Origin of the sequence: Nocardioides sp. P86, from assembly GCF_023712465.1 — a bacterium.
Lineage (GTDB): Bacteria > Actinomycetota > Actinomycetes > Propionibacteriales > Nocardioidaceae > Nocardioides > Nocardioides kribbensis.
Genome location: NZ_JAMAYE010000001.1, coordinates 171,836 through 286,119 on the forward strand (window position 1 = coordinate 171,836; position 114,284 = coordinate 286,119).

102 protein-coding genes and 2 pseudogenes (2 of these 104 running past the window's edge) are annotated in these 114,284 nt (G+C 71.5%); 54 read left to right on the forward strand and 50 right to left on the reverse strand.

The annotated features are described in order from the left end of the window. From rimO to M3673_RS00850, 5 genes are all read right to left on the reverse strand, one after another. A protein-coding gene (gene rimO / locus M3673_RS00830) for a 30S ribosomal protein S12 methylthiotransferase RimO (protein WP_374108170.1) crosses the window boundary here: on the reverse strand, positions 1-235 show its beginning. It extends 1,325 nt beyond the left edge of the window; 235 of the gene's 1,560 nt are visible here — the first part of the coding sequence; it begins with the start codon at positions 233-235; its stop codon lies beyond the left edge, outside the window. Between the two features lie 130 nt (positions 236-365). Next, a complete protein-coding gene (locus M3673_RS00835) occupies positions 366-842 on the reverse strand; it encodes a universal stress protein (protein WP_251530853.1) in 477 nt (158 codons plus the stop codon). Then, the gene (locus M3673_RS00840) at positions 839-2,401 is read right to left on the reverse strand and encodes a tripartite tricarboxylate transporter permease (RefSeq protein WP_193664313.1); all 1,563 of its coding nucleotides are present in this window, start codon (positions 2,399-2,401) and stop codon (positions 839-841) included. Before M3673_RS00840 ends, M3673_RS00835 begins: the two co-directional genes overlap by 4 nt. Continuing rightward, positions 2,401-2,961: a tripartite tricarboxylate transporter TctB family protein gene (locus tag M3673_RS00845; RefSeq protein WP_082499968.1), complete on the reverse strand. Its 561-nt coding sequence runs from the start codon at positions 2,959-2,961 to the stop codon at positions 2,401-2,403. Before M3673_RS00845 ends, M3673_RS00840 begins: the two co-directional genes overlap by 1 nt. Continuing rightward, entirely contained in the window at positions 2,958-3,923 is a 966-nt protein-coding gene (locus M3673_RS00850; protein ID WP_056862704.1) for a tripartite tricarboxylate transporter substrate binding protein, read from the reverse strand. The genes M3673_RS00845 and M3673_RS00850 overlap by 4 nt, the downstream gene beginning before the upstream one ends. A 181-nt stretch (positions 3,924-4,104) precedes the next feature. Between M3673_RS00850 and M3673_RS00855 the strand changes: the two genes are divergently transcribed. Then, on the forward strand, positions 4,105-5,844 hold the full coding sequence (locus tag M3673_RS00855) for an ATP-binding protein (RefSeq protein ID WP_227489136.1): 1,740 nt from the start codon (positions 4,105-4,107) through the stop codon (positions 5,842-5,844). Between the two features lie 10 nt (positions 5,845-5,854). Beyond that, entirely contained in the window at positions 5,855-6,532 is a 678-nt protein-coding gene (locus M3673_RS00860; protein ID WP_251530855.1) for a response regulator, read from the forward strand. Between the two features lie 177 nt (positions 6,533-6,709). Here M3673_RS00860 and M3673_RS19475 read toward each other — a convergent pair whose 3' ends face one another. From M3673_RS19475 to M3673_RS00880, 4 genes are all read right to left on the reverse strand, one after another. Beyond that, on the reverse strand, positions 6,710-8,746 hold the full coding sequence (locus tag M3673_RS19475; protein ID WP_251530857.1) for a helix-turn-helix domain-containing protein: 2,037 nt from the start codon (positions 8,744-8,746) through the stop codon (positions 6,710-6,712). Next, positions 8,743-11,487, reverse strand: a complete 2,745-nt coding sequence (locus tag M3673_RS00870; protein ID WP_251530859.1) for a DNA translocase FtsK — start codon at positions 11,485-11,487, stop codon at positions 8,743-8,745. Before M3673_RS00870 ends, M3673_RS19475 begins: the two co-directional genes overlap by 4 nt. Positions 11,488-11,634: 147 nt before the next feature. Next, complete coding sequence (dapA, locus tag M3673_RS00875) at positions 11,635-12,552, reverse strand: 4-hydroxy-tetrahydrodipicolinate synthase (RefSeq protein ID WP_251530861.1); 918 nt, start codon at positions 12,550-12,552, stop codon at positions 11,635-11,637. Between the two features lie 42 nt (positions 12,553-12,594). After that, positions 12,595-13,530, reverse strand: a complete 936-nt coding sequence (locus M3673_RS00880) for an LLM class F420-dependent oxidoreductase (protein WP_251530863.1) — start codon at positions 13,528-13,530, stop codon at positions 12,595-12,597. 93 nt (positions 13,531-13,623) lie between these two features. Here M3673_RS00880 and M3673_RS19480 point away from each other — a divergent pair, with 93 nt between their 5' ends. Further along, positions 13,624-15,669 (forward strand): ATP-binding protein, encoded by a 2,046-nt coding sequence (locus tag M3673_RS19480; RefSeq protein ID WP_251530865.1) that lies wholly within the window; start codon positions 13,624-13,626, stop codon positions 15,667-15,669. A 126-nt stretch (positions 15,670-15,795) separates the two neighbouring features. Here M3673_RS19480 and M3673_RS00890 read toward each other — a convergent pair whose 3' ends face one another. From M3673_RS00890 to gcvT, 5 genes are read right to left on the reverse strand one after another with little or no spacing between them, the layout of a single operon-like run. Next, on the reverse strand, positions 15,796-16,308 hold the full coding sequence (locus tag M3673_RS00890) for a dihydrofolate reductase (RefSeq protein ID WP_251530867.1): 513 nt from the start codon (positions 16,306-16,308) through the stop codon (positions 15,796-15,798). Next, the gene (locus M3673_RS00895; RefSeq protein WP_251530869.1) at positions 16,305-17,117 is read right to left on the reverse strand and encodes a thymidylate synthase; all 813 of its coding nucleotides are present in this window, start codon (positions 17,115-17,117) and stop codon (positions 16,305-16,307) included. The genes M3673_RS00890 and M3673_RS00895 overlap by 4 nt, the downstream gene beginning before the upstream one ends. Before the next feature lie 10 nt (positions 17,118-17,127). Further along, positions 17,128-18,045, reverse strand: a complete 918-nt coding sequence (locus M3673_RS00900) for a PhzF family phenazine biosynthesis protein (RefSeq protein ID WP_251530871.1) — start codon at positions 18,043-18,045, stop codon at positions 17,128-17,130. Beyond that, a complete protein-coding gene (locus tag M3673_RS00905) occupies positions 18,042-18,299 on the reverse strand; it encodes a hypothetical protein (RefSeq protein WP_193664712.1) in 258 nt (85 codons plus the stop codon). The genes M3673_RS00900 and M3673_RS00905 overlap by 4 nt, the downstream gene beginning before the upstream one ends. Before the next feature lie 5 nt (positions 18,300-18,304). Continuing rightward, a complete protein-coding gene (gene gcvT, locus M3673_RS00910; RefSeq protein ID WP_251530873.1) occupies positions 18,305-19,492 on the reverse strand; it encodes a glycine cleavage system aminomethyltransferase GcvT in 1,188 nt (395 codons plus the stop codon). A gap of 42 nt (positions 19,493-19,534) precedes the next feature. Between gcvT and M3673_RS00915 the strand changes: the two genes are divergently transcribed. Beyond that, complete coding sequence (locus tag M3673_RS00915) at positions 19,535-21,040, forward strand: leucyl aminopeptidase (protein ID WP_251530875.1); 1,506 nt, start codon at positions 19,535-19,537, stop codon at positions 21,038-21,040. Between the two features lie 54 nt (positions 21,041-21,094). Here M3673_RS00915 and M3673_RS00920 read toward each other — a convergent pair whose 3' ends face one another. After that, on the reverse strand, positions 21,095-21,472 hold the full coding sequence (locus M3673_RS00920) for a hypothetical protein (protein ID WP_227489137.1): 378 nt from the start codon (positions 21,470-21,472) through the stop codon (positions 21,095-21,097). A gap of 114 nt (positions 21,473-21,586) precedes the next feature. Here M3673_RS00920 and lpdA point away from each other — a divergent pair, with 114 nt between their 5' ends. From lpdA to M3673_RS00935, 3 genes are all read left to right on the forward strand, one after another. Next, positions 21,587-22,990, forward strand: coding sequence for a dihydrolipoyl dehydrogenase (lpdA, locus tag M3673_RS00925; protein ID WP_251530877.1), 1,404 nt, complete (start codon positions 21,587-21,589; stop codon positions 22,988-22,990). A 136-nt stretch (positions 22,991-23,126) separates the two neighbouring features. Beyond that, positions 23,127-25,049 carry a 2-oxoglutarate dehydrogenase, E2 component, dihydrolipoamide succinyltransferase gene (sucB, locus tag M3673_RS00930; protein WP_251530879.1) on the forward strand — a complete coding sequence of 641 codons (1,923 nt, stop codon included), beginning with the start codon at positions 23,127-23,129 and terminating at the stop codon, positions 25,047-25,049. Positions 25,050-25,226: 177 nt separating this feature from the next. Further along, positions 25,227-26,123 (forward strand): TIGR01777 family oxidoreductase, encoded by an 897-nt coding sequence (locus M3673_RS00935; RefSeq protein ID WP_251530881.1) that lies wholly within the window; start codon positions 25,227-25,229, stop codon positions 26,121-26,123. A gap of 40 nt (positions 26,124-26,163) precedes the next feature. On the opposite strand, the gene M3673_RS00940 is transcribed toward M3673_RS00935, so the two are convergent. After that, on the reverse strand, positions 26,164-26,829 hold the full coding sequence (locus tag M3673_RS00940) for a hypothetical protein (RefSeq protein WP_251530883.1): 666 nt from the start codon (positions 26,827-26,829) through the stop codon (positions 26,164-26,166). Between the two features lie 109 nt (positions 26,830-26,938). Here M3673_RS00940 and lipB point away from each other — a divergent pair, with 109 nt between their 5' ends. From lipB to M3673_RS00965, 5 genes are all read left to right on the forward strand, one after another. Then, positions 26,939-27,700: a lipoyl(octanoyl) transferase LipB gene (gene lipB / locus M3673_RS00945; protein WP_193664350.1), complete on the forward strand. Its 762-nt coding sequence runs from the start codon at positions 26,939-26,941 to the stop codon at positions 27,698-27,700. A gap of 228 nt (positions 27,701-27,928) precedes the next feature. Continuing rightward, a complete protein-coding gene (locus M3673_RS00950; protein WP_251530885.1) occupies positions 27,929-28,921 on the forward strand; it encodes an ABC transporter ATP-binding protein in 993 nt (330 codons plus the stop codon). Next, positions 28,921-29,913, forward strand: a complete 993-nt coding sequence (locus M3673_RS00955; protein WP_251530887.1) for a hypothetical protein — start codon at positions 28,921-28,923, stop codon at positions 29,911-29,913. Before M3673_RS00950 ends, M3673_RS00955 begins: the two co-directional genes overlap by 1 nt. 108 nt (positions 29,914-30,021) lie before the next feature. Then, positions 30,022-30,963: a lipoyl synthase gene (lipA, locus tag M3673_RS00960; protein ID WP_056862687.1), complete on the forward strand. Its 942-nt coding sequence runs from the start codon at positions 30,022-30,024 to the stop codon at positions 30,961-30,963. A 34-nt stretch (positions 30,964-30,997) separates the two neighbouring features. Continuing rightward, entirely contained in the window at positions 30,998-31,735 is a 738-nt protein-coding gene (locus tag M3673_RS00965; protein WP_056862686.1) for a DUF4191 domain-containing protein, read from the forward strand. A gap of 77 nt (positions 31,736-31,812) precedes the next feature. Here M3673_RS00965 and M3673_RS00970 read toward each other — a convergent pair whose 3' ends face one another. Continuing rightward, the gene (locus tag M3673_RS00970) at positions 31,813-32,694 is read right to left on the reverse strand and encodes a DUF6612 family protein (protein ID WP_251530889.1); all 882 of its coding nucleotides are present in this window, start codon (positions 32,692-32,694) and stop codon (positions 31,813-31,815) included. A gap of 89 nt (positions 32,695-32,783) precedes the next feature. Next, on the reverse strand, positions 32,784-33,209 hold the full coding sequence (locus M3673_RS00975; RefSeq protein WP_251530891.1) for an RDD family protein: 426 nt from the start codon (positions 33,207-33,209) through the stop codon (positions 32,784-32,786). A 207-nt stretch (positions 33,210-33,416) separates the two neighbouring features. Between M3673_RS00975 and glnA the strand changes: the two genes are divergently transcribed. Continuing rightward, on the forward strand, positions 33,417-34,841 hold the full coding sequence (gene glnA / locus M3673_RS00980) for a type I glutamate--ammonia ligase (protein ID WP_251530893.1): 1,425 nt from the start codon (positions 33,417-33,419) through the stop codon (positions 34,839-34,841). A 169-nt stretch (positions 34,842-35,010) separates the two neighbouring features. Then, a pseudogene (locus M3673_RS00985) lies at positions 35,011-35,142 on the forward strand (DUF4192 family protein); the annotation flags it as partial. Between the two features lie 10 nt (positions 35,143-35,152). On the opposite strand, the pseudogene M3673_RS00990 reads toward M3673_RS00985, so the two are convergent. The 4 genes and pseudogenes from M3673_RS00990 to M3673_RS01005 all read right to left on the reverse strand — a co-directional run. Then, a pseudogene (locus M3673_RS00990) lies at positions 35,153-35,353 on the reverse strand (helix-turn-helix domain-containing protein); the annotation flags it as partial. A 305-nt stretch (positions 35,354-35,658) separates the two neighbouring features. Further along, entirely contained in the window at positions 35,659-39,168 is a 3,510-nt protein-coding gene (locus tag M3673_RS00995; protein ID WP_251530895.1) for a bifunctional RecB family nuclease/DEAD/DEAH box helicase, read from the reverse strand. A 142-nt stretch (positions 39,169-39,310) separates the two neighbouring features. After that, positions 39,311-40,201, reverse strand: a complete 891-nt coding sequence (locus tag M3673_RS01000; protein ID WP_251530897.1) for an ImmA/IrrE family metallo-endopeptidase — start codon at positions 40,199-40,201, stop codon at positions 39,311-39,313. A 19-nt stretch (positions 40,202-40,220) separates the two neighbouring features. Further along, positions 40,221-40,838 carry a hypothetical protein gene (locus tag M3673_RS01005; RefSeq protein ID WP_251530899.1) on the reverse strand — a complete coding sequence of 206 codons (618 nt, stop codon included), beginning with the start codon at positions 40,836-40,838 and terminating at the stop codon, positions 40,221-40,223. Between the two features lie 707 nt (positions 40,839-41,545). Between M3673_RS01005 and M3673_RS01010 the strand changes: the two genes are divergently transcribed. From M3673_RS01010 to M3673_RS18985, 7 genes are all read left to right on the forward strand, one after another. Then, a complete protein-coding gene (locus tag M3673_RS01010) occupies positions 41,546-42,955 on the forward strand; it encodes an AAA family ATPase (protein WP_251530901.1) in 1,410 nt (469 codons plus the stop codon). Beyond that, entirely contained in the window at positions 42,949-44,619 is a 1,671-nt protein-coding gene (locus M3673_RS01015) for a DUF2357 domain-containing protein (protein ID WP_251530903.1), read from the forward strand. Before M3673_RS01010 ends, M3673_RS01015 begins: the two co-directional genes overlap by 7 nt. Next, a complete protein-coding gene (locus tag M3673_RS01020; protein WP_251530905.1) occupies positions 44,616-45,797 on the forward strand; it encodes a DNA cytosine methyltransferase in 1,182 nt (393 codons plus the stop codon). The genes M3673_RS01015 and M3673_RS01020 overlap by 4 nt, the downstream gene beginning before the upstream one ends. Before the next feature lie 10 nt (positions 45,798-45,807). Then, entirely contained in the window at positions 45,808-46,218 is a 411-nt protein-coding gene (locus M3673_RS01025; protein WP_251530907.1) for a very short patch repair endonuclease, read from the forward strand. Positions 46,219-47,147: 929 nt separating this feature from the next. Then, entirely contained in the window at positions 47,148-47,540 is a 393-nt protein-coding gene (whiA, locus tag M3673_RS19795; protein WP_374108183.1) for a DNA-binding protein WhiA, read from the forward strand. A gap of 173 nt (positions 47,541-47,713) precedes the next feature. Continuing rightward, positions 47,714-48,891 (forward strand): IS3 family transposase gene (locus M3673_RS01030; RefSeq protein ID WP_251530909.1). Its coding sequence is split into 2 segments (ribosomal slippage): positions 47,714-47,998 and positions 48,001-48,891, totalling 1,176 coding nucleotides; the frame shifts between segments, so codons are not numbered across the junction. A gap of 77 nt (positions 48,892-48,968) precedes the next feature. Continuing rightward, positions 48,969-49,094, forward strand: coding sequence for a hypothetical protein (locus tag M3673_RS18985; RefSeq protein ID WP_285838959.1), 126 nt, complete (start codon positions 48,969-48,971; stop codon positions 49,092-49,094). A gap of 21 nt (positions 49,095-49,115) precedes the next feature. Here M3673_RS18985 and M3673_RS01035 read toward each other — a convergent pair whose 3' ends face one another. After that, entirely contained in the window at positions 49,116-49,829 is a 714-nt protein-coding gene (locus M3673_RS01035) for a hypothetical protein (protein WP_251530911.1), read from the reverse strand. Positions 49,830-49,871: 42 nt separating this feature from the next. Next, the gene (locus tag M3673_RS01040) at positions 49,872-52,703 is read right to left on the reverse strand and encodes a UvrD-helicase domain-containing protein (RefSeq protein ID WP_251530913.1); all 2,832 of its coding nucleotides are present in this window, start codon (positions 52,701-52,703) and stop codon (positions 49,872-49,874) included. A 442-nt stretch (positions 52,704-53,145) separates the two neighbouring features. Here M3673_RS01040 and M3673_RS01045 point away from each other — a divergent pair, with 442 nt between their 5' ends. After that, positions 53,146-54,633 carry an ATP-binding protein gene (locus M3673_RS01045; protein WP_251530915.1) on the forward strand — a complete coding sequence of 496 codons (1,488 nt, stop codon included), beginning with the start codon at positions 53,146-53,148 and terminating at the stop codon, positions 54,631-54,633. Positions 54,634-54,639: 6 nt separating this feature from the next. Here the strand turns inward: M3673_RS01045 and M3673_RS01050 are convergent, their stop codons facing one another. Then, the gene (locus tag M3673_RS01050; protein ID WP_251530917.1) at positions 54,640-55,125 is read right to left on the reverse strand and encodes a hypothetical protein; all 486 of its coding nucleotides are present in this window, start codon (positions 55,123-55,125) and stop codon (positions 54,640-54,642) included. Positions 55,126-55,220: 95 nt separating this feature from the next. On the opposite strand from M3673_RS01050, the gene M3673_RS01055 reads away from it, so the two are divergent. From M3673_RS01055 to M3673_RS01070, 4 genes are read left to right on the forward strand one after another with little or no spacing between them, the layout of a single operon-like run. Beyond that, positions 55,221-56,276 carry an ArdC family protein gene (locus M3673_RS01055; protein WP_251530918.1) on the forward strand — a complete coding sequence of 352 codons (1,056 nt, stop codon included), beginning with the start codon at positions 55,221-55,223 and terminating at the stop codon, positions 56,274-56,276. Further along, positions 56,273-56,791: a hypothetical protein gene (locus M3673_RS01060; protein WP_251530920.1), complete on the forward strand. Its 519-nt coding sequence runs from the start codon at positions 56,273-56,275 to the stop codon at positions 56,789-56,791. Before M3673_RS01055 ends, M3673_RS01060 begins: the two co-directional genes overlap by 4 nt. Further along, positions 56,788-57,978 carry a type IV secretory system conjugative DNA transfer family protein gene (locus tag M3673_RS01065; protein WP_251530922.1) on the forward strand — a complete coding sequence of 397 codons (1,191 nt, stop codon included), beginning with the start codon at positions 56,788-56,790 and terminating at the stop codon, positions 57,976-57,978. Before M3673_RS01060 ends, M3673_RS01065 begins: the two co-directional genes overlap by 4 nt. A 3-nt stretch (positions 57,979-57,981) precedes the next feature. Continuing rightward, a complete protein-coding gene (locus M3673_RS01070; RefSeq protein ID WP_251530924.1) occupies positions 57,982-58,551 on the forward strand; it encodes a TraG/TraD/VirD4 family protein in 570 nt (189 codons plus the stop codon). 68 nt (positions 58,552-58,619) lie between these two features. Here M3673_RS01070 and M3673_RS01075 read toward each other — a convergent pair whose 3' ends face one another. The 4 genes from M3673_RS01075 to M3673_RS01090 form a co-directional block, all read right to left on the reverse strand. After that, positions 58,620-61,814 (reverse strand): hypothetical protein, encoded by a 3,195-nt coding sequence (locus M3673_RS01075; RefSeq protein ID WP_251530926.1) that lies wholly within the window; start codon positions 61,812-61,814, stop codon positions 58,620-58,622. After that, entirely contained in the window at positions 61,811-63,592 is a 1,782-nt protein-coding gene (locus M3673_RS01080) for a phospholipase D family protein (protein WP_251530928.1), read from the reverse strand. Before M3673_RS01080 ends, M3673_RS01075 begins: the two co-directional genes overlap by 4 nt. A 16-nt stretch (positions 63,593-63,608) precedes the next feature. Further along, positions 63,609-64,814 carry a DUF6361 family protein gene (locus M3673_RS01085; protein WP_251530929.1) on the reverse strand — a complete coding sequence of 402 codons (1,206 nt, stop codon included), beginning with the start codon at positions 64,812-64,814 and terminating at the stop codon, positions 63,609-63,611. A 280-nt stretch (positions 64,815-65,094) separates the two neighbouring features. Continuing rightward, positions 65,095-65,496 carry a hypothetical protein gene (locus M3673_RS01090; RefSeq protein ID WP_251530931.1) on the reverse strand — a complete coding sequence of 134 codons (402 nt, stop codon included), beginning with the start codon at positions 65,494-65,496 and terminating at the stop codon, positions 65,095-65,097. 146 nt (positions 65,497-65,642) lie between these two features. On the opposite strand from M3673_RS01090, the gene M3673_RS01095 reads away from it, so the two are divergent. The 8 genes from M3673_RS01095 (at position 65,643) to M3673_RS01130 (ending at position 70,582) form a co-directional block, all read left to right on the forward strand. Beyond that, positions 65,643-66,074: a single-stranded DNA-binding protein gene (locus tag M3673_RS01095; RefSeq protein ID WP_251530933.1), complete on the forward strand. Its 432-nt coding sequence runs from the start codon at positions 65,643-65,645 to the stop codon at positions 66,072-66,074. 14 nt (positions 66,075-66,088) lie between these two features. After that, entirely contained in the window at positions 66,089-66,667 is a 579-nt protein-coding gene (locus M3673_RS01100) for a hypothetical protein (protein WP_251530935.1), read from the forward strand. Positions 66,668-66,789: 122 nt separating this feature from the next. Further along, positions 66,790-67,086, forward strand: coding sequence for a hypothetical protein (locus M3673_RS01105; protein ID WP_251530937.1), 297 nt, complete (start codon positions 66,790-66,792; stop codon positions 67,084-67,086). Beyond that, positions 67,086-68,405: a hypothetical protein gene (locus tag M3673_RS01110; RefSeq protein WP_251530939.1), complete on the forward strand. Its 1,320-nt coding sequence runs from the start codon at positions 67,086-67,088 to the stop codon at positions 68,403-68,405. The genes M3673_RS01105 and M3673_RS01110 overlap by 1 nt, the downstream gene beginning before the upstream one ends. A 52-nt stretch (positions 68,406-68,457) precedes the next feature. Further along, positions 68,458-68,646, forward strand: coding sequence for an AlpA family transcriptional regulator (locus M3673_RS01115; protein ID WP_251530941.1), 189 nt, complete (start codon positions 68,458-68,460; stop codon positions 68,644-68,646). After that, positions 68,633-69,796: a site-specific integrase gene (locus M3673_RS01120; protein ID WP_251530943.1), complete on the forward strand. Its 1,164-nt coding sequence runs from the start codon at positions 68,633-68,635 to the stop codon at positions 69,794-69,796. The genes M3673_RS01115 and M3673_RS01120 overlap by 14 nt, the downstream gene beginning before the upstream one ends. Positions 69,797-69,959: 163 nt before the next feature. Next, the gene (locus tag M3673_RS01125; protein ID WP_251530944.1) at positions 69,960-70,241 is read left to right on the forward strand and encodes a type II toxin-antitoxin system RelE/ParE family toxin; all 282 of its coding nucleotides are present in this window, start codon (positions 69,960-69,962) and stop codon (positions 70,239-70,241) included. Positions 70,242-70,261: 20 nt separating this feature from the next. Next, positions 70,262-70,582: a HigA family addiction module antitoxin gene (locus M3673_RS01130; protein WP_251530945.1), complete on the forward strand. Its 321-nt coding sequence runs from the start codon at positions 70,262-70,264 to the stop codon at positions 70,580-70,582. A gap of 481 nt (positions 70,583-71,063) precedes the next feature. Here M3673_RS01130 and M3673_RS01135 read toward each other — a convergent pair whose 3' ends face one another. From M3673_RS01135 to M3673_RS01150, 4 genes are all read right to left on the reverse strand, one after another. Then, positions 71,064-71,381, reverse strand: coding sequence for a hypothetical protein (locus M3673_RS01135; RefSeq protein WP_251530947.1), 318 nt, complete (start codon positions 71,379-71,381; stop codon positions 71,064-71,066). A gap of 252 nt (positions 71,382-71,633) precedes the next feature. Beyond that, positions 71,634-71,984 carry a DUF6281 family protein gene (locus M3673_RS01140; protein WP_251530948.1) on the reverse strand — a complete coding sequence of 117 codons (351 nt, stop codon included), beginning with the start codon at positions 71,982-71,984 and terminating at the stop codon, positions 71,634-71,636. A gap of 63 nt (positions 71,985-72,047) precedes the next feature. Beyond that, positions 72,048-72,704, reverse strand: coding sequence for a response regulator transcription factor (locus M3673_RS01145; RefSeq protein ID WP_251530949.1), 657 nt, complete (start codon positions 72,702-72,704; stop codon positions 72,048-72,050). Continuing rightward, a complete protein-coding gene (locus M3673_RS01150; protein WP_251530950.1) occupies positions 72,701-73,873 on the reverse strand; it encodes a sensor histidine kinase in 1,173 nt (390 codons plus the stop codon). The genes M3673_RS01145 and M3673_RS01150 overlap by 4 nt, the downstream gene beginning before the upstream one ends. A 208-nt stretch (positions 73,874-74,081) precedes the next feature. Between M3673_RS01150 and M3673_RS01155 the strand changes: the two genes are divergently transcribed. Continuing rightward, the gene (locus M3673_RS01155) at positions 74,082-74,981 is read left to right on the forward strand and encodes an ABC transporter ATP-binding protein (RefSeq protein WP_251530952.1); all 900 of its coding nucleotides are present in this window, start codon (positions 74,082-74,084) and stop codon (positions 74,979-74,981) included. Continuing rightward, the gene (locus M3673_RS01160; RefSeq protein ID WP_251530954.1) at positions 74,978-75,799 is read left to right on the forward strand and encodes an ABC transporter permease subunit; all 822 of its coding nucleotides are present in this window, start codon (positions 74,978-74,980) and stop codon (positions 75,797-75,799) included. Before M3673_RS01155 ends, M3673_RS01160 begins: the two co-directional genes overlap by 4 nt. A 165-nt stretch (positions 75,800-75,964) precedes the next feature. Here the strand turns inward: M3673_RS01160 and M3673_RS01165 are convergent, their stop codons facing one another. Then, positions 75,965-76,603, reverse strand: a complete 639-nt coding sequence (locus tag M3673_RS01165) for a hypothetical protein (protein WP_251530956.1) — start codon at positions 76,601-76,603, stop codon at positions 75,965-75,967. Positions 76,604-76,810: 207 nt separating this feature from the next. Between M3673_RS01165 and M3673_RS01170 the strand changes: the two genes are divergently transcribed. Then, positions 76,811-78,003 (forward strand): IS3 family transposase gene (locus tag M3673_RS01170; RefSeq protein ID WP_251530958.1). Its coding sequence is split into 2 segments (ribosomal slippage): positions 76,811-77,095 and positions 77,098-78,003, totalling 1,191 coding nucleotides; the frame shifts between segments, so codons are not numbered across the junction. Between the two features lie 162 nt (positions 78,004-78,165). Here M3673_RS01170 and M3673_RS01175 read toward each other — a convergent pair. After that, complete coding sequence (locus M3673_RS01175; RefSeq protein WP_251530960.1) at positions 78,166-78,975, reverse strand: GIY-YIG nuclease family protein; 810 nt, start codon at positions 78,973-78,975, stop codon at positions 78,166-78,168. Between the two features lie 161 nt (positions 78,976-79,136). Here M3673_RS01175 and M3673_RS01180 point away from each other — a divergent pair, with 161 nt between their 5' ends. Then, complete coding sequence (locus tag M3673_RS01180) at positions 79,137-79,973, forward strand: DUF4839 domain-containing protein (RefSeq protein ID WP_251530962.1); 837 nt, start codon at positions 79,137-79,139, stop codon at positions 79,971-79,973. Between the two features lie 266 nt (positions 79,974-80,239). Here M3673_RS01180 and M3673_RS01185 read toward each other — a convergent pair whose 3' ends face one another. Beyond that, positions 80,240-80,614, reverse strand: coding sequence for a YciI family protein (locus tag M3673_RS01185; protein WP_251530964.1), 375 nt, complete (start codon positions 80,612-80,614; stop codon positions 80,240-80,242). 194 nt (positions 80,615-80,808) lie between these two features. Here M3673_RS01185 and M3673_RS01190 point away from each other — a divergent pair, with 194 nt between their 5' ends. Beyond that, the gene (locus M3673_RS01190) at positions 80,809-81,474 is read left to right on the forward strand and encodes an AIM24 family protein (protein ID WP_056862646.1); all 666 of its coding nucleotides are present in this window, start codon (positions 80,809-80,811) and stop codon (positions 81,472-81,474) included. A gap of 210 nt (positions 81,475-81,684) precedes the next feature. On the opposite strand, the gene M3673_RS01195 is transcribed toward M3673_RS01190, so the two are convergent. The 5 genes from M3673_RS01195 to M3673_RS01215 form a co-directional block, all read right to left on the reverse strand. Continuing rightward, entirely contained in the window at positions 81,685-85,206 is a 3,522-nt protein-coding gene (locus M3673_RS01195; RefSeq protein ID WP_251530966.1) for an ATP-binding protein, read from the reverse strand. After that, entirely contained in the window at positions 85,203-86,012 is an 810-nt protein-coding gene (locus M3673_RS01200) for a DUF4194 domain-containing protein (protein ID WP_251530968.1), read from the reverse strand. The genes M3673_RS01195 and M3673_RS01200 overlap by 4 nt, the downstream gene beginning before the upstream one ends. Continuing rightward, positions 86,009-87,556, reverse strand: coding sequence for a DUF3375 domain-containing protein (locus tag M3673_RS01205; RefSeq protein ID WP_251530970.1), 1,548 nt, complete (start codon positions 87,554-87,556; stop codon positions 86,009-86,011). Before M3673_RS01205 ends, M3673_RS01200 begins: the two co-directional genes overlap by 4 nt. A gap of 316 nt (positions 87,557-87,872) precedes the next feature. After that, positions 87,873-88,136, reverse strand: a complete 264-nt coding sequence (locus M3673_RS01210; RefSeq protein ID WP_056862644.1) for a metal-sensitive transcriptional regulator — start codon at positions 88,134-88,136, stop codon at positions 87,873-87,875. After that, positions 88,136-88,546, reverse strand: a complete 411-nt coding sequence (locus M3673_RS01215) for a DUF302 domain-containing protein (protein WP_251530972.1) — start codon at positions 88,544-88,546, stop codon at positions 88,136-88,138. The genes M3673_RS01210 and M3673_RS01215 overlap by 1 nt, the downstream gene beginning before the upstream one ends. Before the next feature lie 139 nt (positions 88,547-88,685). On the opposite strand from M3673_RS01215, the gene M3673_RS01220 reads away from it, so the two are divergent. The 5 genes from M3673_RS01220 to M3673_RS01240 all read left to right on the forward strand — a co-directional run bounded on the left by M3673_RS01220 (position 88,686) and on the right by M3673_RS01240 (position 93,894). After that, positions 88,686-88,991: a rhodanese-like domain-containing protein gene (locus tag M3673_RS01220; protein ID WP_251530974.1), complete on the forward strand. Its 306-nt coding sequence runs from the start codon at positions 88,686-88,688 to the stop codon at positions 88,989-88,991. Between the two features lie 5 nt (positions 88,992-88,996). Further along, entirely contained in the window at positions 88,997-90,463 is a 1,467-nt protein-coding gene (locus M3673_RS01225; RefSeq protein WP_251530976.1) for a rhodanese-like domain-containing protein, read from the forward strand. Between the two features lie 40 nt (positions 90,464-90,503). Continuing rightward, on the forward strand, positions 90,504-91,337 hold the full coding sequence (locus M3673_RS01230) for a sulfite exporter TauE/SafE family protein (protein ID WP_251530978.1): 834 nt from the start codon (positions 90,504-90,506) through the stop codon (positions 91,335-91,337). 83 nt (positions 91,338-91,420) lie between these two features. After that, the gene (locus M3673_RS01235; protein ID WP_251530980.1) at positions 91,421-93,658 is read left to right on the forward strand and encodes an MMPL family transporter; all 2,238 of its coding nucleotides are present in this window, start codon (positions 91,421-91,423) and stop codon (positions 93,656-93,658) included. A 68-nt stretch (positions 93,659-93,726) separates the two neighbouring features. Next, a complete protein-coding gene (locus M3673_RS01240; protein WP_193664439.1) occupies positions 93,727-93,894 on the forward strand; it encodes a hypothetical protein in 168 nt (55 codons plus the stop codon). Between the two features lie 118 nt (positions 93,895-94,012). Here the strand turns inward: M3673_RS01240 and M3673_RS01245 are convergent, their stop codons facing one another. Continuing rightward, a complete protein-coding gene (locus M3673_RS01245) occupies positions 94,013-94,525 on the reverse strand; it encodes a universal stress protein (protein ID WP_251530982.1) in 513 nt (170 codons plus the stop codon). A gap of 338 nt (positions 94,526-94,863) precedes the next feature. On the opposite strand from M3673_RS01245, the gene M3673_RS01250 reads away from it, so the two are divergent. From M3673_RS01250 to M3673_RS01270, 5 genes are all read left to right on the forward strand, one after another. Beyond that, a complete protein-coding gene (locus M3673_RS01250) occupies positions 94,864-95,394 on the forward strand; it encodes a flavodoxin family protein (RefSeq protein ID WP_251530983.1) in 531 nt (176 codons plus the stop codon). 388 nt (positions 95,395-95,782) lie between these two features. Beyond that, positions 95,783-98,050 carry an ATP-binding protein gene (locus M3673_RS01255; RefSeq protein ID WP_251530992.1) on the forward strand — a complete coding sequence of 756 codons (2,268 nt, stop codon included), beginning with the start codon at positions 95,783-95,785 and terminating at the stop codon, positions 98,048-98,050. Positions 98,051-98,103: 53 nt separating this feature from the next. Then, a complete protein-coding gene (locus M3673_RS01260) occupies positions 98,104-100,482 on the forward strand; it encodes an excinuclease ABC subunit UvrA (protein ID WP_251530994.1) in 2,379 nt (792 codons plus the stop codon). 110 nt (positions 100,483-100,592) lie between these two features. Beyond that, positions 100,593-101,120: a hypothetical protein gene (locus M3673_RS01265; protein WP_251530995.1), complete on the forward strand. Its 528-nt coding sequence runs from the start codon at positions 100,593-100,595 to the stop codon at positions 101,118-101,120. Between the two features lie 239 nt (positions 101,121-101,359). After that, positions 101,360-102,373, forward strand: a complete 1,014-nt coding sequence (locus M3673_RS01270) for a 5'-3' exonuclease H3TH domain-containing protein (RefSeq protein WP_251530996.1) — start codon at positions 101,360-101,362, stop codon at positions 102,371-102,373. A gap of 564 nt (positions 102,374-102,937) precedes the next feature. On the opposite strand, the gene M3673_RS19485 is transcribed toward M3673_RS01270, so the two are convergent. The 3 genes from M3673_RS19485 to M3673_RS01285 are packed head-to-tail and all read right to left on the reverse strand — an operon-like array spanning position 102,938 to position 105,615. Further along, positions 102,938-104,431 (reverse strand): HAMP domain-containing sensor histidine kinase, encoded by a 1,494-nt coding sequence (locus M3673_RS19485; protein ID WP_251530997.1) that lies wholly within the window; start codon positions 104,429-104,431, stop codon positions 102,938-102,940. Position 104,432: 1 nt separating this feature from the next. Next, positions 104,433-105,110 (reverse strand): response regulator transcription factor, encoded by a 678-nt coding sequence (locus M3673_RS19490; protein ID WP_251530998.1) that lies wholly within the window; start codon positions 105,108-105,110, stop codon positions 104,433-104,435. Positions 105,111-105,138: 28 nt separating this feature from the next. Beyond that, positions 105,139-105,615: a DUF2231 domain-containing protein gene (locus M3673_RS01285; protein WP_193664458.1), complete on the reverse strand. Its 477-nt coding sequence runs from the start codon at positions 105,613-105,615 to the stop codon at positions 105,139-105,141. Between the two features lie 310 nt (positions 105,616-105,925). Here M3673_RS01285 and M3673_RS19495 point away from each other — a divergent pair, with 310 nt between their 5' ends. Next, entirely contained in the window at positions 105,926-107,023 is a 1,098-nt protein-coding gene (locus M3673_RS19495) for a zinc-dependent alcohol dehydrogenase family protein (protein ID WP_251530999.1), read from the forward strand. A 106-nt stretch (positions 107,024-107,129) separates the two neighbouring features. Further along, positions 107,130-108,140 (forward strand): alpha/beta hydrolase, encoded by a 1,011-nt coding sequence (locus tag M3673_RS01295; RefSeq protein ID WP_193664462.1) that lies wholly within the window; start codon positions 107,130-107,132, stop codon positions 108,138-108,140. A gap of 26 nt (positions 108,141-108,166) precedes the next feature. On the opposite strand, the gene M3673_RS01300 is transcribed toward M3673_RS01295, so the two are convergent. Then, positions 108,167-109,501, reverse strand: coding sequence for a cytochrome P450 (locus M3673_RS01300; protein ID WP_251531000.1), 1,335 nt, complete (start codon positions 109,499-109,501; stop codon positions 108,167-108,169). Between the two features lie 81 nt (positions 109,502-109,582). Between M3673_RS01300 and M3673_RS01305 the strand changes: the two genes are divergently transcribed. Next, a complete protein-coding gene (locus M3673_RS01305) occupies positions 109,583-110,305 on the forward strand; it encodes a TetR/AcrR family transcriptional regulator (RefSeq protein ID WP_251531001.1) in 723 nt (240 codons plus the stop codon). Here M3673_RS01305 and M3673_RS01310 read toward each other — a convergent pair. Next, entirely contained in the window at positions 110,284-111,003 is a 720-nt protein-coding gene (locus M3673_RS01310; protein WP_251531003.1) for a vitamin K epoxide reductase family protein, read from the reverse strand. The two genes, M3673_RS01305 and M3673_RS01310, sit on opposite strands and share 22 nt — an antisense overlap. Positions 111,004-111,224: 221 nt before the next feature. On the opposite strand from M3673_RS01310, the gene M3673_RS01315 reads away from it, so the two are divergent. Next, entirely contained in the window at positions 111,225-111,440 is a 216-nt protein-coding gene (locus tag M3673_RS01315; protein WP_193664469.1) for a DUF6458 family protein, read from the forward strand. 8 nt (positions 111,441-111,448) lie between these two features. Then, positions 111,449-111,673 carry a hypothetical protein gene (locus M3673_RS01320; RefSeq protein WP_251531004.1) on the forward strand — a complete coding sequence of 75 codons (225 nt, stop codon included), beginning with the start codon at positions 111,449-111,451 and terminating at the stop codon, positions 111,671-111,673. 103 nt (positions 111,674-111,776) lie between these two features. Here the strand turns inward: M3673_RS01320 and M3673_RS01325 are convergent, their stop codons facing one another. From M3673_RS01325 to M3673_RS01335, 3 genes are all read right to left on the reverse strand, one after another. Then, positions 111,777-112,460 carry a response regulator transcription factor gene (locus M3673_RS01325; protein ID WP_251531005.1) on the reverse strand — a complete coding sequence of 228 codons (684 nt, stop codon included), beginning with the start codon at positions 112,458-112,460 and terminating at the stop codon, positions 111,777-111,779. 73 nt (positions 112,461-112,533) lie between these two features. Next, entirely contained in the window at positions 112,534-113,205 is a 672-nt protein-coding gene (locus M3673_RS01330; protein ID WP_193664475.1) for an ANTAR domain-containing protein, read from the reverse strand. A 160-nt stretch (positions 113,206-113,365) separates the two neighbouring features. Next, a protein-coding gene (locus tag M3673_RS01335; protein WP_251531006.1) for an MFS transporter crosses the window boundary here: on the reverse strand, positions 113,366-114,284 show its 3' portion. 362 nt of this gene lie beyond the right edge of the window; 919 of the gene's 1,281 nt are visible here — the last part of the coding sequence; its start codon lies off the right edge, out of view; its stop codon occupies positions 113,366-113,368.

Genomic DNA, 114,284 nt, shown 5'->3' on the forward strand with positions numbered 1-114,284 from the left:
CCTTCTTCGCGGCCTCCACGAAGCCGCAGGTGTTGACGACCACCGTGTCGGCGGCGGCGGGGTCCTCGACGAGGCGGAAGCCGCCGGCCTCCAACCGGCCGGCCAGCTCCTCGGAGTCGACCTCGTTGCGGGCGCAGCCCAGGGTCACCATGGCGACCGAGAGCAGCTCGCCGTCGGCCGCGGTGTCGGCGTCGTCGCGGGCGGGGCGGGAGGCGGGGAGGGATTCAGTCGTCATGATCGCCCCCGAGTATGCCGCCCGCACGGGGCCGGGCACGAACCCTCGACACGCGCGCGCCCCCGCTCCCGGCGCGTGGGCACCGGGGACGGGGGCGCGTCGAGGGGCGGGTCGACGGACGCTGGACGGGTCAGCCCGGCTGCTCGCCGGGCTTGACCGCCAGCACCGGGCAGGTGGCGGCCAGCAGGATGCGCTGGGCCACGCTGCCCATCAGCAGCTTGCCGACCGGGGTGCGCCGGCGCAGCCCGATGACCACGAGGCGTGCGTCGACATCGCTGGTCACCTGCAGCACCTGGTCGGCGACGTCGCCACCGACCGACTGGCGCACCTCGAAGGGCACGCCGGCCGCCGCGAGCTCGCGCTCGACCTGCTGCAGGGCCTCGGGGCCGGCGTAGCGGTCGTCGACCAGCGCGTCGCCCTTGGTGGCGTTGACCACCAGCACACCGCGGCCGCGGTCGCGGGCCTCGAAGACGCCGTGGGCCAGGGCGACGGCGCCGAACTCGTCGGGGGCCCAGGCCACCACGACCCAGCCCTTCGCGCTGCTCGCGTCGTGCGACGCCGGGGTGCCGGCCTGGTCCTGCGTGCGGTCGTGCGTCTGGTCGCTCATCGACCCACCTTCTCATCGTCGCTCTCGGGGGCCGCGTCGGCGACCGCACCGTCGGTGGCGCTGGCCGGGACGGCCGGTGCCTGGGGTCCACGGACACGGCTCACCACGACCGGCGCCAGCACGGCGAGGGCGATGATCGCGTAGACCACGACCGCCAGCGGCTCGCTCACCAGGCCGGAGAAGTCGCCGCCGGAGATGCTCAGCGCCTCGCGCAGCTTGCCCTCCATGAGGGGGCCCAGGATGACGCCGAGGATCAGCGGCAGCACCGGGAGGCCGAAGCGGCGCATCATCAGCCCGAGCAGGCCGAAGACGAGCAGCAGGCCCACGTCGAAGGGGTCGAGGTTGGTGGCGTAGGCCCCCAGGCAGGCGAAGAACAGGATGCCGGCGTAGAGCTGGGGCCGCGGGATGCGCAGCAGCTTGGCCCACAGCGGGGCCAGCGGCAGGTTGAGCACCAGCAGCAGCAGGTTGCCGATCAGCAGGCTGGCCAGCAGGGTCCAGACCAGGTCGGCCTGGTCGGTCATCAGCTGCGGGCCGGGCTGGATGCCGTAGCCCTGGAGCGCGGCGAGCATCACCGAGGCGGTGGCGGTGACCGGCAGGCCCAGGGCCAGCATCGGCACGAACATGCCGGCCGCCGAGGCGTTGTTGGCGGCCTCGGGCCCGGCGACGCCCTCGATGGCGCCCTTGCCGAACTCGTCGTTCTTGGCCAGCTTGCGCTCCGAGACGTAGGACAGGAACGTCGGGATCTCCGCGCCGCCGGCGGGGATGGCGCCGAAGGGGAAGCCCAGCGCCGTGCCGCGCAGCCACGGCTTCCACGAGCGCCTCCAGTCGTCCTTGCCCATGAAGGGCTGGCCGACGGGGATGATCTGCAGCGGGCTGCGGCGCAGGTGGGCCGCGACCCACAGCGCCTCGCCGAGGGCGAAGATGCCGACCGCGACGACGACGATGTCGAGGGGGTCGATCAGCTGCGGCAGGCCGAGGTCGAGGCGGGCCTGGGCGGTGTTGGGGTCGAGGCCGACCAGGCCGATGGTGAGGCCGAGGAAGAGCGCGATGAAGCCGCGCAGCGCCGAGGAGCCCAGCACGGCGGTCGTCATCACCAGCGCCAGCAGCATGATCGCGAAGTACGACGGAGCGCCGATCTGCACCGCGACGTCGGCCAGCGGCGGGGCGAAGAAGGCCACCAGCAGCGTGCCGATGGTGCCGGCGACGAACGAGCCGACCGCGGCGGTGGCCAGCGCCTGGGCGGCCCGGCCGCGCTTGGCCATCTTGTTGCCCTCCAGCGCGGTCATCACCGACGCCGACTCACCGGGGGTGTTGAGCAGGATGGAGGTGGTGGAGCCGCCGTACATGCCGCCGTAGTAGATGCCGGCGAACATGATGAAGGCCTGGGTCGGCTCGAGGCCGAAGGTCACCGGCAGCAGCAGCGCCACGGCCATGGCCGGGCCGATGCCGGGCAGCACGCCGACGAAGGTGCCGAGCAGCACGCCGACGGCGGCGAAGAGCAGGTTCTCGGGGGTCGCGGCCTGTTGCAGGCCGCCCCAGAGGAGGTCGAAGTCACCCATCACAAGATCCCATCGAGGATGCCGGGGGCCAGGGGGATGCCCAGGCCGACGTAGAACGCGTACCAGCTGCCGATCGCCAGCACGAGGCCGGCGATCACGTCGCGGATCAGCGTGCGGGAGCCGAGCGCCCAGGCGGCGCCGGCGAAGAGGACGGCGCCGGTGACGGCCCAGCCGAGCAGGTCGACCGTGGCGATCGTGAAGGCCAGGACGCCGACCAGCTTGGCCACGGTGGCCCAGTCGGCGCGCTGGGCGAGGTCGACGTCCTCGCCGCCCTCGGGCTCGGCCTTCGAGCCGCGGGCCGTGGCGATGGCGAGGAGCACGCCGAGCAGCACCAGCACGGCGCCGATGACGTAGGGGAAGACCCGCGGGCCGACCGGGTCGCCGAAGCCGACGCTGAGGGTGGAGGCGTCGTAGAAGGTGTAGGCGCCGACGACGACGAGCAGGGCGGCCAGCGGGTACTGCGCCTTGTCGACGCCGCCCTCGGGCCGGTGGTCACCGGCCGGGGCGTGCCCGCCGGGGGTGCCCGGGGCGCCGGGCGAGGTCGTGGTGGGAGTGCTCACAGCAGGTCCAGCTCCTCGAGCGTCGACGAGACGCGGTCGTCCTGCTCCAGCAGGAAGGCTTCGAAGTCGTCCCCGGTGCGGAAGGCGTCGATCCAGCCGTTCTTCTCGAGCGTCTGCTGCCACTGCGGGGAGTCGTGCATCTCCGAGAGGTAGGCGATCAGCTCGTCCTGACGCTCCTCGGAGATGCCGGGCGGGGCCAGGACGCCGCGCCAGTTGATGAAGACCAGGTCGATGCCCGACTCGGTGAGGGTCGGGGCGTCCTTGACGGCCTCGCCGGTCAGCCGCTCCTCGCCGGAGACCGCGAGCACGCGCAGGTCGCCGGCGGCGATCTGGCCCTCGAACTCGCTGAGGCCGGAGAAGCCGACCTGGATCTTGTTGCCCAGCAGGGCGCTGGTCAGCGGGCCGCCGCCGTCGTAGGTGACGTAGCGGACCTCCTGCGGGTCGATGCCCACGGTCTCGGCCAGCTGCATCGGGAAGAGGTGGTCGGGGCCGCCGGGCGAGGAGCCGCCGCCGACGACGATCGAGCCGGGGTCGGCCTTCCAGGCCTCCACCAGGTCGTCGATGGTCTCGAACGGCGACTCCGCCGGCACGAGCACGCCCTCCTGCTCCTCGATCAGCTGGGCGATCGGGGTGGCGTCCTGCGGCCGGGCGTCGGAGGCGAAGGAGTACGTCGAGCCCACGACCCCCAGCCCGATGGTCATCAGCAGGTGCTCGTTGCCCTCCTGGCCCATCAGCTGGCTCATCGCGGCCGCGCCGCCGGCGCCGAGGATGTTGGTGACCTGGAAGCTGCCGCCGGTGATGTCGTCCTGCTCCATGACCCCCACCGCCGCGCGGCCGGTCTGGTCGTAGCCGCCGCCGGGGCTGTTGGGGATCCACATGTCGAGGTCGGCGCTGTCGTCGCCGCGGGTCACGCCGCAGGAGGAGGCGGTGAGGGCCAGGGCCGTGGCCAGCGCGGCCGCCACGACGCGGGCGCGTCGCGGACCGGGCCGACCAGGCCGGCGGTCACGGCGTGGGCCCCCTCGCGGGGCCCGGGGTGCTGCGGGGAACATGTCTCTCCTGGGGAGTCGACGGGGTGGGACGTGTCGATCGTCACGCAGGCTGTGTCGGCCGTCACGATTAGGCAACCAAAGGAGGTTGTGGAACTTGTGGTCACGTCGCGGTGAGCGCGCCCGGGCCGGGGCCGGCTCGACGCCGCCGTCGCCCGGGGCGGCGACCGAGCGCGAGCCCTCGTCGCGCCGCCACCTCAGCCTGGCCGGGCAGTTCCTGATCCTCCAGCTGGTGGTGCTGCTGCTCGTCGTGCTGGTGACCAGCGTGGTGTCGGTGCGCCAGAGCGACGCCGACTTCCGCGACACCCGGGGCGCCCGGCTGCGCGCCGCCGCCGACAGCCTGGCCAACACCCCGGCGGTGCAGCTGGGCCTGCTCGGCACGGACGACGCGCGCTCGCTGGCCTTCTACACCCAGCAGCGGCAGAACGACGTGGGCGCCAGCACGGTCTACCTCACCTCCCCCGACGGCACGGCCTTCGTCGCCACCGACCCGACCCGCGAGGGCGAGCAGGTGCAGCTGGGCCCCGACGCCGCGCAGGGACGCACCTGGACCGGCGACATCGTCGACCGGGGCAACCGGGTCATCGCCGCGCAGGTGCCGGTCTACGCCGGCGCCCGCGCCGCGACGCCGGGCCGGGCGGGCCGGCCCCCGCGCGTGGTGGGGCTGGTGGTCGTCACCGAGGACTACCCACCCATCACCGAGCGGCTGCGCCAGACCACGGCCGACCTGCTGGTGGTGCTGCTGAGCGGGCTGGCCCTCGGCCTGGCCGGCTCCTGGCTGCTGGCGCGCCTGATCAAGCGGCGTACGCGGGGCCTGGAGCCGGCGGAGATCTCCGCGCTCGCCGACCAGCGCGAGGCGCTGCTGACCTCGATCCGCGAGGGGGTCGTGGCGGTCAACGGCGACGGCGTCGTCACGGTGGTCAGCGACAGCGCGCGCGAGCTGCTCGGCCTGCCGCCCGGCACGCAGGGCCGCGCCCTGGCCGACCTGCCGGTCAGCGACGCCGTGCGCGACCTGCTGCTGGCCCCCGACGACCTGCGCGACGGCGTGCTCGTCGTCGCGGGCCGGGTGCTGGTGACCAACCGCAACCAGGTCACCGCCGGCGGGCGCCGCATCGGCACCATCACCACCCTGCGCGACCGCACCGAGCTGCTCGCGATGCAGAGCGAGCTCACCGCCCGCGAGAGCGTCACCGAGACCCTGCGCGCGCAGACCCACGAGTTCAGCAACCAGCTGCACACCATCTCCGGGCTGCTCCAGCTCGAGGAGTACGACGAGCTCCAGGGCTTCCTCGGCACCCTCAACCGGCGTCGCGCCGAGATCACCGACCACGTGCTGGCCCGCGTGGACGACCCGGCGGTCTCCGCACTGCTCATCGCCAAGACCACCCTGGCCGCGGAGCGGCGCGTCGAGCTGCTGCTGCGCGACGACACCTCGCTCCCCCGCCTCGACCCCGAGCTGTCGGCCGACGTCGGCACCGTGCTGGGCAACCTGGTCGACAACGCCGTCGACGCGGTCGTGGCCGGCGGCGCGGGCGGCGGCGCGGGCGGCGCGGGCCGGGTCGACGTGCGCCTGGTGCGCGAGGGCGACGGCACCGTGGTGGTGCAGGTCGCCGACACCGGACCCGGGGTGCCCGAGGACCGGCGCGAGGCCGTCTTCCGCCGCGGGGTGACCACCAAGCCCGGTGACGCGAGCGGGCGCGGGGTGGGTCTGGCGCTGGTGCAGGTGGTGTGCGAGCGGCGCGGCGGGTCGGTCTCGGTGCACAATGCCGAGGGCGCCGTCTTCACCGCGCGGCTGCCCGACCCCACCGAGCCGATCCCACCGACCCCAGGACCGTGACCCCAGCGCCGTGACCGAGCCGACCGACCTGACCGTGCTGGTCGTCGACGACGACTTCATGGTCGCCTCGATCCACACCCGCTTCGTCGAGCGCGCCGAGGGCTTCCGGGTCGTGGGCGTCGCCGCGACCGGCGAGACCGCGCTGGCCGAGATCGAGCGGCTCTCCCCCGACCTGGTGCTGCTCGACGTGCACCTGCCCGACCTCAGCGGCATCGAGGTGCTGCGCCGGCTGCGGGGTGCCGGCAACGACGTCGGCGTCGTCATGGTCACCGCGGCCCGCGAGGCCGACACCGTGCGCGCGGCGGTCGCCGGCGGCGCGGCGCACTACCTGGTCAAGCCCTTCGAGGCCGACGACCTGCACTGGCGCCTCGAGGCCTTCCGCGCCTCCCGCGCCGCCCTCGCCGGCACGGCCACCCCGGGGCAGGACGACATCGACGCCGCCTTCGCCCCCCTCAACCGCGGCCGCGAGGTGCTGCCCAAGGGCCTGAGCCGCGAGACCGCCGACACCGTGCTCGCCGCCCTCGACGACGGCGTGGAGCGCTCGGCCGCGGAGTGCGCGGAGGCGGTCGGCATCTCCCGCGTCAGCGCCCGGCGCTACCTCGAGCACTTCGTCGCCCAGGGACGCCTCGCCGTGCGGTTGCAGTACGGCGGCTCCGGGCGCCCCGAGCGCCGCTACCGCCGCGCCTGACGCGCGGGGGCCCGCGGCGCCCCCGCCGCGGACGCCATGCGCACCGTGGATGCGCATCCACCCGTCGCATGACGTCCCGCTCCCGCCGCCACCCGAGGCTGCCGCGGACGCACCGCGGCCCCGAGGAGCAGCTGCTCCTCGGGGCCGGGTGGCGGTGTGCGGGTCGCGCCCGTGCGGTCAGTCCTCGACGGTGAAGGTGTCCTGGGCGGTCTTGCCCGTGGCGCCGAGGGCGCCGCGGTCCTGGCCGTCGACGGCGACCTCGACGGAGCCGTCGGACGACTGCACGCGCACCGGCTGGGAGACCTTGTCGATGACCTTGACCTGGCCGAAGGTCAGCGTGCCCTTGAAGACCAGCTCGTTGTCGCCGTCGCGCACCCACACCGTGGCGCCGCCACCGGCGGCGGTGAGGGTGACCGGCACGCGGGCTCCCGCCGAGGACTGCACGGCGGCCGGCAGGTTCGGGGCCGGGTCGCGCAGGTCGACCGGCTGGTCCATGACCAGCCGCGCGACCGACCAGCAGAGCACGAGCGCCATGACCGCGGCGATCATGATCGACCAGTTCGGGCCGCCGCGGGTGCCGCGGATCGCCCCGCCCGCCCCGAGCTCGGCCTCGAAGACGCGGCGCGGGTTGATCGGGGCGTCGGCGTACCTCGCGTCGTAGTCGGCGAGCAGCGGCGCCACGTCGACGCCGAGCACGCGGGCGAGCGTGCGCAGGTGGCCGCGGGCGTAGAAGTCGCCGCCGCAGGGGGCGAAGTCGTCGACCTCGATGGACTCGATGACGTGCGGACGGATGCGGGTGCGCTCGGCCAGCTGGTCGACGCTGAGGCCCAGACGGGTCCGGGCCGCGGCCAGCTCGGGGCCGATCACGGGGTCCTCGGCCGGCTCGGCACCGAGGTCGTCGATGACGATGGGTGCCACGGCGTCGCCGGCGGTGGCGATCGGGCTGACCCGGTCGCCCCACACCACGGTGTCCTCGACCAGGCTCACGCTGCCGCTGCGGCGCAGCTCGCGCGCCTCGGGGAGGCCGCGGCGGGTGTGGTCGTCGGACTCGTCGTCGGCGAGGTCGAGGGCGTTGGCGCCGTGCACCAGGTCGGTGCGGATCTCGCTGCGCACCGCCACGACGGGCTCGCGCAGCGGGCTCGGCGTCGCGCTCGGGGTGACCTCGGGGCGCCCCATGACGGGCGCGCCCACGGGCGAGCCCGGGCCGCGCACGGCGCCGGTCCCGGCGGGGGCGTCGCGGGAGGAGTCGTCGTCGGAGGAGTCGCCGTCGGCGGCCCGCTCGCGGCGCCAGGGCAGCCGCGAGGCCAGGTCGCCGATGGCCTGGGCGAGCGCGGGACGGGGGTCGTGGGAGCGACCCGCGTCCTCCTCGGCCTCCTCGTGGGCGAGACGGCCGCCGTCGTCGCCGGGGGCGTACGCCGCAGCGCTCGCACCCACCGCGGGGCGCACGGCCGTGTCGTCGGGTCCGGCGGGGGGCGCGGTGGCTGCGGGGACCTCGTCGGTCCCGGCCGCCGGGGGCTGCTCGGCGGTGACCCGCTGGGACACCGGGCGCTCGGCGTCGGCGCCGGCGACGGCAGCTGCTGCGGTGCCCGCGGCGGCCTCGGTGTGACCGGTGGGCGCGGTGGCCGGGTCGCCGTCGTGGACGGCGGCCCAGGCCTCGTCGTCGAGGTACTCGTAGCCCTCGATCTCGACCACCTCGACGGCGCCACCCGCGAGGGCGTCGAGGGCGTCGACGACGGTGGCGCCGGGCTCGACGCCGACCACGCGGGTCGAGACCGACAGCGGCACCGAGATCGGGTCGTCGTCGCCGGCCAGGACGTCGATGGCCCCGTCGCGCACGACGCGGCGGCGCGGGAGCACCTCGACGGCCTCGATCTGGGTCCAGGGCAGGCCGCGCCACGTGCGGCCGGTGCGCAGGCGCACCCCGAGGTCGTCGGCGACGAAGAGCGGGGTGCGGGCGTCGCGCAGGACCAGGGCGTGGCCGACGGCCACGAGGCCCATCACGGCGCAGAGCGCCCAGTCGAGCGCCGCGCCCGTCGCGGTGGCGCGGGCGAGGTAGGCCGCGGCCACGAGGGCGGCGACGCCCCCGATGGCGCCGGCCAGCACGCCGTTGCGGCGTACCTCCACCGTGCGCGGCGCGGCGCCGTGCTCGTCGGCGGCCAGGCTCTCGGTGACTCCCTCGGCGGGCTCGGTCAGGTCGGTGTGGATGTCGTTCACATCTCCCCCTGCAGGGTCGCGATGACGCCGTCGATCTCGTCGGGCTTGACCAGCACGTCGCGGGCTTTGGAGCCCTCGCTGGGTCCGACGACGCCACGGCTCTCCATGATGTCCATCAAGCGGCCCGCCTTGGCGAAGCCGACACGCAGCTTGCGTTGCAGCATCGAGGTCGACCCGAACTGCGTGGACACGACGAGCTCGATGGCCTGGATGACCAGGTCCATGTCGTCGCCGATGTCGTCGTCGAGCTCGCGCTTGCTGGCCGCGGGGGCGGTGACGTCCTCGCGGTAGGTCGGCTCGAGCTGCTCCTTGCAGTGCTTGACCACCTGGGCGATCTCGGCCTCGGTGACCCACGACCCCTGCACGCGCACGGCCTTCGAGGAGCCCATGGGCAGGAAGAGGCCGTCACCCTGACCGACCAGCTTCTCGGCGCCCGGCTGGTCGAGGATGACCCGGCTGTCGGCGAGCGAGGAGGTGGCGAAGGCCAGTCGCGAGGGCACGTTGGCCTTGATCAGGCCGGTGACCACGTCGACCGAGGGCCGCTGCGTCGCGAGCACCAGGTGGATGCCGGCCGCGCGGGCCAGCTGGGTGATGCGCACGACCGCGTCCTCGACGTCACGCGGGGCGACCATCATCAGGTCGGCCAGCTCGTCGACGATGACCAGCAGGTAGGGGTAGGGCGAGAGCTGGCGCTCGGACCCGAGCGGCACCTCGACCTTGCCCGCCCTGACGGCCTTGTTGAAGTCGTCGATGTGGCGGAAGCCGAAGTTGGCCAGGTCGTCGTAGCGCATGTCCATCTCGCGCACGACCCAGGCCAGCGCCTCGGCGGCCTTCTTGGGGTTGGTGATGATCGGGGTGATCAGGTGCGGCACGCCCTCGTAGGCGTTGAGCTCGACCCGCTTGGGGTCGACCATGATCATCCGCACCTCGTCGGGCGTGGAGCGCATGAGGATCGAAGTGATCATCGAGTTGATGAACGACGACTTGCCCGAGCCCGTGGCGCCCGCGACGAGCAGGTGCGGCATCTTGGCGAGGTTGGCGACCACGAAGCCGCCCTCCACGTCCTTGCCGAGCCCGGCGATCATCGGGTGGTGGTCGGAGCGCGCCGTCGTGGAGCGCAGCACGTCGCCGAGGGAGACGATCTCCTTGTCGACGTTGGGGATCTCGATGCCGATCGCCGACTTGCCGGGGATCGGGCTGAGGATCCGCACGTCGGCCGAGGCGACGGCGTAGGCGATGTTCTTGCTCAGCGCGGTGACCTTCTCCACCTTCACCGCGGGGCCGAGCTCGACCTCGTAGCGGGTGACGGTCGGGCCGCGGGTGTAGCCGGTGACCTGGGCGTCGATGTTGAACTCGTCCATGACCTGCATGAGGCGGTCGACGACCGCGTCGCTGGCCTTGGAGCGGGCCTTGTGCACCGAGCCGGGCTTGAGCACCTCGCCGGCGGGCAGGTGGTAGGTGACGTCGCCGGAGAGCGCGAGCTGCTCCACGCGCGCCGGCAGCGGCGTGTGCGGCGGCGGGACCAGCTCCTCCTTGGCCTCCGGCTCGTCGTCCTCGCCGAGGTCGGCGAGCGCGGGGGCGACCGGGCGCGGCGCCGACGGCTTCGCCGCCGGGGTGCGCGGCTCGGGGGCGAAGAGGTCGACGCCGGCGTCCGTGGCGACCTCCTGCTCCATGGCGACCTCGATGGGGTCCTTGCGGCGCCGCTTCTTCAGCTCGCGGTCGCTGAGCACCGGGCTGTCGTAGGCCGGGTCGCCCATCTCGGGGTCGATCTCGTCCTCGGCGTCGTGGCGCCCGCGGCGCGAGCGGGTGGCCCGGGTGTCGTCGTCGTCCTCGTAGAGGTCGCGGCCCAGGGCGCGGTCGCGCAGGTCGGCGAGCTTGACCGGCACCTGGTAGAGCGGGGTGGCGGTGACGACCAGCAGGCCGAAGACGGCGAGCAGCACGAGCAGCGGGACGACGACGTACTCCTCGCGGAGCAGGTCGAGCAGCAGCGAGGAGACGACGTAGCCGATCGCGCCGCCACCCTCCTGCAGCGGGCTGGCGTCGCCGCGCACGGGCTGCGGGCTGCCGCCGGCGATGTGCACGATGCCGAGCACACCGAGGGCCAGCGAGCTCCAGCCGATGACCTGACGACCGGCCGGGCCGTTGCCGACCGGGTCGCGCATGGTGCGCCAGCCGACGACCACCAGGGCCAGCGGCACCAGCCAGCCGACCTTGCCGACGGAGCCGGTGACCGCGGTGCGGGTGATCTCCATGGCGCTGCCACCGAGCTGGAACCACACGGCGGCGGCGGCGACGACCGCGAGGGCGAGCACGAAGAGGCCCGCACCGTCGCGACGGTGCTCGGGGTCGAGCTCACGAGCACCGTGACCGATGCCGCGGGCCAGGGCGCCCACGCCGTGCGCAAGGGCGAGCCAGGTGGCGACCACGCCGCGCAGGACCGCGTCGAAGAGGCGCGCGACCGGGCCGCGGCCGGTGCGCACGGCGCGCGGCGCCGGACGCGCGGCGGGGCGCTTGGTCGCGGGCCGCTTGGCCGTCGAGCGACCGCCCGTCCGGCTCGCCGGACGGGCTGCGGTCTTCTTCTTGGGCGCAGGCCGCTTGCCGGTGGCCTTGCTGCGCGCGGTCGAGGTGGTCGGGGTACTCCGTGGTCGGGCGCTCGAGCCACTGCGGGACGTCGTGGGGGACGTCGACGTGGACGTGCTCGTGCTCCGCGACCCCGGCGGGGAAGACGTACGGGTCGCCATGCTGGTTAACCTAGAGGAACGCCACTCCAGTCACAGGGACCACAGGAAGCGTGTCGCGCCCCAGCCGTCACCACTCCCCCACCGGGGTGGGCGGACCCCGGTGGACCGGCGGTGGTGGCACGGCGGGCATCCCGCGCCGGGCGGGCCTCAGGCGGGCAGCAGGCCGGCGGCCTCGAGGCCGGCGCGCAGCGCGGCGACCTCGGTGTCGTCGAGCTCCAGCAGCGGCGAGCGGACCCGGCGGTTGTCGAGCACGCCGAGCAGCTCGAGGCTCGCCTTGGCCGTGGTGGCGCCGTAGTTGGCCACCCCCATGACGGCCTCGATCGCCGGGAGCATCCGGGTGTAGATGTCGAGGGCCTCACCGACACGGCCCGCGCGGTGCGCGTCGTGCATGGCGCGCAGCTGGTCGCCGGCGACGTGGCCCACGACCGAGACGAAGCCGACCGCGCCGTGGGCCAGCCAGCCGAGGTTGGCGATGTCGTCGCCGGAGTAGAGCGCCAGGCCGAGCTGGCTGATCCGCACCCCGCGGGCCAGGTCGCCCACCGCGTCCTTGACCGCGAGCACCTGCTCCCAGCGGGCGACCTCGGCGTAGGACTCCAGGCTGAGCTGGGTGCCGGTGCGGCCCGGCACGTCGTAGAGCATCACCGGCACGTCGCTGGCCCCGACGACCTGGCGGAAGTGGTGCAGCACCCCGGCCTGGCCGGGCTTGTTGTAGTAGGGCGTCACCAGCAGCAGCCCGTCGGCGCCGGCCTGCGCGGCCTGCTTGGCCAGGCCGATGGAGGTGCGGGTGTCGTTGGTGCCGACACCGGCCACCAGGACGATGTCGGGGCCGACGGCGTCGCGCACGGCGGCGAGGACCTCGCCGTCCTCTGCCGGGGTGGTGGTCGGCGACTCGCCGGTGGTGCCCGAGACGACGAGGCCGTCGTGACCGTGGGCGACGAGGTGGCGGGCGATGCGCTGGGTGCTCTCGAGGTCGAGCGACCCGTCGGGGGCGAAGGCGGTGGCCATCGCGGTCAGCACGGTGCCGAAGGGTGCCGTCGGGGCCCCGGGAGTCGCCTCAGCAGTCATGGCGGCAGGCTATCCCGCCCGGTCGCCGCGTCGCGGGACCGGTCACGCCGCGCGGCCGGCGGGCAGGTGCGGCGCCACCTCCGCGGCCACGAGCCGCAGGTGGTCGAGGTCGTGCAGGTCGAGCACCTGGAGGTAGAGCCGCTGGCAGCCCTCCGCGGCGTAGGCGCCGATCCGGTCGAGGACCTCCGCCGGGGTGCCGGCCAGGCCGTGGGCGCGCAGGTCGTCGACGTCGCGCCCGATGGCCGCGGCCCGGCGGGCGACCTCCGCCTCGTCGGCGCCGACGCACAGCACGAGGGCGTTGGACCACGTCATCGAGGCGGGGTCGCGGTCGACGGCCTCGCAGGCCCGGGCGACGCGGGCGCTCTGCTCGCGGGTCGTGGCGGTGTCGACGAAGGGCAGGTTGAACTCGTCGGCGAAGCGCGCCGCGAGCTCCGGCGTACGCCGCTTGCCGAGACCGCCGATGATCACCGGGGGCGGGGTCTGCACCGGCTTGGGCAGGCCCGGGGAGTCGCGCACGACGTGGTGGCGGCCCTCGAAGGTGAAGCCGCCCTGCGTGGCCCACAGCCCGGTCACGATCTCCAGCTGCTCCTCGAAACGGTCGAAGCGCTCCCCCACCGACGGGAACGGGATGGCGTACTTCTCGTGCTCGGCGGCGAACCACCCGGCGCCGATCCCGAGCTCGACGCGCCCCCCGCTCATCTGGTCGACCTGGGCCACCTGCACCGCCAGCGGCCCGGGGTGGCGGAAGGTCGCACTGGTCATCAGCGTGCCGAGGCGGATCGTGCTGGTCTCGCGGGCCAGCCCGGCCAGGGTGGTCCAGGCGTCGGTCGGCCCGGGCAGGCCGTCGCCGCTCATCGCGAGGTAGTGGTCGGAGCGGAAGAAGGCGTCGAAGCCGAGGGTCTCGGCCTCGCGGGCCACCGCGAGCAGGTCGTCGTAGGTGGCGCCCTGCTGGGGCTCGGTGAACACACGCAGATCCATGCCGCCATGCTGCCAGCAGCCCGGCGCGGCGCAACCCCACCGGAGCGTCGCGGACCTGCGAGGATGACGCCTCCGACCACGCGGGAGGCGACGGTGGAGGCCACACAGAAGGCGGCGCGCACGGTCACCGGCGACCTGCGCCCGGTCTACCAGATCATGCGACGGCTCAACCTGGGCGGCGACGTCGCCTCGGTGCTCGACGCCGTGGCCGAGGGCGCCGCGGCCACGGTCGGCTTCGCGGTGGCGGCGATCAGCTACCTGCGCGAGGACGCCACCCTCGAGATCGTGAGCGTCGCGGGCAGCGCCGAGGCGCGCGAGCAGCTGGTCGGCACGCTGGTGCCGCTGGCGCTCATGGAGGAGGAGCTGGCGCTCGCCGACGCGTGGGGCTCGCTGCTCTTCATCCCCGCCGAGCGGCTGGCCGACCTGCCGACCGACGGCTGGATCCCCGTCGCCGACGCCGCGGCCCCCCGCGACGAGCCGTCCCCCGACGACCCCGACCGGTGGCGGCCGGAGGACACGCTGCGCGCACCGCTGCGCTCCCCCGAGGGCGAGCTGCTCGGCCTGCTCTCGGTCGACCTGCCCCTCGACGGCCGCCGCCCCGACGCGGCGCGGCGCGAGCAGCTGGAGATGTACGCCGACCTGGCCGGCATCGCCCTCGGCAACGCCCGGCGCGCCGTCGACCTGGCCGAGCAGGTGCGCCTGGGCGCGGCGGTCGACGCGATCAACAGCGAGGCCGTGGCCAGCCTCGACGCCGCCCAGGTGGTGGACCGTGCGACCGCCTCGATCGCCGCCGCGCTGCGCTCGGACTGGGTGCGGGTCAGGGTCGTCGGCGCCGGCGCGCTGCCCGGCACCGACCACGGGGCGCGCTTCCCCACCGGCCACGCCGAGACACCCGCCCCCGTCGTGGCCTGGGCGACGCGCGAGGCCTGCGACCACTGGGCCGCCGGCACGGTGTCGCTCACCACGGTGAGCGCCGACGGCGCCATGCTGACCACCCACACCCGCCACCTCGACACCGCGACCCGCCGCCCGGTCGCCGGCGGGGCCGCGGGCTGGGTCAGCCAGCCGCTGAGCCCCCGCACCGACATCGGCGACGAGGCCGAGCGCGCCGCCGTCCTGGCCCACCTGCACGGCAACGACCTGAGCAGCATGCTGATGGCGCCGATGGGCGCCGGCACCGACTGCTTCGGCTACGTCGTGCTCGCTCGTCGCGACGGCGCCGGCACCGGCGACCGGGCCGTGCCCGGTGCCGTGCCCGGTGCCGGGGGCGTGACTGGCGACGGGGGCGCTCAGGGGCCCGGCGACGGGGCGGGCGGCGGTGCGGAGACCGGCGCCGCGGGCTGGTCGACCCACGAGGTGCGCGCGGCCAGCCAGGTCGCCCGCCACCTCGGCCAGGCGGTGCTCAACGCCCGGCTGCTCGAGCGCGAGCACGTGCTCGTCGAGCAGCTCGAGGCCCTCGACGTGTACAAGAACGACCTGATCTCCACCGTCTCCCACGAGCTGCGCACCCCGCTCACCTCCATCCAGGGTCACCTGGAGCTGATCGAGGACGACCCGGCCGCCGCGCCCGCGGCCAGCTTCCAGGTCGTGCGCCGCAACCTCGACCGGGTGCTCTCCCTCATCGACGACCTGCTGACCCTCAAGCGGCTCACCGACCGCGAGGCCACCTCCGAGGCCGCGATCGTCGACCTCCACCAGCTCGCCGTCGACGCCGTGGCCGCCTTCCGGCTCCACGCCCAGGAGGACGGTGTGCGGCTCGTGCTCCAGCCCCACGGCGGGCCGCTGCTCATCAGCGGCGACCACGACGAGCTGGAGCGGGTGGCGCTCAACCTCGTCGGCAACGCCGTCAAGTACACCCCCGCCGGCGGCGAGGTCAGCGTCTCGGTCGAGCGCAGCGAGCGCTTCGTGCGCTTCGTGTGCCGCGACACCGGCCTGGGCATCAGCAAGCCCGACCAGGAGGAGCTGTTCACCGAGTTCTTCCGCTCCACCAACCCCGAGGCGCTCGCCCGCCCCGGCACCGGCCTGGGCCTGAGCATCGTGCGGCGCATCGTCCAGCGCCACGGCGGCTCGATCCGGCTGGAGTCCGAGCTCGGCGAGGGCAGCACCTTCACCGTGCGGCTGCCGCTGAGCCGACTCTGAGGCGCGGCCGCCCCCGCCTCGGGCGCCGTACGAGACGTGGAGGCGCATCCACCCTCCGCATGACGTCCCCGCTCCCACGACGCCCCGCCGACCCCGTCGCCCGCGCCACGGCGGCCGGGCCGAGCGTCAGCGGCGTACCCAGCGCACGACGTCGAAGCCGTCGTGCGGCTCGCGGGAGGCCTCGTGCCAGAGCGCGGGGTCGATCGCGGGGTAGGTCGTGTCGCCCGCGGGCTCGAGGTGCACCTCGCTGATGACCTGCTCGTCGGCCAGGCCCGCGCCGTCGGCACCGGAGGCGGCGAGCACGGCGGCGTAGACCGCGGCGCCGCCGGCGACCCTCACCTCCGCGCCCTCGGGCTGGTCGTCGGCCAGGGCGAGCGCGGCGTCGAGGTCGTGGGCGACGAGCACCCCCGGGGCCGACCAGGCGGGGTCGCGGGTGAGCACGACGGTGGTGCGCCCGGGCAGCGGACGACCGATCGAGTCGTAGGTCGCGCGCCCCATGAGCAGCGTGTGGCCGAGGGTGAGCGCCTTGAAGTGCGCGAAGTCGGCGGGCAGGTGCCAGGGGATCGCCCCGTCGGCGCCGATGACGCCGTTGCGCGCCACCGCGGCGACGAGCAGCACCCGCCGCCCGCCGGGGGTCATACGGCGATGGGCGCCTTGATGCCCGGGTGGGGGTCGTAGCCCTCGACGGCGACGTGCTCGAGCTCGAAGGCGCCGAGGTCGGTGACGCTGGGGTCGAGCCACAGCGTCGGCAGCGGTCGCGGCTCGCGGGTCAGCTGGAGACGGGCCTGGTCGAGGTGGTTGGAGTAGAGGTGGGCGTCGCCGAGGGTGTGCACGAAGTCGCCGACGGCCAGGCCCGTGACCTGGGCGACCATGTGGGTCAGCAGCGCGTAGGAGGCGATGTTGAAGGGCACGCCGAGGAAGACGTCGGCGGAGCGCTGGTAGAGCTGGCAGGACAGCCGCGCGGGCCCGCCGTCGACCGCGGGGGCGACGTAGAACTGGAAGAGCGCGTGGCAGGGCGCCAGCGCCATCGACGGGATGTCGGCGACGTTCCACGCCGAGACGAGGTGACGGCGCGAGTCCGGGTCGCGACGGATCTGCTCGACGACCTCGGCGAGCTGGTCGACGTGGCGGCCGTCGGGGGTGGGCCAGGAGCGCCACTGCGCGCCGTAGACCGGGCCGAGGTCGCCGTGCTCGTCGGCCCACTCGTCCCAGATGCTCACCCCGCGCTCCTGGAGCCAGGTGACGTTGGTGTCGCCGCGCAGGAACCACAGCAGCTCGGCGAAGACCGAGCGGGTGTGGATGCGCTTGGTCGTCACCAGCGGGAAGCCGACGGAGAGGTCGAAGCGCATCTGGTGGCCGAAGACCGAGCGCGTGCCGGTGCCGGTGCGGTCGCCCTTGGCCACGCCCTCGTCGAGGATCCGCCGGACGAGGTCGAGGTAGGCCTGCACGAGCGCGACCCTACCGGCGCGGCCCGGCGGGCAGCCGGACCTGCCCGGCCACCGTCGTGGCGGTGTCGCCGCCGACCCACACGACGGGCTCGCCGTCGGGGCCGGCCTCGGTGCTGACGTGCACGCGCCCGCGCCGCCCGAGCACCGTGCCCTGCGAGGCGACGTACGCCGAGGGCAGCCGGTCGCCCGCGAGCCACTGGGCCAGGCCGGCGTTGAGGCTGCCGGTGACCGGGTCCTCGCCGACCCCGAGGCTGGGCACGAAGGCCCGCACCTCGACGTCGGCGTCGCTGGTGCCTGCGGGGTGGACGCCGACGACGCCGAGCCTGAGGTCGCCGAAGGCCGCGAGGTCGGGCTCCAGCGACAGCACCGCGGCGGCGTCGGCGAGCAGCACGCCGAGCCAGCCCGGGCCGTTGTCGACCCAGGCCGCGTCGAGCACCTCGACCCCCGAGCCACCTCCGGGCCCGCCTCGCCCGGCGCCGAGCACGCGGCGCACGTGGGCGAGGTCGGCCTCGTCGACCGGGCCGGAGCGCACCAGCGGCGGCGCGGCGAAGGCGAGCCGCTCGCCACGGCGCAGCCGCACCAGCCCGGCGCCGCACTCCTGCACCACGACCCCGTCGGCGGCCGGCCTCCCGCCGGCCTCGAGCCAGGCGTGGGCCGAGCCGAGGGTGGGGTGCCCGGCGAAGGGGAGCTCGCGACCGGGGGTGAAGATGCGCAGCCGGTAGTCGGCGCCCGGTGTCGTCGGCGGCAGCAGGAAGGTCGTCTCCGACAGGTTGGTCCACCGGGCGAAGGCGGCCATGTCGGCCTCGTCGAGGCCCTCGGCGTCGTGCACCACCGCCACGGGGTTGCCGCGCAGCGGCTCGGCGCTGAACACGTCGACCTGGCTGAAACGGCGCTCGACCACCGCGCCGGGCACCGGCGCCCCGCTCACGGGTGCAGCGACATGGGGCCGTAGACGCGGCGCTCGCCCTCGAAGAGCACGACGGCGTCGACGCCCTCAGCGGCGAGGTCGCCGAAGCACTCCCCCACCCACGACTCGGCGTCGGCCTGGTTGGCGAAGCGCTCGCCGGAGAGGTCGGCTCCCACGCTCACCTCCTCACCGGAGGCGTCCTCGAGGCGCCACCACCACGGCAGCTCGGCGGGGGTGGGCTGGCGGAAGGTCGGGGGCTGGTCGGGAAGGTTCACGCGGATCACGTCCTGACGGAGGGTGCGACGAAGGGCGGGCGGACGACCTGGAAGACCTCGCGCCGTCCGCGCACGTCGACGCCGACCTCGGCGTCGTCGGCCACGAAGCTGGGCAGCAGCGCGAGGCCGATGCCCTTGCGCAGGGTCGGGGAGAAGGTGCCGGAGGTGATCTCCCCCAGCAGCACGTCGGGGGTCAGCGAGACCGTCATGTGGGGGCGCGGGATGCCGCGGCCGGTGGCCACCAGCCCTTGGAGGCGGCGGCGGGGCCCGGCGGCACGCTCGGCGGTGAGCACCTCCTTGCCCCAGAAGGCGTCCTTGCCCCATCCCACGGCCCAGCCGAGCCGGGCCTGGTTGGGGGTGACGTCGAGGGAGATGTCCTGCCCGTGCAGCGGGTAGCCCATCTCGGTGCGCAGGGTGTCGCGCGCGCCCAGGCCGCAGGCGAGCAGGCCCAGCGGCTCCCCCGCGGCGACCAGCGCGTCCCACAGGCCCAGCGCCGCGGCCACGGGGGCGACCAGCTCGTAGCCGCGCTCGCCGGTGTAGCCGGTGCGGCACACGACCACGTCGTGGGCGCGGCCCTGCGCGGCGTACGGCGCGACGGCGAAGCTCATGTAGTCGTGGCCCACGGGCAGCCCGACGGCGGCGAGCAGGTCGTCGCTGCGCGGGCCCTGCACGGCGAGCACGACGTGGTCGCGGTGCTCGTCGGTCACCGTGACGCCCGCCGGTGCGACCGCGGCCAGCCGGCGCACGACCTCGGCGGTGTTGGCGGCGTTGGGCACCAGCAGCACGTGCTCCTCGTCGTGGAGGTAGGCGATGAGGTCGTCGACGATGCCGCCGGTCTCCTCGTCGCAGCACAGCGTGTACTGCGCCTGGCCCGGGCCGATGCGGCGCAGGTCGTTGGAGAGCGTGGCGTCGACGAAGTCGGCCGCGCCGGGGCCGGTCACGCTGGCCTTGCCGAGGTGGCTGACGTCGAAGAGGCCCACCGCCTCGCGCACGGCCGTGTGCTCCTTGACCACGCCCGAGGGGTACTCCAGCGGCATCGACCAGCCGCCGAACTCCGCCAGCTTGGCGCCCAGCGCGACGTGGCGCTCGTGCAGCGGCGAGCGGATCAGCCCCTGCGCGTCGGGCGGCGTGACGCCACCGGCTGGGTCGCGGGAGGGGTCGCGGGAGGGGTCGGGTGCACGGTCCTCGGCCATGGCCTCAACCTAGCGTGAGGCGCCGACGGTTAACCTGCCCCGGTGACGACGTACACCTTGCGCAACGCCAACCCCGCCAAGACCAAGGCCGACGCCGTGGTGGTGGGGGTCGTGAGCAGCGGCGACGGGGTCGTGCTGGCCCCGGGCGCGGAGGCGGTGGGCGAGGCCTACGGCCGCAAGCTGCGCCCGCTGCTGGCGATGCTGGCACTGACGGGCAAGGTCGGCGAGACGACCCGCGTGCCCACCGGGGGCGTCATCGCCTCCCCCACCCTCGTGCTCGTCGGGCTCGGTGCCGAGGCCACGCCGGAGACCGTGCGCCGCGGCGCCGGCGCCGCGGCCCGTGCCGTCACCAACGCCGCGAGCGTCGCGCTCGCGCTGCCCGCCGACTCCGCCGCGCTGGTCCGCTCGGTCACCGAGGGGTGGGCGCTGGGCGGCTACCGCTTCACCGCCTACCAGCGCGACACCGCCACGACCACCACGGTCGCCGAGGTCGCCGTGCTGTCGCCGGTCGCGCGCCGCGCCGAGGCCACCACCGCCTTCGAGGAGGCCCAGGTCGTCGCCGAGGCCGTCGCCACCACCCGCGACTGGGTCAACACCCCGCCCGGCGACCTGACCCCGCCGGCCTTCGCCGACGCCGTCGTGGCCGCGGTCAAGGACAACGCCAAGCAGGTCGCACGCGGCCACAAGGTCACCGCCACCGTGCACGACGAGGCCGCGCTGGCCGACCTCGGCTGCGGCGGCATCCTCGGCGTCGGCGCCGGCTCGAGCGCCCCGCCGCGCCTGGTCGAGCTGACGTACGCCCCCAAGGGCGCCACCCGCCACCTCGCGCTGGTCGGCAAGGGCATCACCTTCGACTCCGGCGGCCTGACCATCAAGCCGGCCGCCTCGATGAGCGAGATGAAGTCCGACATGGCCGGCGCCGCCGCGGTCGTGCAGGCCACGCTCGCGATCGCCCGGCTCGGTCTGCCGGTCAAGGTCAGCACCTTCGTGCCCATGGCCGAGAACATGGTCTCCGGCAGCGCCACCCGCCCCGGCGACGTGCTGCGCATCTACGGCGGCACCACGGTGGAGATCTCCAACACCGACGCCGAGGGCCGCCTCGTGCTGGCCGACGCCCTCGTGCGCGCGACCGAGACCGAGCCCGACGTGGTGCTCGACGTCGCCACGCTGACCGGTCACATGGTCGTCGCCCTCGGCGACAAGGTGGCCGGCGTGATGGGCACCCGCTCGGTCGTCGACGACGTGCTCGCCGCCTCCGAGGTCGCCGGCGAGGCGCACTGGCCGATGCCGATCCCCGAGCAGATGGGCGAGCGGATCCGCTCCAGCAAGGTCGCCGACCTGGCCCAGCACGACTGGGTGCGCTGGGGCGGCGGACTCTTCGCCGCAGCCTTCCTGCGTGAGTTCACCGCCGGGCTCCCCTGGGCCCACCTCGACATCGCCGGGCCGTCCTTCGGCTCCGGCGCCTCGGGGCACGTGACCGCCGGCGGCACCGGCTTCGCGGTCGCCACGCTCGTCGACTACGCCCGGGCCTTCGCCGCCGCGGAGTAGTCCCGGCGCGACGTCGGAGGGCGGGCCCGACGGGGCCCGCCCCGCCGCGGCGGGCTAGAGGCCCTGCTGCTTGCGCTGCGCCTTCATCCGGGAGTTGTAGTCGCGCATGCGCTGCGGCACGCCGACCACGGCCGCGTCGTAGGACGGCACCTGGTGGCGGTTGCAGAACGCGTGCGCCCACTCCACCGACGGCACCCGCCGCCGCGTCCACTCCCCGTCGTGCGCCACGAGCAGCAGGGTCACGTCGGAGACCGCCGTGCGGGGCTCGACGAAGCCCTCCACGCCGTGGCGCTCGCCGACCCAGGACTGCAGGTGCTCCTGGTCGACGGAGTCCGAGGCGCGCACGCGCGTCGAGCCCGTGCGGAAGCCGTCACGGGCCGGCTTGCGCATCTTCGTCGCGCTGCTTCGTCGGAATCGGTCGAGGAACGCCATGCCCCTAGTCTGCCCGCCCCGCCGAAGGCCGGTGTGGACACACCCTGAAGAAGTGCAAAGATGGGTCCGCGCTCACGAGGCGCACCCCTGCTCACGGCGCACGGAAGGACCACGGTGGCCGGCCCCGCTCACGACACCGACTTCGACGTTCTCATCCTCGGTGCGGGCTCGGGGGGCTACGCCTGTGCCCTGCGCGCCGCCCAGCTCGGCCTGCGCGTCGCCCTGGTCGAGAAGGACCGGCTGGGCGGCACCTGCCTCCACGTCGGCTGCATCCCCACCAAGGCCCTCCTGCACGCCGCCGAGGTCGCCGACGCCGCCCGCGAGTCGGAGCGCTTCGGCGTGCTCGCCTCCTTCGAGGGCATCGACATGGCCGGCGTCAACTCCTACAAGGACGGCGTCGTCGCGCGGCTCTTCAAGGGCCTGACCGGCCTCGTCGGCTCGCGCGGGGTCACCGTCATCGAGGGCGAGGGCCGCCTCACCGGGCCCCACGAGGTCACGGTCGACGGCACGGCCCACACCGCCCGCCACGTCGTCCTCGCCTCCGGCTCGACCCCCCGCAGCCTGCCCGGCCTCGAGGTCGACGGCGAGCGGGTGCTCACCTCCGAGCACGCCCTGCGCCTCGAGCACGTGCCCGCCTCCGTGGTGGTGCTCGGCGGCGGCGTGATCGGCTCGGAGTTCGCCTCGGTCTGGCGCAGCTTCGGCGCCGAGGTCACCGTGGTCGAGGCCCTCCCGCGCCTGGTCGCGGCCGAGGACGAGGCCTGCTCCAAGGTGCTCGAGCGCGCCTTCCGCAAGCGCGGCATCACCGTGCGCACCTCCACCCGCTTCGCGTCGGTCGCGCGCACCGAGAAGGGTGTCGCGGTCACCGTCGACACCGCCAAGGGCGAGCAGGAGGTCGTCGAGGCCGAGCTGCTCCTGGTGGCCGTGGGCCGCGGCCCCGTCACCGAGGGCCTGGGCTACGACGAGCAGGGCGTCGCCCTGGACCGCGGCTTCGTCACCACCGACGAGCGCTGCCGCACCTCGGTGCCCGGCGTCTGGGCCGTGGGCGACATCGTGCCCGGCCTCCAGCTGGCCCACCGCGGCTTCGCGCAGGGCATCTTCGTCGCCGAGGAGATCGCCGGGCTCGAGCCCGCCCCGATCGACGAGACGGGCATCCCGCGGGTGACCTACTCCCACCCCGAGGTCGCCTCGGTCGGGCTCGACGAGAAGGCCGCGATCGCGGCGTACGGCGCCGACGCGGTGCAGAGCCTGACCTACGACCTGGGCGGCAACGGCAAGAGCCAGATCCTGCAGACCCAGGGCTTCGTCAAGCTGGTCCGCCGCGTCGACGGCCCCGTCGTCGGTGTCCACCTGGTGGGCGACCGCGTCGGCGAGCTCATCGGCGAGGCGCAGCTGATCTACAACTGGGAGGGACACGCCGAGGACGTCGCTCCGCTGCTGCACGCCCACCCCACCCAGAACGAGGCCCTCGGCGAGGCCCACCTGGCGCTCGCCGGGAAGCCGTTGCACGCGCATTCCTAGGCTGGCCCCGGCGGCCCCGCGCCCGCCGGCGCGCGCCACCCCTGCTCCCGCCCCGCTCCACCCGCCCCACCACAGACGCCCCACCACAGACGCACAGCCCCACACCACACGAAGAACGCGAGCGAAGGAACTCACATTGGCCACCGAAGTCAACCTCCCCGCCCTGGGTGAGTCCGTCACCGAGGGCACCGTCACCCGCTGGCTGAAGGCCGTGGGCGACACCGTCGCGGTCGACGAGCCGCTGCTGGAGGTCTCCACCGACAAGGTCGACACCGAGATCCCCTCCCCGGTCGCCGGCACCCTCCTGGAGATCAAGGCCGAGGAGGACGACACCGTCGAGGTGGGCGCCGTCCTGGCCCTCATCGGCGACGAGAGCGAGGCCGGCGGTGACGGTGGCGGCGGCGCCAACGCTCCCGAGGCCTCCGAGGCCACCGAGTCCGCGACCCCCGAGGCCCAGCCGGCCGACGAGGGCGAGGCCGAGAAGAAGGCCGAGCAGGAGCAGCAGATCGTCGAGGAGAAGGGCTCGCTGCCCGCCGGCGACGAGACCCCCGAGTCGGAGAAGTCCGGCCCCGCCGGCGGCTCCGGCGGCGGCTCGGGCACCTCGGTGACCCTGCCCGCGCTGGGCGAGTCGGTCACCGAGGGCACCGTGACCCGCTGGCTGAAGTCGGTCGGTGACGAGGTCGCCGTCGACGAGCCGCTGCTCGAGGTCTCCACCGACAAGGTCGACACCGAGATCCCCTCCCCGGTCGCCGGCACGCTGCTGGCCATCACGGTCGACGAGGACGAGACCGTCGAGGTCGGCGCCGAGCTGGCCGTCATCGGCGACAAGGGCGCCTCGGTCGAGGAGCCCACCGACTCCGCCGCGCCCGAGGCCCAGCCCAAGGACGACGCCGAGGCCGCCAAGAAGGCCGAGCAGGAGGAGCGGATCCTCGAGGAGAAGGGCTCGCTGCCCGCCGGCGACGAGACCCCGGAGAAGGAGAAGTCCGACTCCCCCGCCCCGGCCGCCCCCGCCGCCTCGCCCGAGCCCGCCGAGGCCACCACCCCGGCTGCCGAGAAGGCCCCGGCGCCCAGCGCGCAGTCGCCCTCCACCGGCGAGTCCGGCTCCTCGTCGAGCAACGACGCCGCCGGCTACGTCACCCCGCTGGTGCGCAAGCTGGCCAACCAGCACGACGTCGACCTCGCCACCGTCACCGGCACCGGCGTCGGCGGTCGCATCCGCAAGCAGGACGTGCTCGAGGCCGCCAAGGCCAAGGAGGCGCCGGCCCCGGCCGCCGCTCCTGCGGCCGCCGCCCCGGCCGCGGCGCCCGCCTCGTCGGGTGCCTCGGCGCCCTCGACCACCCCGTCGCCGCTGCGCGGCACCACGGAGAAGGTCAGCCGCCTGCGCAGGATCATCTCCGAGCGCATGGTCGACTCGCTGCACACCGCGGCGCAGCTGACCCAGGTCGTCGAGGTCGACGTTACCAACATCGCGCGGCTGCGCGAGGCGAAGAAGGCCGACTTCCTCTCCCGCGAGGGCGTCAAGCTGTCCTACCTGCCGTTCTTCGCCAAGGCGTCGATCGACGCGCTCAAGCAGCACCCCAAGCTCAACGCGACGATCGACATCGACGCCGGCGAGATCACCTACTACGACCGGGAGAACGTCGCCTTCGCCGTCGACACCGACAAGGGTCTGCTGACCCCGGTCGTCAAGGACGCCGGCGACCTGTCGATCGCCGGCCTGGCCAAGAAGATCGCCGACGTCGCGCAGCGCACCCGCACCAACAAGATCGGTCCCGACGAGCTGTCGGGCGGCACCTTCACGATCACCAACCTGGGCAGCGTCGGGGCCCTGTGGGACACCCCGATCATCAACCGCCCCCAGGTCGCCATCCTCGGCCCCGGTGCCGTCGTGAAGCGCCCGGTCGTCATCGACGACGCCAATCTCGGCGAGACCATCGCCGTGCGCCACATGGTGTACCTCGCGCTGACCTACGACCACCGCCTGGTCGACGGCGCCGACGCCGGCCGCTTCCTCCAGGACGTCAAGGCGCGTCTCGAGGCCGGCCAGTTCGAGGTCTGACGCACCACCGCACCACTGCTTCAACCGACGGCGCGAGGTCACCGACCTCGCGCCGTCGGCGCGTCCACGGCCCGCCCGAGTCCGCTGTGGCGCGCCCGACCCGGCCGCGCCGGCCGCCCGGCAGGTGCGGCCCCGAAGGGGGAGCCGGGGTTTCCCGGTGGGTGACAGGGTGGGGCCATGCCCCTGAACGTCGTCATCGCCGGCTCGTCCGGATTCCTCGGCTCCCACCTCGTGGGCGCCCTGCGCGGGCGCGGCCACTCCGTCACCGCGCTGACCCGCCGCCCCGCGAAGGGCCCGTCGGAGTCGACCTGGGACCCCTACGCCGGGGCCGTCGACCGTGGGCTCGTGCAGTCGGCCGACGTGGTGGTCAACCTCGCCGGCGCCCCGACCGCCGGCAACCCCCACTCCAAGACCTGGGCCCGTGAGCTGCGCGAGAGCCGCGTGACGACCACCCGGCTGCTGGCGGAGGTGATCGCGGAGGCCGAGCGCCCTCCGGCGTACCTCGCGGGCAACGGGATCTCCTACTACGGCGACCACGGCGACGCGCTGCTCACCGAGTCGGCCGACAGCCGCGGCCACGCGCTGCTCACCGACGTCACCCGGGAGTGGCAGGCGGCGGCCGACGCGGCCGTCGACGCCGGCGCCCGGGTGTGCGTGCTGCGCACCGCGCCGGTGATGGACGCCGCCGCTCCCCCGCTCAAGCAGCTGCGCCTGGTCTTCAAGCTCGGGCTCGGCGCCAAGCTGGGCGACGGCAGCCAGCACATGGCGATGATCTCGCTGCGCGACTGGGTCGACGCCACCGTCCACCTCGCCGAGCACGAGTCGGCCTCGGGCCCCTTCAACCTGTGCTGCGTGACCACGCCGACCAACGCGGAGTTCACGAAGGCCCTCGCCGCCGGGGTCAAGCGGCCCGCGGTCGCCTTCGTGCCCGCCCCGCTGCTGCGCACCGCCGCCGGCGCGATGGGCCCGGAGCTCCTCGGCTCGCTCAACGTCACCCCGCGGGCGCTGCTCGACTCCGGCTACACCTTCCACGACCCCGACGTCGAGGCCGTGGTCCGCAGCGGCCTGAGCTGACCGCCGCCCGCGGCCGCCCGGGCCGGGCCGGGCGGGCGCCTCAGGCCGGCACGACCTCGGCGACGAGCCAGCCACCCCGCTCGCGGACCAGGGTGATCTCGCGGGCGGTCGCCCGGTCGCGCGGCAGGCGTACGTCGACCCCGCGCCCCACCGCCCGTGCGCCGACCAGCCGGTCGACCACCCGCAGCCGCAGTCGGGCCGCGGGGCGACCGGTCGCTCGAGCGGCGCCGCCGACGCGGAGCACCTCGACGTCGACCAGCCGCGTGGTCATGCCCCGCACCCGCAGCCCCCGCGCCGTCCAGGCGCGCAGCATCGCGACGTCGTGGCGTGCGGCGGCCGACCCGTCGACGTAGAGCGACGCCAGTCGCTCCGGGTCGGCCCTCGACCACGCCGCCGCCCGCTGCCGGTCCCACCGCGCCACCACGCGCGCCGCCCGGAGCTCCTCGGCCGACCACCCGTCGGCGGCCCCCGCTCGCGGGTCGGGGCGCCCGGCCAGCGCCCCGCCCCCACCGCTCGGGTGGCCACCACCCGCGGTCACGGGCCCACCGTCAGCGCTCGAGGAGGGCGCGTCGTCGAGCGCGCCGAGGCCCTCGGCCACCGCGGCCGCGGGCCGCAGGTCGTGGCCGGGCCCTCCTTCCCGCAGGACGATCCCGCCCAGCACGACGGCGGAGGTGACGACGACGGCGGTCAGCAGCAGGCGCAGCATGGGTCCCCCCTACCCACCTGGCGACCAGTGCCCGCGGGCCGTCCACAGGTGGCAGCCTGCGGTGCACGGGCCGGGGCGGGGGCGCACGCCCGGGAGTAGCATCGGGGCCATGGCGAGCAGCGGGAGAGACCTCGACGTACGCACGGTCGGCCTCGGCGCGCAGGCCGTGGACTACCTCGCCGCGTGGGACCTCCAGCGCGAGGTGCACGCCCAGGTCGTGGCCGGGGAGGCGCCCGACACGGTGCTGCTGCTGGAGCACCCGCCGACGTTCACCGCAGGCAAGCGCACCGACCCCCACGAGCGCCCCGCCGACCCGGGCGGCGCGCCCGTGCTCGACGTCGACCGCGGCGGCAAGATCACCTACCACGGGCCGGGCCAGCTGGTGGCGTACCCGATCGTCCGCCTGCCCGACCACGTGCTCGTCGTCGACTTCGTGCGCCGCATGGAGGAGGCGATGATCGCGACCTGCGCGGCCTTCGGCGTCACCACCGCCCGGGTGCCCGGCCGCAGCGGCGTGTGGCTGCGCGCCGACTCCCCCGGCTCCGGCACGCGCCCCGAGCGCAAGGTCGGTGCGATCGGCATCCGTGTCAGCCGCGGTGTGACCATGCACGGCATCTCGCTCAACTGCGACGTCGACCTGGGCTGGTACGACCGCTTCGTGCCCTGCGGCATCGCCGACGCCGGCGTCACGTCGCTGAGCCAGGAGGCCGGCCGCGACGTCACCGTCGCGGAGGTCCTGCCGGTGCTCACCGAGCACCTGCGGGCGCTGCTGGCGTGGGACGACTACACCCCCACCCCCGACTACGAGCCCCGCCCCGAGCCCGGCCGCGCCCCCCGCATCGAGATCCTCGCCCCCGCCTCCTCCCGCTGACCGCGCCGCTCCGGCGCTCCTCGCCGCGGCGGGCCCGGACGTCATACGCACCGTGGATGCGCATCCACCCCTCGCACGACGTCCCACCCCACGCCCGGCGTCGGCCCCCGACGCGAGTGCGACCGTGGAGGGTAAAGACCTCCTACGGCGCGCCCCCGCGCGCCGCCGGCGGGCGGCTGCTTTGATCACCCGACCGACGCCGTGACGTCGGGAGGATCGAGGACACCGGTGAGCGCGCTCGTGATCGAGACCAGCGGCCTGCGCAAGGAGTACACATCGCGCCGCGGCGGCCGGCGGGTGGCCGTGCAGGGCCTCGACCTGGCGGTGCCCGCCGGCGGGGTCCACGGCTTCCTGGGCCCCAACGGGTCGGGCAAGACGACGACGATCCGCATGCTGCTGGGGCTCTCACGGGCCACCGCCGGCTCGATGCGCCTCTTCGGCGAGGAGGTGCCGCAGCGCCTGCCGAGCGTCATCGGCCGCGTGGGCGCGGTGGTCGAGTCGCCGAAGTTCTCCCCCCACCTCACCGGTCGGCAGAACCTCCTCCTCCTGGCCCGCTCCATCAGCGCCCCCGACGCGCGCGTCGACGCCGCGGTGGAGACCGTCGGGCTGACCGGCCGCGACGCCGACCGCTACCGCTCCTACTCCCTGGGCATGAAGCAGCGCCTGGCCATCGCCGCCACCCTGCTCAAGGACCCCGACCTGCTCATCCTCGACGAGCCCACCAACGGCCTCGACCCGGCCGGCATCCGCGAGGTGCGCGACACCGTCCGCGACCTCGGCGCCGCCGGCGTCACGGTGCTGCTGAGCTCCCACATCCTCGCCGAGGTGCAGCAGGTCTGCACCTCGGCCACCATCATCGGCAACGGCCGGCTGCTGGCCAGCGGCACCGTCGACGACCTCCTCGCCGGCGCCGCCACCCACCGCGTGGTCACGCCCGACCCCGTCGTCGCCGCCCGCGTGCTGCGCGAGGCCGGCCTGGCCGTCACCGGCCCCGCCGAGGCCCCAGGCGACCACCCAGGCGACCACCACGCCGACCACCGCGCCGACCACCCGGGCTCCGAGCCCGACCACGCCCTCACCGTCGAGACCGACGACCCCGCCCGCGTCACCCGGGTCCTGGCCGAGGCCGGGGTGTGGCTGAGCGAGCTGACTCCGGTGCGCCAGGACCTGGAGTCCTACTTCCTCGCCCTCACCGCCGACGACACCCTGGGAGGCCGCTGATGGGCGCCTTGCTGAAGGTCGAGCTGACCCGCCTGCGTTGGCGCCGTGCGGTCGTGCTGCTGCTCGCGGCCGCCGTGCTGGTGCCGGCGGTCGTGGTCGGCGCCACCGCGTGGGGCACCCGCCCTCTCTCGGAGGCCGACCTGGCCTCGGCCGAGAGCGACTTCGGCGGCCGGTTCCTCCGCCAGGAGGTGCGCTCCTGCGGCCGCACGCCGGAGTTCTACGGCCTCGAGGACGTCGCGGCCGCCGAGCTCCCCGAGGCCTGCCGCCTCGCGGTGGTGTCGTCGTACGTCGGGCGCAGCCCGCTCAGCCTGTCCGACTCGCTGGAGGGCGGGGCGATGCTCGTCGTCGCCGCGGTGCTGGTGCTGCTGCTCGTGCTGCTCGGCACGACCTTCGTGGGCCACGACTGGAACACGGGCTCGATGAGCAACCAGCTGCTCTTCGAGGCCCGCCGCGGCCGCGTCTGGGCGGCCAAGGCGCTCGCCGTCGGCGCGGTCGGGCTCGTCGTCGCGCTGCTGGTGAGCCTGGCGTGCTGGCTCGCGCTGTTGGCGATCGCCTCCTCCCGCGACCTGAGCGCCGCCGACGGCGTGCTGCTCGACGGCGTCGAGCAGTGCCTGCGCACGGGCCTGGTCGCCGCGGGCGCGGCGTTCGGCGGCTACGCGCTGACCATGCTGCTGCGCAGCACGGTGGCCACGCTCGGCGTCGTCTTCGCCCTCACCGTGCTCGGCGGCACCCTCATCGGCGTCCTCGGGGGCCAGGAGACCCAGCGCTGGCAGCCCCAGCTCAACGTGATGGCCGCGGTCACCAACGAGGTCACCTACTACGACGACTCCGGCCTCGAGCCCGCCTGCCTCACCGGCATGGCCCGACCCCGCCTCGACTGCGACGCCACCCAGCGCATCGGCGCCGTGCAGGGCGGCTCCTACGTCGGCGTCGTGCTGCTCGCGCTGGGCGCGGCCTCCGTGGTGTCGTTCCGCCGCCGCGACGTGCCCTGAGCCCGCCCGCTCCCCGACCTGGGCGGCCGGCGCCCGCCCGGGCACACCAGGCGCCGGCCCGGGCTCGCCGACTCCTCGTGACCTGGCCCACCGGCGTAGAGTCGAGGGGTGACGACTGCTCCTGCTCCTGACGGCCGCAAGCTCCTCCGACTCGAGGTCCGCAACGCCGAGACCCCCATCGAGCGCAAGCCCGAGTGGATCAAGACCCGGGCCAAGATGGGCCCGGAGTACACCGAGCTGATGGGCCTGGTGAAGTCCGAGGGCCTCCACACGGTGTGCCAGGAGGCCGGCTGCCCCAACATCTTCGAGTGCTGGGAGGACCGCGAGGCCACCTTCCTCATCGGCGGCGACCAGTGCACGCGCCGCTGCGACTTCTGCCAGATCGACACCGGCAAGCCCGAGGCGCTCGACCGCGACGAGCCCCGTCGCGTGGCGGAGTCGGTGCAGAAGATGCAGCTGAAGTACGCCACCATCACCGGCGTCGCCCGCGACGACCTGCCCGACGGCGGCGCCTGGCTCTACGCCGAGACCGTGCGCGCCATCCACGACATGAACCCCGGCACCGGCGTCGAGAACCTCATCCCCGACTTCAACGGCAAGCCCGACCTGCTGGCCGAGGTCTTCGAGTCGCGCCCCGAGGTGCTGGCCCACAACGTCGAGACCGTGCCGCGGATCTTCAAGCGGATCCGCCCGGCCTTCCGCTACGAGCGCTCCCTCGACGTCATCACCCAGGCCCGCGCCTTCGGCCTGGTCACCAAGTCCAACCTCATCCTCGGCATGGGCGAGACCCGCGAGGAGGTCTCGCAGGCGCTGCGCGACCTGCACGAGGCGGGCTGCGACCTCATCACGATCACGCAGTACCTGCGGCCCTCGGTGCGCCACCACCCCGTGGAGCGCTGGGTCAAGCCGCAGGAGTTCGTCGAGCTCCAGGCCGAGGCCGAGGAGATCGGGTTCGCCGGCGCGCTCTCGGGCCCGCTGGTGCGTTCGTCCTACCGCGCCGGGCGCCTGTACCGTCAGGCCATCGAGGCCCGCTCCGGCGCCTCGGCCTGAGCACGACCGACACGACTGGGAGCAGCACGCCCGCATGGCCAAGAAGAAGGACGCCGCCGCGAAGTCCGGCGCACCCGCAGCGCCGGAGGCGATGAGCCGGCGCAAGCAGTTCGCCGAGACCTACAAGATCACCAAGCGCACCGACCCCAAGATCGGGCTGTGGCTGCTGCTGGCCTTCGTGGTCGCCGCCGCCGTCGGCTTCGCGATCTTCTGGATCCTGCCCGGCTCCGGCGCCCTGGCCTGGGTGCTCTCCACCATCGGTGCGCTGCTCTTCGGCTCGCTGGCCGCGCTGATCGTCTTCGGCCGCCGCGCCCAGAGCTCGGCCTACGGGCAGATGGAGGGTCAGCCCGGCGCCGCCGCGGCCGCCCTGCGCATGCTGCGCCGCGGCTGGACGACCACCCCGGCGGTCGCGTTCACCCGCCAGCAGGACGTCGTGCACCGCGTCGTGGGCCCTCCGGGCATCGTGCTCATCGGTGAGGGCAACGCCCACCGCACCCGCCAGCTGCTCACCGCCGAGCGCCGCAAGCACGAGCGCGTCGCCGGCGGCGCCCCCATCCACGAGGTCGTCTGCGGCCGCGAGGAGGGCCAGGTGCCGCTGCCGAAGCTGGTCAAGCACGTCCAGAAGCTCGGTCGCCAGGTGAAGCCCGCCGAGATCACCGACATCCTCAACCGGCTCAAGGCGCTCGACGCCAACCGCTCCGCCGTACCGCTGCCCAAGGGGCCGGTGCCGACCAACATGAAGGGCATGCGGCAGAACATGCGCGGCCGCTGACCCACCGCACCAGGCACGACGAAGGGCGCCTCCCCGGCCGGGGAGGCGCCCTTCGTCGTCGTACTGGGTGGTCGGGCTCAGCTCATGCCGCCCATGGAGCCCATCAGGTCCTCCATCGACTGCACCTCGCTGGCCGGCGGGGCCTCGATGTCGACCGGGTCGCCCCAGTTGTCGTAGGTCATCGTCATGGGGCCGGTGGCGCCCATGTCGACCTCGGCGCGACGGAAGAGGCCCTCGTCGTCGAGGAAGATCTCGTAGGCGATCGTGTCGGGCATCTGCGACTCGGCGAGCCCGGCCATCTCGGGGTCGAGGTTCTCCAGCAGGGCCTTGCCGTCGAGCACGATGGAGTAGTGGTCGAGGCTCTCGCCCTCGACGTCCTCGGTGCCGACGAAGGTGGCGGACTGGATGCCCTTCTCCATCGAGTCGAACATCGTGCGCGGGTCCATCTGCTCGGTCATCAGCGAGCCGAAGGGGTTGTTGGGGTCGCTGAGGTCCATCTTGACCCAGCCGTCGCCGGCGATGCCCTGCATGTAGATGACGTTGTCCTCCAGGACCATGGTGAGGTCCTGGCCGCCGGCCTTCATCTGCATCTCCATGGAGTACGGGTTCTCGGAGAAGTCGGCCTCGCCCTCGGCCTGCATGGCCGTGGAGCCGCCGGTCTCCATGGTGAAGGTGGCGGTCGTGGCGTCCTCGAAGGAGGCGGAGAGGATGTCGGCCATCTCGTCGGCAGGCACCTCGTCGCCCTCGGCGAGGGTCTCCTCGGTCGAGCCCTCCGAGCCCGAGTCGCCCTCGGAGCCGGTGTCGCTGCCGGTGTCGCTGCCGGTGTCGGCGCTGCTGGAACTGGTGTCGTCGGCGGACTCGTCGCTGCCGCAGGCGCTCAGCGAGACGAGGGCCAGCGGGACGACCGCGGCGGCGGCGGAGCGGCGCAGGGTGCGGCTCCAGGTGGTGGTGCGTGACATGGGGTGCCCTTCGTGTCGTCGTGGGGGTCTGTCTCGAGAGTCCCAACGACCGGCGTCCGGCAAACCTCCCCGGAGGTCACGATCCGGGCTCAGCGCGCGAGCATCCCGCGGTAGGTCTGCAGGGTGATGGTGGCCGAGCCCGCGACGACGTCGTGCAGGCCGCGCCCGTCGGGGCGGAAGACCAGCGGCGGGATGACGAGGATGACCATCACGTGGCGCACCAGGCTGCGCAGCAGGGGCACGGGTGCGCCGTACGGCAGGGAGACCACGCGCAGCCGGGTGGCGACCTGGCCGAAGGAGCCGCCGACGGTGGCGGTCAGCACGGTGGCCTCGACGACGTAGACCAGCAGGGTCCACGACTGCAGGTTGCTGCCGACCTCGAAGTAGTCCTCGAAGCCGACGAGGAGCACGACGACCAGGGTGGAGGCGGCCCAGTCGACCAGCAGCGCGAGCATCCGCCGCGGCCAGGTCGCGGTGTCGACGGCGGGGGCGGGTCCGGTGGCGGCGCTGGTCACTCCCCCAGGCTAGCCAGCGGCTACTGCAGCACCGCCGGAGCCTGACCACTGGGCGTGCCTGCTGTTACATGCACGACACACAACCGATACGGTCAGGAAACGCCTATCTCCCTAGGGTGGGCCGCATCCGTCCGGCGCAACGTCGCACCGGGCTGTCCACTCCCAGACCGCCGGCTGCCCCACGAGATGGACAGCCAAGGAGGACGAATGTTCCAGAACAGCGACGAGCTGCTCGCCTATGTCAAGGACGAGCGCGTCGAGATGGTCGACGTGCGCTTCTGCGACCTGCCCGGTGTCATGCAGCACTTCACCGTGCCGGTGTCGTCGTTCGACCAGTCCGTCTTCGAGGACGGCCTGTCCTTCGACGGCTCCTCGATCCGCGGCTTCCAGGCCATCCACGAGTCCGACATGTCGCTGTTCCCGGACCCGACCACGGCCTACATCGACCCCTTCCGGTCCTCCAAGACCCTGGTCGTGAACTTCTTCATCCACGACCCGCTCACCGGCGAGGCCTACTCCCGCGACCCGCGCAACATCGCGCGCAAGGCGATGGCCTACCTGCAGACGACCGGCATCGGCGACACGGCGTTCTTCGCCCCCGAGGCGGAGTTCTACGTCTTCGACAACGTGCGCTTCGAGACCAAGCAGAACGCCGGCTACTACGAGATCAACTCCTCGGCCGGCGCCTGGAACACCGGTGACTCGTTCGAGAACGACAACCGCGGCTACAAGGTGAAGTACAAGGGCGGCTACTTCCCCGTGGCCCCCACCGACCACTTCGGCGAGCTGCGCGACGAGATGGTCATCGAGCTGGAGAAGTCGGGCCTGCAGGTCGAGCGCGCCCACCACGAGGTCGGCACCGCCGGCCAGGCCGAGATCAACTACAAGTTCGACGAGCTGCTCAAGGCCGCCGACGACGTGATGAAGTTCAAGTACATCATCAAGAACACGGCTTGGCGCAACGGCAAGACCGCGACCTTCATGCCCAAGCCGATCTTCGGCGACAACGGCTCGGGCATGCACGTGCACCAGTCGATCTGGAACGAGGGCTCGCCCCTGTTCTACGACGAGACCGGCTACGGCGGCCTCTCCGACATGGCCCGCCACTACATCGGCGGCATCCTCAAGCACGCGCCCTCGCTGCTGGCCTTCACCAACCCCACGGTGAACTCCTACCACCGCCTGGTGCCCGGCTTCGAGGCCCCGATCTCGCTGGTCTACTCCCAGCGCAACCGCTCGGCCTGCGTGCGCATCCCGATCACGGGGTCCAACCCCAAGGCCAAGCGCATCGAGTTCCGCTGCCCCGACCCGTCGGCCAACCCCTACCTCGCCTTCTCGGCGCTGCTGCTGGCCGGCCTCGACGGCATCAAGAACAAGATGGAGCCGCCGTCGCCCATCGACAAGGACATCTACGAGCTGCCGCCGGACGAGATGGCCGACATCGACCAGGTCCCGACCTCGCTCAACGCCGTCCTCGACTCCCTCGAGGCCGACCACGAGTTCCTGACGGCCGGCAACGTGTTCACGCCCGACCTGATCGAGACCTGGATCGACTACAAGCGCCAGAACGAGATCATGCCCGTGCAGATGCGCCCGCACCCGCACGAGTTCGAGCTCTACTACGACATCTGATTTGAGGGTTTTCGCCCTCTGTCAGTAGTGATCGAAAACGGCCTCTGACCTGGTAAAACGTCTTTCGGCGTCTTCCAGCGTCAGGGGCCGGTTTTCGTTGTTCTGCGGCCCCAGTGCGGCCCCAGAGTCGGGCCGAGGGGCAGCGGTCGGGCGGTCACACCTAGGTGCTATGACACTCTCCGTTCGCTCCCCCGATGAGCTGATCGCGGTCATCCCGCACCTGCTCGGCTTCAAGCCCGAGGAGTCGCTGGTCTTCCTGCCGATGAGCTCAGAGCTGCCGACAGCGCGCGTCGACCTGCCCACCACACCGCCCGACCGCGAGGTCGTCTGGGACTCGATCCGCGACGCCTACAGCCGCCACCGTTTCGGTAGCGACGCGCCCACTTCGCCGCTGTGGCCGGCGAAAACTGGAACCGCTCCGCGGCACGACGGATCGACCAGCGGCCATCGACGACCAAGACGGCCAAGCGGCGACGCCCTTCGGGAGTGAGCGGGGCGTTAGCGTGAGTCACGAGGACCTCCAGTTGAGGGTTGGTGTGGTAACCCCCTCCGTACTGGAGGTCCTCGCTATTCGTCCACGGCCCGCCGTTCGCAACCTGTGTGGGAACTACACCTAGACGACCATGACCTAGTGCAGGCCCAGATTCGTATATGGACCTCGACACCCGCGCAGCCAAGTACGGCTACCAGCCGATCGAGGATCACGAAGGGGTCCGCCCGATCATCGATCGGCCGTGCGCGTCAAGCTCAAGGAGCTCGCCGCGCACGACCACGACAGATCAACAGGCAACTCGGGCAGCAACGTGGCCGGCAGCCGTCAACCTCCGCACAGGCCGACGAAGCCGCCGAGTTCTAGCAACCGTTCCGGCGTCCTTGGCATGTGCGCGGTCAGCCGCTCAGAGCGGATCAGCACCGCGAGCCACTGAGCCCGGGAGATCGCGACATTGACCCGGTTGCGGTTGAGCAGGAACTCCAGTCCGCGGGGGACGTCGTCGGCCGACGAAGCCGTCATGGAGACCAGGACCACCGGTGCTTCCTGCCCCTGGAACTTGTCGACGGTGCCCACGCGCACCTGATCCAGTCCTGCGTCGTCGAGGGCATCGCCGATGAGTTGTCGTTGGGCGTTGTACGGCGCCACCACGAGGAAGTCGTTCTGGCCCAGCGGCCGTTCCTCGGGTTGCTCGTCGGGGTTGCGCCAGGCCGTCCCGAGGAGTCGCTGCACCTGACGGACCACCTCCGCGGCCTCCTCGGGGCTGGAGACGCTCCGCTCCGTGTGCGCGAGACGCACCACCTCGAGTCCCGGCTCGACGCCGGCCAGCACGCGCTTCTCTGCAGCGGGGGCGCTGACGAGCTCGCCGTCGTACGAGAGCCGCGAGACGACCCTGCACACCTCCGGGTGCATCCGGTACGACGTCTCGAGGAAGTAGCCGAGGTGGGTCGGCATGGTGGCGTGGTCGCCTATCACCCACGACAGTGCCGACTCGTCGACCGGTTCGCCGTGGAATCCCTGGCTCACCTGAGGCAGTTGCTGCGGGTCGCCGAGCAGGAGCAAACGCTGTGCCGCGATCGAGACTGCAACCGTGACCGCCAGGGAGAACTGGCCGGCCTCGTCGATGACCAGGAGGTCGAGACTGTCCGGTTCAACCCCGGAACCGGTGAAGGTCCAGGCGGTGCCGCCGATGACGTGCCCCGCGGCGTGTTCGTCGCGGAAGCTGGCGAGCTCGTTGTTGTCCTTTAGCCCACGCCACGTGGACTGCGGCGCTTGGGACCTCTTGTTGGGCTTGGCGACAAGTGCCGGATCCAGGCCCGCCTTGACCATCGCGTCGAGCATGTTCTCGACGACTGCGTGGGACTGGCCGACCACCCCGATCCTCCAGCCGTGGTCGATGACGAGGTCGCGGATCACCCGCGAGCCCAGGTAGGTCTTCCCGGTGCCGGGAGGTCCCTGAACCGCAAGGTAGGAACGGTCCAGGTCCAGCAAGGCGCTGACCAGGTCCTGCTCTCGCTCGTCGATGCCGGAGTGCGGCAGACCTTCGAGCGAGACCATGCGTGGAGCCCGTCGCGCCAGGATGTCGACCGCGGGTTCGGCGGGCAGCGAGTCAGCTGCCTGGCAGCGTTCGGCGATCGTGCGGATCGCTGCCACGATGCTCGCGGCGCCGGGCGGCGCCTTCGGCACGGCCGCCATCGGGAGCCGGTCGAACGGGTCCTGTCCCTTCTTCAGTCTTTCCACGACGGTGGCCTGGACACTGCCGTCCCCCAGCGTCTCGAGCTCGGTGAGCTCCAACCCCGGGATGGCCCCGCGCAGACCGCGCACCGGTACCGCTAGGCCGGCGGGTGTGGGGAGGTCGTAGAGAAGACCGACCGTTTCCGGCGGCCGGAGAGTGCTGCCTGGGCCGGTACGGCCACGGATCGACAGGGTTCGGCGTGGCAGCTTGTTGCCGACCTTTTCCGTCCAGGGCGCGAGGACGGAGACCTCGTCGAACTGGATCACGTCCTTGGTGTCCGCCCACTCGTCCGCGGAAGTCAAGAGCCGGTCGAAGTGGCCCCACCAGTAGGGCCGGTCCTCGCGCTGGTGGTAGCCGAGCGCACCCTCCAACATCGCCCAGGTCTGTTCTTCGACGCTCCGCTCCGCACGAAGGGCAGGGCCCGAGCGGGCCAGCAGTGCAGCGCGGAGATCGACCAGCGCCGGATCCTCCTCCTTCGGGATTTGACCCTCGACCTCCTCGACCTCGTCTCCTTCGGGCTCAGGCAGGTCGCTCAGACGGCTTAGCAGCCAGTCCCGCAGCTCGAGCGTGGACTCGCAGTCGTAGTGGTTGTACTCGAGAAGCGATGCCTTCAGCTTGTTGGCCTTGTCCTGGCAAGCGTCGTCCGGCTCGGCCACGAGATCGCGGTAGAGATGGTACTGGGCGATCGAGTCGTCACCCTTGGTCACGTCACCAGCGCGCTCGCGGGACATGTACAGCGGCTCGAGCTTCTTGATGCTGTAGGACGGCTGCGAGACCCGGATGGAGGCCCGGACCACGGCGTAGAGGTCGACGAAGACGCCGTGGCGGAGCAGGTCGTCGAGCTCGGACTCGCGGGTCTTGTGCTCCGCGACTAGCCGCTTGAGTGCCGTGATTTCGTACGGCGCGTAATGGTAGACGTGCATGTTTGGGTGCTGTGCGCGCACGGCCGCGACCTCGTCGAGGAACGCGACCAGCTGGTCAAGCTCGGAGGCCCGGTCGTCGGCCCACAGCGGCCAGAACTCGCCGAGCGCACCGTCGCGGCGACGGGCGCGCAAGACCCCCCACAGATACTCCAGCCCCCAGCGTCCATCGTCGGTGCTGAACATTGGGTCACCCTCGAAGTCGAAGAACAGATCACCTTCCGAGGGTGCCGGCATGGCGCGCAGTGGACCCTGATTGAACACCTCGAAGGTGACCTCCGACTCCCCGGCACGCTCGGAGGTGACCTGCGCCCATTGCAGCGTGGCCTGCGCCCGCAGCGTCTCGAAGGTCTTCTGGGCCATCCCCGCGGGCGCGGTCTCGGCAGCCACTAGGTCGGGGATCGTGTGGATGCCCCCGTCCTTCAGCTTGCGCCGCTGCATCATCCGGAGGCCAGCGACGAGGATCAGGTCGTCGGTCGCCTCGGCAGCCGCCTGGCAATCGGCGCAGGAGCCACACGCCGTCACACCCGGCTGGTCCCAGACAGCGATCTCCTGCACCGCAAGGCGGTCTGCGATCAGGGCGCGCAGGCGCTCTCGCCGTTCACGGAAGACAGGGACGATGTCGGCGAGAGGGAACGTCTGAGTCTCGCCGGTCCCCAAGATGAGCTCCGCATACGGCGCCACGGGAAGCCCCCACGCCTCGATCTGGTCTGCGTAGGCCGCGATCTGCAGCAGGGCGGAAGTCTTGGCCGACCGTGCGATCTTGGTATCCGCGACCACCCAGCCGTCCGGAGTGCAGCGGATGAAGTCGGCATACCCGTGGAACTCGCCGTCGAAGAACCCGGCCTGGAAGACCAGGTCCGGGCCTGCCGCAAAGGCAGCACGGGTCTGCTCGGCAGTAGCGGCGAGGTCCTCGGGCCGCGCCGAGGGCGCACGACCGAGGACGACGACTCCCCCACCTGTACGCGCCTCACCGAACTCAGCTTGGTTGGCGCGCAGCACCCGCTCCTCGTGTGCGTTTCCGAGCTTGGCGATCTGGGCGAGCAATGGATCCTCGTCCGCCGGCGCCTCGGCCAGACGCCCAAGCTTGCGATCAAGCGTCCGCAAGAAGCTGTACTCACACGCCGCCGCTGCGGTCAGGTCGGACGGACTCCAGACAATGATGTCGCCGTGCTTGATCATGAGGCCATCCTGTCCGGAGATCCCGACACAAGTGGGCGGTTCCCACCGAAGATCACGGATCAGGGTGTTGTGGACACCAGGAGGAGATTGCTTACCTTGCCGACAGGTCCCCAGCGCCGAGCGGTGGCGGGTGATGTAGTCCTCAACCGGCGGATAGTTTGTGGAACGGCTTCAATACCCGATCGGCCGCTTGGGCGATATGGACCCAGTCGGCGCGTGTGGCGGTCGCCGCGCCATTGAGCACTCGACCGCTGTACGCGGGCAACGCGGTCGCTGGAGCGAGGCGGCCGAGGACGAGCTGGGTGACCGACTCGGCCTCGAACTCCTTGGTCGCCGGATCCACCTCGTGGCGCTGAGACCACTTGTCCTTCTCACTCGCGCCGAGGTGTCCACAGAAGAGATGACCGAGCTCGTGGGTCAGCGTGGCGAGCTGCTCGGTGGGTGAGTGTGATGCGGCGAGGGTGATGACCCAGCGAATCGGACAGTCATGGCCTTGGTACAGCTGGGCGCCGTTGCCGTTGACCGCCCGGATCCGGCCGGCGAGTGGGGTGCCGACCTGGGAGTGGACCACGCGGACGCCGTACTTCTTCGCGTCCTCGATGATTCGCTCTTGAAGCTGCTGGGCCTGCGGAGCATCGGTCATCGTGAACATGCTCTCGTACGCGACCGGCAGCGGCCGCGCACGGTTTCCCGGCTCGGTCTGGGACACGTCGAAATAGAGCTCGACCGGCCCGAAGGGCGCCAGCAGCACGATCGGGTGCTGGCCCGGCCGGACCTGACGACCCCACTCGGCGTCCCAGCGCGCCTCGGTCCGCAGCATGGTCGCGTGGGGAAGTTGGACGATTGCCAGCAGCGCGTTGAAGACCGCGTGCGGACGCAGCGCGACGAGTTGCCCGATCACCTCGGATGGCGACATCTCGCGCAAGAGGGTGTCGATGATCCGGTCGACCGATGTGCGCCGCGCCGCAGGGGTCTCACTGGGCGCGCCACCGAGACCCACAGGCTCGGTTCCCGGGATCGACAGCTGGGTCATGTGGTGGTCCTCTCGAACATCACGGGACGAGTAGCTGGTGCTTCGCTCGGTAGGACGGGTCGACCAGCTGGTGGTGGAGCGGGCGCTTGGCACCCTGGTAGGTCACCACGGTGTCGAAGAGGGCCGCCCTCGCTCCCGGGACGGTGCGCAGGGCGTCGCGATCGGCGGCGGTGCATGCAGCGAACCACAGCCGGTGCCGTGAGGCGCCGACCATCCTCAAGGAACCTAGCGCGCACCGGACCTCGGGAGAGGTACCGACCGGAATCACCGTGCGCAGGTCACCCAGGATCGATGGGTACATGTCGAGCAGCGGGTCCTGGACGTCGAAGACGTCGACATCGGAGGTCCGGTGCCGTCGCTTCGCAGTGAACCGGCTACTGGTGCGCCATCCGACCGTCGTGATCGCGCCGGCGGTGACCTCGCGTGCTCGTCGGGCCAGCAACTCGCCGAGCGGGCCACGAAGGACGTCGCGATGGACCCGAGGACCGACGACGAGCAGGCTCGAGTCCATGCGCTCGAGGTCGAGTTCCTGCCAGGCATCACCTAGCTCGCTGGCCGCGAGCTCGCTGGAGGTTACGATCTCCCCGGCCCAGAGCCGGCGCAGGCGAACGGCGACAGCGGGTGGCGTCTGCAGCATGCCTGCATTCCAGCAGCCGGCACCGACAGCGGCGACGGCATGCACGCCGCTCGTGGTGCGGGCACACCCCTCGGTCAGCTCGCGCCCGGGATCTCGCCGATGAGGTCCGAGCCGCTCCGGCCTCACTCCTCGGCTTCGCGAGTTGGCTCAGCGGCCGCGGAGCGCTGGCTTTGGTGCGCCCTGGACCAAATCCCCCAGGGCCCTACAACCTCGCCGACCTCGTCGCCGCCGCCGTCCAGAACGCTATTCACACACGCGAATGGGAGGCAGCCAATCGTGGAGCAGAGCCTGGAGCGGACAACACCGCTGACTTCGTCACCCTCCGCTCCGCTGCACAACCGGACCCGCTCGGCCCACGCCCGGACTCTGAGGAGAAACCCGTGTAGGTCACCTACCGCCACCGCCGGGCCAGCCGACTGGAACGGGTGCTGAATTGCATCCTCCGGGCAAGGCCGGCGTGCGGCGCTGTTGCCACCCGGATCGACGTCGTACTCTGCGAATACGTGGAGGTCAGGCTTCTTTGAGGTGAGACGCGGAGGCGTCAGGGCGTGCGGCCGCGCTCGACGGCTTGCGGAGGCGCGTCGGCCTCCGGCACGCCGATCGACACGGGGCGGGCCTGCTGTCCGCGGCGATCGCGGGCGCGCCCAGACCATTCCAGGGATCCCGCGCCCCACGCCACTAGTCTCGTACCATGGCTGGAGGCACCCGTGTCGAGTACTGACGACGTCGTAGAGATCATCAAGCAGCTCGCGGCTGAGCGCGAGACCTTCACCAGCGACGACATCCGACCGCTGCTCCCTGAGGGCCTAAGCCCGCGGTCGATCCCTCCTGCGGTCGGGAAGGCGCGCCGCGACGGCATCGTCGAGGAAGTGGATCGCATCAAGTCCACGATCCCGGAGCGGAAGGGGAGTCTTGTCCCCGTTCTCCGACGTCCTGGCTCCCACCTAGCGCTCGTCCAGACCGGTGCGGGATCGGCGATCCCATCAAGCGAGGCTGACGAGGTCGGGGGGTTGGCTAGCGAGGTCGTCGAGCTCAAGAACTACCTCAACGCCACTGGATATGTGTGCGGTGTCGAGGAGGTCGCGACCTACCTCCTGCTGCTCGCCTCGCGAGGCTGGGTGATCCTCGCCGGGCCGTCTGGCACCGGCAAGTCCAGCCTCGTCCGCCGAGTCGCCGAGTCGCTGAATGGCGACTTCCACGATGTCCAGGTGAAACCGAACTGGGTCTCCTCGGAGGACAGCCTCGGCTACTACTCCGAGGTGTCGCAGACGTTCGTGCCCGGCGTGGTGCTCCAGGCGCTCGAGGCGGCGCAGGACGACCAGTCCTCGAAGCACTTCATCCGCCTGGACGAGATGAACCTCGCCTCGCCCGAGTACTACTTGGCTGAGGTGCTCAGCGCCGGCGAATCCTGGAGCCGGGATACCACAGGCCGCGCCCTCTCAGACGCGATCCAACTGCCGCCCGCGCCAGGCGGGACGGCGCTCCCCGAGGTCAGGATCGCCGACAATGCGTTCCTGATCGGCACGGTCAACGTCGACGAGACGACCCGCACCCTGAGCCCGAAGGTCCTGGACCGGAGCGCCGTCTACGACCTCCACCACGTAGACCTGTTCGCGATGCCCGCCGCGGCTGCGTCTGAGATCCCCCCCGTACCCTCCCTGGGTGCGGTCGGGAAGCTGCTCGAGGATCGCCCGCGATCGCTCGCGGATCTGGGTGCGTCCGACGACCAGGTTGATGTGGTCGCGCAACTGCTCACCGCCCTCGCAGAGGTAGGCGCTGTCCTCGGTGGCCCTGTCGGCTACCGCCAGCGCGACGCGCTGCTGACCATGCTCACGCTGGGCGTACGCCACGGGCTCACCGACGTCCTCTCACCGGACACAATCCTCGACATAGGCCTGCGCAGCTGCGTCATGCCGAAGTGGCAGGGATCGACCCCGGCGGGCCACGCCGCGTTGCGCCGGGCCGTCGCGGTGTTGCTCGATAAGGAGATCCCGGACGATGCCACTACGGAGACCCTCCAGTCGCAGGCGAGCGTCTCCAGGTTCCCGCGGAGCTGCGAGAAGCTGCTCGCGATGATCGATCAGTTCACTGCCTTGGGCTACTTCAGCGCATGGTGAGCCAGTCAGCGCTCATCGAGGTCCGGCTGGGTCCCTACTCGCTGTCCGCTGTCCGTCATGGGGAGGCACCGCCGCCCGGCGACAGCGGGCGGACCTACGTTCGGTTCGAGGTGGCGACCCCGGGTCAGGAGCCATCGGTCCGGGTTGGGGATCAGACCCAGCAGACCGCAGCCGGCGTGACGCGGCTGGACCTGCCGCAGCCGATCCTCGGGGAGGACTCGGTCGTCTCGGTCTACCTCGATGGGCCTATCCCGTCGTCAATGACCACCGAGCCTCGGGCCGACTCGGCACGGGAGCTGTTCAGCCGCCGGGGGTTCCAGCACTACCAGATCCGATACCGTGGCGCGGTCGGAGATGTTTCCTGGCGCTGGGACACGCCCCTAGGCTCGATAACTATCACGCTCGAGTGTTTCCCGACCAAGCTCGATTACCGTCGCGACTTCATAGAGATCCGCGCCGCTCTCGAGAAGCTGGCCCCCTCGCTCACCGCGTCAGCCGGTGGTTCGGCAGCCGCTGGATTCGCGAGCACGAAATCCAAAGACCAAGAGGCCGACGTTGAGTGGCTCCAGATGGTCCGCCGCCACTCCTCGGACCTCCAGACGGCGATCGAGCGGCTCCTGCCGAACCTCCGCCGCCAGATCCAGCCCCAGCAGGCGATCACCACGCGTGAGCGAATGCGGCGCGCGAAGCCGGTCAGCCGGCGGGGATACGCGCCAGGGAGGCCGACAGCGACCGTCGCCGTGTCCACCCTGGTGGACCATGAGGCGAGCCCGATCAACGGGCACCTGAAATGGGAGTTGGAGCGCGTGCGGGCGGCTGCCCTCGCAGCCAGCGGTGCCAAGTGGTTCGGGAAGCTCGATGCCAACCTGCGTGAGCCAGTCGTCGCGTTGGCCGCAGACTCGACCGGGTGGACGCGCCGAATGCAGCACATTCCCACCGTGATGCACCTGCCGAACCTTCAGGTGAGGCTGCGCGACCCGCTGTACGAGTCGGCATTCCGTTCCCTGCACGCGCTGCGCCTGGCCCTCGAGCCGCTTGAGCACGCCCACCCCGTTGGACTCAAGGACCTCCCGACTCTCTACGAGTATTGGGTGTTCCTGCGGGTCATTGAGATCCTCGAACATCGCTACCCAATCGTCCGCCGGCGCTCGCAGATGATGGTTCAGCGCGCCGGGGCGGACCTGGTCCTCACGCCGGGACGCCGATCCGAGGTTCTGCTCGCCGATGCCTCGGGCAGGGAGGTCGCCTGCCAGTTCAACCGCCTGTTCACCCAGCTTCCGACGACCAATCAGCGCCCGGACGCCGTGATCTCCATCCGGGGCGGGGAGCGGCTGCTGCTGATCGACGCGAAGTACCGGCTCGGCCGGGACCCCCAGTACATTGGTCGCTACGGCATGCAAGGCCCACTGCCCGAAGACATCAACGTCCTTCATCGCTATCGCGACGCAATCGTCGAGGTCGGGAAGCCCCACAGCCGCCTCTCTCAAGCGGGTCTGATCGCCTTCCCTGGGAGGGAGACCCCCCGCTACGTGAACCACCAGTTCTTCCGGAGTTGGTTGTCGGTGCGTGTTGGTGGAATGCCCATGCTGCCATCAGCCAGCGGGTTGATGGAGCAGGCGATCACCGACTACCTGGACGAGATGGCGATGGAGGAGACTGCATGAGGTTTACGGTCGCAGACGTGTTCGCGGGCTGCGGTGGACTCTCCCACGGGTTCATGCGCACTGGCCTCTTCGACGTCGTGCTCGGCACCGATATTGACCCGGCCGCGCTGGACACCTTCCGACACAATCACGAGAAGTTGGGTGCCCATCCTGTTCTGGTGCCGGGCGACATCCGCGACATCTCGCCATCCGAGCTGGGCGAGCTTCTCGCTCCGCGTGGCCTGGATGCCGAAGGCGAGCTCGACGTCCTCGTCGGAGGTCCACCTTGCGAGGGGTTCAGCCAGAACCGCCGGCATGAGATCCGCGGCCATAACGGCGATCGCCTCTTTGTCCGCAATCCGCTCGACAGCACCGACCCCCGCAACGACCTGTTCAGGTACTACCTCGACTTCGCCCTGATGATGCGTCCAAAGGTGATCCTGATCGAGAACGTGCCACAGATGATCACCAGCCATCGCGGCGCGACGGTCGAGGAGATCAAGCGCACTCTCGGTCGGGTCGGGTACGACGTGACCTGGAACGTGCTGAACGCTTCACATTATGGAGTACCTCAGGCGCGTCGTCGTGCATTCGTGGTCGCGACCCGATCGGACGTCCGGCCCTTCGAATGGCCTCGCGCCACCCACTCCGGCGAGGGCGGCGCCGCCAACGGCCTGATGCCGCTAGTGACCGTCAGGGACGCGATCGCTGATCTCCCCGACGCAACCGAGCGGGAGCTCGGGCGTCGAAGCGTCGCGCACTACAAGTCAACGGACTCCGGCTACGCGCTCTCGATGCGCAGCGATGGGTCCACCCCGATGAACCACGTGCGGCGGATCCCCGGCGATCGCGTCCTCGACCGGCTCCGGGCGATGAGGCCCGGCATGATCTCAGCCGATCTCCCTGAACATCTGCGGACGAAGTCGGCGTATTACAACAGCTACGGCCGCCTGGACTGGGAGCGGCCCGCCAAGACGATCACCAAGAGCTGCAACTACCTCGGATCAGGTTGCTTCGGGCACCCCGTTGAGGACCGAGGGATCACGATGCGGGAGGCGGCCCGACTGCAGAGCTTCGAGGACGACTTCGACTTCCTCTCGAAGTCGGAGCCACACGTCGCCAAGATGGTCGGCTCCGCGGTGCCACCACTGCTTGCCGCCGCCCTGGCCGGACAGATCGCGAAGGTCATCGACGGCTGATACTGGAGGCATGGCATCGGAGGCGACGAGCCGCGCCATGCGTGCGAACCGGCGCAGGGACACCAAGCCTGAGCTGGAGCTTCGGTCGGCCTTGCACGCACGAGGTCTCCGATATCGCAAGGACATGCGCCTGACCGATGTGAGCGGCAGCCCGCGACCGGACATCGTGTTCACGCGGGCGAGGCTCGCCGTGTTCGTGGATGGCTGCTTCTGGCACTCGTGCCCGGACCACGGTCGGGCTCCCGGTTCCAACACCGCGTACTGGACTCCGAAGCTTGCTCGCAATGTCGAGCGCGACCGCGGCAACGACGCTCAACTGCTGGCGGCGGGCTGGAAGGTGCTCCGAATCTGGGAGCACACCCCGACGGTGGATGCGGTCTCGATGGTGATCGACGCCCTCGCCGAGCCGGGCGCTCACTAGAGGCCCGGATCAACCTCGGCACGACCGTTCTGCCTCTCCTGGGTCCGGCGGCGCTTGTACTCACGGCTCCGCTTGTTGTGGGCGAGCCGGCAGACGTCGCAGCGGCACCCGGAGGAGTAGGCCGTCTCGGTGCCGTGCTTGCTCAGGACCCGACCTTCGCTTCTGACCTTGGCGATGTACCGAGCGTGGCTCTCGGACGCGGCAATCCGGCAGGCATCGCACCGGCAACCAAGGTTGCTGTAGCCGTTGGAGGTCCCGTGGCGCGGGTCGTGGATTGGCAATGGGTGTGGCCACCCATCATCACCGTCCTGTTCGCCCGCTGCCGTCACGCGCGCTAGTTTGGCATGCCGCGCCCGGCGATGCACGCCAAGTTCGCACCCGCCACTCGATATCTTGGGCGCGTGTCCACGCGCCCGAGATCGCTGATCCGGCTGCCACCGGACGCTCGGGACAACCCTCTCTACGCTGTGCTGGCAGGCGCCGTTCTGTTCGCTGCCGACGCTACGGCCGTGAAGGGCGAGGCGGTAGAGTGCCTTGTCCCGATGGCTAGCGTGCGGCGTCTCGCCCGGCTGACGGAGGTTACGCGAATCGGGCCTGGCGCCCGATCTGGGCTCACGGCGATCCGAGTCACCGTCGGACCTGCGCTGCTGCGCGAACTCGAAACTCCGGATGGGCGGCGCATCGCCGGCGTCCCGCCACGGTTCCGCTCATCGGGTCGCCCGCTGGCCGTCGCGCTGGTTCAGGGAGCGATGATGGTCGCACCGCTGGCGGCTGCCCCCGGCGGGTGGCGGATGGTCTGTCCGTCGCTCGAGCGCGCGCTCGCCTTGGTCGCGTTGCTCCGTCGTGGTGGTGTGACCGCCCGGGCGCGGTCGTCGACAAAGGGTCATCATGTCTTGGTCGCTGAATCGGAAAGGACCTCGCTACAAGCCATGGGCGTGCGTCTGCCCGAGCCGGTTGAGCGTCCCCTCAGGCCCGCGACGGGTCAGGCGACCCTCGATTCCCTCAACTCGCAGCGGCGGGCGGAGCAAGAGGAGCGGACGCGCCGGGCACTAGGGGCCCTCGGAGACGACTGCCCGGCGAATCTGCGTCAGGCCGCGCTGCTGCGACTGCAGCATCCGGATCTGAGCGTCGAAGCCCTGGGACTGATGTGTGATCCGCCAAGGACTAGGCACGCCGTAAACGGGCAGCTCCGGCGGCTCAATCAACTCGCCGAACAGCGTGAGCGGGAGGCCGGGCAAAGCGGCAGACATGCACAAGCACCGACCACTCATCGCCCGGAGCCAGGGTTGACATTGCCTGCATCTCGCAGCCGCAGCAGATGACCATGCCACACGGGATCGACGCATGGCCTGGCCCTGCGCCCTAGCAGCGGGATCGCTTCGCCACCCTCGCCACAAAGGAATCACGAGCCTCCAGTTGCGGCGTGGGGTCTGCTGAACGAAGAGGGGACTTCCCACTTGGCTAGGACGAGGGTCCTGGCTGGAAGGATGTCCCAGTGGCAGGTAGGTATCCCAAGGAGTTCCGCGAGGACGTGGTCCGAGTTGCCCGGGATCGTGGTCCGGGCGAGACGCTCGAGCAGATCGCGAACGACTTCGGTGTGCACCCGGTGACGTTGTCGAAATGGCTGCGCCAGGCCGACATCGATGACGGCATCAAGCCCGGCGTCACCCGCGACGATGCGGCCGAGCTGCGTGAAGCACGACGCCGGATCCGGCGGCTGGAGCAGGAGAACGAGGTGCTTCGCCGGGCCGCGGCCTACCTGTCCCAGGCGAACCTGCCGGGAAAAGGTTCTACCCGCTCGTGAGAGACCTCGCATCGAGCGGTGTGCCGGCCGAGGTCTCCCTCCAGGTGCTCGAGCTCGGGCGTTCGCCGTACTACCGGTGGTTGGCCCGACCGGTCACCGACTCAGAGCTCGCCGAGGCCTACTTGGCCAACGCGATCTTCGACGCCCATCGCGACGACCCGGAGTTCGGGTACCGGTTCCTCTTCGACGAGGTCAACGACGCCGGCCACGTCGTGTCGGAGCGCACGGTGTGGCGCATCTGCTCCGATAACGGCTGGTGGAGCGTGTTCGGGAAGAAGAAGTCCCGCAAACGCGGCCCGGTCGGCACCCCTGCCCACGACGACCTGGTGCGCCGCGACTTCACCGCCCCGGGTCCGAACCAGCTGTGGCTGACGGACCTGACCGAGCACCGCACACTCGAAGGCAAGCTCTACCTCTGCGCGATCAAGGACGTGTGGTCCAACCGGATCGTCGGCTACTCCATCAGCGACCGGATGGAGTCCAAGATCGCCGTCGACGCGGTCAACAGCGCTGTCGCTCGGCGTGCGATCGAGGGGCTTGAGGTGGCCGGCTGCAGGGTCCATTCGGATCGTGGATCGCAATTTCGAAGCCGGAAGCTGCAGCAGACGCTGTGGCGCCACCAGCTCGTCGGATCGATGGGCCAGGTCGGCTCCGCCGGGGACAACGCCGCCATGGAGTCTTTCTTCGCGCTCCTGCAGAAGAACGTGCTGAACCGGCGTCGCTGGGAGACCCGCGACGAGCTCCGCCTCGCGATCGTCGCGTGGATCGAGCGGACCTACCACCGCCGACGACGCCAGCACCGACTCGGCCGATTGACCCCCATCGAGTACGAACTCATCATGAGCAAGGCTGCCGATCAGGCAGCGTAATCAGAAGTCCCCAGATCGTTCAGCAGACCCCGCCGCTCACGTCCGACATGGTCATGTACTACGCGCTGAGGACGAGAGTGGCCGAGCGCCTGACCGCGGCGCAACTGGCGAACTGGCGCGACGCACTACCGACTTTCGCAGAGCTGGACAAGATGGTCCTGAATCTGACGGACCAGCTGTTCTACCGAAAGACGCGGCGATGAGGACCGATTGGCTCGGCATCGTCAGAGGTTGTGACCCAGCTGCGTGAAGATGCTGCGAATCCGCTTCCTTGGGCCAACCGCCGTGATCACCTGGCCATCGCAGTCGACCACCTCCACCACCATGTTGAGGCCCTTCGCGGCAACGCGGACCGACGCGATGTCGTCCTTGAAGACCTCGGCGAATCCGGAGAAGTTCCGGCCCATGAAGTGCAGCGCCAGCACTCCCTCTGCCGGATAGTGATTCAGGACCCATGTCCCCTCGGCCTTCGTGGTGGATCGCGAAGTCCGGAACGCGTCCCAACCTCCTTCGATGAATCCCCCCGCGGTGCCAATCAGGGCTGTCGGGTCTGAGTCCAGTGCGGGCTCGTAGCGGATGCCCCTGGCAAAGGTGCCTGGGCTGTCCGTCGGCCGACTCGTCGAGTCGTCGTCGTCATCGGCGATCGTGGTGCCGTGGAGACGGCCGCCTGACCCGACATCGCTGGCGACGTGCTGTCCGACGTACTCATAGAAGCGACGGACCATGCCGCCGTCGTCCATCGAGTGTCCTGCCTTGAGCCAGCGACCTGCTGCCTCCGCGCCAGCGACTTGGCTGGCGAGCGTCGCGAGTTCCGGAGTGATTTCATCGCCGGTGTCGCCGAGCTTCGACGCCGCGGCAAAGATCTCTGCGGCGACCACGCCCTCATCGGGCAGCATCGACATCATTCGCGCCCGCTCGCGGTCCTCACGCTTGGACATAGACATCTCCTGAGTTCTTTCTCGACTTTGCGACGCTCACGTTCACGATGCGATCCGCCGCTTCGACATGCATGCAGGGAATCGGTTGCAGGCCAGGAACGGTCCGTACTTGCCCTGCCGCAAGACCATGAGCCCCTTGCCGCAGACTGGGCAGGGATCGGGCGCCTGGCCGGACGGAACGTCGCCGAGCAACGTGACGACGCCGTCGCCCAGCAGTTCGGTGACGAACTCAGACTCGCGCCCGTTCCTGGCGATGAGGAGGACCGTCTCTCGCGCCCGCGTGAGCGCGACATAGAAGAGTCGCCGCTCCTCGGCGTGGGGAAACTCGTCGCCTTCTGGGAGCGCGAGTCGCAACAACGGGTCATCTTCTTTGATGCTGGGAAACGCGCCTCGGCTCAGTCCGGGGATGATGACGTGATCTGCTTCGAGACCCTTCGAAGAGTGCACGGTCTGGAACGAAACGTCGATGCCTGGATAGCCCGTGCGTGGCAGGAGCTCCTGTTCGTACCGATAGCGTCCGAGGACCTTGACTGTCTTGGGCGATCCGTCCGCCGCGACGGCTGCGAGCTCGCGTAGCCGTTCGTCGATTGCGCTCGTGACCCCTGCATCGCTGTCGACGAGCGCAAGCGTCAAAGGTGCTGTCAAGGACTGCTCTGAGCGCACCCGCTTCTTCAACTGGCTGGGGTTCTTCATGACGAAGTCGCCCGCCAAGGTGCTGAGCTGCTGGGAATTGCGGAAGGTTCGTTCAAGACGCAAGACGTGCCCGCGACCGAAGGTGGCTTCAAAACGCGTCATGGCCGAGATGTCTGAGCCCGCGAATCGGTAGATCGATTGCCAGTCATCTCCCACTGCGAACAGGAAGTGACCCGGTCGACCGACCAGCGCCTGCGCTAGTCGCGCGCGCGAGTGGCTGGCGTCTTGGAACTCGTCGACGAGGACAACCCGATACGGTGACGTCCACCTGCCGGCTTCGACGAGGTCCGTGGCGTGGTTCAGCATGTCCTCGAAGTCGACCTCGTTGGCTTCCTGCAGGCGGCGGTCCCACTCGCGACGGACTTCGTCGAAGAGGTTAAGGAACAGTGTCTCGCGGAGGTCGGGTGCTCCGTTACGTCCCTTTGCCACCCGGGCACGAAGATCGCTGTCGCCGAGCCGGTTGCTCTTCGCATGCGCCAAGAAAGTTCGGAAGAGGCTGCACATTTCCCGGTCGGTCAGAAGCGGCGTGCCAGGGACCGCTCGGTTGGGGTCGAAGTCCGGTTCAATCCCGCTTGCACGCAGTTGTCGCTCAAGGCTTTCGAACAGGCTGCCGTTGGCGAGGTCTCGTGCTGCAGTCTCGATCAACACCGTGCCATTGGCGGCGTGCAGGCCCTTCTTCCAAGCACTGGACTGGAGGTAGCCCTCGAAGCCCGGTGGCTCGGGTTGGCCCGACACCAGCGCCCAGTGCTCGTGATAGACGCCAGCGGCGGGATAGAAGAAGTCGGGCCGGTATTGCGAGTGCTGCGCGTCAGCAACGTTGACTTCGTATGGACGCTCGTAGTCGAACTCAACGCCCGACTTGATGAGCCAGTTCGCGATTGCGCGCTCGCCGGCGCTCTTCATCACTTTAAGGTTGAGGTCTCTGTATCCGCTCCGCCGCTTCTGCGGATCCCAGGCATCAGGTTCAGGTTCCGCGTCGCCCGTCATCGGTACGCCGAGCACGTTCTGAAACAGCGACCAACTGGCCGCGAACTCTGCAGACGAACGTCGCAGCGCGCGTACGACGTCTGCGAGCAGTGGAACTCCGTTGTCCGTATCCAAGCCCGCTGCAAGCCGAGGCTTCGCTCCGGTTGCTTCTCCGATGACCTTCAGGCCGAAGGCGTGGAAGGTCGTTGCGCGCAGGCCGTCAGTCGAGATGTTGGCGTTCGCTAGCCGCTGCTCGCATCGGTCGCGAAGCTCTGCAGCTGCTGACTTGTTGAAGGCGAGCAACAGAATCTCGTCAGCGTTCGCAAGGCCCTTTCGGATTGTCCATCCGGCCTTCGCAACCATCGTGGACGTCTTGCCTGAGCCGGCGGATGCGATGAGTTGCACTCGATTGTCGAAGCAGATCACTGCCCGAGCCTGCTCCTCGGTCAGGGGCGTCTTCTCGATCCGATCGAAGAAGGCTCGTTCGTCGATCAGCTCGACGTCCACGAGTGCGTCGTTCTGCGCTGCGACCTGGGCTCGGACGGACCAAGCTCCGCCGAGGGTCTGCAATGCCGGTCGCTGCGCCAGGTCGGCGCGACCCTCCAATAGGCGGCGTTGGGCCGCGCTGAGCGGGTACCTCGCGCGCACTCGGGCGAGCTGAGACTCCCACTCGACAATGAACTCTTCCGGGAGCCAATGCCGGCTGGCCCAGCTCTCGCCAGCCGCGGCGTGAAATCCGGTCCACCAACCGAGCAGCGCGTCCAGAACCGGCTGCAGGTCGAGCGCTTCCTCGTACTCCTTGACCTGGCTTGCAACGCACGACTGGTACTCCGACAGGGCTCGCTTCGAAAGGCCTGGGAGTGGAGTATGGATGCCGAGTTCGGGTGCTGACATCCGTGCCCAGATTGATCCGGTTTCGAAGGTCAGCTTCTGATGTTCCGCGACGTGCACGGTCGAGAGTCCCGTGGGCGTCATGACGCTGATGTGCTGGTCAACGACTCCGATCGTCCAGTAGGGCGCGCGGCCGAGATGCCGCGCCCAGAACGACGGGGACCACGAGTTCGCTTGCCGCCCGCCGATCACGCCCCATCGCCTTCCTTCGACCTGTCGGCAAGACTGCAATCCGCCGATCACCTGAAGACTTGCAGAACCGTCCGACAGATGTGGCGAAACCCGCTCAGGCCGCCCTCCACGTCGACCTTCGCCGCGGCGCATCGGGCCCACCTACTTCGTGACCCATCCCTTACGAGGAGAGCCTGCTGCCCACCTTCGAGAATCCGGCTGCTTACGCCGATGAAGTCCAGACAGCGCTCCGCGGCCTCGCGCACGCAACACGCTCAATCGACGACCCGCGCGAGATCTACTCGGTACTTGGCTGGCTCACCTCGGCCGTCGCGTCGCTGAGCCAGTCGCTCGATCAGGTCGCGCAGTACCACGACGGAGGTCACCGCAATGCGCAGTGGGCGCCGACTGACTCGCCGACGGCTCGCTCGGCCGCCTATCGTGTCTCGTGGGACCTTCACCGAGCTGGCGAGATGCTCCGGCAGGTCGGTGTCGTCATCGGGAACGCGCACGAAGCGGAGGCGACGCTCGCGTACCACCGCGAGTTCCCAGAGCCACAGGTGTCTGGCTCCCCAGTCGACCGTGGGCTGTCGCTATGAAGGACTCCGACGAGAGCCGTCTGCACAGCTCGGTACTCGTGTCGCCGCGTCGTGAGCGGCGACGTGACCGACGCGCACGCAAGGCCGCAGCGAAATCCCGGATCGCTGAGAACCGCGAGTCGCGCAGAACACTCGCGAAGGCCAAGTCCGACGAACTGGCGGCCGAGCGCCGCGCGACCGTCGTGTTGCCCAAGGCCGGCGAGCATGGCGCCGCCGCCCTGCGTACGCCGGGCCGGCTTCGATTGCCTCGTCACCAGGATACGTCCGCCACACTGGCCGGCGCGTACCCGTTCCTCGCTGAGGGCGGCCTCGGCAGTGACGGAGTGTTCGTCGGCCAGGACCTCTACTCAGGCAGCTCGTTCGTCTACGACCCGTGGGTGCTCTATGCCCGGGGACTGATCACTGCTCCCAACCTCGTCCTTGCGGGGATCGTCGGGGCCGGCAAGTCGGCCTTGGCGAAGAGCCTCTACTCGCGCTCGATCCCCTTCGGCCGCCGCGTCTCCGTACCTGGCGACCCCAAGGGCGAACACACCGCCGTCGCCAAAGCCGTCGGCGGCAGAGCCATCGCACTCGGGCACGGGATGCCGAACCGACTCAACCCGCTCGACGAGGGCCACCGGCCCGCCGGGGTCGATGACATCCAGTGGGCGGCGCAGGTCACCTCCCGCCGCCGCGATCTCCTCGGCGCCCTGGCCGAGACGGTCCTCGACCGCCGGCTTACGCCGTTGGAGCACACGGCCATCGACGTCGCCCTCGCGGACACGGTCCGCTCGACCGACGTACCGGTGCTTCCAATGGTGGTCGACCGGCTGCTCGCACCCGACGGCGCGACGGATACAGATGGTCGACTGGCCGAGGACGGCCGCCTGGCTGGTCACGCGTTGCGCCGCCTCGTCGCGGGCGACCTCGCCGGGCTCTTCGACGGCCCCAGCACGGTCCGCTTCGATCCGACGTTGCCGATGATCTCCCTTGACTTGTCCAGGGTGACCGAGAACGCGACGCTCATCTCTGTGTTGATGACCTGCGCGTCGGCGTGGATGGAATCGGCACTCCTCGACCCCGACGGCGGTCAACGGTGGGTCGTGTACGACGAAGCGTGGCGGCTGATGTCCCATCCGGCGCTACTGCGGCGCATGGACGCGCATTGGCGGCTGGCCCGGCACTATGGGATCGCGAACATGCTGATCTTCCACAAGCTCTCCGACCTCGACAACGTCGGTGACCAGGGGTCGGCCATGCGCGCGCTCGCCTCGTCGTTGTTGGCGAATGCGGAGACACGGGTGGTCTACCGGCAAGAGTCCGACCAGCTCGGCACGACGGCTGCTGCCCTTGGGCTGACCGGCACAGAACAGTCGCTTCTCCCGACACTTGGCACCGGACAGGGCCTGTGGCGGATCAAGCACAGGTCGTTCGTTGTCCAGCATCAGCTCCATCCCGCCGAGCTAGAGCTCTTTGACACAACGGGCCGGATGAACCCGGCCTGATCCCAATCAGCGCCGCTTGCCCGTGCCGAAACTGCCTGGCGCACGGAACCCCATCGCGTCCCGCCTCACTTTCGGCTTGGGCTTGTAGGACCTCTCGCTCATCAGGCACCGTTCGCCCTTCTTCGTGAGGTGTTTCGCGATCGTGGTGACGCCCTCGAATCGGGTCATCACCACGAAGGCGTGGCACTTCGGGCAGTAGTCCTGGGTTGACTTCGACTTTGGGCGCTTCTTCTTGCCCTTCAGCCCCGGGGTGGCTCGACGCGCCTTTCCAGTCGAGTTCTTGGACGGCGCGGTCGACTGACCCGGTAACGGTGCGGGGGGCTGAGCTGAAGCGCGGGGCGGGAAGGTCTCTCGGATCCGCGCGATTAGTTCAGTGCGGTCAACATTCCAGCCGCGTGCTATCACCGCGTCGGCTAGCCCGCTCACGGACATAGTGCCGTGCTGGCGACGAACCAACCGGATCGCTTCGTCGACGGTTGGCGGCAGGGGCACGAGTTCATGATGGCATCGGCCTCTGACACGTGTGGCCGAATCCATCACCTGCGACAACGCCGGGACACCTGCCCTCCGAGAAGGGAGGGCAATCGATGAGAGTCCGAACGCGAGACCTCGCCGCTCGCGAGGAGAAGCTCGAAGCGCTCCAGCAGAAACTCACCGATTCCGTCGGTGCGCTCGTGAGCGGCGAGGACTGGAAGCGTGCGCTGATGTTCGCGGCAAAGTTCCGCGGACGCAGCTTCGGGAACACGATGCTGATCGCCGTCCAGCACTACGCGGCCTTCCAAGAAGGTCGGGTGCCCGACCCGATGCCGACCTACGTCGCCGGCTTCCGCCAGTGGCAAAGTCTCAACCGCGCGGTGATGAAGGGACAGTCCGGGTACGCGATCCTCGCACCCGTCACGGCACGGTTCGCCTCCCGAACCCCTGCAGAGCCCGAGTCGTGGAGGCGTCTCGCCCGAGGCGAGAAGCCGAGCCCCGGGGAGGCAGTCCGGTCGAAGCTGGTCGGCCTCAAGCCCGCTCACGTCTGGGACGTCTCCCAGACCGACGGCGAACCGATCCCCGAGCCGCCTCGGCCGACGCTGCTGCAAGGCCAGGCTCCCGAGGGCCTGTGGGATGGACTGGCCGATCAGATCACTGCCCACGGCTTCGAGCTGCGACTGGTCTCCGACGCGAGCACGATAGGTGGCGCCAACGGACTCACCGATTACCTGACCCGCGAGGTCTCGGTGCGCATGGACATGGACGACGCCGCCCAGGTCAAGACACTCGCTCACGAGCTGGGGCACGTCATGCTTCGTGGCCCCGACAACGCAGACGCGGCCATGCATCGCGGCATCGCCGAAGTCGAGGCCGAATCGGTCGCACTGATGGTCGGTGCCGCGCACGGGCTGGCGACCGACGACTACACCATCCCGTACGTCGCGTCGTGGGCGTCGAGCGTCCCCGGTAAGTCCCCGGTCGAGGTCGTGCAGTCCACCGCTGAGCGTGTTCGCGGGGCAGCGGTCTCGATCCTCGACCGGCTCGACACCCCGCAGGTCGGTGACGGCAATCCGCCCGGACTCGACCGGGAGGCTTTGGCCGCCGGCCACCGCTCAGCTCCTGAGCAAAGGGTCGCGCAGCGGCAGGTGGAGACGATCGGGATATGAGCCTGATCAACGCCGCCACGCCGTACCGCCGCGACGACCGGCAGACCGTTCGCGTCCCGGTGGTGATGCCGCTGGTGGAGGTCGATGTCGACGACCAGGGCTACCTCACCGTGACACTCGACCGGGAGCCCTACTCAGCAGACCGGTCTCTGACCCGCACCGATCTCAAGCGCCTGGTCGACGACATCGCCGCCGACCTCGATACGCCGGTGCGCGTCGAGGTCCGAGAGGCCGACCAGTCGAGCTTCACCGACATCGTGACGCCGGGCCGCCCGCAAGTGCAGGTGGTCGCGCCTGCACGCAGGGCCACTTCGTCGGTCGGTGAGGTAGCCGGCGACGGGTTCCTGCCCAACGAAGAGATCGCCGTCGCCGTCGTTGTCGCGCGCCAGGCCGCCAACTCCGACGGCACAGCCCGACTCCGACTGCCCCCAGCGCTCCTCGAAGCCCATCCCGGACTAGTGGTGTTGATGGGTAAGAAGTCCGGCACCGTCTGGGTCAGCGGCGGCGCCGCGTGAACCCGCGCGGCCAGGGCGTCGACGACGACCTGGTGAACCTCGGGCTCATCCTGATCGCGGCCGTCGGTGTCCTCGCCGCCGTCCTGCGCCTCGCCGGATCTGTGGCTGCGTGGGTGTCCGGAGCTGGCCAGCCGACCGGCGGGTGGGAGGCCGGCTTCCGCGTCCTGGCCGATCCCGCCGAACCGGGGTCCGCACTCGGTTCGGCGGGCCTCGCGGCGTGGTTCTACTGGCTGGTGCTGGTCGTCCTAGTCGCGACAGTCGTTGCCGGCGTGATGGTGTTGTGGCGACGCATCGGCTCGATCAAGCACCGGTCATCGCACGACCCGCGCCACCTTGCCGGAGTCGCGACCGGGCGCGACGTACGCGCCGTGGCATCACGGAAGGCGCTGCTCGATCGCGGTCGGACTCTTCGACCGTCGCTCGACAAGCCCGAGGCCCCAGATGTCGGCTACCTACTCGGTCGCTCGCGCGGCCATGAAGTCTGGGCCTCGGTCGAGGACTCGGTCCTGGTGCTCGGACCGCCTCGATCTGGCAAGGGCCTGCACGTCGTCATCAACGCGATCCATGACGCCCCCGGCGCGGTCATCACAACTGCGACCCGGCCTGACAACATCGCGGCCACTCTCACCGCCCGCCGAGCCCGGGGACCGGTCGCTGTCTTCGACCCCCAGCGGCTCGCCGAGGGCCTGCCGTCTGGGCTGCGGTGGTCGCCTGTCCGCGGCTGTGAGGACCCACTCACCGCGATGATCCGGGCCACTGGCCTCGCCTCGGCCACGGGGCTGTCCACCGGCGGCGTGGAGTCCGGAGGCTTCTGGGAAGGCAAGACCCGCACGGCGCTCCAGGCGCTGCTCCACGCCGCAGCGCTCGACAACCGGTCCCCGCGTGAGCTGTTCGGTTGGACGCTGTCGCCGTCGGCGGCAGCGGACGCGGTCGCGATCCTGTCGAGCAGCCCGAAGGCCGCTCCGGGCTGGGCCGACTCGCTGGAGTCGACGATCCACGCCGATCCCCGCACCCGGGACTCCATCTGGATGGGCGTCTCCCTTGCGCTCTCGTGTCTCGCCGACCCTCGCGTGCTCGAATCCGTCACCCCTCCTGAGGGCGAGCACTTCGACCCCGCCGACTTCCTCACCAACAACGGCACCCTGTATCTGCTCGCCACCGGCGCCGGAGCCGGCGCCTCCTGGTGACTGGTGGCAGCGTTCATCGAGGACCTGGTCGAGACCGCACGCCACCTCGCTGCCGCCTCTCCCGGTGCCCGACTCGATCCACCGCTGCTGCTGGCCCTCGACGAGATCGGCAACCTCTCACCACTCCCCTCCCTGCCCGTGCTCATGGCCGAAGGCGGAGGAACTGGGATCACCACCATGCCCGTGCTCCAGTCGCTGTCGCAGGCCCGCGACAAGTGGGGCGATCACGCCGCCGGCGCGATCTGGGACGCCAGCATCGTCAAGCTCATCCTCGGAGGCACCTCCTCGGCCAAGGACCTCCAGGACCTCTCCGCCCTGATCGGCGAACGGGACGAGAAGACCGACACCGTCTCCGTCGGCGACTACGGCTCCCGGTCGCTCCAGCGCTCCGTACGCCGCGTGCCAGTGATGCCACCCGAGGTCATCCGCACCCTGCCGTTCGGCACGGCCCTCGTGCTTCTGCGCAGCGCGCCGCCACTGGTCACCGACCTGCGACCTTGGACCGCTCGCAAGAACGCCGAGCGATTGCGCGAGGATCGCGCGTTCGTCGAATCCGCTCTTCACCACAGGTAGCCGCTCGGGGCCGTGCCGATGGGCTCGGCTCGCTCAACCACGAGGCGTTCGCTCGGCTACGCACACAACTACGGTGCGAGGTCAATCCGCATAGCGCGGAGCGACTCAGGATCGGCATGCAGTCCGCGCTTTCGCAAGAGTTCCAGCATGTCCTCCTGCCGGGGCTGACCGAAGGTCAGTCGATAGAGCGCGACGTCCTGCTTGATCTTGTCGTATCGCGCTTCGTCGCTGCTCAAGAGGAACGGCGCGACGTGTCGCTCAATCTTGTGCGGACCGGGGTAGACCCACCCGGGCGTAAAGTCTCCGAACTCAGATTGATACTCCGTCGCTGCGTCAAAGAGACGGCCCCAGGGGTTACCCGGCGCCCACGTCGAGAGGACGGCTGACCCATGCCTGGACGCGATGTTCTTGCGGACCGCGTGGCCGCGGTACCGATCTACGCGCCCCTCGCGTTGCTCGAAGTCGACCGGGTTCGCCGGAGTGTTCCAGTGGAAGATCGCGTGGCACCACCAATGGAAATCAATTCCCTCCTGCCCGACTGACGTGGACGCGAGCACCATCGGCCAGAACGGGCTGTTGAACGAGCGGCGAACCTCTGGCTGGCGCACGTCCTCGGACTCGTGCTGCCGCCCGCCATAGCGCAGCGCGAACCGCGGTGAGAACGCCAGATCGTGCTCAAGGTTCACAGGGTCCTTGGCCCGATACGTTGAGCCGCGCAACCCGATGGCTGCACTCGCCTCGGCAGCGAGACCGAAGAGCACCTGGTCGTCAATCACCTTGCCTTGAACGTCTGCCGCGAGATGGTGAAGGTACTCATCCAGGGCAGCCTCTAGGTTCCCTGCTGCGCAGTAGGCAAGCACTTGACGCCAGAACGGGGCGTCCCCGGCGAGGGCGAGCTTCTCGATGAGCTTGATGGTGTCGGGTCGGTTGAAGAGGCTGCGGAGCCCGTTAGCGAGGTGAGCGGATGCGCGGAACAAGCCCATCGGCGTGGTTGCGTCGGTGCCAGCGGCGATCCGCATCACAACTCGGTACGCGATGTTCCCCGGCGAGAACAGCGCGACATCGGTCAGGACGTCAGCGGTGTCGCCGTCGATGGAACTCAGGCCGCTGGCGAGAGCATCCGCGGCCAACTCGACGTGGCGCGCGAGACCGGCCGCGTCGATCGGCTCGTCGTCATGCTCGGAGATCGATCCGCCTTCGAGTGCCGCGGTGACGGCGGCCACCGATGCGGGGGCATCGTCGGAGACGGGCCAGTTGCTCGGGATGGCGAACGCTGCCCTCCAGTGACTCTCACGCAAGTCCGTGTCCCCGGTGTCCGTGGCGTCATCGGTGGACCGAGCGCCGGCGGACCACGTTCCATCGATGGCCGCGCGAACGAGTTCGCGAAGCGCGTCAGTCGGCACCGGCTGACCACTTCGCGTTGCAAGCACGCGGAGCGGATCTGCCGCCGCAGCTAGCGTCGGCATCGGCCAGTGAAGGAGCAGGGTGGACATCTTCGCAGGAGTGCCTGCGCGGAGACTGTACTGAAGGTGGCGGGCCAACCGCTTCCGGTTCGCGGGCGTGTACTGCGTGTAGTTCGTACCCTCGGCGGAGCGTCGTTCAGCTTCGTAGCTGAGGATGCTCGCCACCGAGGACGGGGTGGCCGTCCACGAGGAGAACACCAGCCGCTTCGTCATTCTCTGCGCGCCGGTCTCAGCGAACGGGCCACTGGGCTCGACGTAGGGCATGGACGGCGGGACCCAGAGCAGTTTCCACCAGCCCCGGTCCAGAGTGTCCTCGGCGAGCGCGCGGATACGAGCATTCCCGGGATCCAGCGCCCTGAACGACGCGATCTGGCGGGCATCGATCCGCTGGGTCGCCCGGAGTGCAGCGAGCAGATCCGGGTCCTCGGACGCGCTGTCGATACGTTCACCGAACTTGTAACCGTCGCAGAAGTTGATGAAGTACGGCGCGGACTTCCAATACTCCGGCGTGACGAGCCCGCGGTCGCGGTCCTGCTCGACGTACCGTGAGACGTCACGAAGTCGCGCGTAGCCGACCAGGTCCAACGCCGACACCTCGTCGGCAGTGTTGTTGTGCTCAACAAGCATCGAACCTTCTGGGAGCACCGGACGCTCTGCTCTGCTCATCAACTTCATAAGGCCGAGACGCAGATCCCTGACGACCTCACCAGGAGCAATCCCTGCGACAACGGCAGCGCGGTAGGACGCCAAGAGTGCCTTGATGTCGGCAACATCGACATCGTCGCGGCCCTTTGCTAGAAAGCCCAGCGTCGTGAAGAGATCCTTCGCGTGGTCCTCCTCGCGCTCCTCGGCGTAGGTGAAAGGCTTGTACGGAGTCGCCGACAGGAGCAGCACCTTGGCGGCGTCGTGCTCAAAGAGGTAGTGAGCCAACTCGCCGGCAGGATTGTCGACACTAAGGAGGTGCTTGAATCGCTGGAATTCGTCCAGGATGACAAGGTCGGGTTCGAGCGTCTCCACGCTTGCGCGAGCCAGCTCGCTGCGGAGCCCGCGGACCAAGGTGAGGTTTTCTTCGTGGTACTCGTCCGGGACGTAGCGCTTCCGGCCGACCGCCTCGAGGAGTTCACCGAGGCTTGTGTGGAGTGAAGGCTTGCCATCGCGTCGGCGGGTGAGGCCCGCAGAGAATGCCTTGCGGATTCTCGGGTCAAAGCCATCCTGGTCGAGCTCGCGGTAAAGTTCGTCAACGCGAGCTTCGAACCGCTCCACCGTTGTGACGGTGCCTTGGAGAATTCTGAGCGCGGCCTTCCATGTCCACCCATCGAAGTCGTAGATCTCGCTCAAGCCCAGGAGGATCATGGCGCGCTCCCGGGCCATTCCGAGGCTGTGTCCCATGTCGAACGACGTACCTGGCGTGAATGAGACAAGGTTGATCGGCTTGAGTCCGCCCTTGGCGCGGGTATTCAAGCGGGCGCTATGAGCGCCCAGCATCGTGAGCCTGCTTGAGAACGGGAGCTCGGGCTGCCCTGTGACGTTGAGGCGCTTGATGTTCTGCTGGGCGAGGTCCGCGTTAGCGCAGACGTAGACCACGTCGATGCGCTTGACCGAATCGTCGTGTTGGAGGTGCTCGATTGCCTTGGCGATCACGCCTTGTGCGACGCGTGTCTTACCCAAACCCGTCTCGTCGGCCACGAGGAAACGCTGTGCTTGGGCGGGTCCGTAGAACTGGTCGAATACGTGATCCACGGAACGTCGCTGGAAGGCAGTGAGGTCCCGCAGGTGCGGAGCGGCATCGTAGGTCGTCATCGGATCTTCGCCAGTACCTTCCGTGCCTCCTGAACCGTTCCCCACAACTCGTCGACACCCTTGGGGAGAACATCACGGCCGGCATCCGTTGCCTGGAGTCTGCCGATGAGACGGTCGAGGTCCTCAAGCACCGAAGGGCTCTCAGCGAGGGCCCGGAGGACCAACTCCAGAACACCCGGGCCACCCGTCAGAGGGTTGAATCCGCCGGAGCCGCTTCCGTCACCACTAGCCAAGGCCGCGAGGAGGGCTGGATCACCCAGACTCAGGAGGAGGTACAGGAAGCGGAGAAACTTCTCCGGCGTGTCGATCTGACGTGCAAGCACGACATCGAGCCGGTCGACCGGATCGCCGACAAGTTCCGCCACGAGCACCGTTCCGCCCGTCAGCCCGCTCGCTGTTGTGATTCGAACGACGAGGAAGGGGGTGATGTCGGCCGTCTCTACGCGCTTGAACGTTTCGTCGATTGGGATGCCGGCCACCACCGTGCGCACCGCGCCAGGCGAGGTGAGCAGTTCGATCGTCGCCTTCCAGTCGCTCGGAAACGTGTACTCCCGGTCTGCAGCCACTCGAAGGTCGTGCCGCGGCTCTCCGTCACCGGCTGTTGCGGCGACCGTCACGGTGTGGGTGATCTCCGAGATCGCGCGGAGGACGTTGTCGAGATTCTTCTGCTCGTCTTCCTGCGAATCCGGCTTAGCTCCGCCGACCGGCTGGTAGCTCTCCAGAAGACTTCGGAACGGAGCATCGTCGCCGAGGAACGCGTCGATGCCGAGATGCTTGCGCGGCCCCTCGAACTCGACGCAGAACTCGACATTGGTCCTAAGCGCAGTGTCGGTGGCGTTGGTAGAGCCGATGATCAGGCGTGCTCGGTGTGCCCGCCCGTGAGGCTCGATGACGTACATCTTCGCGTGCAGGTGACCGAGGAGTCCCTGGGCTGGACCGTCGGCTGGCTTTTCGCCGGCCTCTGGCTCGTCGCGGAAGCCGGCGAGGGTGTCGATGATGAAGGCGTCGAGCCGTGCGACCGACTCCGGATTGAGCTTCTCCAGTTCCTCCTGCCGCGAAAGGATCGAGATCGGGCCGTCAGGTCGGATGAGGTTGAGCCCGTTGTCGTTGACGAAAGGCGACACCACGAGGTGGCGCGCGCCGGCGAAGTCGATCGACCCCTCACGACCGTGGTCGAGATAGTGGAACGTGACGCTCTCGACAGCTTCGGGGTATTCCCATTCAACGAAACCGGCCTCGGTCGCCAGCCTCTCGACGCGAGCCGTCCTTTCAGCGTCGAGTGGCCGGATCGTTCGGCCGGGCATGCTGCGCAGGAACGCCTGCAGCGGCCGATTCTCGGGAAGAGGTCGGCGACTGAGGCCGGAAGAATCTAGTCGTACGGCCAGGTCCCACGAAGCGTCGGCGGTGAGATTCCTGGTCAACACCAGAAGGCGGTAGGCCGACCGCTGGTCGTCATCCACGTACTTGACGAACCAGACCTTCGGGTGGAAGAGGCCACCCTTCGGGCGGCGTACCTCGTGCACCATCGGTTCTAGGAACGCAAGGAGATCGGGAGCCTTGCCCGGAACCCCGATGTTCCCGCCCTGGCAGAATACGTCTAGTCGCTGCGCCGTTCGGCGCACCGACTCCAAAGCCGCGACCGGGTCGGGAATGCGACCGGAGAACGAGTACGAGCTGAAGGCAAGCGCCGGGATGAGAGTCGCCGTCAGATCGAGCGTGAAGGTCGTGGCCACGGCACTGTCGAAGGTGAAGCCGGTGGAAGGCTTGAGCTCGCGCAACAGTACGGCGCGACGGTCAGGAGCGAGCATCGCGACCGAACCCCTTCACGATGTCGTTCACGATGACGCGCACCGTGCCCCAGCGATATGCCAACTGCCCCGTGCCAGAGGCCCCCGACCAGGTCGCAAGCATGCGTGGGTTCAGGAGCCGGGACTGCTTACCCTTTCGTTCCTCTCGCGCACGCACCGACCGGCGAAGATCGCGATTGTTGGCCACGCCGGAATAGGCGCCGTTTCGGATCGCACCAACCCATGCTTCAACGAACAATTGCGCACGCTTGTCGATCCGCGGGTTCGTCGATAGGACGAGTTCCCACATCCGCTCGATGTTCCAATGCTGGAGGTTGTCCAGGTTCGGAGTGACGAAGTCCTCGATCCACGCGTCGAGTTCGCCGCGGTAGTACTCCCCGGCGTCTTCAATCCGGTTCAGGGTGGCGTCCGCGTCGTACATCTCGCCGATGAGCAGGTTGTAGAGCAGCGAGGCCCCATGCATGACGCCGCTGAACCGGTACGCGTGATCGAGAACCTCGAACTGTTCACGATCGACGACATCCCACGCGAAGCTCGTGCCTGCAGGAATGACAAGCCTCCGGTCCAGGAGGTGGGCAAGGACCGACTCTGGAGCCGCTGCGACGATCCGATCACGGAGCCATTCGGCCTCGGCCAGTTCGAGGTCAAAGCCGCCGGGCACGGCCTTTGGGAAGCCAACCGGGGGGGCGGGAACACCCGCATCCCAATCCGCGAAGATGCGGGCACTGAGCTCGGTCGACCCGTCCCCGATTCCAGCCCCCGCCAGGAGACCGAGGTCGTTGTCGTGGGTCAAGATGTTGTAGTGACGAAGACCCGACCAGTAAATGGTCGAGGGCAGGTTCTTGATGCTTGGTCCCTTCCGCCGCCCGATCAGTCCAACGGCGTCCTCAAGGTTCGAGTCGAGAAGTGTCTTGATGAGCTCTCTTTCCTGCTGCTCACCACGGACGACCACCGCACGACCGCGGGCTTGCGCGGCCTTACCGTGGCTGTAGCACCACGGCACGAACAGGAAGTAGCGCGCTCGTGTCTGGATCACCGAGGTTCCGGGAAAGAGAAGGTCGCTGAAGGCATCCCGGATCTGGCCGATCCCAAGCTCGTCGCGACCCTCCTGCTGAGCGAACAGGCTGATGAGCTCCCGAGCAGCGCGCTGCTCCTCGGGGGTCGAATCAAGCCACGCGATGAGCGATGTCATCGCTGCCAGACTTCGGCGTCGAGCTCGCCGTCTGGCATTGCCATCTGGTCTTGCGGACCTTCCGGGGCGAGCGTCCAAGTCGCCCCGCACGAACTGCACTCTCGGTTGTATCCGGGGTGGACACAACCGACCCATCGGACCCATTCAGGGTCGCTGTTCATCACCTCAGCTCCTGACGGCATTCCGATGACCAGGTGGATGACGGCCCCGGATCCGCACGATGGACAGTTGCCGCGTGGAAGGTCGTATCGCGCCTCGACGGCTCGGTCTGGTGGCAGCATCACTCGGACCCTCCGTCGTCCATCATGTTGAAGAGCCGAACCTTGCCGAGTGCTCCCTGCAAGATGGCGATGAGCTCATTTTCAGCGAGCAGTCTCAGGTTGGGCGCCGAATCGTCTTCTCCGTATGGCTCGAAGTCGTCAACGGTCTGCGCACACGAGCGCACGAGCTCGACGACGCTCAGCGGGAAGTCGAAGGTGGAGCCGATCGCCTCGTCGCTCCCCTGAACGACGACTTCAAGTGAGGTCTCGTCTCGGTCCTCGTTCCAGACCTCTTCAACGCCGATGGGCCTCGCGAAGAGGAACATCAGCAGGGTCTCGACATCACCGATTCCATCGATGTCGACGACGTTCAGCAAACCCTCGGTGTCGTCAACGACCGTGGTGAATCGGGTGTCTGTCATGACTTGATTCTCCCAGAGACGTCCGACAGAGACTGGCCACTTCGCTCGTGCGCGACGTTGCTCGCCGACGCGGAAGGCCGTCGTTGCACACCTGACTCGTGACAGCGGTCGCCATCCGGGCGCCGCCCGAGGTCAGGAGTCAGGCCATGACGATTCCCACCCAGATGAGCCTTCAGGGGTTCGTCGCGACTGCGCCGGAGCTCACCTTCACCGGCAAGGGGCACGCACGGTTCTACTGCCGGGTCGGCATCGAGCAGCACCGCAAGGAGGTCGACGGGTCGTTCACCAAGCTCGACCCGGTCTGTTGCGACCTGGTGCTGTTCGACCGTGCGGCCGAGCGGGCCTACCCGCGGTTCAAGCCGGGCGACCAGGTCGTCGCCTCGGGCTACGTCCACGAGTACGAGCAGGAGCGTCCCGGCGGACCGAGCGAGATCCGCGCGCAGTTCGTCGCCCGCCGGATCGGCCATGACTGTGCCCGCACCCGCTACGTCGTGGACCGCACGCCGACCCGGCAGCCCGAGCCGCCGACGAACGAGCTGACGGTCGTCAACGAGCCCGCACCCGCCGTCGGCATCTGACCGCGACCCTCGTCATGACGATCCGCGTTGACGACGGCCAGACGTCGCTGCCGGACGACGAGCACGGGGTCGAGTCGGAGTACGGCGATCCCGAGGACCGCTTCGGGACCGCCGACTTCGAGGTCGACCGGCCTTTGCGCCCGGTCAATTGGAACCTGCTCACGGCTGACGAGGCGATGGCTGAGTGGACCGACCTCGACGCCTGGGTCGACTGGTTGCGGTTGAGCTACGGGCTGCCGCCGACGGTGGTGCCGCCGTACTGGCATCGCCACGACGAGCTGGTCTGGGAACTGTCGGCCCTGCACACGCATTGGCTCAACGCCTACGACTGCGAGGGGACACCGTCGGGTCCGATCGGGTGGCATCGCGACTTCGCCGAGGCCAGCAATCGGCTGCGTGAATGGGTTTCCACCGCAGGATGCCGACTCGATCGGGACCGGCGCACGAGGCAGACGATCTGGCCCGGCGAAGCCCCACGGGACAGCGGTGGCGAGGTCGAGATCGTCGACCGCTACGCCGACTTCCTCCTCTTTGTCCATGAGGACGTGGCCGCCCGGCGACGCGTCGAGGAACGAGTCCGCGCGGCCTCCTAGCGGTGCATAGCGGCTGCATCCGCCGCGTTCTCCACAGCCACCACAACGCGACTCCCGCGTCGTCGCCCGGCACTGCACGGTCAAGGGCACGCCGCCGGCCACGCGACCCGAAAGGAATCTCCATGTTGCTCGCCCACGCGGTCACGCTCGGACGGGCCCGTTCCTACGTCGCCGCACTCGCGGACGCTGCCCTCACCCTCGACGCGTCGATCGAGTACGACCGCGTGCTGCTCCAGATCGACTTCGTCCACGGTGACTACGTCCCCGGCATCGGCCGGGTCCCGGTTGCCGACCGCGACGTGCTGTTCGCGGTTGCCGAGTCAGCCATCGAAGGCCTCACCCGGCACGGGATCGACTCTCTGACGGTCGAGCTCGTCCTCGACATGCTGTGGGCCGCCCGAGAGCTGGATGCGCCCTGATGTACGGCGAGACCAGTGGCATGCTCCGCGACGCCCTCGGTGAGTTGCTGCGTCGGCACCGCATCCAGCAGCGCATCGGGGGCGCCGGCATTCACACCGTCCCGGTGACGACCACGGTCGCGGAACGCAGGGTGATCGGCCAGCAGGTCGCCCGCTACCGGCAGGCCGTACTCGTGTGGTGCCACCAAGCCATGCAGGCTGCCAACCCACGCATCGGTCTCGACGTAAGCACCGGCCGCACCCGGGGCCCGGCCGAGGAGCTGCGTTACCGCCTCGAACGCACCCTCCGTGACAGTGATGTAGACCTACCCACCCTCGACGAGCTGGTCACACCGCAGAAGTTCGACTTGGTCGAGTCCTGGCGCGAGGCAGCCCGCGCCTGCGCGCTCGGCGAGCACGACTTCGCCTACGGAGTCGGCTACGGCCGACTCTCAGAGGCCCAATGTATGACGGTCATCAAGGACGCCGCCGACGTGGCGCGTGCTCTGGTCAGCCTCGACCGGCGCTACGCCAACATCCCCGGCTGGCGATTCTTCCCCGAGCCCGGTCGACTCGGACGCGCGGCGGCCACCTGTGCGACCTGGGCCGGATACGGCGAACCCGACTACACCGTCGACCGACGCGGTTGGCGGCCAGCGCCCGCCCTCATCGGGGGCCAGGGCCTGCCGGGCATCACCGGGGTCCTCCAGGCCCAGCACAGCCTGCTCCTCCACCTCGGCCACTTCCCCACCGCACAGAACCTGCGCCTGGTGCTTGACTCCCAACGCAACATCTCCCGGGAAGCTGCCCGACGACTCGCGCCGATCGACCCGGTACTCGCCGAACGATGGCACCAGCGCGGGGAGACCTACGGCCGTCTCGTCCGAGAGGCACGTGACCTCGGCGGCGTGTTCGGCATCGGTGGAGCCGCCGCTGGACAAGGAGCGGTCGCAGCCACGCGCATGGCCAAGCTCGATGACGCCGAGCTCTCCGACGCGCTTCAGGTTCGCCGGCTCCAACGCGTCAGCGCGGGCATCGACGAGCGAGTCTGCAACCTCGTGGAGTACGGCGCCGCCCATCGTCTCTACTTCCACCGCGTCAACCTCCCCCGCCTGGACCTCGACGCTGGCGAGCTCGTCCACACGAGTCGACAGAAGTTCGCCCCCATCACCTCGGCGGTGCAGGGCGAGCTCCTGGCGATCGTGCGCAGCGACCTGCGGCCCACACCTATCCAACGCAAGCCGCCGAAAGGTGCCGCAAGAAGCCGCCTCGACTTCGAGGCCGCGCTGCACCACAGGCCACCAGCGAGAGGAGCGAGCCCTGATGTCCCGTCGATCTGACCCCGCAGCCACCCGCCACCACGCACCCCGCGATCTGAACCAAGGAGGCACCATGGAGAAGCTCTTGTCGGTCGCGGACGTGGCCGACTTCCTCGGCGTTCCCGTCAACACGCTCTATCAGTGGCGTCATAAGGGCAACGGTCCGACCGCGTTCCGCGTCGGCCGCTTCCTGCGCTACGACCCAGCCGAGGTGCGTGACTGGCTCATCACCAACGCAGAGGTGACTCATGGCGCACGTTGAACGGCGCGAACGCCGCACCGCGGACGGAACCCTCCTGAAGACCTACCGCGTCCGTTGGCGCGGCCCGGACGGCAAGGAGCGGAACAAGACCTTCCAGAAGAAGGTCGAGGCGGACCGGTTCTGCGCCGTCGTGTCCGCTGACCTGGCCAAGGGTCAATACGTCGATCCCGACGCGGGCAAGATCCCCTTCGAGACTTACGCTCGCAAGTGGATCGACGCGCAGACCTTCGAGGAGACCACTCGGGAAGCGGTCGAGCTGCGGCTGCGGCTGCACGCCTTCCCGATTCTGGGTGACCGCTACTTGTCCGAGATCCAACCCTCGACCATCCAGAGCTGGTTGCGCACGCTCGCTGACCTCGCGCCGACCTACCGCAAGGTGGTGTTCGCAAACGTGTCCACCGTCTTCACCGCAGCGGTCGACGACGAGCTCATCCCGAAGAACCCATGCAAGGCCCCCTCGGTACGGAAGCCACGATCCGACCCGAAGAAGCTTGTCCCATGGACGAGCAAGCGGGTCTTGGCGGTCCGTGACGCGTTGCCCGACCGCTATCAGATCGTGGTGTGGCTCGGCGCCGGCCTCGGGTTGCGGCAGGGAGAGATCTTCGGCCTCTCCCCCGACGACATCGACTTCGACGCCAGCGAGGTGCACGTCCGACGTCAGGTCAAGCTCTTCTCCAGCAACCGCCAGGTCTTCGGTCTGCCCAAGGGCCGCAAGACCCGCAAGGTGCCACTGCCGGACGCGGTCGCCGATGCAATCACCGCCTACATGACAGCGCATCCGCCCATCGAGGTGACTCGGCCGTGGACGACGCTCGACGGGAAGCCGACGACAGTCTCGCTGCTGCTGACGACTCGAGAGAAGGGAGCGATGAATCGCAACTACTTCAACACCTATCTGTGGCGTCCTGCGTTGGAGCGAGCCGGCGTCCCCGATCTGCGGGAGAACGGGTGCCACGCGCTGCGCCACTTCTTCGCCAGCACGGCCCTGCATGAGGGCGAGACCATCAAGGCGGTCAGCGAGTATCTCGGTCACGCCGACCCGGGCTTCACCCTGCGGACCTACACGCATCTGATGGAGGGCAGCTCGGAGCGCACCAGGCGTGCGATCGACACCGCGTTCCTCGGCGAGGACGAGGAAAGCGACGAATGAACTGCGCTCGACGGTCAATACAACGGTCTTGCCCGAGATTGGAGACAACCGTTGTCGCGTTCCGGCCGCCGTTGACGGCCTCGGTCCACTTCCAGACGGAATCTGACGGTCGAATCCAATACTTACGCTTGGCGTTAGTATCGTTGCACGTTAGGATTGTGTTGTGATCCGGTCCTTCAAGAACACGGACACCGAGAAGGTCTGGAACCGCGAACATGTCCGAGCCCTCGGACCCGAACTGCAACGGGTCGCGCAGAAGAAGCTCCGCCTTCTCAACGCGGCTTCAGAACTGAACAGCCTGCGGGTGCCTCCGGGCAACCGTCTGGAGAAGCTGGTCGGCGACCGCGCCTGCCAGCACTCTATACGCATCAACGACCAGTACCGGATCTGCTTCGTCTGGACCGACACCGGTCCAACCGACGTCGAGATCACCGACTACCACTGAACGCACGAGAGGAGACGAGCATGGCCACCACGGCGAAGGCACCTGATTCCAAGGCACACAGTCCGATCACCCCGGGCGAGATCCTGTTGACCGAGTTCCTGGAGCCGCTGGGCATCAGCCAGTACCGCCTCGCCCAGGCCACCGGTCTCCCCCAGACCCGGATCAGTCAGATCGTGCGCGGCAAGCGCGCTATCACCACCGACACCGCCCTGCGCCTGTCCAAGGCGCTCGGCGTCGACGACCGGTTCTGGATCAACATCCAGACCGACTACGACCTGGAGGTCGAGCGCGACCTGCACGCCGACGACCTGGCCAAGGTCACGGCCCTGGTCGCGATCTGAACTCGGCAACGTGCGGCCCCACGGAGGCCCCAGCGCGATCAGAACCCGCGTTTGCGCAGGTCAACACAGGTGCGTAGATCACTACTACGACATCTGAGCCACGTCGTCAGCACCAGGGAGGCCCCCGATCCGAGAAAGTGTGGATCGGGGGCCTCCTTCGTGCGCTGGGGGGCAAGAGGCCGTCCTGAGCGGGCGTTCGGGCAGGTCACCCGCACCGACCTGTCGCTGGTTCTGTCGGTCATGGATCGGTCACACCCGACAGCGGCGTCAACAAAATGACGGTCGGGCCCAATGCCCGAAACAGGTCACTGCGCAGGCGCTCTCGAGGGCCGGGGCGCTCGCGACGACAGCATCGCGGGTCTCGCAGTCTCACGCGACTGCACGACATCGCCTTCCCCGACCCGACAATGCGTCATGAACCTTCCCTCAGATCCGGCAACCGACCATCACCACGACGTCTGTGAGGGGGGCACCAGATTGTTCAGGCATAGCCGACCCACCGCTTCTCCAGCACCTCGTCAGTCAGCCCGTCGTAGGTGACATACGCGCCGCCGTCGCCGCCGCCAATCTTCATCGCTTCGCACGAGGGGTAGAAGCGGGTGTAGCCGCCAGCGCCGCCCCCGGCAGCCTGGCCGCGAATGTCGAAGATTCGGTGAGCCTTGGTCTTCGCCATACCTACGGTGACCTTGCGGTGCTCCTTGAAAGTCGCGCATCGTGGCGTGTCCGCCGAAGCTGTCGCCGGGACCCCCAACACCAGAGCGGCGATGATCGACACGAGGGCAAGCGAAAGGATCTTCATCTGAGCATTCTTGCCTCATCGACTTTGCGATGGGCACAAACGGGCACAGCAGACCTGCCAGTACCGTTCCTCGGCCCCGCAAGTCACAACCGTGACGTCGGATCGATGCGATCCGAGATGTCGCCGAACTCGAAACTTGGGGCAGTAGCACCCGGGACTGTGCTGAACAGGATGAGGACCGTCGAGCCGGGCCTGCGGGAGAAGAGCCAGGCGACCTCAGATCGTCGCTGCTCCCACGAGGAGCGTGCATTCCTACTGGATGAGCACCGCTCCGACGTCAGGCGGGAGGTCGTCCGCCGTCGCACCTTCGACGAGGAAGATCGCGCCCGCGTCGGTCGCGCTGACGATCGCTACCTCGGGAGCGACACCGTCGACCTCGTGCGCCATGAACTCGAGTGTGAACGAGCCCTTCTCCGCGCAACCGGCCTCCGTCGCCGAGCCGAGCATGTCGCCGGCGGCGATCCCCTCGGTCGTTCGGCGCTCGACGTAGGCGCGACCCTCGAAGGTGATCGTGGTGGGGCACGGATCCTCACGAGAACCCACGACGACCACGGCGATGCCCGCGACGAGGACGGCGCTCCCGGCGACCACGGCACGCTTCACGCGCCTACCGTAGGCGAACGTCGAGTGCGGTACGGCGCGAAGCCGCAGCCGGGCGCGTCGGGCTCAGTCCCGGACCCGACCGGTCTCGTGTGCCCACAGGGCGAGCTCGACGCGGTTGCGGGCGCCGAGCTTGGCCATGAGGCTGCCGAGGTGGGTCTTCACGGTGCTGAGGCTGATGTGGAGCTCGCGGGCGATCTCGGCGTTGGTGCGGCCCCGGGCGACGGTGAGCAGCACCTCCTCCTCGCGCTCGGTGAGCGGGTCGAGCGGCTGGGCGGGAGGCGCCGTGCGGCCCGTGCCGGCGAAGGTCGCCAGCAGCCGGCGGGTGATGCTGGGCGAGATGAGGGCGTCGCCGCGGGTCGCGGCGCGCACGGCCTCGCCGAGCAGCTCGCGTCCGGCGTCCTTGAGCAGGAAGCCGGAGGCGCCGGCCGCCAACGCGCCGTGCACGTACTGGTCGAGGTCGAAGGTGGTGATGACGACCACCGCGACCGGGTCCTCCACACCCGGTCCGGCCAGCAGCCGGGTCGCCTCGACCCCGTCGAGCACGGGCATCCTGATGTCCATCAGGCACACGTCGGGGCGCAGCTCACGGGCCAGCCGTACGGCCTCCTGACCGTCGCGCGCCTCCCCCACGACCTCGATGCCCTCCAGCGTGCCGAGGATCAGGCGCAGTCCGGTGCGCACGAGGTCCTGGTCGTCGGCGACCAGCACGCGGATGCTCACGCCGGCACCCGTCGCGGCAGGGTGGCGGTGACGGCCCAGCCGCGGTCCGGGCAGGGGCCCGCCTGGCAGGTGCCGCCGAGGAGCAGGGCGCGCTCGGTCATGCCGGCGATGCCGAAGCCCGCCGGGGCGGCCTCGGATGCGCTGGGGTCGGTGGTGCGGGGGTCGGTGGTGCCGGGGTCGCCGTCGTCGCGCACGAGGAGGGTGAGGGTCGAGGCGTCACCGGTGAGGCGTACGTCGACCCGCGTGGCGTGGCGGGCGTGGCGCAGCGCGTTGGTCACCGCCTCCTGCGCGATCCGGTAGACCGCGGCGTCGATCGCCGCCGGCAGGCCGGCGACGTCACCGGAGACGCCGACCTCCACCCGCGGACCGGCTGGCGAGGCCCCGGCCAGCCGCGCGAGGTCGGCGACGCCGGGCTGCGGGGCGTAGGCCACGGGCGCGTCGCTGCGCAGCACACCCACCATGGCCCGCATCTCCGCCAGCGTGCGCGAGGCCTCCACCTCGATCACCCGCAGCGCCTCCAGCGGTGCGGTGGGGCTGGTCGCGGCGAGCGCGCGCCCGGCCTGGGCCTGCACGGCGATGGCCGAGACGTGGTGGGCCACGGTGTCGTGCAGCTCGCGCGCCAGCAGCACCCGCTCCTCCGACTTCGCCTGCGCCAGCCGCCGCTCCCGGGCGCCGTGCTGGGAGCGGACGGCCCAGCCCAGCACGAGGGAGGAGACCAGCACGGCGTAGCCCCCGACCGCGTCGGCGAGCCCGGTCCAGCTGACCACCGCCGCCATCGTGGCCGGCACCAGGATGACGCCCAGCCCGGCCACCGCCTCGCGCCCCGAGCCCCACCGGAGGAGCGCGTAGGGCAGCACCAGGACGTAGAGCATCGAGTAGACGTCGAGCACGGGGGCGCCGACGGTGAGCAGGCCGAGGTCGACGACCGCGATCGTGCCGAAGGTCGCCGCCACCACCGCGAAGGGGTGGGTGCGTCGCCACAGCAGCAGCGGAGCGAGCCCGAGCGTCACCACCACCGAGAGCACGGGCGTCGCCAGGTCGGCACGCAGCGCTCCCTCCAGCAGGACGCAGACCACCACGAACGCCAGGAGCGCCCGGTCGCGCCGGACGCGAGCCGGCGGGGCCGAGGGACGGGGCTCCTCCAGCAGGGAGCGCAGCGGGTTGCTCACCGGCCCAGCCTAGGGATGCGGCGCCGCGCGGGGACCGGCCGAAAGTCTGACCCGGCGCTCGGCCGAAGGCACGACGTACGTGGAGCCTCACGGCCGATGCCCGGCGACCCCGCGCGCCGCCACGGTGGGGCTCTGGTCCTGCGCACCCGGCGCGGACCGTCCCAGGAGGCCGCCATGCCCGCTGCACCAGACCGTGAGGGTCGAGCCCATGATCACCGTTGAGTCGCTGACCAGGACCTACGCCGGCGCCGCCGCCGTCGACGACGTCTCCTTCACCGCCCGGCCCGGCCGCGTCACCGGCTTCCTCGGGCCCAACGGGGCCGGCAAGTCCACCACCCTGCGGGTCGTGGTGGGCCTGACCGCGCCGACCTCCGGGTCGGCCACGATCGACGGCGTCCGCTTCGCCGACCTGCCCAACCCCGGCCTCGAGGTGGGCGTGCTCCTCGACGCCTCCGCGCAGCACGCGGGTCGCACCGGACGCGAGACTCTCGCGATCGCCGCCGCCACCATGGGCCTGCCCGGCTCCCGTGTCGCGGAGATGCTGGAGCTGGTGAGCCTGACCCCCGCCGAGGCCAGGCGGCGCGTGCGCCACTACTCCCTCGGCATGCGCCAGCGCCTCGGAATCGCCGCCGCGCTGCTGGGCGACCCCCGGGTGCTGATCCTCGACGAGCCCGCCAACGGGCTCGACCCCGCGGGCATCCGGTGGATGCGCGACCTGCTGACCGACTTCGCCGGCCGCGGCGGCACGGTGCTGCTGTCGTCGCACCTGCTGCACGAGATCGAGGTCATCGCCGACGACCTGGTCGTGATCGGCGGGGGCAGGATCGTCGCCTCCGGCACCAAGGAGGAGCTGCTCGCCGCGGCCGGCACACTGGCCCGCTCGGCGGCGCCGCGCGAGCTGGCCCACGCACTGGAGCTGGCCGGACTGCCCAGCACGCTCGCCAGCGACGGCTCGGTGCGCACCGACGCCGACCCCTCCCAGGTCGGGGCCGTGGCCCTGGCCGCCGGCATCGCCCTCACCGAGCTCCGCTCCGCCGAGGGCGCCGGGCTCGAGGACATGTTCCTCTCCCTCACCGCCGCCACCCAACGCGAAGGAGTCGCGGCATGAGCGCCACGACCGTCACCCCGACCACCACGCCCGCTCCGGGGGCCGTGCCGGGCCGCAGGACTTCGCGCCCGGTCGCGACCAGGCGCCTCGTGGTGATCGAGCTTCGCAAGATGTTCGACACCCGCTCGGGATTCTGGCTGCTGGTCGGCATCGGCGTCCTGGCGGTGCTCGCCAGCGGGGCGGTCGTCGTCTTCGCCCCCGACGACGCCGTCACCTACGACAGCTTCGCGACCGCGATCGGCCTGCCCATGTCGGTGATCCTGCCGATGATCGCGATCCTGTCGGTGACCAGCGAGTGGAGCCAGCGCAGCGGGCTCTCCACCTTCACCCTCGTGCCCCACCGCTCACGGGTCATCGGCGCCAAGGCGCTCGCGACCCTCGTGGTCGGGCTCGTCTCGATGGCGCTCGCCTTCGCCGTGGGCGCCGTCGGCAACCTGGCCGGCTCCGCGCTCGCCGGCGTCGACACCGTCTGGGACGTCTCGCTCGCCGCCGCGCCCCAGATCGTGCTGGGCAACCTGGTCGGCATGGCCGTCGGCTTCACCCTCGGCGTCGTCCTGCGAGCCTCTGCGGCGGCGATCGTCGGCTACTTCGTGGTCTCCCTCGTCATGCCCGGGGTGCTCGAGCTGCTCGGGCTGGTGCGGGAGTGGTTCCTCGACCTGCAGCCGTGGATCGACTGGAACTACACGCAGGTGCAGCTCTTCGAGGGCGCCACGGACACTGCCGAGGAGTGGGCGATGCTGGCCTCGACCACCGCGCTGTGGATCGTGCTTCCTCTCGTCGTGGGCCTGGTGTCGCTGCGGCGGTCGGAGGTGAAGTAGCCAGCCGGAGCCGCAGTGTCGCGGGTCCTTGACGTACTCATGACAAAATACCCGCGGTTGCTCAAGCCCGGCTGACGGCCAGGTGATGGTCTTCTCGAAGGTGCGTCTCTTCGCCGCCATCGAGATTTGTGGTGGCGCAACTCCGACACGTGCCCTTCTTGGAGGTCAACTCCTGAGGGCAACGACGAAAGCAGCCCAGGCAGTAGAGCGAAGGCGACGCTTCTCTTGAACTGTCTCGACAACCTGCAGCGCTCCGTTGGCCACGGTCCCGAGCATGGGTAGCACGGCGTTGCCGGCTGGGCTGAGGGCACCGCGCCCGAGCGTTTGGTAGATCGGACGATTGCGGTGTTCCCGCTGGAGCGACCGACGCGCGTAGGCGTCCGCAAGTTCCGAGATCTCGAGCGCTTGGTCTGTTGGGAGCACATTGCCACTTGGGATGTTGCGTAAGTGCTCCCTGAACGATCTCAGCTGCGGGTGAGCGCGGAGCTCCTCGAGGCCCTCGTGGTAGCCGCCGTCCGGACCCAGACAGTTCGGCACCTTGATTGTTGCCAGCTCGGTTGCGACATCGACGTGCCAGTCGGTGAAGCGTCTATCCACGTACACGTCCACGACCCGCTGATTGACGACCTCCGTCGCCACACTATTGGTGAGCACGTCCAGTTCGTTCATCTCCAGCGCCGCGGCGATACCCAAATCGATGATGACGCTGTCTGCATGCGCTGAGTTGCCGTTGCGGTCGAACCCGTCAGTGTGTGTCAGCGCTTGCGAGTGATTGTCGATCCCGCCACCAGCGCCCTGGGTCATGGCAGCGATCGTGCGAGCGAAAGTTCCGCCGATGTCGCCCCAACCGAGTGACCCGTACTCCGAGATGAGTTCCGACATCTGTTCATAGGCCGTGACCGCACCCGCGTCATCGGATATGAACTCGACGTAGGGGAGGTCGGGGCTGCTGCACGAGTAGGTGACATCTGATCTGTGGTGCCGAGAGGTGCCGCTGGAAGGATGTGCACTGTGCCGAAGCCGTATCCCAAGGAGTTCCGCGAGGACGTCGTTCGGGTTGCCAGGAATCGTGAGCCGGGCGTCCACCTCAAGCAGATCGCTGCCGACTTCGGTATCAGCGAGTCCTGCCTGACGAGCTGGATGAAGACCGCCGACGTCGAGGACGGCATCAAGCCCGGGACGACAGCGGCTGAGAACGCCGAGAACCGCGAGTTGAAGAAGCGGATCCGGCTCTTGGAGCAGGAGAACGAGGTCCTGCGTCGGGCGGCTGCCTACCTGTCGCAGGCCAACCTGCCGGGAAAATGATGTACCCGCTCGTCCGCGAGCTGGCCGGCGACGGGATCCCCGTCACGGTGACGTGCCGGGTGCTCAAGATCGCTCGCCAGCCCTACTACCGCTGGCTGGCTGCCCCGGTCACCGATCCCGAGTTCGAGCAGGCATACCGCGCCAATGCTCTGTTCGACGCCCACCGCGACGACCCGGAGTTCGGCTACCGATTCCTCGTCGACGAGGCCCGTGAAGCGGGCGAACCAATGGCCGAGCGGACCGCGTGGCGGATCTGCTCACAGCAGGGCTGGTGGTCGGCGTTCGGCAAGCCCAGGCGCGGCAAGGCCAAGAAGCCCGGCCCTCCCGTCCACGACGACCTGTGTGCCGTGGTCGACAGGCACGGCGTGATCCGCCATGTCTTCGCCGCTGACGGTCCGAACCAGCTGTGGCTCAGCGACATCACCGAGCACTGGACCGGTGAGGGCAAGCTCTACGTCTGCGCGATCAAGGACGTTTACTCCAACCGGATCGTGGGCTACTCGATCGACTCGAGGATGAAGTCCCGGCTGGCCGTCGCCGCACTCAACAACGCGGTGGCCCGACGTGGTGACGTGGCCGGTTGCGTGGTTCACACCGATAGGGGATCGCAGTTTCGCAGCCGTAAGTTCGTCCACGCACTCAACCGTCACGGCATGGTCGGATCGATGGGTCGCGTCGGTGCCGCGGGCGACAACGCCGCCATGGAGAGCTTCTTCAGCTTGCTCCAGAGGAATGTCCTCGACCGTCGCTCCTGGGCCACTCGCGAGGAGCTCCGGATCGAGGTCGTGACCTGGATCGAGAGGACCTACCACCGCCGCCGTCGACAGGCCGCCCTCGGCCGATTGACCCCCATCGAGTTCGAGACCATCATGACCGCGCCAGCCACTCAGGCTGCGTGACCCAACCTGTCACCTGACCGTGCAGCAGCCCCCAGCCTTGGTCCAAGACGATGACATGGCAGGGATCTTGTCATGCCCCCAAATCGTGCGAGCTGTCTGCGCTACGGACTTCTGAGGAGCGTCCTACCGCCGCGTTCGAGAGTCGTGGCGTAACGAGTGAACTCACCCGCCGTTCAACCCGTGGCGCACCGAGTCGAGTGCCCGCTTGAAGTGGCTCTCAGCTGCGTTGACGACCGGCTCGGGGGTCGAGGGGTCAAACACTCGCAGCAGTGAGAACCTGAACGTCGTCGGGTCAAGACCCCGCAAGTCCCTGTTGCCGCCGTGGCCGTTCGTCGCGTACGCCGTCCAGCGCTGGTAGATGTTCTCGGCGCCGTCGGCCTTGCCGACGTAAGCCCGACCGTCGCGGGTGTCGGTGATCAGGTAGATGCCCATGACTGAGGACAGCGCGGTGCGCCAGGAAGCGTAGCGGTGCTCGCGGATCACCGCCTGGAGTTGGGGATGCTCCAGGACGAGCGAGTCGAAGCCGGGGAAGCGGATCGGCTGAGCATCGGCGATCTCCATCACCTCGTACGCTGCTGCCGTCGTAGCGTTGACCCGCCAGGTGCGTGGTGAGTGCCATCGGATGACGAGTCGGTTGCGCAGATCGGCTAAGTCATCGCACACCTCCAGGTGGAACGAGCGAACGACGTCGTTGCGCTCCGCCTCTCCGTGATTGATCACAACCCGCCACAACCTGGCCCGATCGCCGCCCTCGGGGAGGAACACCACCCACAGTCGAGGAGGTGCGGCAGGAAACGTGCGCGTGCTGATCGATTGGACACTGGTATAGGCGAGGAGGTCGTCATCCGAGGTGTTGGGGTGAATCCCGGGCGTCCCGTCGTTGTGCACGGCCACGTAGGCGTGCCTGATCACGAGGGTCTCGGCCGGATCTATTCCAGCGCTGGCCATGATCGACTCGAACGTGAGGGTCATTTGTGCAGTCTCCTAGGTCCTATTGGCCTCGACCCAGAGAATCGTCGAAGCGGCGGTGCGCACCAGTCGGTTCGCACCTGCACGATCGCCTGACGCCACTCGTGATCGTGCTTAGACTCCGTCCGCGCGGCAACGGGTATGCGCAGAGGGAGCGATTCGACATGGCCAACGACGGCAATCCGCAGTATCGATACGAGACGAAGAAAGTGCTTCGAGGCCGTGAGGCCAGCACAATCTCCAAGATGCGGGCCGAAGGCTGGGAACTGGACCGCCAACGGCCCGGGCGGGTGCAGACCGAGTTGAACTTTCGCAAGGTCAAGAAGCCCGTGCCGTGGCGCCTGATTATCCCGGGCATTGTCGCTGCAGTCGTAGCCGCTATGGCGATCGGCGTGTTCGCGGCTCTCGGCGGCGACGATTCACCGAACGAGGCGGCTGCCACCGACTCGACGACGCCGAGCGACACCAATGCTTCAGCCGATAGCGCGTCGGAGCCATCGAGCGAGTCGACATCCGCGACGTCGAGCGAAACCACCGCGACGACGCCTTCAGCACCGACTACTGCGCCCAGCGAGACATCTTCTGCTGCTCCTACGCCGTCACGCACCCTCGCGCCCGACGCAGTCCTGACCGTCGACAACAGCCCGGATCTGAAGCGGCTGCTGGCCTCAGGTGCCGACCCGGCAATCAGCAAGGACTTCGCAAACCGCTTCGGCGGCCGAACGATCGAGTTCAACGGTGCGGTCTACGACACGCAGCCTTACGAGGACTACGACACCCGATTCAACTTCCTGATCCTCGGCAGGGACTTCGACCCGAATGCGGGTGGTGACGGGCCATCGTTCCAGTTCCGTGACGTCAACTTCGGTGACCTGAACGTAGAGGGCCGCGGCTCGAGCGTGGGGACCGGGGACAACCTTCGTATCGTCGCTGAGGTCGTCAAGTTCGAGCAGAGCTCGGAACTCTTCCTCCTCGACCCGATCTCTACGCGGCTCCGCTAGATCCAGGAGGCCTTGCGACTATCGCACGCACGCACGCCGCCCTCGCCAGGCACGCTGGCTGCGCTGGCGCCAGCCAGGTCGGCGAGCCTTGAAGGCGTCTTTGGCCAAGTGCGGTGGATAGTCGTAACTGACGCGTCGAACCACCGCTAACGACGCAGTCCCCAGCCCGGGGGCACTTTTCGAGCGGGCAACGCTCGTCGCCTAAGTCCGTCGGCCGACCGGGGTGCTCGGCGATGCGGGGCGACTCCTGCGAGCCAGTGACGACTTCACTCCGCCGGCGTGGCACCGCGCATCGAGCCGCCCTTGAAGCGGCGTACCTCCTGGGGCCAGCCGCAGCCCTCGGCGACCCTGCCGGCCCACCGACGGGCGGTCTCGTCGTCGGGGACGTCGATGATGGTCATACCGCCCAGCCACTCCTGGGTGGTCGTGAAGGGTCCGTCGGTGACGACCGTGGTGCCGCTGGTGGCGTCGGCGCTCGCGGCCTCCGCGAGGTCCTCCTCGAGTCCGCCGGCGAAGACGAGGACGCCCTGCTCCCTCATGTCGCGGACGACGGCGGTCGAGGGCTCGACGCGGGTCTGGTACCACGCCTCTTCGTGGTCGCCGACCCACTGCTGGTTGAAGAAGATGAGGTAGTGCGGCATCGGTCGTTCCTCTCTGGCGGCACCGGGCGCGGGGAGCGGCCTCGGTCAAGCGAGCCTCACACCTGGACGGCCTCGGCGCCACGTCTCCGAGCCACGTGTTCGCACGTCGTCGCAGCGATCCGGCGCGAGTCGCCGCGCCCAGCAGCGGCGGCCCGTAGCCTGCGAGCGACAGCCCACGACACGAAGGAGCCCCCATGCGCAGCAACCTGTTCGGCACCAACCTCGAGTCCGAGAGCGCGGAGCGCTTCACGCTGCAGAACCCCCGGATGCTCAAGGTGGCCCTCGACGGCGAGGTGATGGCGCGACAGGGCGCGATGGTGGCCTACCAGGGGCAGGTCGACTTCGCCTACCAGGGCGCGGGCGGCATGGGGAAGTTCCTCAAGAAGGCCATTACCGGTGAGGGCATGCCGCTGATGAAGGTCACCGGCCGCGGCGACGTCTTCTTCGCCGACGACGCCTCCGAGATCCACCTGGTCACCCTCGACAACGACTCGCTGACCGTCAACGGCAGCAACGTGCTGGCCTTCGACAGCTCCCTGACCTGGGACATCAAGCGTGTCGAGGGCGCCTCGATGATGGCCGGCGGCGTCTTCAACACCACCTTCACCGGCACCGGCACCGTCGCCATCAGCACCCACGGCGAGCCCGTGGTGCTCAACGTCGACGCCCCGACCTTCGCCGACATCCAGTCGGCCGTGGCGTGGTCGTCCTCGCTCAGCACGTCCGTACGCCGCACCGCGGGCGCCGGCGCACTCATCGGCCGCGGCTCCGGGGAGGCCTTCCAGCTGGCCTTCAGCGGCCAGGGCTTCGTCGTCGTGCAGGCCAGCGAGGGCCGCACGGTCGCGCCGCACACCCACTGAGACCGGGCCACGGCAGCGGCACGCAGCCGTCGGACCTCGGCGGGCCCGGTCAGCGACCGGGCCCGCCGGGCAACCCCTGCCGATGTGGTCGGACCACTGTTCACGGATCACGGTCGCCACACAGGATCGAGACCTGCCGTAGCCCGTCCGCCCCAGGGGTGAGGCGAGGGCAGCAGCCTAGGCAGCCCTCGCCCGAGCGTCGAGCCGGCGTCAGGCACCCGCCCCGACCCCGGCCGACCTCGCCTCGGTGGTGATCGGGGTGATCCACGACTGGTGGGTCTCGGGGCTCTTGGTGATGGCCAGCAGCTCGTCCATGTGCGGCTCCAGGCCGGTGACCTTGTCGAGCGGCACACCGACGACGAGCTGGAAACCGAGGCCCTTCCAGGCCCGCACGGCGCGGCCGGCGAAGTCGGAGTCGGCCTTGACGAAGCCCTCGTCGAGGAAGACCGGGGCAAAGCGGGGCCTCGAGCGCATCTCGTCGCCGAGGCGGAAGCGCAGCGCCGAGCCGACGATGAAGGCCACCAGCTCCTGGCTCTCGCCGCCGCTCTTCTCCCCCAGCGTGCGGTAGGTCGCGCGCAGCTCGCCGGTGGCGGAGTCGTAGCGCTCAGCGCTGACCTCGACGTGTCGGCGCACGTCGAGCAGCCGGTCGCGGTCGGTCGGCTCGCCAGCGCGCTCCCCCGACTGCGCGGGCAGGCGCAGCTGGTCCATGAAGCGGCTCAGGTCGGTGAAGCGGCGCTCGAGGTCGGCCTCCTCCAGCCGGGCCGGGGAGGCGGCCGAGAGCGCGCGGAGGTCCTTGAGGAAGACCTGCACGTGGGCGGGGCTGAGTCGGCGCAGCCGGATGCGCAGCCGGTCGCCGGCCCCGCCGAACTCCAGGCGCCGCAGGATCGCGTTGATCGGCTCGAGGCGGTCCTCGATGTCCTCGATCGAGGCCGCCATCGCCCCGACCAGGGGCACGAGGTCCTGCCCGCTCCACTCGGTGAGCCGGCGGCGCCACTCGGTGCGGCGCTCGGCCAGCCCGGTGCCGCGGATGTCGGCGAGGATGCGGGCGAAGTCGGGGTAGGAGGCCACCGACGTGCCGAGGTTGGGCGACTCCCAGCGCGCGACGTAGAGCCGGAAGACCGCGCTCAGTTCGTCCTCGACCCGCGCGATCTCGGTCTCGGTGTCGGCCACGGCCGCGCGCAGCCGCTCGGCCAGGCGCTGGGAGGTCTCGGCGAAGCGGTCGAGGTCCTCGGGGTCGGCCGGGGCTGCGGCCGCGGCGAAGTCGGCGGCCAGGGCGCCCGACTGGGCGTCGGTGAGGTCGACCGCGCCGGAGGCCAGGATGGTCTCGAGGCGGTCCTTGACCAGGTCCTCGTCGTCGACCAGGCGCCCGTGCACCTCCTCGAGGGTGCGCTGGCGCTGCTCGAGGGCGAAGCGCCGCCGGCGCGTGTCCTCCAGCCGCGCGGCCAGCGCCTCGACCTGCGACTCGGTGGCGCGCAGCTGGTCGTCGGCGCCGAGGATCTCCGCGCGCCGGCGCTCCAGGTCGTCGATGCGCTCCTGGCTGCCCTCGACGTCGAGGTCGGCGAAGCGGGCGGTCACCACGGCGTCGTACGACGAGCGCTGCAGCTCCAGCACGCTGCTGCGCCGGTCGAGCTCGACCAGCTCGGCGTCGAGCGCGCCGAGGTCGCGCTCCACCGCGGCGAGCTCGGCGTCGACCTCGGCCACGGCCTCGTCGTTGGAGAAGCCGATGATGCTGCGGGCCTCCGAGCGCCCGTGGCTGCCGCGGCGGCCGCTGCGGGTCTGCCCGGCCAGGGTCACCCGCAGGCCGGGGCCGGCGAGGTCGGCGGCGTCCTCGACGCACAGCGCGTTGCGCGAGGGCTCGGAGACGTGGGCCTGCACCCACCCTGAGAAGGGCGAGGAGCGGAAGACCAGCTTGCCCGCTACCCGCTCGGGGTCGGCGGGGCCGAGGTCGGGCAGGTCGAGCGGGGCGCCCTCGAAGCTCAGCCGCCCGCGCAGGCGCAGCCCGTCGATGGCCGAGGAGAAGTGCTGGAGCCGGTCGAGGGGCACCAGCAGCACCCGGGCGCTGGCGCCCAGCACGGTCTCGACCGCGGTGCGCCAGCGCGCCTCGTCGGGCGCGACGTCGAGCAGCTCGGCCACGAAGGGCAGCTCCTCGGGGCTCAGCCCGCTGGCGCGGGCGACCTCGGCGCGCAGCTCGTGGAGCTGGGCCGGCACGCGCCCGGCGCGGCTCTCCAGCGAGGCGCGCTCGGCGCGCAGGTCCGACTGCCGCTTGCTCAGCGGGTAGCGCCGGTCGCGGGCGGCGTCGCGCTCGCGGCGGGTCTGCTGCTGGTGACGCTCCCACCCCGAGAGCCACTGGCGGGCGTGGAGCTGGAGCACGCTGAAGGACTCCGCCGACCGCAGCGACGCCTCGAGGTCGCGGGCCTCGGAGTCGGCCGCGGCGAGCAGCGGCAGAAGCCGCTCCTCCAGGGCGTCGCGGCGGGCCTGGCGCTCCTGGCGTACGGACTGCTCCTGCTCCAGGCCGAGGGCGATCGACTCCAGCGCGGAGCCGCCGGCGTCCTGGTGGGCCTCGCGGGCGGCGTCGAGGTCGGCAACGAGGCGGCGCTCGTCGCGCGCCGCGGCGGCCAGCTCCCCGGCGGTGGTGGTGCGGTCGCGGCGGTTGGCGTCGGTGGCGGTCTCGATCAGGCGCAGGTGGGTCTGCAGCAGCCAGCGGCGCAGCGGGGTGTCGCCGGAGCGGGTCACGCCGTAGGAGTCGAGCTCGGCCAGGCGGCGGGTGGCGCCGCGGCGGCGCTCCTCCAGCCCGGTGATGGGGCCGAGCAGCTCGAGCTTGGCCTCCTCGGTGCGCATGGCGGTGTAGGCGGCCTCGAGGTCGTCGAAGTGCTCGATGGCGCGGTCGGCGGCGGCGTAGGTGGCGGGCCGCTCGAGCACCATGTCCTTGTAGAGCTCGTCGACGCTGCGCACCTGGTTGCCGGCCTGGATGCGCGCCAGCAGGCGCAGCGCCTTGGCGCCGTCGCCGTTGGCGCCGATGCCGAGGCGGGCGTGGAGCACGGCGGAGAACTCGGCGTAGGTGCGGTGCACCCGGATGCCGGGGAAGAGCTTCTTCAGCGTCGTGGCGTGGAAGCGCTCGGGCACCGCGACCTCGAGGCTGGTCAGCTCCAGCCCGGAGTCGTGGGTGACCAGCTGCATCTGCACGTCGGCGGAGCGGGTGGCACGCCTCGGCACGTAGTAGGTGCGCAGCACCGTGAAGCGCCCGCCGCGGTCGTTGACGAAGGTCATCGCCACCGCACCCCACGTGTCGCCGCCCTGGCCGCGCAGCAGCCGCTCCACCGGCCGGCCGGTGCGGGGGTCGTCGACGACGTCGACGGCGCCGCGCAGGTAGGACAGCAGGTTGCGCTGACCCGCGCCGCGCGCGCGACCGGCCACGGCGTCGTTGGAGGCGCCGTTGAACTTCGCGTCGGAGGGCATCATCAGCGCGGTGTAGGCGTCGAGCACGGTGCTCTTGCCCACGCCCGAGGCCCCCGAGATCATCGTGGCGTCGCCGCGCAGCGGGATCGTGGTCAGCCCCGAGAAGCCGCCCCAGTTGACCAGCTGCAGCAGGCTGGCGCGCCACTGCATGGTGTCGTCCTTGGGCGTCGCCACGACGCCGCGGTCGAAGAGGCCCTCGCCGGTCTCGTCGGCCATCTCGTCGGTGGGCTCGTCGGGGACCGGGCCGTCGAGCCGGTCGCTCTCGTGCACGCTCATGCCTGCTCCTCGCTCGCGTCGTGCTCGGGTGCGGCCTCGCCGAAGAGGTCGACCGGCGCCTCCGGCGCAGCCGGTACGTCGGAGCCGTTGGCGCGCCGCAGCGCCTCCAGCAGCTCCTGGAGCAGCTCGAGCGGCAGCAGCGCCTCGACGGCCTCGCTGACCTCGAAACGCTCCTCGGCCGCGGTGGGGATCAGCAGGCCGGTGCGCGCGACGGCCAGCACCGCGTTGCGGGCCCGCTTCTCCTCCGCGGCCTCGTCGGTCACGTGGGCGGGACGGAAGGTCGCGACGTGGGCGACCAGGTCGTCGCGGTCGACGTAGACGCGCGCGTCGCCCGCGGCCAGGCCGGCACGCAGCCGGTCGCGCAGGTGCACCAGCACGATGGTCTCCTCGCGCGACCAGGCGGCGTCGTAGAGCAGCGTCGGGAAGCGGGCGCCCGTCTCGGAGGTCGCCTGCCGCTTCCAGGCCACCTCGCGCTCGCGGTCGACGGCCAGCTCGAGGAAGAGGTCGTTGAGCCGCGAGCGCAGCACCCGCTCGTGCTCCACCAGCACCCGCCAGTCGCGCGGGTGGGTGCGGGCGCTGACGAAGCGCTGCTTGAGCAGCGTGACCAGCACGTGGCGCTGGGCCAGCTCCAGGCCGCCCTCGTCGCCCTCGAAGAGCGAGACCGACCCCCCGTCGGGGACCCGCACGTCGAGGTGGGCGGCCAGGTCGCCGTCGGAGTCGTGACCGGAGTCGTGGCCGGAGTCGTGGGCGGGCTCGGGCGCGAGGTCGGGGTCGCGGCGCAGGTCGGCGGTGTCGACGTCGGTCATCGGGCCTCGCTCTCGGGTCGGTGCTGCGAGTCGGGGGTCTCGGCGCCGGCCGTGCCTGCGGTGCCGGCCTCGGCGCTCGGCGGGGAGCCGCGCAGCGGGGTGCGGGGGGCGGTGAAGGTGCGGGTGGAGCCGTCGGCGCGCACGGCGGCGTAGGTCTCCAGCTCCTGCTCGGCCTCCCAGCCGTGGTCGGCGGCGAGGTGGAGCAGGCCGAGGATCTCGACCGGGCGGCGCAGCGAGGGCTCGAGGCCGGCGAAGAGCGCGCCCAGGGAGTCGGGCGGGTGGGTGGAGGCCAGGGCGAGGTCGAGGCGCTCGCGCAGCGAGCCGAGCTGGGGGCCGCCCTGCGCGCGCAGCGCGTCGAGGGAGACCGCCGGCGCCTCGTCGGGGCCCGCGGTGGCGATGCGGTCGGGCAGGACGTCGTCGGCGGGGTCGTAGAAGCGCTCGCGCAGGTGCTCGACGCCGGCCCGGCTGGGCAGCAGGGCCAGCTCGAGGGTGGCGCGGGGCCCGGTGGTGGCCATCCAGGTGGCCAGCTCCGACTCGACCTGGCGCAGCGTCTGCTCCAGCTCGCGGTCGCGCTCGACGTCGCGGGAGACGATGTAGTCGCGCAGCGTGGCCGTCACCCGGGCGCGCTGGGCCAGCACGCGGTCGAGGCCCTCGCGCACCAGGCGCACCGTGCCGCGCAGCTCGGCGCGGTCGGCGTCGCCGAGCACGCCGTCGGCGACGGGGTGCTCCAGCAGCGCGGTGAGGTCGTCGCGCAGCCGGCCGACCAGCTCCTCGTCGCGCAGCAGCGCGAAGGCGCCCTCGAAGGCGCGGCCCTCGTGGGTGGCGGTCATCAGGGCGTCGGCGCGGGCGAGGTAGTCGTCGATGACCTCGCCGGCCGGGCGGTCCTCGGCGCGGAAGGCGGCCAGGATCTCGCTGCGGATGGTGGCGAAGCGCTCCTCGACGCGCGCGAAGTCGCTGGGCAGCGCGGAGACCAGCGAGAGCAGCTCGGTGAAGCCCTCCTGCATGTAGTCCTCGCTCACGCCGACCAGCTCGGCGCCGTCGACGAGACGGTCGCGCTCGGCCTGGAGCCGGGCGATCTCGGCGTCGAGCAGCTCCACCCGCGAGGCGCGGTCGGGGTTGGCCTCGGCGTTGAAGCGGCGCACGGTGCCGAGCAGGGTGGCGATGCGGTGCTCGCTGAGGGTGGCGCGGTCACGTGCGAGGTTCTTGACCAGCTCGAGGGCCTGCTGGGCGTGGGAGGTCAGCGTGTAGACCTCGCGCCCGCCCTCGTCGAGGGAGCGCACCAGCCAGCGTCCGCGCATCCACCGCTGGCAGATCTCGCGCCCCTCCCCGACCGGCACCTCGCCCTCGTCGGCGTGCCGGATCGCGGCGAGGTGCTCCTCGACCTGCGTGTGCAGCCGCCCGGTGGGGATCGGCTTGTTGTCGCGGCCGAAGGCGGCGCGGAAGATCGTGATCACCACCGGCGCCTGACGCTGGTGGAGCAGCGTGAGGGTCGGCTGGGAGAACGCGCCGCGCACGCGCGCGAGCTCCCCCGCGATCTCGCTCATCCCTGCCCTCTCACTGCCGCCTGTCGCCCGACGCGGCTCGCGCCGCGACGAGCAAGCATCCCAGAGGGCGCCGACGACCCGGGGATCGAGGGGGTCGCACCGGCCGCGGGCGCTGTGTGCCCCGGGTGCGGGGCGGGACGTCGTACGAGGCGTGGATGCGCATGCACCGATCGCATGACGCCCCGCGCGAGCCGAGCACCGACGCGCGCGGCATCCTCCGCCGAGCACCCCCGCCGCGCCGGCCGGCCACCCCCGCTGACGTCGTACGAGGTGTGCATGCGCATCCACCGATCGCATGACGCCCCGCGCGTCGTCCTCAGGCGAGGGCGAGGAAGAGCTTCTCCATCTTCTTGGTGTCGACCCCGTCGAGACCCTCGCCGTCGGCGAGGCACTGCTGCAGGCCGGTGGCGACGATGGCGTAGCCGGCGCGCGAGAGGGCCTTGTTGACCGCGGCGAGCTGGGTGAGGACGTCCTCGCAGGACGACCCCTCCTCCATCATCCGGATGACGCTGGCCAGGTGGCCGTTGGCGCGCTTCATGCGCGTGATGATCGCCTTGATGTCGTCGGGCTGCAGGTCCATCAGTGTGCTCCGTCCTCGAGCGCGGTCAGCGCGGTGGTCAAGCGGGTGCGGGCGTCCTCCGACACCGCGCGCAGGGCGTCGCTGGGCTCCCCCACGAACGACGTCATGACGGCCGGGTCGAAGGCCTCGACCACGGTGGTGGTGTCGTCGACGGAGCGTACGACGACGTTGCACGGCAGCAGCGCGGCGATCGAGGGCTCGGCCTGCAGCGCCTGGTGCGCCAGCTGCGGGCGGCACGCGCCGAGGATCACCTGCGGCGCGACGTCGACGTCGAGCTTGGCCTTGAGCGTGGCCGCGAGGTCGATCTCGGTGAGCACCCCGAAGCCGACCTCGGCGAGCTGCTCCCTCACCGCGCCCACCGCCTCGGCGTAGGGGCGGTGGGTCGTGACGCGGATCGTGTAGTCGCTCATCAGCGGGGCCTTCCTCGTGCTGTCGATCGTGCTCGTGGGGTGCTCTCACGGTCGATGCTACATCCCCCCAGGGGGTTATGCTAACGTCGACGACAGGAACCCCCCAGGGGGATATTCACCCGCACCGGAGAGGACCGACATGAGGCAGATCGACATCGACCAGCTCGCCGCCGCGATCGACGGCGGCGCCGTGGTCGTCGACGTGCGCGAGCCCGGCGAGTACGCCGCGAGCCGCGTGCCCGGCGCCCGCAACATCCCGATGGGCCACCTGCCCTCGCGCCTGGGCGAGCTCGACCCCTCGCGGCCGGTGCACGTCGTGTGCGCCAGCGGCAACCGCAGCGCGGCCATGACCGACCTGCTCACCGCCCAGGGCCTCGAGGCGGTCAACGTCACCGGCGGCACCACCGCGTGGATCCGCTCCGGCCGCCCGGTCGAGAGGGGCTGACCCCGATGACCGCCACCTCCTCCCCCGCCGACTCCTCCCCCGCCGGTTCCACGACCGGCACCACGACCGGCACCACGACCGGCACCAGTCTCACGGTCGTCCCGATCGAGACCCCGACGCTGGGCGACCGCAGCTACCTCGTGCACGACGGCGAGGTCGCCTTCGTGGTCGACCCGCAGCGCGACATCGACCGGGTGCTCGACCTGCTCGACGCCCACGGCGTGCGGCTGACCCACGTGCTCGAGACCCACCTGCACAATGACTACGTCACCGGCGGCCTCGCCCTCGCGGAGGCGACCGGAGCGTCGTACGTCGTCAACGGCGCCGACGAGGTCGCCTTCGCGCGCACCCCGGTCGCCGACGGCGAGGTGGTCGCGGTGGGCGAGCGGATGCGAGTCACCGCGCTGGCCACGCCCGGCCACACCTTCACCCACCTCGCCTACGCCCTGCGAGACCTCGGCACCGGCACCGGCACCGGCACCGGCACAGACGTCGGGGTCTTCTCCGGCGGCTCGCTGCTCTTCGGCGCGACCGGTCGCCCCGACCTGCTCGGGCCCGAGCACACCCACGACCTGGTGCGCCACCAGCACGCCTCCGCGCACCGGCTGGCCGCGCTGCTGCCCGACGAGGCCGAGGTCTTCCCCACCCACGGCTTCGGGTCCTTCTGCTCCGCGACCCAGTCCGACGCCACCTCCTCGACCATCGGCCGGGAGCGCTCGACCAACCCCGTGCTGACCCAGGACGAGCAGTCCTACGTCGACGAGCTGCTCGCCGGTCTCGGCGCCTGGCCGGCCTACTACGCCCACATGGCCCCGGCCAACGCCGCCGGCCCCTCGGCACCCGACCTCAGCCCGCCCGCCCGGGCCGACGCCGAGGAGCTGCGCCGCCGCATCGAGGCCGGCGAGTGGGTCGTCGACCTGCGCCACCGCACCGCCTTCGCCGCGGGCCACGCCCCCGGCACGCTCAACTTCGGCCTCGACGGCGGCTTCGCGACCTACCTCGGCTGGCTCGTGCCCTGGGGCACCCCGCTCACCCTGCTCGGCGAGAGCGCCGCGGACGTCGCCGCCGCCCAGCGCGAGCTGGTGCGCATCGGGATCGACCGACCCGCGGCCCACGCCACCGGCGGCCCGGAGCAGTGGAGCACCCGTGCCCCCGCGAGCTTCGCCACCGCCACGTTCGCCGACCTCGCCCAGGTGCGCCACCACCGCGACATGGTGGTGCTCGACGTGCGCCGCGCCGACGAGCACGCCGCGGCCGCCGTCGCCGGCGCCGTCAACGTGCCGCTGCACGAGCTGCTCGACCGGGTCGGCGAGGTGCCGCCGGGAGAGGTCTGGGTGCACTGCGCCGGCGGCTACCGCGCCTCGGTGGCGGCGTCGATCCTCGACGCCCACGGCCGGCGCCCCGTCGCGATCGACGACACCTTCGACCAGGCCGAGGCGGTGGGCCTGCACCTCGTCGGCCCCTCGGCATGAGCCGCCCGACCGGGCGGCGACCCGACCGACCGGGCGCGCCGTGACCCCCGAGACGACCCTGCTGGCGGCCCTCCTCGCCGGCGCCCTCATCGGGCTCAGCCTCGGCGCGCTGGGCGGTGGAGGGTCGATCCTGGCCGTGCCGGTGCTGGTCTACCTGCTCGGCCAGTCGCCCGCCCAGGCCACGACCGGCTCGCTGGTGGTGGTCGCGACGACCTCCCTGGCAGGGGCCGTCGCGGCCGCCCGGTCCGGCCACGTGCTGCTCGCGCGGGGGGTCGCCTTCGGGGCCGTGGCGACCGGCGGGGCGGTGCTCGGCGCCAAGGCCTCGGCCCACGTCGACGACGACGTCCTCCTCGCGGCCTTCGCCGCGCTCATGCTCCTCGTGGGCGCCCTGATGGCGGTGCGCCTCGTGCGCCGCCCCGCAGACGGGCCCTCCCACGCCGCACGACCCGCCCTGGACGACCCGATCCTCACCTTCTCCCCCACCTTCGCCTGCGCCTGCCCGCGCGCGCTGAAGGTCCTGCTCACCGCGACCCTCGTGGGCGGGCTGACCGGCTTCCTCGGCGTGGGCGGCGGCTTCCTCGTCGTGCCCGCCCTGCTGCTGGCCCTCGCCCTCCCCCTGCCCTACGCCGCCGGCACGTCGCTGGTCGTCATCACGATCACCAGCGCCGCCGCGCTGGCCACCCGCGCCGGTGTGGGCCCGGCCCCCGACTGGGGTCTCGTGCTCGCCCTCACCGCCGCCTCAGCCCTCACCGCCGTGGTCGGAGCCCGACTCGCCGACCGTGTCGACACCCGTCGACTCTCCGCCGCCTTCACCGCCCTCGTCCTGGCCGTCGCCGCCTACACCGCGACCCAGGCCCTCCCCGCGCTGCTGTGACCCGGCCGCACCGCGACCGCAGCACCACGCGCTCCGCGCGACCCGACCAGTCCCTCATCCGACGCACCAGGAACGGACCGACCATGAGCACCACGAGCCCGCGCCGCGCCAGCGACGCCGACACCCCGCCCGACCAGGAGGCCGGCCGGCGACCCGACCAGCGCGCCGGCCGAAACTCCGGCCCCGCCGCGGCGGGTCACGCGTCCGAGGCGCGACCCGGGCCGCTGGGGCGCCTCGGCGTCTGGGTCACCGACCACGCCCGCCTCGTCACCGGGGTCTGGCTGCTGCTCGTCGTCGGCCTCGGCGCCTTCGCCCCGCAGGTCGAGCACAACCTCTCCGGCGCCGGCTGGCAGGCCGACGGCTCGGAGTCCGTCGCGGCGCGCGAGCTGGCCCGCGAGAGCTTCGGCGGCAACGCCTCCTCCGCGATCCAGGTCGTCGTCCACTCCACCGACGGACCCGTCACCGAGGGCGCGGGCCGTGACGTCCTGACCCGGGTCACCGCCGTGCTCGAGCGCGAGCCCCGTCTGGCCGACGTCGTGGCCCCGCAGCCGGGCGCCACCCTGAGCCAGGACGGCTCGACCGCGATCGTGCTCGCCGGCGCCGGCGTCGACACCGACGAGATGGTGCGGGTGGCCACCGACCTCAAGGAGGAGCTCCAGGACCTCTCCGTCGACGGGGTCCAGGTGAACCCGACCGGCTCCTCGCTGCTGTGGTCGGACTTCAACGAGGCCAACCTCGAGGCCATGCTGACGTCCGAGATGGTCTCCTGGCCGGTGACCATGGCGATCCTGGTGCTCGCCTTCGGCGCCCTCGTGGCCGCCGGCCTCCCCCTGATCCTGACCCTCGCCGGGCTGGTCGCCTCCGCGGGATCGCTGGTGCTGATCAACGAGCTCGTCCCGGTCTCCATCTGGGCGATGAACTTCGCGATGATGTTCGCCCTCGCGCTCGGCATCGACTACGCGCTCTTCCTCGTGGTGCGCTACCGCGCCGCCCGGATGGGCGCCGGCCGCTCCGCACGCCAGGCGGTCGCGGAGACCATGGACACCGCCGGCAAGGCGGTGCTGCTCTCCGGCGCCACCGTCCTGGTCTCGCTGTCGGCGGTGATGCTCGTGCCCTCGCCGTCGTTCCGGTCGATGGCCGGCGGCATCATGCTCTCGGTCGTCTTCGTCCTGGCCGCCACCCTCACCCTGCTCCCGCTGGTGCTGTTCACGCTCGACCACACGATCAACAAGCTCTCGCTGCCCTGGGTCAGGACCGGCGAGCACCGCTCCGCGGCCTTCGCCGCGTGGGGCGAGCGGCTCTGGAGGCGCCCCGTCGTCTGGGGTCTCGGCGCGCTGGTCGTGCTGCTCGCCCTCGCCGCGCCGATCCTCGGCCTGACGACGGCGATGCCGTCCATCAAGGTCCTGCCCGAGGACGCGAGCGCCCGCATCGGCTACGACCTGGTCCAGGACTCCTTCGGCGACGGCGCGCCCGGCACGCTCCAGGTCGTGACCGCGGCAGCCGACTCCGAGGCCGCGAGCAGCGTGCTCGCCTCCGACCCCGGGATCGCGGGCGCCATGCCCGCCCAGCCGGCGGCCGACGACAGCGGGCTGGTCCTCCTCCAGGCCGTCCCGACCGTCGACCCCTCCGACCCCGCCCTCGCCGACACCGTCGACCGCCTGCGCGCCGCCCTGCCCGACAGCGCGCTCGTCGGAGGCGCGGCGGTGGAGAATCTCGACCTCGAGGCCCAGCTCGACGAGTCCACGCCGCTGGTGATCGCCGTCGTGCTCGTGCTCGGCTTCCTGCTGCTGCTCGTGGCCCTGCAGGCCCCGCTCATCTCGTTGCTCGGCACCCTGGCGAGCCTGCTGTCCACCGCGGCCGCCTTCGGGGTCGCCCGCCTCGTCTTCCAGGAGGGCATCGGCGCCGACCTGCTGGGCTTTGAGAGCCAGGGCTTCCTCGACGCGTGGGCGCCGGTGTTCTTCTTCGCGATGATCTTCGCCATCGCCATGGACTACACCGTCTTCCTGCTGGCCTCCGCCAAGGAGCACTACGAGCGCTCCGGCGACCCGAAGGACGCGATGGTCGGCTCGCTGGCCCACTCCGGACGCGTCATCTTCGCCGCCGGCGCCGTCATGGTCGCGGTCTTCTTCACCTTCGCGCTCTCCGGGCCGCTGCCGCCCAAGGAGATGGGGATCGTGCTCGGTGTCGCCGTGCTGCTCGACGCCTTCCTCGTGCGGCTCGTGCTGCTGCCGGTCATGCTGCGGCTCACCGGTCGCGCCGCCTGGTGGACCCCCGCCTGGCTGCGACGGGTGCTGCCCACCGTCACGTTCTCGCACGGCTGACCACCTCCCGACCACACCACGCACCACCTGCACCTCCCCACCACCACCTCGAACGAAGGAGCACCACCGTGTGCCGAGCAGTCACCTGCAAGCAGTGCGGCAAGACCACCTGGGCCGGCTGCGGCCAGCACGTCGACCAGGTCATGGCCCGCGTGCCCCGCGCCGACCGGTGCGCCGGCCACCCCCGTGAGGAGCGGCCCGGCCTGCTCGGGCGGCTCTTCGGCCGCACGCGCTGAGCACCGGGCGCCCCGCCCTTGCACGGGCCGGACGCCCGGAGCGCTCCCAGCGGCCCGGCTCGGCTCGGGCCAGATGGGGCCGGCTCGCTGAGCCCGGCTCAGCGCGACCCGGCTCGGCTCAGCGCGGCGCGGTCCCGGTCGGCACGACGTCGACCGGGGCCGCGGCTCGGGCCACCACCGCGGCCGTGACCGGCGCGCGGCCCTCCGTCGGGTCCGGGGCCGTCGGGGCGGGCCCGCCTCGCACGGGGTCGGCCGGCGCGCCGCCCGTGCCCACCACCACCAGGTCGGCGCGCCGCGAGGTCTGGAGGATCCCCTCGAGCACCGAGCCCGCGTAGAGCACGGTGTGGACCACGAGCCCCGGCTGCCACTCGCGCGCGGCGCGCTCGGCCGCCACCAGCAGCACGTGCTCCTCGTGGGTGCGCGGCAGCACCGGTCTCGCGGGGCCGACCCGCCCGCCGGAGGCACGGCGGTCGTCCACGTGGAGGATCGTCACGCAGGTCGCGCGCCGCACGGCCCCCTCGACCGCCCGGCGCAGCACCGCCTCGTCACCGGGCCAGCGGCCCAGGGCCGCGACCACCCCCACGTCCGAGCCGGCCCCGCTGGCCCGCTCCGCACGCCTGCTGCCTGCCATCGCACTCCCCACCTCGGTCGTGCGCCCGGGCCCCCGACGGCCGGGGACGACGCCCCTCGAGCCTGCGCGACGGCGGCCGGGGCCGACAGGGACGTACGTCCCTCCGCGGCGGACCTCCGTCCCGAGCGGCGCCTTCCCGCGAGCGGGGCCGGCGGACCGGCGGGTCGCAGGGCCGCAGGGACCATCGGCCCGCCGACCCGGGGCGCCCGGCCGGTGTGTCGGCGGGGTCGACGTACGAGCCTGGAGGCAGCAGCCCCCACCCACGAGGAGCACCCGATGGACCGGCCCGACCCCGCACCCGACCAGGCCCGCGACCGGGGGCCGGTGCCCGGGCCCTCGTGGCCCACGAGTCGATGTTCGGCAACACCCGCCTCGTCGCCGACGCCGTCGCCCGCGGCCTCGAGCGTGCCGGTGTCAGCACCGACGTGGTCGACGTGGCCGAGGCCGGCGCGGTGGGTCCCACGGTGCCCGACGACGACGTGCTGGTGGTCGGCGCCCCGACCCACGCCTTCTCGCTGAGCCGCGCCTCCTCGCGCGCGCAGGCGATCGAGCAGGGGGCGCCCCTCGACCACGAGGAGCGCGGCATGCGCGAGTGGCTGGCCGAGGTGCCCGAGCCCCCGCCCGGGGCGCACCACGCCGCGACGTTCGACACCCGTGTCACCAAGGTGCGGCACCTGCCGGGCTCGGCCGCGGTGAAGGCCGCGCGGATCCTGCGCCGCCACCACTACCTCGTCGAGGACGCCCCGCGGTCGTTCTACGTCGAGGACCCGCAGGGCCCGCTCGTCGCGGGCGAGGTCGACCGCGCCGAGGAGTGGGGCGCCGAGCTCGGCGCGGCCCAGGTCGCGCGTGGCCGCTCCCCGCGGGCCTGAGCGCACCGCGACCGACAGGCGCCCCGGACGCCGTGGACCCGGTGAGTCGTGGCACCAGGGCGCCGGCCGACGGGCGCTCCCGCGCAGGTCGAGGGTGGCGGGAGCAGGCCGAGACCCTGCTCGCCGGGGCCGCGGCCACCACGCTCCCGGTGGTCGACGGCTCCGGCGCACTCCACGACACGACGGGCCGAGCGCCTGCACGCCACCACCGCGCCCGGCCCATCGGCCCACCTGCGGCGACCACAGCCGCACCTCGCTCCCCCGCTGCTGGTCGAGGCGGCGGGTGTCACCGAGTCGGTCCCGACCGGGCGCACGACGTGGGACGATCGCCCCGGAGGAGCCGGGCCGGACAGGGCCCGGCGCACGGCGGGCGGGAGGGGAGGCACGGGTGCGCGCAGACGACGAGGGATGGCGGCTCTTCCGGTGGGCGGCAGCGGCGGCCGGCACCGTGCTGGTGGTGGCCACGGCCCTCATGCTCGGGCCGTGGAGCGGCCCCGACCGTGCCTGGATCGCCGCCGACGCCGCGACCATGGCCGCCGACCTCTTCGCCGCGGCCGCCGTCGCCCTGCGGGTGCGGCGGAGCCGGCCCGGCCCGGCGCGACGCGCCTGGGTCCTGGTGCTGGTGGCCCTGGTCGGCTACGCCGTGGCCGACGGCGTCTGGACGGTCTACGACATCGCCTCCGCCCCGGTGCCCTACCCCTCGGTCGCCGACCTCTTCTACCTGCTCGCAGCGCCCCCGGCGCTCGCCGGGCTGCTGCTCTTCCCCGTCGGTCGCGGGGTCGCGGTGAGCCGCGCGCGGGTGCTCCTGGACTCCGCCGTGGTGTGCTGCGCGGTCGTCCTGGTCGCCTTCATGGTGCTGCTGCGCGACGTCTTCTCCTCCCTCGGCAGCGGCCTCGGCGCGGCGGTGAACGCCGGCTACCCCGTCCTCGACGTCCTGCTGGTGTGCGTCGCGAGCCTGCTGCTGCTGCGCGGCGGCGCGGCCCGCCCCCGCGCCGACCTGGCCCTGCTGGGGCTGGGCTTCATCTGCTACGCCGTGGCCGACTCCGCCTTCGCGCTGGTCACCCTCGACGGGTCCTACGAGTCGATGCTCCTGACCGACGTGCCCTACGTCGCCGCCCCCCTGGTGCTCGGCCTGGCCGCCCTCGCCCCACCCCCCGAGCAGCCGGGCACGCCCTCGGCCCGGGCCCGCCTGCTCAGCGCCGCCGCCCCCGACCTCGCGGTGCTGGCCGCGCTGGCCACGACCCTGGCCGTCGGTGGGTCGGAGGGGGCCAGCGGCCGGCTGGTGCTCCTCGTGGTCGTCCTCGCCGTGGTGCGCCAGGTCTGGCTGGGGTGGGAGAACCACCGCCTGCGCGTCGGGCTCGAGCAGCGCGTGGCCGAGCGCACCGAGGAGAACCTCGCGCTGACCGCGCGCCACGTGCACCTGCTGGAGTCCGTCGGCGAGGGGATCCTCGGCGTCGACGCCCAGGGCCGCATCGACTTCGTCAACGACGCCGGCGCCCGGATGCTCGGGTCGACGGCGGACGCCCTGGTGGGCGCATCCGCGTGCCGGCGCCTGCACGGTGTGCACACCGCGGCCGAGCACCCGGGCGCCGCGGCGGAGACGGCGGACCCCGGACCGGTCGTCGAGGAGCCGCTCTGCGCCCTCGACGCCGCGCTCGGCGGCCGGGCCGTGCGCGACGCCGAGCACGGCTTCCGCCGCTCCGACGGGAGCGTGCTGCCGGTCGAGATCACCGCCGACGGCGCCCGACCCGGGCCCGACGGACGGGTCAGGGGGGCCGTGGTCGTCTTCCGCGACGCCACCGAGCGCCGCGCCGCCGACCGGCTGAAGTCGGAGTTCATCTCCGTGGTCAGCCACGAGCTGCGGACGCCGCTGACCTCGATCCACGGCGCGCTCCACCTGCTGCACGACGGTGACGTCGGCGAGCTGTCGCCCGCCGCCGAGCGGGTCGTCGACGTCGCCCTGCGCGGCACCGACCGGCTGGCCCGGCTGATCAACGACATCCTGGTCGTCGACCGGCTGGAGTCGGGACGCCTGCCGCTCGACCTCGCCGACCACGACGCCGCTCCCCTCGTGGCCGGCGTGCTCGCCGCGCTCGAGCCCGTCGCCGACGCCGCCGGCATCGTCCTCGAGGCCGGTCCGGTCGAGGCGCGGGTCAGGGTCGACGCCGACCGGTTCACCCAGGTGCTGACCAACCTGGTCGGCAACGCCGTCAAGTTCACCCCCCGCGGTGGGCTCGTGCGCGTCGAGGCGGTCGTGCGCGACGGGGCCGCCGAGGTGAGCGTGACCGACACCGGCCCCGGCATCCCGCGGGAGGCGCAGGAGACGGTCTTCGAGCGGTTCCGCCAGCTCGACGAGAGCGACGTCAGGCAGCGCGACGGCTCAGGCCTGGGCCTGGCCATCAGCCGCTCCCTCGTCGAGCACCAGGGCGGACGGATCTGGGTCGACAGCGAGCCCGGCCACGGGGCCAGCTTCCGCTTCACCGTGCCGCTCGCCGCGAGCGCGTCGGCGCCCGTCCCGGGAGGATCGGAGGGTGGCGCCGCGGGCGGCTCGGCGCAAGACTCGGACGAGCGCTCCGCCGGGCACCCTGCCGGTGGCCCGGTCGCGGGTGACGCCGGTGCCGACCGCACCGCGGCGAGCCCCGTTCCCGGTCGCTGAGCGCTGTCGGAGCCCCTCACTACCCTGTGGCACCCACACCGCGAGGAGAGACCATGACCGAGACCACGGCACCTCCTGCGGGGCACCCCGCCGACGGCCACGACCTGATCCGGGTGCAGGGCGCCCGGGAGAACAACCTCAAGGACGTGTGCGTCGAGCTGCCCAAGCGGCGGCTCACCGTCTTCACCGGCGTCTCGGGGTCGGGCAAGAGCTCGCTGGTCTTCGCCACCATCGCCGCGGAGTCGCAGCGGATGATTAACGAGACCTACAGCGCCTTCGTGCAGGGCTTCATGCCCTCGCTGGCACGCCCCGAGGTCGACCGGCTGGAGGGTCTCACCACGGCGATCATCGTCGACCAGGAGCGCATGGGCGCCAACCCCCGCTCGACCGTCGGCACCGCCACCGACGCCCACGCGATGCTGCGCATCCTGTTCAGCCGGCTCGGCTCGCCGTACGTCGGACCGCCGACGGCGTTCTCCTTCAACGTGCCCACCCGACGGGCCAGCGGCGTGATGTCGACCGAGCGGGCGGGGCGCACCGAGAAGAGCGTCGTGAAGGGCGCGGTCTACCTCGGCGGCATGTGCCCGCGCTGCGAGGGCACGGGCAGCGTCAAGGACATCGACCTGACGGCGCTCTACGACGACACGTTGTCGCTGGCCGACGGGGCGCTCAGCGTGCCCGGCTACTCGATGGACGGGTGGTACGGCCGCCTCTTCGCCGGGATGGGGCTGCCGATGGACGCCCCGATCTCGACCTTCACCGCGAAGCAGCTCGACACGATGCTCCACGCGGAGCCGACCAAGATCAAGGTCGAGGGCGTCAACCTGACCTTCGAGGGGATCATCCCGAAGATCCAGAAGTCGATGCTCTCCAAGGACCCCGAGGCGATGCAGCCCCACGTGCGGCGCTTCGTCGACCGCGCGGTCACCTTCCAGACCTGCCCGGACTGCCAGGGCACGCGGCTGACCACCGCGGTGCTCGCCTCGCGCATCGAGGGCCGCAACATCGCCGAGCTGTGCGCGCTGCAGATCAGCGACCTCGCCGACTGGGTGCGCGCCCTCGACGCCCCGGAGGTCGCGCCGCTGCTCGCGGGCCTGCAGCACCTGCTCGACTCCTTCACCGCGATCGGGCTGGGCTACCTCTCCCTCGACCGCCCCGCGGGCACGCTCTCGGGCGGGGAGGCCCAGCGCACCAAGATGATCCGTCACCTCGGCTCCTCGCTGACCGACGTCACCTACGTCTTCGACGAGCCCACCATCGGGCTGCACCCCCACGACATCGAGCGGATGAACGACCTGCTGCTCGAGCTGCGCGACAAGGGCAACACCGTGCTGGTCGTCGAGCACAAGCCCGAGACCATCGCGGTGGCCGACCACGTCGTCGACCTCGGCCCGCGCGCCGGCGCGGCCGGCGGCGAGATCGTCTTCGAGGGCACGGTCGAGGGGCTGCGCGCCAGCGACACCCTCACCGGGCGCCACCTCGACGAGAGGGTGGCGCTCAAGGCGACGCCGCGCACCCCCACCGGCACCCTCGCGGTGAGCGGCGCGGCCACCCACAATCTGCGCGACGTCAGCGTCGAGGTGCCCCTCGGCGTGCTCTGCGTGGTCACCGGCGTGGCCGGGTCGGGCAAGAGCTCGCTGGTGCACGGCTCGATCGCCGGTCGCGAGGGCGTGGTCGTCGTCGACCAGGGCGCCATCAAGGGCTCACGACGCAGCAACCCCGCCACCTACACCGGTCTGCTCGAGCCCGTGCGCAAAGCCTTCGCGAAGGCCAACGGCGTCAAGCCCGCGCTCTTCAGCTCCAACTCCGAGGGCGCCTGCCCCACCTGCAACGGCGCCGGGGCCGTCTTCACCGAGCTCGGCGTGATGGCCACCGTCGAGTCGCCCTGCGAGGAGTGCGAGGGCCGACGCTTCCAGACCGCCGTGCTCGAGCACACCCTGGGCGGGCGCGACATCGCGCAGGTGCTCGCGATGCCGGTCGAGGAGGCCCTGGCCTTCTTCGCCGAGGGCGAGTCGCGGGTGCCGGCCGCCCACGCCGTGCTCGAGCGGCTGCGCGACGTCGGCCTGGGCTACCTCAGCCTCGGCCAGCCCCTCACCACCCTCTCCGGCGGCGAGCGCCAGCGCCTCAAGCTCGCGGTGCAGATGGCCGAGAAGGGCGAGGTCTACGTGCTCGACGAGCCGACCACCGGGCTGCACCTCGCCGACGTGCGCCACCTGCTCGCCCTCCTCGACCGCCTCGTCGACTCCGGCCGCTCGGTGGTGGTGATCGAGCACCACCAGGCCGTCATGGCCCACGCCGACTGGGTCATCGACCTCGGCCCCGGCGCCGGCCACGACGGCGGCCGCGTCGTCTTCGAGGGCACCCCCGCCGACCTGGTCGCCGCCCGCACCACGCTGACCGGCCAGCACCTCGCGGCGTACGTCGGGGCCTGACCGCGCCGCCCCCGGCACCGCACCCACGCACCGATCCGGACGCCCGGCCCGGGCGCCCGGCCACCTCTGGTCCGACCACGCCCGCGCAGCAGCGGCCTAGGCTCCTCGGCATGAGACGCTCCGCCGCCCTCGCCGCGCCCGTGACGCTGCTGGCCCTGCTCGTCGGGTGCAGCGACGACGACCCGGCCGGCGACGGGGCCGCAGCCCGCGCAGACGCGACGTCGAGCACGACGCCCGCCCCGTCGGACCCCGGCACGCCCTCCGGGAGCGACGACGGCGCCCCCTCGCAGGACGCCGCGCCCGCGCCGGGCGACCCCGACGCCGCCGTGCCGGGCGCGTGCCGCCAGGTGGTGCTGGGCATCGACGCCTTCAACCTCGGCGACTACGAGGAGACGGTGCGCCGCTTCGAGGAGGCCGTGCCCCTGGCCCGGGAGGCCGTCGACGACGACCCCACCACCGAGGCCGCCGACCTGCTGGAGGCGGTGGAGTACTACGCCGAGCTGGCCCCCGAGGACTACCTCGAGGCCGCCGCCACCTCGCCCGACTTCGCGCGTTGCAAGGAGATCACCCTGGGCCAGTGCGCCGCCGCCGGCGCCGGACGCCCCGTGCAGAGCGAGCCGCCCGGCCAGCTGGCCTGAGCGGGCCCTAGTCGCCCACCGGCCCGGGCGGAGGCCCGGTCGTCTGCCTGGGCGTCTGACTCGGCGTCTGCCTGGGCGTCTGCACGAGCCGCTGCCCGGGCGCTCGGGCGGCCGACCGGTCGGGCCACCGGCCCTCACTGCCCGGGGGCCGGTGGGATGCGTACGGTGTCCTCACCGCCATGACCACCGAACCGACCGACGCCTCCCCCGTGCGCGCCTCTCCTGTGAGCGCTCCGCCGGTGACTGCGACGTCTGCCCAGGGCCGCAAGCTGCTGCTCGCCGTCGACGCGCCGTCGCTGCTGCACCGCAACCACCACGCGCGGGCGGAGTCGGCGCTGCTCGACCAGGGCGGTCGCCCGGCGTGGGCGCTGCACGGCATGCTGCGCCAGATCCTCGAGGCCATCGACCAGTTCGCCCCCGACGCGGTCGTCTTCGGGCTCGACGACCGCCGCGACTCGGTGCGGGAGCGGATGTACCCGGCGTACAAGGCCGGACGCGCCGCCAAGGACGCCACCCTCGTCGACCAGCTCGAGCGGGCCGCGGCGCTCCTCGACGCCCTGGGCCTGCAGACCGTCACCCCGGCCGGGCTCGAGGCCGACGACGTGAGCGCCTCGGCCGCGGTGTGGGCCGAGACCCACGGGTGGGAGTGCGTCATCATCACCTCCGACCGCGACTCCTTCGCCCACATCAGCGAGCACACCCGCGTGCTGCGGCTGATCAACGGCGGCATCAACGCCTCCCCGCTGCTCAACCCCGCGCGGCTCTTCGCGCTCTACGGCATCGCCGCCGAGCACTACCTCGAGTACGCCGCCCTGCGCGGCGACGCCAGCGACAACCTGCCCGGCGTGCCCGGCATCGGGGAGAAGACCGCGCCGGTGCTGCTCTCCCAGATGGGCTCGATGCGCTCGGTGTGGGCCGACATCGAGCACTGCGACGGGGCCAACCTCGTCGCCGCGCTCGACTCCTACTGCGAGGAGACCGGCCAGCGCCGCATCGGCGCCGGGCTGCTCAAGCGGCTCACCGCACCGGGCGCCCGGGAGCGCTTCGACTTCAACCTCGCGATCATGTCGGGCCGCCCGGTCGACCTGGGGCTGACCCCCGACGTGCCCGGCACCCCGGGCCTGCTGCCGCTCGACCCCGACCGCGTCTCGCGCGTGGTCGGCTACCTCGGCGTGCCCGCCACCACCCAGCTGGCGCTGCGCGTGCTCACCGAGCCGCCGGGCTCGCGACTGGCCGCACCGACCTGGGGCTGACGGCCGCCCGCGGGATGGGGCGCGGACGTCGGTGGTGGCACCGGCCGGGCCGGGCCGACTCGCCCGAAGGTTCCGCTCGTCCGTTCGCGCAATGGCGGCACCCCAGCGGTCGGATCGCGTCGCGCACCGCACCAGCAGCGCACACCCGCTCCGGCGGCGGGCCGTGCCCGCGCAATTGCGCCAGTTCAGCAACCCGACCGCCCCGGCAACCGCACCACCCGCGCAAACCCGCCCCGCAGGCCCATGCCGTCCTTCGCAATTGCGCCACTTCAGCAACCCGACCGCCCCGGCAACCGCACCACCCGCGCAAACCCGCCCCGCAGGCCCATGCCGTCCTTCGCAATTGCGCCACTCCAGCAACCCGACCGCCCCCGACACCGCACCACCAGCGCAAACCCGCCCAGGCAGCGCCACCACGCCCACGCAATTGCGCCACTTCAGCAACCCAACCGCCCCCGACACCGCACCACCCGCGCAAACCCGACCCGGCAGCGCCACCACGCCCACGCAATTGCGCTACTTCAGCAATCCGACCGCCCCGAGCGGCTCAGCCGCTGAAGCGGCTCAGGCGTGGGGGCGGGCGGCCGGGAGGGTGACGACGAAGCGGGCCCCGTGCGGGCCTGCGGGGCCCGACGTACGCCCCCCGGCGTCGCCGGCCACCGGGTCGAGGACGACGTCGCCGCCGGCACTGCGGGCGACCCGGCGGGCCAGGGCGAGGCCGAGACCGCTGCTGCCGACCCCGGAGCGACCGGGCTCGAAGACGGTGTCGGCGTCCTCGGGCGCCACCCCGGGGCCGTCGTCCTCGACGACCACCCGCATGAGGTCGCCGTCGCGCTCGGTGCGCACGAGCACGTGGTGGGCCAGCTCGACGGCGTTGCGCACCACCGGCGCGAGGGCCCGCACGGCCAGGTCGTGGGAGAGCGCGAGGTCGACGCCGGCCCCGACCCGGGCCTCGACGCGGCCGTCGGGGTCGACCTCGGCGCACACGCTGGTGACGACCTCCCGCAGCCCGCTGCCGGCCCTGACCGGGCCCGAGCGGTCGCGGGCGAGGTCGAGGAGCCCGGTCACGGTGGCCGCCATCGCGCGGCAGGCGCTCTGGATGTCGACGATGTCGGTGCGCAGCTCCTCGTCGAGGTCGTCGCGCAGCGCCACCAGGTCGGCCGTGGCCAGCACGGCGGTCAGCGGGGTGCGCAGCTCGTGGGCCAGCTCGGAGGTCAGCCGCTGCTCGGCGAGGATCGCGTCGGCCACCCGGGCCAGCAGCGCGTCGAGGGTGCGGCCGAGCGCGCGGATCTCGTTGGTCGGGGGGCCGAGGTCGAAGCGGCGGTCGAGGTCGTGCTCGCTCCAGTCCTCGGCGGTCGCGGCCATCGCCGCGACCGGCTGCAGGACGCGCCGGCTGGCCAGCGAGACCAGCAGCGTCGCCAGCCCCACGATGATCAGCCCGGCGACCACCGCCACCACCAGCGCGACGTGCTCGTCGGCCTCGTAGGGCGACAGCGACTCCGCGACCACCACCACGCCACGGGCGGTCACGGGTGCCCCGGCCGCACCCGAGGCCGAGCCCTCACCGGAGCCGGGGCCGACGCCCTCACCGGGGCCGGCGGCCTCCTGCTCGACGACGAAGGGACGAGCCAGCGCCCGGTAGCTCTCCCCCCGCGTGAGGCTGCGCTCGCTGGTGGATCCGGCGAGCTCGGCGAAGGTGTCGGCCTGGGCCGGCGGCACGGTGCCCCCGACGAGCCGCCCCCGGTCGTCGTAGAGCGCCACGGCGGGCCCGAGCAGGTCGTCGGGCACGCTGACCGTGCCTGCCCGCGTGGCCTCGGCCGCGGCCACGACCGTGGCCGCACGGTCGTCGAGCACCCGCGCCACGGCGTCCTGCGAGGCCCCGTCGACCACGGCGTGCACCACGCCCACCAGGGCCAGGGCCACCGCCGCGCCGAGCACGGCGGTCCACAGCACGAGCTGACGACGCAGGGAGCCCACGTCGGCGGCGGCGCCGGGCCACACCGCCAGTCCGCGGCGGCCGCGCGGACGGGGGCCGCGTGCGCCGTCGGCGCCGCTCACCTCACGACTCCGCGACCCGGTAGCCGATGCCGCGCACCGTCTCGATGACCACCGGCGACCCGATGCCGGCCAGCTTGGAGCGGATGCGCCGCAGGAAGCTGTCGACGGTGTTGTCGTGCACCACCGACCCGTCGGGCCAGGCCGCGGCGACCACGACGCGGCGTCGCACCACCTCGCCGGGCCGGGCGAGGATCGCGGCGAGCATGCGGTACTCGGTGGGGGTCAGCAGCACCTCGCCGTGGGCGGTGCGCGCGGCGTGGGCGACCGGGTCGAGCCGCAGCCCGCCTCGACCCGCGGCGTCGGCGTGCGCACGGGCCCGCCGGGCCACCAGCACGTCGAGGCGGGCCAGCAGCTCGGCCAGGTCGAAGGGCTTCACGACGTAGTCGTCGGCGCCGGCGGCGAAGCCCTGGAGCTTGTCGCGCACCTCGCCGAGCGCGGTGAGGAAGAGCACCGGGGCGGTCTGCCCGACCGCCTGGAGCGCCTGCACCACGTCGCGGCCGTCGGCGTCGGGCAGGCCGATGTCGACCACGAGGGCGCCCAGGGCCGTGTCGTCGGCGAAGAGGCGCAGCGCCTCCCCGCCGTCGTGGGCGGCCACCACGTCGTGACCGGCCTGTCGCAGACCGCGCACGAGCACCTTGCGGATGCTCTCCTGGTCCTCGCAGACCCCGATGCGGGCCACGGCGGCGTGTCCTGGGCCCGGTCGCGGATCAGCGCGGCGCGGAGGCGCTGACCCGGTCGCCCCAGACCGCCTTCGCGCCCGAGTCGCCCACGCGGTAGACCTGCACCGCGGTGGCCAGCGCGGCCACGACGGCGAGCACCGCCACGACGGTCGTCAGCCACGAGGGGCCCGGGGCCGGCTTGCCCGCGGCCGAGCGGCGCGCGAGCACCACCATGACCAGGGCGAGCACCAGCAGCGGGATCGCGAACCACAGCAGCTGCTCGCCGAGCTCGGCGTGCTCGCCGGGGTCGCCCACCCGCTCCTCCAGCGCCTCTCCGCTCGAGGTCGCCACCGGCACCAGCACCGTGGCCACCGCGGCGATGCCGACCAGCAGCGGGCCGAAGGTCACCCGCCAGCGGGGCCGGACCGCGAGGGCGATGGTGCCGAGCACGGCCAGCGGCAGCAGCACCACCACGGCGTGCACCACGAGCGGGTGGACCGGCAGTCCGTTGATCAGGTCGAACACAGTGGCCTCCAGGAGCCGTGCGCCGGAGCCGACTCCCGGCCCGGAGCGCCCGGGTGGCGGGCGCCGGGACCGATCATCCCCGCCGCCACCTGCACGCAACCTGACCATGATCGCCGCCCGCGCGGCCGGCGTCACGCGGCTCGCCGTACCGGTGGGGTGCTGGGGTGGCCCGGGTGCGCGGGTCCTACTGACCGTTGCGACCTCTACCTGACAGTCATGACGGTCAGGTAGTGGTCGCAACGGTCAGTAACATGCGCCCGCGGCGCCGACCACGGAGCCGCGGACCGTCGCGACACCCAGGGGAGCACCGGTGCGAGCAGTCGTCGTCGAGCAGTACGGGCAGGCACCGGTCGTGCGGGAGGTCGCCGACCCCGAGCCGCCCCCGGGCGGGGTGGTGGTGCGCGTGCACGCCACCGGGCTGTGCCGCAGCGACTGGCACGCGTGGGCCGGCCACGACGACGGCGTCACCCTGCCGCTCGTGCCGGGCCACGAGCTGGCGGGCACGGTGGTCGCCGTGGCCCCCGACGTACGCCGCTGGCGCGTGGGCGCCCGCGTGACCACGCCCTTCGTCTGCGGCTGCGGGCGCTGCGCGTGGTGCACGAGCGGTCAGGCCCAGGTCTGCCCCGACCAGACCCAGCCGGGCTTCACCCACGACGGCTCCTTCGCGGAGCTGGTCGCGCTGCGGGCCGCCGACACCAACCTCGTGGCCGTGCCCGACGCGGTCGGCGACGCCGCGGCGGCCAGCCTGGGCTGCCGCTTCGCCACCGCCTACCGCGCCCTGAGCGCCCGCGCCGACCTCCGCCCCGGCGAGTGGGTCACCGTCGTGGGCGCCGGCGGGGTCGGCCTCAGCGCGGTGATGATCGCGGTGGCCCGCGGGGCGCGCGTCGTGGCCGTCGACCGCTCCCCCGCCGCCCTCGACCTGGCCCGCCGCCTCGGCGCCGAGCACACCGTGCTCGCCGCGGAACCGACCGACGGGCACGAGGCCGGGCGCGACGCCGGCCCCGGGCCGAGCCGGGTCGCCGAGGAGGTGCACGACCTCACCGGCGGCGGCAGCCACGTGGCGCTCGACGCCGTGGGCAGCGCGGCCACCTGCGCCGACGCGATCCACAGCCTGCGCCGCCGCGGGCGCCACGTGCAGGTCGGCCTCCTGCCCGCCGTCGACGGCCACCCGCCGGTGCCGATGGACCGGGTGGTGGCCTGGGAGATCGACGTGCTCGGCAGCCACGGCATGGCCGCGGCCGACTACCCCGCCCTGCTCGCCGAGGTCGAGCGCGGCGCGCTGCGCCCCCAGGACCTGCTCGAGCGGGTCGTCGACCTCGACGAGGGCGCGAGGCTGCTGCCCGGCGTCGCCACCGCGTCGCCGGCCGGCATCACCGTGATCGACCCGCGCCTGCCGGTCCGCGGCTGAGCCGGCGCTACCGGCGTACCCCCGCGCAGGGCCGCAGGGCGCCGCGCGATGTCCGGACAGGGGGAAGCCTCCCGCGGCACGGGCCGGCCCTGCCATCATCGGAGCCATGAGCACCGACAGCGCCGACGCCACCGCCACCGGGGTCACCTGGACCCCCGACCTGCTCGGCGAGGGCTACGAGCAGCACGTGATGGACCTCGGGGAGGACCCCGACGGCGAGGGCGAGGTCGCGGCGGTGCTCGTGCGGCGCGGCGTGCGCGAGGGCGAGTCCGTGCGCGGCGCGACCCTCTACGTCCACGGCTTCTCCGACTACTTCTTCCAGACCGAGCTGGCCGACTTCTTCGCCGAGCGCGGCCAGGCCTTCTACGGCCTCGACCTGCGCAAGTGCGGCCGCGCGCGCCGCGAGGGGCAGACGGCCCACTTCGTCAGCGACCTGGCGCAGTACGACGCCGAGCTCGACCGCTCCCTGGAGCTGGTGGCCGCGGCGCACCCGGGCGTGCCGGTCACCGTGGTCGCGCACTCCACCGGCGGCCTCATCGCCCCGCTGTGGCTCGACCGGCGCCGCCGCGCGGGCCGGCTCGCGCCGATCGCCGGGCTGGTGCTCAACAGCCCCTGGCTCGACCTCCAGGGCAAGCCGGTCATGCGCGGCCCGGTCACCTGGGCGGTGCGGGCGCTGTCGAGGGTGCGCCCGCTGCGCGCCCTCGACCTGCCCGAGGGCACCTACGGCGAGACGCTCCACGTCAGCGGCACCGGGGAGTGGGAGTTCGACACCGTCATGAAGCCGCTCGAGGGGTTCCCCGTCACCGTGGGCTGGCTCAACGCCGTGCGCCGCGGCCACGCCAGGCTCCACCGCGGGCTCGACGTGGGCGTGCCCTCGCTGGTGCTGCGCTCCGACAAGACCTACTACTCCTCGCGCTACTCCGAGCGCAGCGACCGCGCCGACACCGTGCTCGACGTGCGCCAGATCGCCCGCTGGTCGGGCTGCCTGGGCTCCGAGACCACGGTCGTGCCCGTCGTCGACGCCCGCCACGACGTCTTCCTCTCCCTCGCCGAGCCCCGCGCGGCCGCCTACGCCGCCGTCGACGCCTGGCTGCGCACCCACGACCTGGCCGGCTGAGGCCCCCGGGCGCACGGCGGGCCGCGTCAGCCCAGCGTGACCGGGAGCCGGTCGAAGCCGCGCAGGATGCGGGTGGTGCGGCGCCGGGCGCCGGGGGCGAGCGCGAGGTCGGGGAAGCGCTCGACGACCGCGCGCAGGCCGACCTCGCCCTCCATCCGCGCCAGGGCGGCGCCCAGGCAGTAGTGGCGCCCGGAGGAGAACGACACGTGGTCGGCGGCGTTCTCACGGGCCACGTCGAAGGTGTCGGGGTCGGCGAAGACGTCGGGGTCGCGGTTGGCGGCCGCGAGCAGCGTGGTGACCGCGGCGCCGCGCGGCACCGGGACCCCGGAGAACGCCGTGTCGCGCAGCGTCATCCGCCCCGTGAGCAGCACGGGCGGGTCGTAGCGCAGGACCTCGTCGACGGCGTTGGGCCACAGCCCGGGCTCGGAGCGCAGCCGGGCGAGCTGGTCGGGGTGCTGGAGCAGCAGGGCGACGCCGTTGCCGAGGAGGTTGACCGTGGTCTCGAAGCCCGCGGCGAGCACGAGACCGGCGGTGGCCTTGAGCTCGGCGTCGGTGAGGGCCACGCCGTCGTCGGAGCGGGCGGTGACGAGCTGGCTCAACAGGTCGTCACCGGGGCTGCGGCGCACCTGGTCGATGTGGTCGCTGAGCCACGCCTCGAAGTCGGTCAGCGACGACTCCACGCGCCGGAAGCCGCCCCAGGTCAGCCCCAGGTCGAGGCTGGGCGCCGCGCCCGTGCCGAAGTCGAGCACCCGGCCGCGGTCGGCGGCGGGCACCCCGAGGATCTCGGCGATGACGGTGACCGGGAGCTGGGCGCAGTAGGTCTCGACGAGGTCCACCGCGGCGCCCGGCTCGCGGCGCGCCTGCGCCTCGAGGTCGTCGAGCAGCCCGGCGGCGATCTGCTCGGTGCGCTCGCGCAGACCCTGCACGGCCTTGACCGAGAAGACCCGCGTGACCAGCTTGCGGTAGCGGGTGTGGTCGGGCGGCTCGGTCACCAGCAGCGAGGGCGGGGTCAGCGGACCGATCGGCGCCTGCCGGGCGGCCCAGTGGCCGATGCGACCGAGCACGCCGCCGGGTGAGAACTCCACCCCGGCCCGCACGTCGGCGCTGGTGAGCACCTCCTTGACCACCGGCTGGGAGGCGGTGACGAAGGCGAACTTCGAGCGGTGCAGCGGGCCGTCGGCCCGGATCGCCTCGAAGAGCTCCAGCGGCACGGTCTCCCCGTCGCGGGTCGCCTCGATCAGGCGCCCGTGCAGGTCGCCCTGCTTGGCCGCGCTGCGGATCGCCGTGGCCGGCAGCGCGTGGCCGAAGCCCCACCGCACCGCCGAGGCCGCCCGGCCGCCGACCTGGTCCTGGATGCTCATGGGCCCACCTCTCCTCGCCGACACCGGCCACGACCTGGGATACCGATCGGTATCGAGTACTGGTGAGTATCGTAGCCACCGATGTCAACCTCCCCCGAGCACCGCCCCACCACCGCGGGCGCCGTCGACGGCGTTCCCGATCCCGCCGTGCGTCGTCGACCCCCGCGCGACGCGGTCCGTCGTGCCCTGCTCGACGCCGCGGCCGAGCTCTTCGCCCGCGGCGGCATCGACGCCACCAGCCTCGACGACGTGGCCCGCGCGGCGGGCTTCACCAAGGGCGCCGTCTACTCCAACTTCGGCAGCAAGGACGGTCTGGTCGACGCCCTGGCCGAGGACCGGATCTCGGCCTACCTCGACCTGGGCCTGGCCGCCGTCAGCGACGTGGCGGTGCCCCTGGAGCAGCAGGCCCGCGACCTGGGCGACCGGCTCAGCGCCGCCGCCGAGGAGCAGCGCGACTGGCACCTGCTCTTCCTCGAGCTGTGGCAGCGCGCGGTGCGCGGCGAGGGCTCGCAGGCCTTCCGCGAGCGCCGTCGTGACCTGCACGGGGCGGTCACCGCCGCCATCGCCGAGCACGTCGACGCCGCCGGGGTCGCCGCCCCGCTGCCGGCCGAGGAGCTGGCCACGGTGCTCATGGCGCTCTCCAACGGGCTGGCCATCGAGCGGCACGCCGACCCCGGCTCGGTCGCCGACGACCTGCTGGGGCGGGTGCTGGTGGTGCTGATGGGTGCGGCTCCCCCGGGACGACCCGCTGACGTGGCGCGCGAGCAGACCCGGGGCGAGGCTCAGAGCAGCGTGGACCAGTAGTCCCAGAAGCGCACGCCGATGAGACCCACCACGACGACGAGCGCGAGGAGCAGCACCAGCGCGTGGGCGTCGCGCAGCAGCGCGGTGAGCGAGGAGTCGCGGGCCCGCTCCCCCAGCACGCCGCTGCTGAGGTTGCGCAGCGTGACGTACCAGAAGACCGGCACGACCACGCTCCACACGACCATGCAGTAGGGGCACAGCGCGCCGATGCTGTAGAGGCTCTGGTCGATCAGCCAGGCCACGAAGACCAGGCCCACGGTGGCCCCGGCCTGCAGCCCCAGCCACCACCAGCGCGGCAGCCGCACCCGGGCCAGCACCAGCGCCCCCGTCACGACGAGCACGGGGAAGGCCGCGATGCCGATCAGCGGGTTGGGGAAGCCCAGCAGCGAGGCCTGGTCGGTCGCCATCACCGAGCCGCAGCTCAGCACGGGGTTGATGCTGCAGCTGGGCACGTAGGAGGGATCGGTGAGCAGCTTGATCTTCTCCACCGCGAGGGTGAACGCCGCCAGCCCCCCGACCAGTCCGCCGAGCAGCAGCAGCCAGCCCAGCGCGCGGTCGGCGTACGCCGCACCGCCGCCGCCACCGGCCGCGGCGCCGCCGTCGTGGTCCGGGTCGTGGTCCGGACCGTGGTCCGGGTCGTGGAGGTGGTCGGGCGGGACCGACCCCTGCGGGTCGACGACCTCGGCACGCTGCGACACGGGGCACCCTCCTGCCACGTCGGGTCGGGACACTGGGCCCGACGGGCGCATCGGCACCCTCGAGGATGGTATTCGACCCCGGCCGCACGCACCTGAGTTCACCCTGAGGGGCTCTTGTGAGGACCCGGGCACTCCGACATCGTGGATCGGACGGCTTCCGCCGTCAGCCCCACCCCACGCGCACCACCTCCGCTCCACGGAGTCTCAGAAGGAGTCATCTCATGGTCATCGGCCTGGGCATCGTCCTCATCGTCGTCGGACTCGTCTTCGTCCTCGACGTCATCACCCTCGACCTCGCCAACGTGGAGGACACCACCCTCGGGTGGATCCTGCTCGCCGCCGGCGTGCTCGCGATCGTCGTGTCGCTCATCGTCAACCAGCAGCGCACGCGCAGCGTGCACGTGACCGAGCGTCGCGACACCCTCCCCCCGCGCTGAGCAGCCGCGTGAGCGCCGCCCACTCGCTGGAGGGCCCCACCAACCCGCCCGTGCTCCACCTGGCCACCGCGGCCCCGCTGCCGGCTCCCGAGCCGCTGCGGGCCGAGGGGGTCCGTCTCGATCTGCCCCGCACCCACCAGCACCTGTGGGACCTGCGCGGCGTGGAGTTCGAGGACGGCCTGACCGTGCGCTCCTACGAGTGCACGGGCTGCACCGACGTGCTCTTCCGCTGAGCCGTCGTCACGACGGCACCCAGCAGCGGGACCCCGCCGGCAGTCGCCGGCGGGGTCTCGTCACGTCGGGGTCCACCACCGCGACGACCTTGCCGGGCGGTGCTCAGTCGCGCTGGAGCATCCGCGAGCGGTCGGGCTCGAAGCCGTGGGACATGCCGTAGGCCACGGCCTGGGAGCGGCTGGTGACCTCGAGCTTGCGGTAGGCGGTGCGGATGTAGGTCTTGACCGAGTTGATGCTGAGGTAGGTGCGCTCGGCGATCTCCTGGTTGGTCAGGCCCTGCACGATCAGCGCGAGCATCTCGCTCTCGCGGCCCGAGAGGCCCAGGTCGCGGCCGGGCCAGCTGACGGCGTCGCCGGTGGCGTCGTCCTCGGTGCCCTCGTCGTCGCCACCGCTGCCCATCGGCGGCACGACCCGGGCGCCCGCGTGCACGCGCTCGATCGACTCCACGAGGTCGGCCGACGACATCGACTTGGCGAGGTAGCCCGACGCGCCGGCCTTGAGGCTGTCCTGCACCAGGGCCTCGTCGACGTTCCAGCTGTAGACGGCCAGGCGGGCACCGGCGGAGCCCACCTCGTGGACCAGGTCGCGCAGCTCGGTGCAGGCGCCCTGGGTCTGGGCGAAGCTGTCGAAGAGCACCACGTCGACGTCGCTCTCGACCGGCACGTTGACGGCCAGCTCCACGACCTCGACCCGGTCGGCGAAGGGCGCCAAGGCACCCGCGAGGCCCTTCACGACCAGCTCGTAGTCGTTGACGATCGCGAGGCGGATGGGGGAATCGGTCGACACGAGCCCGACCCTACTCACGCCGCACCCCGGGGGCGAGCCGTCCCACCCGTGGGGAGGTGATCCGCGTGCGGGGTCAGGGTGAAGCGCGGCCGATGACGGCCCGCGCCAGCTCCGCCTCGGTGAGCCCGAGCCCGAGGGCGGTCTCGCGCAGCCGCTCGCGCGCCGACACGACATCGAGGTGGAGCAGGGCGGCCCACACGCCCGTGGCCGTGTCGATGGCGGCGCGGTCCTCGGCGCGACGCGGAGCCTCGCAGGCCTCGACGCGTCGGGCGAAGCCGAGGTCGGCGTCGGACACGGCGCCCGGCGCCCACGCGTCGAAGAGGCGCGCCAACTCGTCGTGCCGGCCGACGAAGGCGCCGGGCGAGGCGGCGTAGAGGTCGATCGTGCCGACGACGTCGCCGGCCCTCAGGATGGGCATCGTCAGCGTGCTCCCGACACCGCGGGCGGCCGAGGCGCGACCCGACGTGCTCCACGACGACTCCTGGCAAGGATCGTCGGACGCCGCGGGCTGGGCCACCGCGGACGTCGCGGTCTCGAGGCAGGGGCTCGCCGCACGCTCGGCGGCCGAGGCCTCGACCGTCAGCACGAGACCGAGGTCGGCGTGCTCCCACGTGAGCCCGATGCAGTCGGGCACGACCTCGCGGGCCCGCTCGCCCAGCAGGCAGAGCCAGCGCAGGACGTCGTCGTCCACCGAGGCGGCGTCGAGGTTGTCGACCGCGGCCACGGACTCGGGGATGGGCTGCACGGTGCACCTCCCGCCTCATCTGCCTCCATGGTGCGGCCGACCCCGCGGGGACGAACCACCCCTCGGGGTGCCTCCCGGCCCCGCCCGGTCCGTGCGGGGTCGGACCGGTCCGCGACGGCGGGCGGGACCGAACGTGACAGGGCGCGGGGCCGCGGCCCTCTCAGGCGGCCGAGCGCCGAGAGGAGCGGCCGGTGCGGGCCAGGAGCACGGCGGTCGCGACGCCGGCAAGGACCACGAGGGCGCCGACGCTGGCCACCGTCAGCGACCAGCCACCGGCGCGCCAGCCGAGCCCGACCAGGGCGCCGAAGACCGACGAGCCGACGTAGTAGGAGGCGACGTAGAGCGCGCTGGTGCGCGCCGGCTGGGCCGAGCCGACCACCGGGGCCCAGCCGCTGGCCACCGAGTGGGCGCCGAAGAAGCCGGAGGTCAGCACGACCAGGCCGACCACCACCAGCCACAGCACGTCGGGCAGCGTGAGCAGCAGACCTGCGCCCATCACGGCCACCGACACCACCAGCACGACCGCCCGCCCGACCCGGTCGGCGGCGCGACCCGCGACCGCGGACGCCGCGGTGCCGGCGAGGTAGGCCAGGAAGACCAGCCCGACGACGGCCGCGGGCAGCTCGAAGCCCGGACCGGTGAGCCGGTAGGTGAGGTAGTTGTAGGTGGCCACGAAGCCGCCCATGAGCAGGAACGGCAGGGCGAGCACCGCCAGCACCGCCGGGTCGCGCAGCAGATCGACCACCCGCCCCGGGGGCGGCGGCACCCCGATGGTGCTGGCCACGCCCGCCGCGGGCCCCGGCACGAGGCGCAGGAAGGCCAGGGTCGCGAGCAGGGCGCAGACGCCCAGCGCCACCACGGCCCAGCGCCAGCTGCCGGCGAGGTCGACGACCGCGGAGGTCACCACGCGCCCACCGACGCCGCCGAGGGAGTTGCCGGCGACGTAGAGCCCCATCGCCGTCGCCAGGCCGCGCGGGTGGACCTCGGCCGCGACGTGGCCCATCGCCACGCCCACCACCAGCGCCAGGGCCGCGCCGGTGAGGCCGCGCGCCACGAGGAGCAGCGGGTACGTCGGCGCC

Coding starts and splice junctions, on each gene's coding strand:
- M3673_RS00835 (WP_251530853.1), bottom strand. CDS start 842: ATGAGCGACCAGACGCACGACCGCACGCAGGACCAGGCCGGCACCCCG.
- M3673_RS00840 (WP_193664313.1), bottom strand. CDS start 2,401: ATGGGTGACTTCGACCTCCTCTGGGGCGGCCTGCAACAGGCCGCGACC.
- M3673_RS00870 (WP_251530859.1), bottom strand. CDS start 11,487: ATGGCGACCCGTACGTCTTCCCCGCCGGGGTCGCGGAGCACGAGCACG.
- dapA (WP_251530861.1), bottom strand. CDS start 12,552: ATGACTGCTGAGGCGACTCCCGGGGCCCCGACGGCACCCTTCGGCACC.
- M3673_RS00880 (WP_251530863.1), bottom strand. CDS start 13,530: ATGGATCTGCGTGTGTTCACCGAGCCCCAGCAGGGCGCCACCTACGAC.
- M3673_RS00890 (WP_251530867.1), bottom strand. CDS start 16,308: ATGACCCCCGGCGGGCGGCGGGTGCTGCTCGTCGCCGCGGTGGCGCGC.
- gcvT (WP_251530873.1), bottom strand. CDS start 19,492: ATGGCCGAGGACCGTGCACCCGACCCCTCCCGCGACCCCTCCCGCGAC.
- M3673_RS00920 (WP_227489137.1), bottom strand. CDS start 21,472: ATGGCGTTCCTCGACCGATTCCGACGAAGCAGCGCGACGAAGATGCGC.
- M3673_RS00935 (WP_251530881.1), top strand. CDS start 25,227: ATGCCCCTGAACGTCGTCATCGCCGGCTCGTCCGGATTCCTCGGCTCC.
- M3673_RS00940 (WP_251530883.1), bottom strand. CDS start 26,829: ATGCTGCGCCTGCTGCTGACCGCCGTCGTCGTCACCTCCGCCGTCGTG.
- lipB (WP_193664350.1), top strand. CDS start 26,939: ATGGCGAGCAGCGGGAGAGACCTCGACGTACGCACGGTCGGCCTCGGC.
- M3673_RS00955 (WP_251530887.1), top strand. CDS start 28,921: ATGGGCGCCTTGCTGAAGGTCGAGCTGACCCGCCTGCGTTGGCGCCGT.
- M3673_RS00965 (WP_056862686.1), top strand. CDS start 30,998: ATGGCCAAGAAGAAGGACGCCGCCGCGAAGTCCGGCGCACCCGCAGCG.
- M3673_RS00970 (WP_251530889.1), bottom strand. CDS start 32,694: ATGTCACGCACCACCACCTGGAGCCGCACCCTGCGCCGCTCCGCCGCC.
- glnA (WP_251530893.1), top strand. CDS start 33,417: ATGTTCCAGAACAGCGACGAGCTGCTCGCCTATGTCAAGGACGAGCGC.
- M3673_RS00995 (WP_251530895.1), bottom strand. CDS start 39,168: ATGATCAAGCACGGCGACATCATTGTCTGGAGTCCGTCCGACCTGACC.
- M3673_RS01000 (WP_251530897.1), bottom strand. CDS start 40,201: ATGACCCAGCTGTCGATCCCGGGAACCGAGCCTGTGGGTCTCGGTGGC.
- M3673_RS01005 (WP_251530899.1), bottom strand. CDS start 40,838: ATGCTGCAGACGCCACCCGCTGTCGCCGTTCGCCTGCGCCGGCTCTGG.
- M3673_RS01015 (WP_251530903.1), top strand. CDS start 42,949: ATGGTGAGCCAGTCAGCGCTCATCGAGGTCCGGCTGGGTCCCTACTCG.
- M3673_RS01020 (WP_251530905.1), top strand. CDS start 44,616: ATGAGGTTTACGGTCGCAGACGTGTTCGCGGGCTGCGGTGGACTCTCC.
- M3673_RS01025 (WP_251530907.1), top strand. CDS start 45,808: ATGGCATCGGAGGCGACGAGCCGCGCCATGCGTGCGAACCGGCGCAGG.
- whiA (WP_374108183.1), top strand. CDS start 47,148: ATGGGCGTGCGTCTGCCCGAGCCGGTTGAGCGTCCCCTCAGGCCCGCG.
- M3673_RS01035 (WP_251530911.1), bottom strand. CDS start 49,829: ATGTCCAAGCGTGAGGACCGCGAGCGGGCGCGAATGATGTCGATGCTG.
- M3673_RS01040 (WP_251530913.1), bottom strand. CDS start 52,703: ATGCGCCGCGGCGAAGGTCGACGTGGAGGGCGGCCTGAGCGGGTTTCG.
- M3673_RS01045 (WP_251530915.1), top strand. CDS start 53,146: ATGAAGGACTCCGACGAGAGCCGTCTGCACAGCTCGGTACTCGTGTCG.
- M3673_RS01055 (WP_251530918.1), top strand. CDS start 55,221: ATGAGAGTCCGAACGCGAGACCTCGCCGCTCGCGAGGAGAAGCTCGAA.
- M3673_RS01060 (WP_251530920.1), top strand. CDS start 56,273: ATGAGCCTGATCAACGCCGCCACGCCGTACCGCCGCGACGACCGGCAG.
- M3673_RS01075 (WP_251530926.1), bottom strand. CDS start 61,814: ATGACGACCTACGATGCCGCTCCGCACCTGCGGGACCTCACTGCCTTC.
- M3673_RS01085 (WP_251530929.1), bottom strand. CDS start 64,814: ATGACATCGCTCATCGCGTGGCTTGATTCGACCCCCGAGGAGCAGCGC.
- M3673_RS01090 (WP_251530931.1), bottom strand. CDS start 65,496: ATGACAGACACCCGATTCACCACGGTCGTTGACGACACCGAGGGTTTG.
- M3673_RS01095 (WP_251530933.1), top strand. CDS start 65,643: ATGACGATTCCCACCCAGATGAGCCTTCAGGGGTTCGTCGCGACTGCG.
- M3673_RS01100 (WP_251530935.1), top strand. CDS start 66,089: ATGACGATCCGCGTTGACGACGGCCAGACGTCGCTGCCGGACGACGAG.
- M3673_RS01105 (WP_251530937.1), top strand. CDS start 66,790: ATGTTGCTCGCCCACGCGGTCACGCTCGGACGGGCCCGTTCCTACGTC.
- M3673_RS01110 (WP_251530939.1), top strand. CDS start 67,086: ATGTACGGCGAGACCAGTGGCATGCTCCGCGACGCCCTCGGTGAGTTG.
- M3673_RS01115 (WP_251530941.1), top strand. CDS start 68,458: ATGGAGAAGCTCTTGTCGGTCGCGGACGTGGCCGACTTCCTCGGCGTT.
- M3673_RS01120 (WP_251530943.1), top strand. CDS start 68,633: ATGGCGCACGTTGAACGGCGCGAACGCCGCACCGCGGACGGAACCCTC.
- M3673_RS01130 (WP_251530945.1), top strand. CDS start 70,262: ATGGCCACCACGGCGAAGGCACCTGATTCCAAGGCACACAGTCCGATC.
- M3673_RS01135 (WP_251530947.1), bottom strand. CDS start 71,381: ATGAAGATCCTTTCGCTTGCCCTCGTGTCGATCATCGCCGCTCTGGTG.
- M3673_RS01155 (WP_251530952.1), top strand. CDS start 74,082: ATGATCACCGTTGAGTCGCTGACCAGGACCTACGCCGGCGCCGCCGCC.
- M3673_RS01160 (WP_251530954.1), top strand. CDS start 74,978: ATGAGCGCCACGACCGTCACCCCGACCACCACGCCCGCTCCGGGGGCC.
- M3673_RS01165 (WP_251530956.1), bottom strand. CDS start 76,603: ATGACCCAGGGCGCTGGTGGCGGGATCGACAATCACTCGCAAGCGCTG.
- M3673_RS01175 (WP_251530960.1), bottom strand. CDS start 78,975: ATGACCCTCACGTTCGAGTCGATCATGGCCAGCGCTGGAATAGATCCG.
- M3673_RS01180 (WP_251530962.1), top strand. CDS start 79,137: ATGGCCAACGACGGCAATCCGCAGTATCGATACGAGACGAAGAAAGTG.
- M3673_RS01185 (WP_251530964.1), bottom strand. CDS start 80,614: ATGCCGCACTACCTCATCTTCTTCAACCAGCAGTGGGTCGGCGACCAC.
- M3673_RS01190 (WP_056862646.1), top strand. CDS start 80,809: ATGCGCAGCAACCTGTTCGGCACCAACCTCGAGTCCGAGAGCGCGGAG.
- M3673_RS01195 (WP_251530966.1), bottom strand. CDS start 85,206: ATGAGCGTGCACGAGAGCGACCGGCTCGACGGCCCGGTCCCCGACGAG.
- M3673_RS01200 (WP_251530968.1), bottom strand. CDS start 86,012: ATGACCGACGTCGACACCGCCGACCTGCGCCGCGACCCCGACCTCGCG.
- M3673_RS01205 (WP_251530970.1), bottom strand. CDS start 87,556: ATGAGCGAGATCGCGGGGGAGCTCGCGCGCGTGCGCGGCGCGTTCTCC.
- M3673_RS01210 (WP_056862644.1), bottom strand. CDS start 88,136: ATGGACCTGCAGCCCGACGACATCAAGGCGATCATCACGCGCATGAAG.
- M3673_RS01215 (WP_251530972.1), bottom strand. CDS start 88,546: ATGAGCGACTACACGATCCGCGTCACGACCCACCGCCCCTACGCCGAG.
- M3673_RS01220 (WP_251530974.1), top strand. CDS start 88,686: ATGAGGCAGATCGACATCGACCAGCTCGCCGCCGCGATCGACGGCGGC.
- M3673_RS01225 (WP_251530976.1), top strand. CDS start 88,997: ATGACCGCCACCTCCTCCCCCGCCGACTCCTCCCCCGCCGGTTCCACG.
- M3673_RS01235 (WP_251530980.1), top strand. CDS start 91,421: ATGAGCACCACGAGCCCGCGCCGCGCCAGCGACGCCGACACCCCGCCC.
- M3673_RS01245 (WP_251530982.1), bottom strand. CDS start 94,525: ATGGCAGGCAGCAGGCGTGCGGAGCGGGCCAGCGGGGCCGGCTCGGAC.
- M3673_RS01260 (WP_251530994.1), top strand. CDS start 98,104: ATGACCGAGACCACGGCACCTCCTGCGGGGCACCCCGCCGACGGCCAC.
- M3673_RS01265 (WP_251530995.1), top strand. CDS start 100,593: ATGAGACGCTCCGCCGCCCTCGCCGCGCCCGTGACGCTGCTGGCCCTG.
- M3673_RS01295 (WP_193664462.1), top strand. CDS start 107,130: ATGAGCACCGACAGCGCCGACGCCACCGCCACCGGGGTCACCTGGACC.
- M3673_RS01300 (WP_251531000.1), bottom strand. CDS start 109,501: ATGAGCATCCAGGACCAGGTCGGCGGCCGGGCGGCCTCGGCGGTGCGG.
- M3673_RS01305 (WP_251531001.1), top strand. CDS start 109,583: ATGTCAACCTCCCCCGAGCACCGCCCCACCACCGCGGGCGCCGTCGAC.
- M3673_RS01315 (WP_193664469.1), top strand. CDS start 111,225: ATGGTCATCGGCCTGGGCATCGTCCTCATCGTCGTCGGACTCGTCTTC.